The 115,343-nt window shown below is 69.3% G+C and carries 64 protein-coding genes and 1 pseudogene (2 of these 65 only partly in view); 44 read left to right on the top strand and 21 right to left on the bottom strand.

The features are described 5' to 3' along the window. From AC6CH2_RS02635 to AC6CH2_RS02595, 9 genes are all read right to left on the bottom strand, one after another. Nucleotides 1-351 carry the 5' portion of an alpha/beta fold hydrolase gene (locus AC6CH2_RS02635; RefSeq protein WP_498267809.1) on the bottom strand. Its footprint begins 609 nt before the window's first position, so only the first 351 of its 960 coding nucleotides appear in the window; the start codon lies at nt 349-351; the stop codon falls past the left edge of the window. 173 nt (nt 352-524) lie between these two features. After that, nucleotides 525-2,942: a penicillin acylase family protein gene (locus AC6CH2_RS02630; protein WP_498267808.1), complete on the bottom strand. Its 2,418-nt coding sequence runs from the start codon at nt 2,940-2,942 to the stop codon at nt 525-527. A 138-nt stretch (nt 2,943-3,080) separates the two neighbouring features. After that, nucleotides 3,081-3,983 (bottom strand): helix-turn-helix domain-containing protein, encoded by a 903-nt coding sequence (locus AC6CH2_RS02625; RefSeq protein WP_498267807.1) that lies wholly within the window; start codon nt 3,981-3,983, stop codon nt 3,081-3,083. Between the two features lie 313 nt (nt 3,984-4,296). Further along, the gene (locus AC6CH2_RS02620) at nt 4,297-4,509 is read right to left on the bottom strand and encodes a DUF6289 family protein (RefSeq protein WP_498267806.1); all 213 of its coding nucleotides are present in this window, start codon (nt 4,507-4,509) and stop codon (nt 4,297-4,299) included. A gap of 285 nt (nt 4,510-4,794) precedes the next feature. Beyond that, nucleotides 4,795-5,097 (bottom strand): DUF6958 family protein, encoded by a 303-nt coding sequence (locus tag AC6CH2_RS02615; RefSeq protein WP_498267805.1) that lies wholly within the window; start codon nt 5,095-5,097, stop codon nt 4,795-4,797. Then, entirely contained in the window at nt 5,090-5,641 is a 552-nt protein-coding gene (locus AC6CH2_RS02610; RefSeq protein ID WP_498267804.1) for a GFA family protein, read from the bottom strand. Before AC6CH2_RS02610 ends, AC6CH2_RS02615 begins: the two co-directional genes overlap by 8 nt. Continuing rightward, nucleotides 5,638-6,273: a TetR/AcrR family transcriptional regulator gene (locus AC6CH2_RS02605; protein ID WP_498267803.1), complete on the bottom strand. Its 636-nt coding sequence runs from the start codon at nt 6,271-6,273 to the stop codon at nt 5,638-5,640. Before AC6CH2_RS02605 ends, AC6CH2_RS02610 begins: the two co-directional genes overlap by 4 nt. A gap of 63 nt (nt 6,274-6,336) precedes the next feature. After that, nucleotides 6,337-7,233 (bottom strand): mechanosensitive ion channel family protein, encoded by an 897-nt coding sequence (locus AC6CH2_RS02600; protein WP_498267802.1) that lies wholly within the window; start codon nt 7,231-7,233, stop codon nt 6,337-6,339. A 94-nt stretch (nt 7,234-7,327) separates the two neighbouring features. Then, a complete protein-coding gene (locus AC6CH2_RS02595; protein ID WP_498267801.1) occupies nt 7,328-7,783 on the bottom strand; it encodes a hypothetical protein in 456 nt (151 codons plus the stop codon). Nucleotides 7,784-8,106: 323 nt separating this feature from the next. On the opposite strand from AC6CH2_RS02595, the gene AC6CH2_RS02590 reads away from it, so the two are divergent. From AC6CH2_RS02590 to AC6CH2_RS02580, 3 genes are all read left to right on the top strand, one after another. Further along, nucleotides 8,107-9,468 carry a sigma-54-dependent transcriptional regulator gene (locus AC6CH2_RS02590; RefSeq protein WP_498267800.1) on the top strand — a complete coding sequence of 454 codons (1,362 nt, stop codon included), beginning with the start codon at nt 8,107-8,109 and terminating at the stop codon, nt 9,466-9,468. A 2-nt stretch (nt 9,469-9,470) separates the two neighbouring features. Beyond that, the gene (locus AC6CH2_RS02585; RefSeq protein ID WP_498267799.1) at nt 9,471-9,827 is read left to right on the top strand and encodes a hypothetical protein; all 357 of its coding nucleotides are present in this window, start codon (nt 9,471-9,473) and stop codon (nt 9,825-9,827) included. A 73-nt stretch (nt 9,828-9,900) separates the two neighbouring features. After that, entirely contained in the window at nt 9,901-12,186 is a 2,286-nt protein-coding gene (locus tag AC6CH2_RS02580) for a PAS domain S-box protein (RefSeq protein WP_498267798.1), read from the top strand. A 30-nt stretch (nt 12,187-12,216) separates the two neighbouring features. Here AC6CH2_RS02580 and AC6CH2_RS02575 read toward each other — a convergent pair whose 3' ends face one another. Beyond that, nucleotides 12,217-13,407: a BON domain-containing protein gene (locus AC6CH2_RS02575; protein WP_498267797.1), complete on the bottom strand. Its 1,191-nt coding sequence runs from the start codon at nt 13,405-13,407 to the stop codon at nt 12,217-12,219. Nucleotides 13,408-13,549: 142 nt separating this feature from the next. Continuing rightward, the gene (locus tag AC6CH2_RS02570; RefSeq protein ID WP_498267796.1) at nt 13,550-14,410 is read right to left on the bottom strand and encodes an SDR family oxidoreductase; all 861 of its coding nucleotides are present in this window, start codon (nt 14,408-14,410) and stop codon (nt 13,550-13,552) included. Between the two features lie 355 nt (nt 14,411-14,765). On the opposite strand from AC6CH2_RS02570, the gene AC6CH2_RS02565 reads away from it, so the two are divergent. After that, nucleotides 14,766-15,350 carry an RES family NAD+ phosphorylase gene (locus tag AC6CH2_RS02565; RefSeq protein WP_498267795.1) on the top strand — a complete coding sequence of 195 codons (585 nt, stop codon included), beginning with the start codon at nt 14,766-14,768 and terminating at the stop codon, nt 15,348-15,350. Between the two features lie 224 nt (nt 15,351-15,574). Here AC6CH2_RS02565 and AC6CH2_RS02560 read toward each other — a convergent pair whose 3' ends face one another. Both AC6CH2_RS02560 and AC6CH2_RS02555 read right to left on the bottom strand, forming a co-directional pair. After that, the gene (locus AC6CH2_RS02560; RefSeq protein ID WP_498267794.1) at nt 15,575-16,087 is read right to left on the bottom strand and encodes a UdgX family uracil-DNA binding protein; all 513 of its coding nucleotides are present in this window, start codon (nt 16,085-16,087) and stop codon (nt 15,575-15,577) included. A 32-nt stretch (nt 16,088-16,119) separates the two neighbouring features. Beyond that, nucleotides 16,120-16,500 (bottom strand): VOC family protein, encoded by a 381-nt coding sequence (locus AC6CH2_RS02555; RefSeq protein WP_498267793.1) that lies wholly within the window; start codon nt 16,498-16,500, stop codon nt 16,120-16,122. A gap of 241 nt (nt 16,501-16,741) precedes the next feature. Here AC6CH2_RS02555 and otsB point away from each other — a divergent pair, with 241 nt between their 5' ends. The 5 genes and pseudogenes from otsB to AC6CH2_RS02530 all read left to right on the top strand — a co-directional run bounded on the left by otsB (nt 16,742) and on the right by AC6CH2_RS02530 (nt 22,783). Next, a complete protein-coding gene (otsB, locus tag AC6CH2_RS02550) occupies nt 16,742-17,497 on the top strand; it encodes a trehalose-phosphatase (RefSeq protein WP_498267792.1) in 756 nt (251 codons plus the stop codon). A 1-nt stretch (nt 17,498) separates the two neighbouring features. Next, a pseudogene (locus AC6CH2_RS02545) lies at nt 17,499-18,854 on the top strand (alpha,alpha-trehalose-phosphate synthase (UDP-forming)); the annotation flags it as partial. Nucleotides 18,855-18,976: 122 nt separating this feature from the next. Then, nucleotides 18,977-20,035: a glycosyltransferase family 4 protein gene (locus AC6CH2_RS02540; protein ID WP_498267791.1), complete on the top strand. Its 1,059-nt coding sequence runs from the start codon at nt 18,977-18,979 to the stop codon at nt 20,033-20,035. A gap of 1 nt (nt 20,036) precedes the next feature. Further along, nucleotides 20,037-22,157 (top strand): amylo-alpha-1,6-glucosidase, encoded by a 2,121-nt coding sequence (locus AC6CH2_RS02535; RefSeq protein WP_498267790.1) that lies wholly within the window; start codon nt 20,037-20,039, stop codon nt 22,155-22,157. A gap of 203 nt (nt 22,158-22,360) precedes the next feature. Then, the gene (locus tag AC6CH2_RS02530; protein WP_498267789.1) at nt 22,361-22,783 is read left to right on the top strand and encodes a CBS domain-containing protein; all 423 of its coding nucleotides are present in this window, start codon (nt 22,361-22,363) and stop codon (nt 22,781-22,783) included. Between the two features lie 236 nt (nt 22,784-23,019). On the opposite strand, the gene AC6CH2_RS02525 is transcribed toward AC6CH2_RS02530, so the two are convergent. Beyond that, a complete protein-coding gene (locus tag AC6CH2_RS02525) occupies nt 23,020-24,039 on the bottom strand; it encodes a sugar kinase (protein WP_498267788.1) in 1,020 nt (339 codons plus the stop codon). Nucleotides 24,040-24,241: 202 nt separating this feature from the next. On the opposite strand from AC6CH2_RS02525, the gene AC6CH2_RS02520 reads away from it, so the two are divergent. Beyond that, nucleotides 24,242-27,073, top strand: a complete 2,832-nt coding sequence (locus AC6CH2_RS02520) for a TonB-dependent receptor (protein WP_498267787.1) — start codon at nt 24,242-24,244, stop codon at nt 27,071-27,073. A gap of 98 nt (nt 27,074-27,171) precedes the next feature. Next, complete coding sequence (locus tag AC6CH2_RS02515) at nt 27,172-27,942, top strand: rhamnogalacturonan acetylesterase (protein WP_498267786.1); 771 nt, start codon at nt 27,172-27,174, stop codon at nt 27,940-27,942. 115 nt (nt 27,943-28,057) lie between these two features. On the opposite strand, the gene AC6CH2_RS02510 is transcribed toward AC6CH2_RS02515, so the two are convergent. Beyond that, nucleotides 28,058-29,698, bottom strand: coding sequence for a carboxylesterase/lipase family protein (locus tag AC6CH2_RS02510; RefSeq protein ID WP_498267785.1), 1,641 nt, complete (start codon nt 29,696-29,698; stop codon nt 28,058-28,060). A gap of 7 nt (nt 29,699-29,705) precedes the next feature. Then, nucleotides 29,706-31,067, bottom strand: coding sequence for a pectate lyase family protein (locus AC6CH2_RS02505; RefSeq protein WP_498267784.1), 1,362 nt, complete (start codon nt 31,065-31,067; stop codon nt 29,706-29,708). A gap of 153 nt (nt 31,068-31,220) precedes the next feature. Between AC6CH2_RS02505 and AC6CH2_RS02500 the strand changes: the two genes are divergently transcribed. The 5 genes from AC6CH2_RS02500 to AC6CH2_RS02480 all read left to right on the top strand — a co-directional run bounded on the left by AC6CH2_RS02500 (nt 31,221) and on the right by AC6CH2_RS02480 (nt 36,054). Next, the gene (locus tag AC6CH2_RS02500; protein ID WP_498267783.1) at nt 31,221-32,057 is read left to right on the top strand and encodes a 2-keto-4-pentenoate hydratase; all 837 of its coding nucleotides are present in this window, start codon (nt 31,221-31,223) and stop codon (nt 32,055-32,057) included. Continuing rightward, nucleotides 32,054-33,052: a TRAP transporter substrate-binding protein gene (locus AC6CH2_RS02495; protein WP_498267782.1), complete on the top strand. Its 999-nt coding sequence runs from the start codon at nt 32,054-32,056 to the stop codon at nt 33,050-33,052. Before AC6CH2_RS02500 ends, AC6CH2_RS02495 begins: the two co-directional genes overlap by 4 nt. A 10-nt stretch (nt 33,053-33,062) precedes the next feature. Then, nucleotides 33,063-33,593 carry a TRAP transporter small permease gene (locus AC6CH2_RS02490; protein ID WP_498267781.1) on the top strand — a complete coding sequence of 177 codons (531 nt, stop codon included), beginning with the start codon at nt 33,063-33,065 and terminating at the stop codon, nt 33,591-33,593. Then, nucleotides 33,593-34,876 (top strand): TRAP transporter large permease, encoded by a 1,284-nt coding sequence (locus AC6CH2_RS02485; protein ID WP_498267780.1) that lies wholly within the window; start codon nt 33,593-33,595, stop codon nt 34,874-34,876. The genes AC6CH2_RS02490 and AC6CH2_RS02485 overlap by 1 nt, the downstream gene beginning before the upstream one ends. A 98-nt stretch (nt 34,877-34,974) precedes the next feature. Then, the gene (locus tag AC6CH2_RS02480; RefSeq protein ID WP_498267779.1) at nt 34,975-36,054 is read left to right on the top strand and encodes a LacI family DNA-binding transcriptional regulator; all 1,080 of its coding nucleotides are present in this window, start codon (nt 34,975-34,977) and stop codon (nt 36,052-36,054) included. 909 nt (nt 36,055-36,963) lie between these two features. On the opposite strand, the gene AC6CH2_RS02475 is transcribed toward AC6CH2_RS02480, so the two are convergent. Beyond that, nucleotides 36,964-37,161 carry a hypothetical protein gene (locus tag AC6CH2_RS02475; RefSeq protein WP_498267778.1) on the bottom strand — a complete coding sequence of 66 codons (198 nt, stop codon included), beginning with the start codon at nt 37,159-37,161 and terminating at the stop codon, nt 36,964-36,966. 288 nt (nt 37,162-37,449) lie between these two features. Between AC6CH2_RS02475 and kduI the strand changes: the two genes are divergently transcribed. The 4 genes from kduI (at nt 37,450) to AC6CH2_RS02455 (ending at nt 41,021) form a co-directional block, all read left to right on the top strand. Then, nucleotides 37,450-38,295, top strand: a complete 846-nt coding sequence (kduI, locus tag AC6CH2_RS02470) for a 5-dehydro-4-deoxy-D-glucuronate isomerase (protein ID WP_498267777.1) — start codon at nt 37,450-37,452, stop codon at nt 38,293-38,295. Nucleotides 38,296-38,305: 10 nt separating this feature from the next. After that, nucleotides 38,306-39,079 carry a 2-dehydro-3-deoxy-D-gluconate 5-dehydrogenase KduD gene (gene kduD / locus AC6CH2_RS02465; RefSeq protein WP_498267776.1) on the top strand — a complete coding sequence of 258 codons (774 nt, stop codon included), beginning with the start codon at nt 38,306-38,308 and terminating at the stop codon, nt 39,077-39,079. A gap of 25 nt (nt 39,080-39,104) precedes the next feature. After that, entirely contained in the window at nt 39,105-39,560 is a 456-nt protein-coding gene (locus tag AC6CH2_RS02460) for a cupin domain-containing protein (RefSeq protein ID WP_498267775.1), read from the top strand. A gap of 516 nt (nt 39,561-40,076) precedes the next feature. Further along, a complete protein-coding gene (locus AC6CH2_RS02455; protein ID WP_498267774.1) occupies nt 40,077-41,021 on the top strand; it encodes a TSUP family transporter in 945 nt (314 codons plus the stop codon). Nucleotides 41,022-41,144: 123 nt separating this feature from the next. On the opposite strand, the gene AC6CH2_RS02450 is transcribed toward AC6CH2_RS02455, so the two are convergent. Continuing rightward, nucleotides 41,145-43,661, bottom strand: a complete 2,517-nt coding sequence (locus tag AC6CH2_RS02450) for a beta strand repeat-containing protein (RefSeq protein WP_498267773.1) — start codon at nt 43,659-43,661, stop codon at nt 41,145-41,147. A 382-nt stretch (nt 43,662-44,043) separates the two neighbouring features. Next, complete coding sequence (locus tag AC6CH2_RS02445) at nt 44,044-44,958, bottom strand: LysR family transcriptional regulator (RefSeq protein WP_498267772.1); 915 nt, start codon at nt 44,956-44,958, stop codon at nt 44,044-44,046. 119 nt (nt 44,959-45,077) lie between these two features. Between AC6CH2_RS02445 and AC6CH2_RS02440 the strand changes: the two genes are divergently transcribed. Beyond that, nucleotides 45,078-45,779, top strand: coding sequence for a pirin family protein (locus AC6CH2_RS02440; protein WP_435393775.1), 702 nt, complete (start codon nt 45,078-45,080; stop codon nt 45,777-45,779). 119 nt (nt 45,780-45,898) lie between these two features. Next, a complete protein-coding gene (locus tag AC6CH2_RS02435; RefSeq protein ID WP_498267771.1) occupies nt 45,899-46,729 on the top strand; it encodes an alpha/beta fold hydrolase in 831 nt (276 codons plus the stop codon). 81 nt (nt 46,730-46,810) lie between these two features. On the opposite strand, the gene AC6CH2_RS02430 is transcribed toward AC6CH2_RS02435, so the two are convergent. Further along, nucleotides 46,811-47,230, bottom strand: coding sequence for an OsmC family protein (locus tag AC6CH2_RS02430; RefSeq protein WP_498267770.1), 420 nt, complete (start codon nt 47,228-47,230; stop codon nt 46,811-46,813). 366 nt (nt 47,231-47,596) lie between these two features. Here AC6CH2_RS02430 and AC6CH2_RS02425 point away from each other — a divergent pair, with 366 nt between their 5' ends. The 9 genes from AC6CH2_RS02425 to AC6CH2_RS02385 all read left to right on the top strand — a co-directional run bounded on the left by AC6CH2_RS02425 (nt 47,597) and on the right by AC6CH2_RS02385 (nt 100,572). Beyond that, complete coding sequence (locus AC6CH2_RS02425) at nt 47,597-48,010, top strand: GvpU-like protein (protein ID WP_498267769.1); 414 nt, start codon at nt 47,597-47,599, stop codon at nt 48,008-48,010. Nucleotides 48,011-48,141: 131 nt separating this feature from the next. After that, the gene (locus tag AC6CH2_RS02420; RefSeq protein ID WP_498267768.1) at nt 48,142-49,728 is read left to right on the top strand and encodes an alkaline phosphatase D family protein; all 1,587 of its coding nucleotides are present in this window, start codon (nt 48,142-48,144) and stop codon (nt 49,726-49,728) included. 146 nt (nt 49,729-49,874) lie between these two features. After that, nucleotides 49,875-50,792 (top strand): PhzF family phenazine biosynthesis isomerase, encoded by a 918-nt coding sequence (locus AC6CH2_RS02415; protein WP_498267767.1) that lies wholly within the window; start codon nt 49,875-49,877, stop codon nt 50,790-50,792. Nucleotides 50,793-51,986: 1,194 nt separating this feature from the next. After that, entirely contained in the window at nt 51,987-53,741 is a 1,755-nt protein-coding gene (locus tag AC6CH2_RS02410) for an ABC transporter ATP-binding protein (RefSeq protein ID WP_498267766.1), read from the top strand. A gap of 118 nt (nt 53,742-53,859) precedes the next feature. Then, a complete protein-coding gene (locus AC6CH2_RS02405; RefSeq protein ID WP_498267765.1) occupies nt 53,860-81,699 on the top strand; it encodes a non-ribosomal peptide synthase/polyketide synthase in 27,840 nt (9,279 codons plus the stop codon). Beyond that, on the top strand, nt 81,680-97,945 hold the full coding sequence (locus AC6CH2_RS02400; protein ID WP_498267764.1) for an amino acid adenylation domain-containing protein: 16,266 nt from the start codon (nt 81,680-81,682) through the stop codon (nt 97,943-97,945). Before AC6CH2_RS02405 ends, AC6CH2_RS02400 begins: the two co-directional genes overlap by 20 nt. A gap of 55 nt (nt 97,946-98,000) precedes the next feature. Beyond that, nucleotides 98,001-99,263 (top strand): pyridoxal phosphate-dependent decarboxylase family protein, encoded by a 1,263-nt coding sequence (locus AC6CH2_RS02395; RefSeq protein WP_498267763.1) that lies wholly within the window; start codon nt 98,001-98,003, stop codon nt 99,261-99,263. A 131-nt stretch (nt 99,264-99,394) separates the two neighbouring features. After that, nucleotides 99,395-99,613: an MbtH family protein gene (locus AC6CH2_RS02390; protein ID WP_031372417.1), complete on the top strand. Its 219-nt coding sequence runs from the start codon at nt 99,395-99,397 to the stop codon at nt 99,611-99,613. A gap of 161 nt (nt 99,614-99,774) precedes the next feature. After that, complete coding sequence (locus tag AC6CH2_RS02385) at nt 99,775-100,572, top strand: DUF6216 family protein (RefSeq protein ID WP_498267762.1); 798 nt, start codon at nt 99,775-99,777, stop codon at nt 100,570-100,572. Nucleotides 100,573-100,615: 43 nt separating this feature from the next. Here AC6CH2_RS02385 and AC6CH2_RS02380 read toward each other — a convergent pair whose 3' ends face one another. Then, the gene (locus AC6CH2_RS02380; protein WP_498267761.1) at nt 100,616-101,905 is read right to left on the bottom strand and encodes an MFS transporter; all 1,290 of its coding nucleotides are present in this window, start codon (nt 101,903-101,905) and stop codon (nt 100,616-100,618) included. Nucleotides 101,906-102,301: 396 nt separating this feature from the next. Here AC6CH2_RS02380 and cyoA point away from each other — a divergent pair, with 396 nt between their 5' ends. The 13 genes from cyoA to AC6CH2_RS02315 form a co-directional block, all read left to right on the top strand. Beyond that, nucleotides 102,302-103,315, top strand: a complete 1,014-nt coding sequence (cyoA, locus tag AC6CH2_RS02375) for a ubiquinol oxidase subunit II (protein WP_498267760.1) — start codon at nt 102,302-102,304, stop codon at nt 103,313-103,315. Between the two features lie 100 nt (nt 103,316-103,415). Then, nucleotides 103,416-105,392: a cytochrome o ubiquinol oxidase subunit I gene (cyoB, locus tag AC6CH2_RS02370; protein ID WP_498268197.1), complete on the top strand. Its 1,977-nt coding sequence runs from the start codon at nt 103,416-103,418 to the stop codon at nt 105,390-105,392. Then, a complete protein-coding gene (cyoC, locus tag AC6CH2_RS02365; protein ID WP_498267759.1) occupies nt 105,385-106,020 on the top strand; it encodes a cytochrome o ubiquinol oxidase subunit III in 636 nt (211 codons plus the stop codon). The genes cyoB and cyoC overlap by 8 nt, the downstream gene beginning before the upstream one ends. Then, on the top strand, nt 106,017-106,418 hold the full coding sequence (cyoD, locus tag AC6CH2_RS02360; RefSeq protein WP_435393761.1) for a cytochrome o ubiquinol oxidase subunit IV: 402 nt from the start codon (nt 106,017-106,019) through the stop codon (nt 106,416-106,418). The genes cyoC and cyoD overlap by 4 nt, the downstream gene beginning before the upstream one ends. Nucleotides 106,419-106,741: 323 nt before the next feature. Beyond that, nucleotides 106,742-107,518 carry an SURF1 family protein gene (locus AC6CH2_RS02355; protein WP_498267758.1) on the top strand — a complete coding sequence of 259 codons (777 nt, stop codon included), beginning with the start codon at nt 106,742-106,744 and terminating at the stop codon, nt 107,516-107,518. A 9-nt stretch (nt 107,519-107,527) separates the two neighbouring features. Further along, on the top strand, nt 107,528-108,862 hold the full coding sequence (locus AC6CH2_RS02350; protein ID WP_498267757.1) for an ATP-binding protein: 1,335 nt from the start codon (nt 107,528-107,530) through the stop codon (nt 108,860-108,862). Then, the gene (locus AC6CH2_RS02345) at nt 108,852-109,442 is read left to right on the top strand and encodes a response regulator transcription factor (RefSeq protein WP_498267756.1); all 591 of its coding nucleotides are present in this window, start codon (nt 108,852-108,854) and stop codon (nt 109,440-109,442) included. The genes AC6CH2_RS02350 and AC6CH2_RS02345 overlap by 11 nt, the downstream gene beginning before the upstream one ends. Nucleotides 109,443-109,731: 289 nt before the next feature. Beyond that, the gene (locus tag AC6CH2_RS02340; protein ID WP_498267755.1) at nt 109,732-111,144 is read left to right on the top strand and encodes a sigma-54 interaction domain-containing protein; all 1,413 of its coding nucleotides are present in this window, start codon (nt 109,732-109,734) and stop codon (nt 111,142-111,144) included. 357 nt (nt 111,145-111,501) lie between these two features. After that, nucleotides 111,502-111,777: a hypothetical protein gene (locus AC6CH2_RS02335; RefSeq protein WP_435393756.1), complete on the top strand. Its 276-nt coding sequence runs from the start codon at nt 111,502-111,504 to the stop codon at nt 111,775-111,777. Between the two features lie 4 nt (nt 111,778-111,781). Continuing rightward, nucleotides 111,782-112,369 carry a Pvc16 family protein gene (locus AC6CH2_RS02330; RefSeq protein WP_498267754.1) on the top strand — a complete coding sequence of 196 codons (588 nt, stop codon included), beginning with the start codon at nt 111,782-111,784 and terminating at the stop codon, nt 112,367-112,369. Next, complete coding sequence (locus AC6CH2_RS02325; RefSeq protein ID WP_498267753.1) at nt 112,366-113,286, top strand: hypothetical protein; 921 nt, start codon at nt 112,366-112,368, stop codon at nt 113,284-113,286. Before AC6CH2_RS02330 ends, AC6CH2_RS02325 begins: the two co-directional genes overlap by 4 nt. Before the next feature lie 48 nt (nt 113,287-113,334). Further along, nucleotides 113,335-115,245: a phage tail sheath subtilisin-like domain-containing protein gene (locus AC6CH2_RS02320; RefSeq protein ID WP_498267752.1), complete on the top strand. Its 1,911-nt coding sequence runs from the start codon at nt 113,335-113,337 to the stop codon at nt 115,243-115,245. Between the two features lie 15 nt (nt 115,246-115,260). After that, nucleotides 115,261-115,343, top strand: partial view of a phage tail protein gene (locus tag AC6CH2_RS02315; protein ID WP_435393752.1) — the beginning only. It continues 370 nt past the right edge of the window; the window shows 83 of its 453 coding nt (coding positions 1-83); it begins with the start codon at nt 115,261-115,263; the stop codon falls past the right edge of the window.

Genomic DNA, 115,343 nt, shown 5'->3' with positions numbered 1-115,343 from the left:
GGTGATCGGACCCGGACCGTCGCCGGTGCGGCCATGCCCGCGCTGGTCGAGCACGATCACCGGGCGCGTGCGGGCGAACCGGTCGGCCATGGCGGCCATCGCATCGGCCGACATATAGGCGCCGTGCAGCACCAGCAACGGGGTCTTGGCCGATTTCAGGTCGCCGACGATGTCGTAATGAATGGCGAGATCGCCGCGTTTAGCGACGGCCGCGCGTTTGGCGGAGGACACCGCGGCGGTGGCGGTGGCCGGTTCCGCCGCCATTGCGCTTGCGGCCGGCGCCGCCGACAGCGCCAGGCCGGTCAGCACCGCTGCGGCGATAAGGCATAGGCCGGAATGAGACAGGGACATGAGGGGCTCCTTTATCGGTACGGTTGAATACACGTCGGTCGAGATCGGATCGTCGGCCCGTTTCACCAGCGGGTCGTTGCCGGCCGAACCGGCGATCTATGGATAAGACGAATCAGGCGGCGGCAATTCGACAAGCTCGCGCGGGACGGCTGCCGCGGCCGGACGGCAGCCTGTCAATGCCTGGGGTCGGGCCGCAATTCGAGGGAATAGACCGCGGCGCCGGGCAGGAACGGCGAGCGACGCCCGTGCACCCAGTCGTCGTGCCCGCGTCCCCAGAACGGCGACAGCAGATGACCGCTCTGCCCTCCCGGCATGTGGGCGATGCCGAAGCGCTCGTGGCCGGGCGATACCACCATGCGTTCGGTCGCACCGAAGGACGGGCCCTGCACGCGTGGCATGCCGCTGTCGCCGGGCAAGCGATCGCGCGGCATGCACAGCAGGCGCTTGCCGAGCAGCGGCACGGCCGAGGCCAGCGGGTGACAGATCGACGCGGTGTTGCGCTCGCCCCAGGAACGCTGCGCGAGCGCGCCCTGCCCGGAGAGCTCCTGCTGCACCTCCAGCGCCGCGTCCTCGAACAAGGCGTCCCAGGACCGATAGCGCTTCGACAGCAGATGCTCGGGTCGTGTCGTCGCCATGGGCCAGGCCACGCCTTCGAACTGCGGCAGTTGCGGCATCACGAAACGCTGCCGCATCGCCGCCTGGGCCGGTGCGGTCAGGCCGTCGAGGATGCGGGCATGCACGGCCAGCCGCCAGCCCCGCACCAGTCGGTAGCTCACCGAGCCGGTGCTCGCGCGGCCGTCCCAACGAGCGGCCGCCTGGGCGACCGCAGCCAGCGCGGAGTCGTTGCGACTGCGGCGGGCCTGAGCCTGCATCAACTGCCACCAGGGCGTCAGCAGCAGCGCGCGATCGTCGAGCTGGATGGCCAGCAGATCGCTTTCCTCGAACGTCTGGCGCTGGCGCAAGGCATCGCGTATCTGGGCGGCGCGTGCGCCGTGCGAATAGCCGCCGTCGCCGACCCGGTTCAGCGCGGCGCCATCCACGATGCGGTTGTTCGCGGTCCACAAGCGATGTCCCGGCGGATCGGCGACGACAGGCGGCATGCCGGATTCGGCGGCGGCGCACTGCCGGTGGATCGACGCGTCCGAATCCGCATCCGGCTCGGCAGCGGCCTGCGCATCGGCGGCATTCGTCGCGGGGGGCCCGGGCCAGCGGCAGTCGCTGGAGGCCTGCGCGGCGATGGTGGGGCCGATCAAGGTCCAGGCGATCCGGCCCTGGCGATCGGCCAGGAGCAGATTGGCCGTGGGCAGGCCGACCGAGCGGGCCTGCGCCAGGCCCTCGCCCACATCGCGCGCGTGGTGCAGCGCAGCCAGGTTGAGGTTGAGGCCGTCCGGGCGATACGCGGTCCAATGCAGTTGCATCGGCGGTCGGCCGATCGCGTCGACGACCAGGGGGCCGCGTTCGTCGCCGCGCACCGGCAGCGCCACCGGGTCGCGCCCTTTGATCCGGATGAGTTCCACTGCGGGCGGGCGTCGCAGCAACGCCGCACAGCCGCTCGCGTCACGGCCGCCGCAATGCGGGTCCCAATCGAGCGTATCGGCGTAGCCGTTGGTGAACCCCCAGGCGAGCCGGCCGTTGCTGCCTGCGACGACGACAGGCAAACCCGGCAGGGTGAATCCGGACACGTCCACCGGCCCACTCGGGTGGCGATAACGCAGGCGCGCCCGGAACCACACGTTCGGCACGCTCAACCGGGAGTGCATGTCGTCGGCGAGGATCGCGCGCCCATCGCCGGTCAATGCCCCGGCGACCGCGAAGCTGTTGCTGCCGGGCGTGCCGCTGGTGTCGAGTGCGGCCGGACGTTCCCGGACCGGCCCCGGCAGTTCGCGCAGGTCCACGCGCTCGGCTCCCGGCAGGACCGCGTCGCCGCGAGCCGGCCCTTGCATCGGCGCGTCCCAGCGCGTGCCGTCGCGCACCAGCAGATCGAACAAGGCCGCAGGCAGGTGCGGCCGCATCGAACGCAATGCCGCTTCGCGCGTGTTGGAGGCGTCCTGCAGATTGACGTACATCGCGTAGCCGGTCAGCGCCGAGTCTTCCGCACGCCACGGCTGCGGCGCCTGGCCGAGCAACAGATACGGCCAGGGCCGCACCTTCAACTGCGACAGGCCGGCGTTCACGCCTTCGGTATAGGCCAGCAACACGTCCGCGTGCGCGCCGGCGAAGGCATCGGCCTGGAGCCGGGCGCGGTGGCGGAAGCGGTGGATCCGGCGCTTGCGGTCGGCGTCGAGCATCGACGGGCCCAGCAGTTCGGCCAGCTCGCCGGCGGCGGTGCGGCGCATCAGGTCCATTTCGAAATAGCGCTCCTGCGCATGGACATAGCCCAAGGCCCGCGCGGCGTCGCGTTCGTCGGCGGCGTCGACGGTGACGACGCCATCGCGGTCGCGAGTCACCTCGACGGCGCTGCCGAGCCCGGCCAGCGCGGACTGCCCATCGAGCAGCGGCAGGCTGCCGCGCAACGACAGCCAGGCCGCGAACGCGAGCAAGGCCGACAGCGATGCCGTCCACCGGAGTATCGACCGCAACCGCTTCGCCATTTCGCCCCGCCGAAGAATGTCGCCGCGTCGTCGCGGCGAGCCAAAGGTGATTTTGCCTGCGCGCTGCCGCTGCGAACATGGCCGGGACCTGGCCGCCCTGCCCGGCTCGCGGATGCCGCGCCGTGGTCTGATGCCGTTCTAACCCGAATCTCGATCAGGCTCCGAATTCGACTTCGAATTCGGCTCCGGCTCCGGCTCCGGCTCCGGTTGTGGACATGGAGGCGGCTCGGGCTGCCATCGAGGCTGCGGCCCGCGCCGGGACAGCCACGCCGACCGCAGCGACTGCGCCGTCGCTCGGTCGGCCGGCAGCAAGGTCTCGATCGCCAGTTCGCACAGCGCCAGATCCACCGGCGCCTTGAACAGGGTCGTGACGCTGACGAAGGACAGTACGCCGCAGGGCGCGCGCAATCGCATCGGCATGGCGAAGCCGGTCGATGCGACCGTATCCGATGCAGGCCCGGGATAATCGCTCAGTTCCGCATGCAAAGCGTCGAGGACGGGGTCGGCGGCGAGGTGGGCCTGCCGGCGCAGGCGCTGCAGCAGTTGCGCACGCCACGGCCCCAGATTGAGGATGCGCGGCGCCAGGCCCTGCGGGTGCAGGCTCAGGCGCAGCAGGTTGATCGGCGGCCGCAGCAGAAACGCAGCGATGCCGTCGTCGTGCAGAGCGTCGGATGCGCCGTTGCGTGCCAACAGGTTCCAATAGCGATCCATCGCGAGCGCGGGATACGGCTCGTGCCCACGCAGCACCAGGTCTACCGCTTCACGCGCCTGCGCGAGCGCGGGATCGTCGCGCAGGCATCGCTCGGGATGGAGCGTCGACCACCCGGCCGCGCGCATCAGCGCATTGCGTTCGCGCGGCGGCACCTCCAGGCGATCGGCCAGGCGTATCAACATCGCCCGGCTCGGCTGCGAACGCCCGGTCTCGATGAAACTCATGTGTCGCGCGGAGGTGGCCGCGAGCTCGGCCAGATTGGACTGGCTGAGACCGCGGCGTTCGCGCCAGCCGCGCAGAAGTTCCCCCAGAGGTCGGATCGCGTTCATCCGGCCACGATAGCCAGGACGCGCGGCCTGGCCATTACCTGTCGGGTAAACCGCGCGGCCGGTCTGGCGCGGTGTCCGTCGCCGGACCGAAACCGCATTGCCTGCAAGGCGCAGGCCGCGCGCCGCCCACGCCATGCCGAGCGCAGGCGAGCGCGCTGCGTATAGTCGGACGAATCTCGACGCCCCCTGTGCCGCGGCTAGGCCGGCAGCCGCGAGATCTGCACGATTGCGCAGTAGCGAATTGCGAAGGAGTCGCCCATGCGGATCGGGCGACTCCGGCTCGCAGCCGGTGTTCGCGGAGCAGGTGCTGCCGTTACATCACGCAGCCGGCATACACCTTGGACCGGTTGGTGACCACGCCCCAGCCGGTATCGCCGCAAGCGGCGGGTTGGCGGATGCCGACGACCGTGCCGGCCTCGTTGTAGTACACGACCGAGCAGAAACAACCGGCGGAATCGGTGGCCGCGCCGGCGCCGGCGGACAGGGCCAACAGGGCGCCCAATACGATCAACTTGAAGCGATGCATCCCACTCCTCCCTTGGCGTTCTCGCGGCAGGATGCCGCGCCGGGAAGATAACAACGGCGCCGACGCGCGGCGCGCATGAGCCGAAGCGAGGTGCGATTACGCGATTGCCGGCCCAACTGAATTGTGCGGGCGATCATGAAGGCGGACGATGCGCCGCAGCATCGGCCCGGCGCGCTCGCTTATCGGCGCGGACGCGGGCGCAGGGCGGACCCGAGGCGTCGCACGACCGCCTTCGCGCCCGGCTCGGCGCAGTCCAATACACTGCCCCGCGCCGCCGCGCGGCGATCAGCTCTTGCGCTGCTGGTACAGTTGGACCGGTTTGTCCGGCGCACGCCGGATGACGCCCTTGGCTTCCAGATCGAGTTGCACCGCCTTCAACCACCAGCCAGCGGTCTCGCCCTGCGGGAACAACTCGTCCGGCAGATGCGGCAGCAACGCCTGTTTCGCATCCGCGACCTTCAGCCCGGGCGGCCGGTCCGGCAACACCGCCAGCAGAGCCTTGCGCATCGCCAGGTATTTCGCCCGGTCGACCCGGGCGGTGCGGCCGGGGCTGGCGACGTTCTCGATTTCGATCTTGTCTTCAGGCATCGAGCTTCTCCTTCACTTCGATCCGCGGATTGCGCAACCCCATCGCGATCCAGGCCGCGAGCAGCTTGGCGTAGAACGACAGCGACTGGCTTTTCAGATTCGGCAGGTCGTCCGGCAGCCGCGAGGCATCGTCCAGGTCGCCGACCATGGTCCGCATCTGCGCTTTCGGCCGGGCGTTCGGCGGCCACAGATGCAGGTACACGCTGAGCCAGTGCGCGCCCTTGAGTTCGAGAAACACCGGCGTGTTGCAGCAAGTGGCGACGACCCGGCGGGTGCCGGCATCGGAGGACAGGCGGAACTCGGCGAGATGTTCGCCGCCGGACACGATGCGGATGCGGTCCTTGCGGTACTCGGCGCAGGGCGTGGCGCCATAAGCGGTCAGCATATCGACCGCGCCCGGCAGCGCGGCCAAGCGGGCAGCGGCGGCCCGGCAGCTGTCGCACAGGCATTCCGATACCAGGATCGGCGCCCCGCTGGCTTCGAGCCGGGTGCGTCCGCAGGCGCATCCGATCATTGCGGTCGCCGCCGTGGTGGAGGTGTTCATGCGGGCAGTTCCCCGGTGAGATGAAACAGGTGCCGGATGTACCGGTCGAGATGGTCCAGGCTTTCGCGGGCGAGCGCGGGATCGTTGCCTGCCTTGGCCAGGACGAAGCCGCCCTGGATCACGGTCTGGGTGTGGCGCGCGAGGCTCGCCGCGGTCCAGTCGCCGGCGATGCCGCGCTCGCGCCGCGCGGTTTCGATGTCGGCCTCGAGCGTGGCCGCATGGCCGAAGATGCTGCGGCCGCAGGCATCGCGGATCTCCGGCGAGGTCGCGTGGATCTCCTGGGCCATGGTGCCGACGAGGCAACTGAATTCGTCGACTTCGCCGACGATGATCGCCTTGCGGAATGCGACATAAGCGAGCACGCGCTGCAAGGCGTCGGCCGGCCGGTGGTACGGCGCAGCGGCGAAGAACTCGGTGGTCGTCTCGGCCCAGAACTCGGCCGCGGCGACGCCGAGCGCGTCCTTGCTGGCGAAGTGGTGGAAGAACGCGCCCTTGGTCACATCGGCGGCGCGGCACAACTCGTCGACCGTGGTAGCGGCGTAGCCCTTGGCGCGGATCAGGTCGCGCGCCGCCTCGAGGAGCCGGGTGCGGGCGTTGCCGCGTTCGGGCGATTGCTTGGTCGGTCTGGCCATGGCGTGAACATACCATCTGGTTGGTATGTGTCAAGCCCGCCCAGAACGGCTCGCCTTCCGCGCCTACTCGGCCGGCGCCGACGGGTCCAGCAGATCGTCCGGCCGCACCATCGCGTTGCCCGCGCGGACCAAGTGCAGGTGGCCGTCCGCGCGCTTCGGCGCGCCGTCGCTGCGCCGGGGCGTCGGCATGGCCTGCGTAGCCGCGGCCGAAGGCGCTTTCTCGATCGGCATCGCCTCACGCAAGGCCGCGCTGCGCACCTCGTCGATATCGTCGCGATGCTGATCGACCCACGCGCGCACGCGCACCGTCGCCTTGCCGTCGGCACTGCTTACGACGAAAGCCGCCGCCGCGGGCTCGCTCAACACGCCGGCGACCGCCGCCACGCGTTGCCTGATTTTCGCCAGTCCGCTGGCGGCGACGTCCTCGGCCGGCAGGCTCAGGTCGAACTCGAAGCGACGACCCGGGTTCTGGCTGTAGTTGAGAATCACGCTCTTGAACACGATCGCGTTGGGCACGCGCAGGTTGTTGCCGTCGAGGGTCATCAGCACCGTCGCCCGCGCGGTCATCGCCGCGACCAGCCCTTCGTGCTCGGCGATCTTGACGTGATCGTGCGGTCGGAAGGGTTGGCGCAGGCTCAACAGCACGCCGGCGATGTAGTTCTCGATGATGTCCTTGAACGCGAAGCCCAGGGCGATGCCGACCACGCCGGCGGTGCCCAGCAGCGCACCGACCACGGCAGTGGCATTCATCAGCTGCAACCCGGCGCTCAGGCCGAGCAGGACGACGCCGCCCTTGATCGTGCTGGCCAACAGATCCTTCAGAAACGGGTTATGGCGCGCCACCCGAGCCACCACCGCCCGGCGCGACAGCCAGCCGCCGAACCACCACGCCGCCAAGGTCAGCAGCAAGGTCACCAGCAGCAGGGGACTCGCGGCCAGGAAACGATACAACTCGGCCAACATCCGCTCCTGCACCGACGCCCAATCGAAGGCAGGCAGAGCTGCGACTTCGGGTTCAGCGGCCCGCACGCCGTTCACCGCGGCCTCGTTCGGATCATTCGAGCGCTCCCCGGTTGCGCAGATGATCCCAGGCCAACAGGATCACCCGGCGGGCTTGGTCCCACTCCATGCGACTGTCGCCGCGCACCCGGCGATAACAGGTCGCCAATTCGTCTTCGAGCTCCGGCAGTTCGCGCCCGTGGCTGCGCATGTAGGCGTCGAGGCCCAGCTTGATCGCCGGCTCGTAATCGCGGTAACGCAGGCCGTCGCTGTTCGGCAGGCTGCGGTAGTGCCTGCGCCAGTAGCCGAGTTCTGACTCCAGGTCCACGACGTCCGGCGACATCTCATTGGTCGGCGCCTGGCTGCCGCAATAGCCCATGAAGCTGCCGGTCAAGGTGGTGGAATGCGGCCCGCGCGAATTCAACGCCAGCGGCGGTACGGGCGCGCCCGCCACGGTCGATTCGGACGACGGAAAGCCGAATGCAACGCGGTCTCTCAACAGTCTGCTCATGGTCTGGGCCTCTCGATGGTGGGCGGCACCGCTCGGCGCCGCGCCTGCCCAAGACCAAGCAACTCCCGTGCCACCGATGCGACGACAAGCCGGCATCGGCGGACCGCTCGAACAACGCACGGTGGCTTCGCATCGATTCGCACTCCTCGCCGCACCGTCGTCTTCCGTTGCGGCGGCGGCACTCGATGCGCGCCCAGTAATCTTTTCATCACGCAGGAATTATTTTCCGCCAACGCACGCTTAACAAACGCCGGCTTACTGTGGCCAGACCGACAGCGCCATGCCCTCTCCCGTATGTCTTTTCCCAGACAGGAACGCAAAACGTGCATTCCGAGCCCGTGCATCCCCGCGCCGCCGACGCCTGCCCCACGCTGTTGATCGTCGACGACGACCACGATTTCGCGCGATCCGCGGCCGACTTCGCCCGCTCTCACGGCTACAAGACCTATTTGGCCCACTCATTGGCGCAGTCGCGCGGCTTCAGCGAACTTCCGATCGTGGATCTGTTGATGCTCGATCTGGACCTGCCGGACGGCAACGGATTCGACCTGCTCGATGAACAGGATATGCCCGAACTCGGGCACGTGGCGATCGTCACCGGTCATCCGTCGGTGGAAACCGCCGCCCGCGCGGTGGCCGGGCCGGTCGTGGACTATCTGGTCAAGCCTCTGTCGCCCGAGCAGTTCAGCGGCCTGCTCGAACGCGCTGCCGAGACGGCGCGTGCGCAGGCCGGCGACCCCGGTTCGGCGGGAATGATCGGCGAGTCGTTGGCGATGCAGCGGCTGCTCGCGGAAATCCGGCAATTGGCGCCGTCGAGCGCATCGGTCCTGCTGAGCGGCGAAAGCGGCACCGGCAAGGAATTGGCGGCCCGCGCCGTACATCGGTTGAGCGGGCGCAAGGGCCCGTTCGTGGCGGTGAACTGCGGCGCGATCGCCCCGGACCTGCTCGCCAGCCATTTGTTCGGCCACGAACGGGGCAGTTTCACCGGCGCGGCAAGCCGTCATTGCGGCTACTTCGAGCAGGCCAGCGCGGGCACTTTGTTCCTCGACGAAATCGCCGAGATGCCCGCGGCGCTGCAGGTCTATCTGCTGCGGGTGCTCGAAGCCGGCTCCCTGACCCGGGTCGGGGGCACCGAGGAAGTGCCGACCGACGTGCGGGTGGTCGCCGCGACCAACCGCGATCCGCTGCGCGCGGTCGAAGAAGGCGCGCTACGCGAGGACCTGTACTACCGGCTGGCCGATTTCCATCTCGAGCTGCCGCCGTTGCGCAGCCGCGGCAACGACGCGATCCTGATCGCCCGCGCGACCCTGCAGGAGTTGAACACACGCTACGGCACTCACAAGCGATTCGTCGCCGGCACCGAGCGGGTGCTCGCCGCGCATCCCTGGCCCGGCAACGTACGCGAACTGCGCAGCGCGGTTCAACGGGCGTTCCTGACCACGATGAGCAGCGAGATCCGCGTCGCACCCGGCGGACGCAGGCTGGCGCCGGTGTCCGCGGGCCCGACCGAGGTCAGCTTCAGCGTCGGCATGACCTACGCCGAGATCGAGCGTGAAATGCTGCTCAAGACCCTGGCGCATTTCGAGCACGATCGCACCCGCACCGCCCGCGCCCTGGGCGTGAGCGTGCGCACCATACACAACCAGATCGCGCGGCTGCGCGACAGTGGACATCAGGTGGATTGACCGTGACCGTTCGCGAACCGCCGGACTCGCCCTATACCGTCGAACCGGCAGATGCCGGCGGCGACCGAGCTCGTGTCGATGAAATCCGTGCCCAACAAGTCCGTACCCATGAAGTCCGTACCGAGGGCCTGCATCCCGACGGTGCCGACAAGATCGATAACGAAACCGTTCGCAGCGAATTTGCTCGCTGGCTGCACCGGCTGCGCAACGAGCTCAATACCGCCAACATGGCCTGCGCAGCGGCCCAGGCCTTGCTCGCCAATGGCGCGGTCGAACTCGCCCAGGAAAACCTGCGGCGCGCCGCGAGCGCCGGCGCGCGCATCGCCAAGGTCCTGGACGAGGCGCCGACGCGCCACTGATCGCGCTCAGACGGCCCGCCTTCTTCGCCCCTCGTAGGGCCACCGCCGGACCGACCCAGTGGATACCGTGGACATGGGCGATCGCCATCGCAACGACCCCGAGGTGCGTTCGCAACGCGCCTTGATGCTCGCCTTGATCGAGCGGATCCCGGCGCTGGTCGCCTACGTCGACAACGAACGCCGATATCGCCTCTACAACCGCGATTTCCGCCGTTGGTTCGGCAATCGCCGGCTGCGGGGCGTGCGCCTGGAAGACGCGCATCCGCAAGCCGAACTGACGCCCTATCTGCCGCTGCTGGAACGGGCTTTCGCCGGACATCCGGTGCGTTTTCCGCTGGAAGCGGCCCGCCGTGGCGAGCGACGTCATTTCGACGTCCAGTTCGTCCCGCATCGTTCGGACCAGGGCGAGCCGGAAGGCGTGGTCATCCACGCGCTGGACGTCAGCGAGCGCATCGAGGCGGCGCGCCGGGTCGAGGCGAGCGAGCGCCGGTTCCGCAGCCTGGCGATGGCCTGGGCCGGCATCGTCTGGTCGGCCGACAGCCGCGGCTGCATGCTGGATGCGCCGGGGTGGGAGGAGCTGACCGGCCAGGACCGGCGCGAAGCGCAGGACGACGGCTGGATCGAGATGATCAGCCCTTACGATCGCGAGCACGTCCGCGCGACGTGGGACGAGGTGCGCCGCTCGCCCGAGCCTTCGATCATGGATCTCGAGTTCCGCGTGCTCACGCCGCTGGGCGAGGCGCGCTACGTCGCCCTGCGCGCGGTGCCGGTGATCGGTCCGCAGGGCACGGTGCTGGAGTGGATCGGCGGCATCCGCGACGTGCACGAGAAGCGCCTGTTCGAACAGCAATTGCGCCATGCCGAAGCCGAGCAGCACGCGCTGTTGGACAACCTGCCGAAGATGGTCTGGATCGCCGAGCCCGACGGTTCGATCCGTTACCAGAACCGGCTCTGGCACGAGTACAGCGGGCTCAGCGGCCGCGAGGACTGGCGCGACATCTGCCATCCGCAAGACCTCGACAACGGCCTGCGCTCTTGGGACCAAGCCATCCGCAACGGCGAGCCGCTCAACGTCGAGTTGCGTTTCCGTCGCGCCGCCGACGGCGAATACCGCTGGCATGTCGTCCACGGCCAACCCTTGTTCGACGAACACGGCCATCTGCGTTGCTGGTACGGCGCCAGCACCGACATCGAGGACCAAAAACGCGCGATTGCGCTGTTGGCGGCGGCCAACCAGCGCGTCAGCCGCTTCCTGGCGGTGCTCAGCCATGAACTGCGCAATCCCCTGTCGGGCGTGGCGGCGGCCAGCGAACTGCTGCAGCGCCCCGACCTTTCGCCGCAGCAGCACGCGCGGGCACTGGAGATGCTGGTGCGCCAGAATCGCCATGTCCAGCGCATGGTCGAAGACTTGCTCGACGTCTCGCGGGTCACCCAGGGAAACCTCGAACTGCGCCGCGAAGCGATCGAGATCGCAGGCCTGTTGGCGGAGGTGCGCGAAGACAACCTGCCGGCCGCCGAGGCCGCGGGCGTGCACATCGCCGCGCTGGCCCAGCCGCCGGCATGCCGCGTCGAAGGCGATCGGGCGCGCTTGCGCCAGGTGTTCGACAACTTGCTGTCCAATGCGATCAAGGCCAGCGCACCCGGGCAATGGATACGCATCGAGTCGGCGCACGCGACGATGCCCGACGGTGCTCCGGGCGTCGAAGTCGAGGTCGTCGACCAGGGCCAGGGCCTGGACCTGGAGATGTCGGCCAAGCTGTTCGAGCCATTCGTGCAGACCCCTGGCTGGCGCTCGCGCGGACTCGGCCTGGGCCTGAACATCGTCAAGACCCTGATCGAACGGCACGGCGGCCGGATCGCGGTGAGCAGCCAGGGTTTGGGCCATGGCAGCCGCTTCAGGGTCTTGTTGCCGGTCGGTCGTGCCGTCGATACCGTGGTCGCGTCCGTATCCGCGCTCGCCGCCGAATCGGCAGACGAGCGGCTCGGCCGGATACTGATCGTGGACGACGAAAGCGATACCGCCGAGGCCCTGGCGACTTTGCTGGGCCTGGCGGGGCATCGCGTGCGGACCTGCGCCGATGCCGAACACGCCCTGGCGGCGTGGCGCGAGGAGCCGGCGGATGTGGTGCTGTGCGACCTGGAGTTGCCCGGACCGCTGAGCGGCTACGATGTCGCGCGCGCATTGCGGCTGTTGCCGGGTGCCCCGTACCTGATCGCCTACAGCGGCTACGGTCAGAGCGGCGACCGCGAACGCACGGTGGACGCCGGGTTCCACGAACATCTGATCAAGCCGGCCGCCATCGAGCGCATCCATGCCGCGGTGCAGCGAGGCTTGAGCAATGCATCGAAGCCGCCGTAGCGGCGGCTTCGATGCCGGATCGAGCGACGATCAATGCGGCTGGTTGCCGGCGGCGTTCTGCGAAGCGGTGCCGGTGCTGCCGGTAGTGCCGGTGGTGGTAGCGCCGGTGGTGCCGCTGCGCCCGGCGCCGCTCGCGCCGGAGCGTTGCTCCGCTTGCTGGCGCTCGGAGCCCGGCTGGCGTCCGCCGGTCTCGGAGCTCATCCCCGCCTGGCCGCCGCCGCGCACGCGGATGCGGTTCTCCACATCCTTGACCCCGCTGCAGGCATCGGCGATGTCTTCGGCGCGATGCTTCATCCAGCGGGCGCTGACCTCGCCCTCGAGCACGATCTTGCCTTCGCTGCAGCGCACCTCGATGTCGCGGGCGTCGATCAGCTCGTCCTCGGTCAGGCGTTCGTTGAGGTCTTCGGTGATGCGTTCGTCCGAGCGGGTGTAGCGACGCGGCCCCTGGCCGCGATAGCTGCGCATGCCCTGCTCGCGATACGAGGACGGGTTGGCGGCCTCGCGGGTGCGCGATTGGTCGCTGCGCGAATAGTCGTCGTAGCCGCGGCCACGCGAGTAGTCCTCGTTGGCCTCGAAGCCGGCGCCATAGGCCGACTCGCCGAAACCGCTGCGGCCGGCGTAACCGGACGAGCGGCCGTAGCCTTCGCCCATCGCGCGGCGCCCCGGGCGCTCGGCGTAACTGCCTGCGCGGCGAGGGTCGTACTCGTCGTAGTCGTAGAGGCCCTGGCGACCGCCGCTGCCTGCGCTTTCGCCGCCGTAGGTCTGGTGGCTCTGGCGCGCATCGTTCTGCGCCGGGAACCGGCCGCTGCCGCGGTAACTGGAGGTCGAGGCCCACGGCGCGTCGCCGCGGTCGTCTTCGCCCGCGCTCTGCCAACGCTCGTCGAAACCGCGAGCGCGCCAACCGCTGTCGTAGTGCTGGTCTTCCTGGTAGCCGCGCGCCTCGATGTCGGGGCCGTGCGCGCCGTACATCGAGCGTTCGCCGGATGGATAATTCGAGTACCCCTGCGGCTGCCCGCGACCGCCCTGCGCGCCATGGCCCCGGCGCGGCTCGTAGGCGTAGTCGGAATAGCCCGCACGGCTCGCCTGGCGCTGCTTGTCGTGCATCCACGACTCGTCCTGTTCGCCGCGGCCGCTGCGTTGATAGCGCACGTCCTCCCCGGCCTCGCCCCGGTGGCGCGAGGACTCGGCGTTGCGGCCGCCGGGATAATCATGCTGTCTCATTTCGTCTCTCCTTTCGTTCAACCAAGCGCGCCCCTTGTCGAGGACGCGCGCGCCCAGCCGCATGGCCTCTTCGGCCACGGCCTTGAGTTCTGCGGTGCCGACCGCTTCGTGGTGCTGCTTCTGGCTATGGCTCTGCCTGGTTCTACGCACTGATGTGTCCTCCGCCGTTGATGTGGATGGTCTGCCCGGTAACGAACGACGCGTCTTCGCTGGCCAGGAACACGTAGGCCGGCGCGACCTCAGCCGGTTGGCCCGGACGCTTCATCAAGGTGTTCCGGCCGAAGCGGGCGACTTCCTCGGGCTCGAAGCTGGCCGGGATCAGCGGTGTCCAGATCGGGCCCGGCGCCACCGCATTGACCCGGACGCCGCGCTCGGCGACGGCCTGCGCCAGCGAAAACGTGAAGGCATGGATGGCGCCCTTGGTCGAGGCGTAATTGATCAGTTTTTCGTGACCGCGCACGCCGGTGACCGAACCGGTGTTGATGATGCTGCCGCCCCGGGGCAGGTGCGCGAGCGCTTCGGTCGCCAGGTACATGTACGCGAATATGTTGGTGCGGAAGGTGCGTTCAATCTGCTCCGGCTTCAATTGCTCCGGTTCCTCGACGGTGTGCTGCTCGGCGGCGTTGTTGACCAGGATGTCGAGGCGACCGAAGGCGGCGAAGGTCTCCTCCACTACCCGGCGGCAATGCTGCGGGTCGCCGAGGTCGCCGCGGATCAGCAGGCATTCGCTGCCCTCGGCGACGACGAGTTCGCGGACCTTGGCGGCGTCTTGCTCTTCGTCGAGATAGGCGATCGCGACTTTGGCGCCTTCGCGGGCGTAGTGCTGGGCCACGGCGCGGCCGATGCCGCTGTCGCCGCCGGTGATCAGCGCGACTTTGTCGCGCAGGCGGCCGCTGCCGCGATAGCTGTCGCGGATGCTCAACGGCTGCGGGATCATTTCGGATTGCCGGCCGGGTTGCTCGTCTTGCGATTGCGCGGGCATACGGGTCGCGGATTCGTTCATGGAAACTCCATCGAGCGGCGACGGCGAGCGCCGTCGGGGAAAGGCGGACCACATCGACGGCGCATCGATGCGCGTCCGTCGCGATCGAATGACTGCGGTATGGGAGCTGCACCGCAATACACCCTGGATACGCCTTGGATACACCCTCGAGATGCCGCAAGACGCGTGCCAACGCGCAAGCCTCGCGATACGCGTCGCCGCGGCGCGAAGGCTCGGACTCGCGAAGGAACTGCTGCGCAAGCCTGCAGATTCTTCCCGGCGCCGGGCGGCCCCCGACGCGCCGGCCGGGCTGCGGTGTGGCACGAAGCTTGCTGCACAACGGGAGTAATCCGCCGTACCGAGGATCGATCCGGACATGAACGCTCAACCTCAGGCGCAGCCGCGCTCCGCGCCGACGCCGCGCGACAATCAACTCGCCGACAGCTTTCCCGCCAGCGACCCGCCCTCGACCACCGATCCGCGCGCCGCGGCGCCCGGAACGGCCCGGCCGCATGTCTTGCTGTATCGGGTGGTTCCGGCGGGCCGGACCGACCGGGCCTTCTCGGCCGAAGCCGCGGCGAACGACGGCCGCTGGACCTCGCCCGGACGAGACGCGGTGTACGCTTCGACCAGCCCGGCCAGCGCGGTGCTCGAATTCATCGTGCACAACCGCGACACCGATGCGGGCGCCTTGCGCCTGGTCGTCGCGAGCGTGCCGGCCGCGTGTTGCCACGCCGCGACCCTGCTGCCCGAAGATTGGGACCAGCGTCCGTATCGCGTGCATGTGCGCCGGGTCGGCGATTGCTGGCTCGACAGTGGCCATTCGCTGGCCCTGTTGGTGCCGAGCGCCCTATCGCCGAGGGAGAAGAACGTCCTGCTGAATTTGCGCCACGCCGACTTCGCCCGCCTCTCGGTGCTGTCCTACGACGTGCTGAGCCTGGACACCCGTCTGCGCCATTGAAGCTCGTCGCTGATTTCGTGCTGTCCGGCCCGTTAGGCGCTAGCGCCGGCCGCGGGCGGCCGGCAATTCCTGCATCGCCGACGCTAAAGCGCGCAGATCCTGCACGAGTTCGCGGTATCTCGATTGCCGCGTCGGCGAAGGCGCACGCAGTATCGCCGAAGGGTGCCACGTCGCCATTGCCCAAGTGCGCGCATCGAGTTCGCGCCATTGCCCGCGCTCGCGGGTCAAGCGAAATCTCGCGCCGAACAAGGTCTGCGCCGCATCGCGCCGAGCGCCAGGACCAGCCGCGGTCGCAGGCGCAGCCATTCGGCCGCCAGCCAGATCCGGCAGGCCTCTTGTTCGTGGGCGTTCGCGCGCTCGTGCATGCGCCGTTTGCCGCGTCGCTCGAACTTGAAGTGCTTGACAGTATTGGTCAGATACAGGGCGCGCCGTTCCAGGCCGGCTTCGGCCAGCGCCTGCTCCAGCAGGCGCCCGGCCGGCCCGACGAAGGGCCGGCCGGTACGGTCCTCCTCGTCGCCCGGTTGTTCGCCGAGCAGCATGACCTGCGCACGCGCCGGCCCTTCGCCGAACACCGTCGCCGTGGCATGCCGCCACAGCGGACAGGCGCGGCAGCGCGCCGCCTGTGCGCGCAGCTCGCGCAGGCTGGCACGCGGCACCGGCACGGTCACCGGCCTGGCGAACGGAAACTCGCCGACCGGCGATGCCTGCTCCGGCGACGCCCGGCGCTTCGAAACCATACGCTCAAGACCATACGATCGAGCCCATGCGGTCAGGGCCATGCGTTGGTATGCGCAGGAAAATCCTCGCGCTGGGGCGGCAACACGCAGAAGCGCTGTCCGGTCGGCGCAGCCATCACCCACCAGCGTTTCACTTGCCCGATGCGCGCCGCGCCCAGTTTTTCCAGGCGCACCACTTCGGCCTCGACGTCGTCGGTCTCGATATCGAGATGGACTCGGCTGGCATGCGACACCGCCTGCACCAACACGCCGGGTTGATCGGCATGCACGATCAGGCGCCGATACATGGCATCGCTCGCGCTCTCGGCCGGCAGCACCCGGCAGCCGAGCGCCTGGCCCCAGAATTGCGCAGCCCAGTCGGTATCGGTCGTCTCGCAATCGATCACCACCTGCGCCAGACGGCTTCTATGCATGATCTGTCTCCGTGTCGTCGCTACCCAGGGAAAAGCAAGCGACGTGCCAGTCGCATCGCCGTAAGGCGGCGCAGGACGACGGCGCATGCGCGGCAATGGCGCCGCATCGCAGCCATTGCCGAAATTGCTTCCGCTCCGCGCAATATTTGCAGGTCCAAGCGCACATAAAAGCGCTTGAATCATGCGATTTTTTGCGATCCCGTGGACTGAGCGCTCACATTCGCGCCGTTAGCATGCGTTCATGGCTAACGAACCCAATTCATCCTTGACGCCTCCGGAGATATCGCCAAGTTGGGCCCTGTTTCTCGACGTCGACGGCTGCCTGGTCGAACATGCGCCCTCGCCGGAACTCAGTCGCGCACCGCCCGAACTTGGCCCGCGTCTGCGCGAACTGTCGCAACGACTCGGCGGCGCGCTCGCCCTGGTCAGCGGCCGTTCCCTGGCTGCGCTGGACCGTTTGTTTCCGGAATGCGCGCAGATCTGCATGGCCGGCCTGCACGGCCTGGAATGGCGCGACCACGGCTCGGCGCAGGCCTCGCCGCCGGCCTGCGCCGAATTCGAAGCATTGCTGGCGCAAGCGCAGGAATTGTTGCGCGCGTATCCTTCGGCCCGGATCGAAGCGGCCGGCCCCTGCCTCAACCTGCATTGGCGCGCCGCCCCGGAAGCCGCGCCGGCGATGACCGACTTCGCCGACGCCGCGGTGACACGCCTGTCCGACTATCGCGCGCACCCCGGCGCGCACGGCATCGAGATCCGTCCGGCCGGCATGGACAAGGGACAAGCGATCGCCGCACTGATGGCGCGACCGCCGTTCGCGGGACGCCGGCCGGTCTTCGCCGGCGACGATCCGGCCGACGAGTGCGGCTTCGCCGAGGTCAACGCCCGCGACGGCATCAGCGTGCTGGTCGGCGAACGCAGCGACACGCTCGCGCACTACCGACTGACCGATCCGCCGCAAGTGCGGCAGTGGCTGGGAACGATCAAGGAGATCGATTGACATGTCGCGTACGGTGATCGTTTCCAATCGCGTCGCCTTGCCGGGCACGCAACGGCCGGGCGGCTTGGCCATCGGCCTGCGCGCGGCCCTGAGCGAGGGCGAAGGGCTGTGGTTCGGCTGGAGCGGCCGGGTCGGCAGCGCCACCGAGGTGCCGCAACGCCGGCGAGAGGGCGTGGTCGACTACGCCACGCTCGATCTGAGCGAAGACGACGTCCAGACCTATTACCGCGATTTCGCCAACCGCGTGCTGTGGCCGCTGCTGCACTCGCGGATCGACCTGATCGACTACGAACGCGAATGCAGCGAGGGCTATCGCCGGGTCAACAGCCGCTTCGCCCGTGCGCTGGCACGCGAGCTGCGTCCGAACGACGTGGTCTGGGTGCACGATTACCATCTGATTCCGCTGGCCTCGGAACTGCGCGCGCTGGGCGTCGGCAATCGGATCGGTTTCTTCCTGCACGTGCCGTTCCCGCCGGGCGATCTGGTCGCGGCCCTGCCGCATCACCGCGAACTGTTCGGCCGGCTGCTCGACTACGACCTGATCGGATTGCAGACCCGCGCCGACGCCGCGCACCTCGAAGGCTATCTTCGAGACCAACTGGGCCTGCGACCCTTGCCGGGATCGCTATGGCCGACCGGCGACGGTCGCAGCCTGCAGGTGGGCGCCTATCCGATCGGCATCGACACCGCGGCCATCGAAGCCCTGGCCGCGTCCGCCGACGGCGCCGAGGATGTCCGCCGCCTGCGCGACAGCCTCGGCGAGCGTCGTCTGATCATCGGCGTGGACCGGCTGGATTATTCCAAGGGCCTGCCCGAACGCATGCGCGCCTTCGAGCGTTATCTGGCCCGTCATCCGGACCTGTGCGGCCGCCTGACGTATCTGCAGATCGCGCCGCCGTCGCGCGGCGAGGCCGCCGAGTACCGCCAGCTGCGCGCCGAGCTGGAAACGCTGGCCGGCCATATCAACGGCCTCCACGCGCGGCCGGACTGGACCCCGATCCGCTACGTCAACCACGACTACCCGCATCGCGTGCTGACCGGCTTCTACCGCGCGGCGGGCGTCGGCCTGGTGACGCCGCTGCGCGACGGCATGAACCTGGTCGCCAAGGAGTACGTCGCCAGCCAATCGCCGACCGACCCCGGCGTGCTGGTGCTGTCGCGGTTCGCCGGCGCAGCCGGCGAGCTCGACGCGGCGTTGCAGGTCAACCCGCACGACAGCGACGAAGTCGCAGACGCCCTCGCCCAGGCCGCGCGGATGCCGCTGCCCGAACGCAAGGAGCGTTGGCAGACCATGATGGACGTTCTGCGGCGCAACGACATCACCGCGTGGCGGCGCAGCTTCCTGCAGGCGTTGAACGCGCCGCCGGACGCTGCGCGCAGCGAGGCGGGCGCGGTGGTCTCGATTCCCTCTTCGCCGGCGCGGGTGGCGCGCAGCCTGGCCGCGCTGGCGCCCTTATCCAATATAGGCAAGAACGCACTATGAAGATCGCGCAGATTTCCCCTCTCTACGAGTCTGTGCCGCCGCGCCTGTACGGCGGCACCGAGCGCGTGGTCGCGCACCTGAGCGACGCGCTGGTCGAAGCCGGCCATCAGGTCACCTTGTTCGCCGCCGCCGATGCGGTCACCAAGGCCGAACTGGTGCCGGTCCGCGACCAGGCCCTGCGGCTCGATCCGAGCCCGTTGAAGTCCAACGTGGCCGCGCACCTGAGCATGATGCACGAGGTGCAGCAACGCGCCGGCGAATTCGACCTGCTGCATTTCCACGTCGACCTGCTGCATTTTCCGTTCTTCGAAGACCGCGCCGACCGCACCCTGACCACCCTGCACGGGCGCCTGGATCACAAGGACCTGCCCGACGCCTACAAGCGCTGGTCGCGCTACCCGCTGGTCTCGATTTCCAATCACCAACGCCGGCCGCTGCCCAGGGCGCGCTGGCTGGGTACGGTCTACCACGGCCTGCCGACCGATCTGTACCCGTTCGTGGCCCGGCCCAGCGGCGGCTATCTGGCCTTTCTCGGCCGCATCTCGCCCGAGAAACGCCTGGACCGCGCGATCGAGATCGCCCATCGCTCCGGCTACCCGCTCAAGATCGCGGCCAAGCTCGACAAAGCCGACAAGGGCTATTTCCACGAGACCATCGAACCGCTGCTCGACACGCCGGGCGTGGAGTTCGTCGGCGAGATCGGGGATGCGCAGAAGGCCGAGTTCCTCGGCCAGGCCGCGGCCTTGTTGTTCCCGATCGATTGGCCCGAACCGTTCGGCCTGGTGATGATCGAGGCGATGGCCTGCGGCACGCCGGTGATCGGCTGGAACTGCGGTTCGGTGCCCGAGGTGCTCGACGAAGGCATCAGCGGCTATATCGTCGACTCGATCGACGCCGCGGTCGCCGCGGTCGACGACGTCGCCTCGCTCGATCGCGGGCGGGTGCGCGCGGTATTCGAGCGCCGTTTCTCCGCCGCGGCCATGGCTCACGACTATGTCGACCTGTACGCAGGGCTGGTCGGGCTCGGCGATCGCGGGCTCAGACTGAGGGCCTGACGTGGACTCGGCTGCCTCCGCCGCTCTCTACACCAGCCACGTACTCAAGGACGGCGACAGCTTCCTGATCGCCAACGGTTACGGCGACATCGCCGGCCCGACCGAGGGCCTGTTCCATGACGATACGCGTTTGCTGAGCCTGTACCGCCTGGGCCTCGGCGGCGGGCGCCCGGCCTTGCTGAGCGCCTCGGTGTCCCGCGACAACGTGTTCTTCGTCGCTCATATGACCAATCGCGCGCTGTCGCCGATAGGCGAATCCGGCACGCCGCAGGGCCTGGTGCATATCGCCCGCACCCGCCTGTTGCTGCAGGAGCGGATGTACGAGCGGATCTCCTGCACCAACTACGACTCGCGCACCGCGGTACTGCCGCTGCGGTTCGAACTCGCCGCCGATTTTCGCGACATGTTCGAAGTGCGCGGCAGCGTGCGCAAGGCCCGCGGCGAAATGCTCGCCTCGCACGACGACAGTTGCCGACGCCGGTTCCAATACCGCGGGCTGGACGGGGTGCTGCGCAGCTCGTTCATCGCGTTCTCCCGGCCACCCGTCGCCGAAGACGGCGGCGGGCTCGACATCGACCTGCGCATCGAGCCCGGCGGGCACACCGAGCTGTACGTCGAAGCCGGCCTGGCCGGCGGCGACGAGCTGCCGCCGTCGCGCGAACGGTTCCGCCAGGCCGCCACCCAGGCGCGGCTGCGCATGCGCCATCGCCAGCGGCGCGGCGCCAGGATCAGCAGCAACGGCCCGCTGTTCGACGAGTGGATGCAGCGCTCGCGCTCGGACCTGGCCTTGCTGACCAGCGAACTGGCCAGCGGCCCCTACCCCTATGCCGGCATCCCTTGGTTCTCGACGCCGTTCGGACGCGATGCGGTGATCACCGCGCTGCAGACCCTGTGGCTCGACCCGGGACTGGCCCGCGGCGTGCTGCGCTTTTTGGCCGAACACCAGGCCCAGGAGGAATCGGCGTTCCTCGATTCCGCGCCGGGCAAGATCATGCACGAAACCCGCAAGGGCGAAATGTCGAGCCTGCGCGAACTGCCGTTCGGCCTGTACTACGGCGGCGTCGACACCACCCCGCTGTTCGTGTTGCTGGCCGGCGCCTATGCGCGCCGCACCGGCGACCACGGATTCATCGATACGCTGTGGCCGGCGCTGAGCGCGGCGACCGCGTGGATCGAGCGCGTCTGCGACGCCAACCCCTGGGGGCTGCTGGACTACGCACGGCGCGAGGCCAGCGGGCTGGCGAACCAGGGCTGGAAAGACAGCGAGGATTCGGTGTTCCATGCCGACGGTCGCTTCCCGGTCGGGCCGATCGCGCTGATCGAAGTGCAGGGGTATGCCTATGCGGCGTTCCGCGCCATGGCCGATCTCGGACGCCGTCGCGGCGAAGCGAACGCAGCGCGTTGGGACGCGCGCGCCGAACGCTTGCGCGACATCGTCCAGGCCAAGTTCTGGATGCCCGACGCCGGCTACTACGGCATCGCGGTCGACGGCGAAGGCCGGCTGTGCGAGGTGCGCGCCAGCAACCCGGGGCACCTGCTGTACGTCGGCCTGCCCGATCCGGCCCAGGCCAAGGCCGTGGCCGAGCAGCTGATGTCGCCGGCGTTCTATACCGGCTGGGGCCTGCGCACCCTGGCCAAGGGCGAGCCGCGCTACAACCCGATGTCCTACCACAACGGTTCGGTGTGGCCGCACGACAGCGCGCTGTGCGCCAGCGGCATCGCCCGCTACCACGGCCGCGACGTCGCCGCGCGCTTGCTGCGCAGCGCGTTCGAGACCGCGGTGCACTTCGACATGCGCCTGCCGGAACTGTATTGCGGCTTCGCCCGCCGCCCCGGCGTGCCGCCGATTCCGTATCCGGTGGCGTGCCTGCCGCAGGCCTGGGCCGCGGGCTCGCCGTTCCTGTTGTTGCAGGCCTGCCTGGGCGTGGAGATCGACGGCGAACACGGGGTGGTGCATGTCGATCGCCCACGCCTGCCGCCGGGGATCGATGACGTGCGGGTGCGCGGCTTGATCGTGGGCGACCAGAAGGTCGACCTGGTGTTCAAGCAATTCGGCGACCGGGTCGGCGTGTTCAGCGAAAGCCGCAACGAGCACGCCATACCGGTCAATCTGCGCAGTTGAATGCACGCGTCTACTGCCTGGCCGCGGCAACAAGTGCCGCCTGCGAAAAAACTGCAGTGCGTTCGCCGGCGACGTAGCGCCGCCCTCGACTACGGATCGGCGGCGCGGCGCGGCTGGCACGGCGCTTGCTTGATCATGGATGCTCGCCTGACGCGCCGCTCTTCCGGGAAGCCTTAACAGCCCAAGACAAGAGGAGAACCCTCGTGAAAGTAGATGCGATCATGACGCCCTCGCCGGTCAAGGCCACTTCGTCCACGCGCCTGCGCGAGGTGGCCCGGATGATGCTCGATCACGACGTCGGCGAGATCCCCATCGTCGACGAAAACGGCATGCCGGTCGGTGTGGTGACCGACCGCGACATCGTCGTCCGGCTGGTCGCCCACGGCCAAGACCCGACCCAGGTCGCCGCGCACGAATGCATGACCGGCCCGGCCCTGACGATTCCGCTCGACAGCGACGTCAAGGACTGCGCCGAACTGATGATGCGCGAGCAGATTCGCCGCGTGCCTGTGGTCGACGACGACGGCCGGCTGTGCGGCATGGTGTCGCTGGCCGACCTCGAACGCGAACAGAGCCTGCGCTCGATCAAGGCCGAAGTCGGCCGGCGGGTGTCTCAGCCGCATTGAGCCCTCGTAGGCGGCCCCACCGCAAAGGCAGGCAATGGCGGATCGGGGCGGTACGCTTAGACCCGCCCGCCCGCCCGCCGCGGCCTGCGGCCTGATGCGGCCTTTTGCCGACTTTCATCCGCAGGCGTCGCACGACTGATCATTGGTCATCGATCGTCCGCCGCGGGTTGGTTCCAGCGTCGCGGCCGGACGGGGTCGGTCGAATGCTTCGCGACGCCTGTGCGCCTGCGCAGGCGTCAGCGACGCACGTGGAAACCGCCGCCGGCGATCAGGTCGTTCACGTCCTGGAGGTCGACCAGGTTGAAGTCGCCGGGGACCGAATGCTTCAGGCTCGCCGCCGCCAAGGCGAAGGCCAGGCCGTGTTCGTCGCTCATGCCGCTCAACAGCGCATGCAGCAGGCCGGCGGCGAAGGCGTCGCCGGCGCCGATCCGGTCGACGATGCCGCTCAGGTCCCTCGGCGTGGCGCGCAGCACGCTGCCGTCGCGATGGAACAACGACGCCGACAGCCGGTGATGGTCGACATCGCGTTGTTCGCGGTGGGTGCAGGCCAGCCGTTGCAGGTTCGGGAAAGCCTCAAAGGCGAGCCGCGCCGCCGCGGCCGTGTCTTCGCCGTCGGCGAAGCCGGCGGCCTTGGCTCCCAGCACCACCGCGATGTCGCGATGATCGGCGAACGCCAGGTCGGCCAGGCTCATCAAGGTGTACAGGATCGGCGCCGGTTCGCAGTTCGATTCCCGCCACAGCGAGCTGCGGAAATTGCCGTCGAAACACACGCGCACGCCGGCGTCGCGGGCAGCGCGTGCGGCGACGATGGCCGCTTCCGCGCCGCGTTCGCCGAGCGCCGGGGTGACGCCCGATAAATGCAGCCAAGCCGCGCCGGCAAGCAGCGCCGGCCAATCGTAGGGCCGGGTCCCGGCGATCGCGAACGCCGAGCCGGCGCGGTCGTACAACACCCGGCTGGGGCGCTGGATCGCTCCGGTTTCCAGGAAGTACAGGCCCATCCGCCCGGGGCCGGTCGATACCGCACGGGTGTCGACACCGTGCCGGCGCAGCTCGCCGCGTGCGGCCTCGCCGAGCGGGTTGTCCGGCACCACGCTGACCATCGCCGCCTCGTGCCCCAGCCGGGCCAGCGACACGGCGACGTTGGCCTCGGCGCCGCCGACATGCGCCTCCAATTGCGGCGATTGCAGCAGGCGCTGCCGCCCTGGGGCGCCGAGCCGCAGCAACAACTCGCCGAAACATACGACTCGTCCGCTCATACCGCCCCCTTCAGAATGACCCGCCGGCTTGGCGTGACCGGCCTCCCATTAGCGATTGCGCACCGCAGCATGCTGTTCGTCCAGGCTTTTGTTAGGGTTTTGACCAGCGGTGTCATTTTTGTTCAGGAGACACCATATCAGGCGCAGCAAGCCCGTCAAGACCGGCTCCCGAGCGGTCTGGCACCTTCGTAAGGGGAGAGGAATGCAAGTGCAACTAGAGACCAGAAAGACACCGGTTACCGTGCTCGCCGCCGCCATCGCGCTGGGGTTGTCGATGTCGCCATCGGCAGGGTACGCGCAACAACCGGCGCAGGCCGAGGCCCCGCCCGCAACCGCGCAGGCCACCCCGGCGGCTCAGACGCCGGCAACGCAGCTACCGGTCGAGGACGCCAAGAATCTCGATGCCGTCGTCGTCACCGGCTTTCGCGCCAGCCTGCAGCAAGCCCTGGACATCAAGCGCGAGGAAGTCGGGGTGGTCGACGCGATCGTCGCCGAGGACATCGCCGACTTTCCCGACCTGAACCTCGCCGAATCGCTGCAGCGCATTCCCGGCGTCTCGATCGCGCGCGATGCCGGCGAAGGCCGACAGATCTCGGTGCGCGGCCTCGGCCCGGACTTCACCCGCGTGCGCATCAACGGCATGGAAGCGCTGACCACCGCGGGCGGCACCGACAGTTCCGGCGGCGCCAACCGCGGCCGCGGTTTCGATTTCAACGTCTTCGCCTCGGAGCTGTTCAACAGCCTGAAAGTGCGCAAGACCGCCTCGGCCGACGTCGAGGAAGGCTCGCTCGGCGCCACCGTCGATCTGCAGACCGCCCGCCCCTTCGACTACGACGGCCTGACTTTCGTCGCCGGCGGCCAACTCGGCTTCAACGACCTGTCCAAGGACATCGACCCGCGCGCCACCGCACTGATCAGCAACACCTGGGCCGACGGTCGTTTCGGCGCCCTGCTCTCGGTCGCTTACACCGACCGGCGCCTGGTCGAGGAAGGCCACAGCACGGTGCGCTGGGACAACGGCCCGAGCAGCGGCGGGTTCGCCGCGAGTTCGCCGTTCGCCGCCGCCCGTCTTCCCGGCACGTTTCATCCGCGCATTCCGCGCTACGGAGTGATGGAGCACGACCAGCAGCGCCTGGGCATCACCAGCGCGCTGCAGTTCAAGCCCAGCGACAAGACCGAACTCGGCCTGGACCTGCTGTACGCCAAGTTCGAGGCGACCCGCACCGAGAATTTCCTCAACGGCATTTCCTTCAGCCGCACCGGCACCGGCAAGCCGCAGACCGTGGTCCTCGAGGGCGAGGTCGACGAGCGCGGCAACCTGGTCTACGGCCGCTTCAACAACGTCGACGTGCGTTCGGAAGCGCGCTACGACGAACTCAGCACCAAGTTCACCCAGGCCAATTTCTACGCCGAACACAAGTTCAGCGACGACTTCGCGCTGAGCGGCCAGATCGGCCGGGCCAAGTCCGAGTTCGACAACCCGATCCAGACCACGATCACCCTAGACCGCAGCAATGCGCAGGGCTATGTCTACGACTATCGCGACAGCAGCCGCCTGCCGGTCATCGACAACGGTTTCGACGTCAACGACCCGAACGCCTGGAGTTTCGCCAACGGCGTGTCGGAGATCCGCCTGCGCCCGCAGGCTTCGGAAAACACTTTCGACAACCGGCAACTGGATTTCCGCTGGACGCTGGCGCCGGGGTTCAAGCTGAAGGGCGGCATCCAGTCGAAGAAATACCAGTTCGACAGCAGCGAAATGCGCCGGGTGTCCGAGTTGGCCGTGCCGGCCCTGCCGCCCGGCACCCGTCTGGCCGAGCTGACCCGCTCGGTCGCCCTGCACGGCACCAGCGTCGGCGGCGCCAACGATTCGCGCTGGCTGATCCCGGACATCGATGCCTTCGACCGGCTGTTCGACATCTACAGCAACTCCGGCACCTTCGCCTTGTCGCCGGACGTGGCCAGCGCCCGCGGCAACAACCGCAGCGTCGAGGAAAAGGACCTGGGCTATTACCTGCAGACCGATTTCTCGACCAACCTGGGCGAGATCCCGATCAGCGGCAACCTCGGCGTGCGCCACGTCAAGACCAAGCAGTCCTCGACCGGCTTCGCCCTGGCCGGCACCACGCCGGTGCTGACCACGGTCGAGCGCGAGTACAGCGACACTCTGCCCTCGTTGAACCTGGTCGCCGACATCACTCCGGACTTCCTGATCCGCTTCGGCGCGGCCAAGGTGATGTCGCGGCCGGGCCTGGCCAATCTGACCCCGGGCGTGACCGTCAGCGTGAGCGGCGGCAACCGCGTCGTCGCCGGCGGCAACCCGCTGCTCGACCCGTTCCGCGCCAAGACCTACGACCTCGGCCTGGAATGGTATTTCGCCGAAGAAGCGTTGCTCGGCCTGGGGTTCTTCTACAAGAACATCGACAGCTTCGTGCAGACCTCGCGCGAGATCCGCCCCTACAACACCTCAGGCCTGCCCAACGAGTTGCTGGCCGGCACCGGCGCGCTGCCGACCGACGAGTTCCAGTTCAACATCCCGGTCAACACGCCGGGCGGCAAACTGCGCGGCGTCGAGTTCAGCTATCAACAGCCCTTCAGCTTCCTGCCGGGCTTCTGGAACGATTTCGGCGTGCAGTTCAACTACACCTACGTCGATTCGAAGATCCAGTACGTCACCGCCGCGGGCGCCTCGGCGCTCAAGACCGACCTGGTCGGGCTGTCCAAGAACGCCTACAACGCGACCCTGTACTACGAAGGCGAGCGTTTCAGTGCGCGGGTCTCGGCCGCCTACCGCGACGATTACCTGACCACGGTGCCGGGCCGCAACAACGCCGACGTCGAGGGCACCAAGGGCACCACCACGATCGACATGTCGGCGTCGTGGAAGATCAACGACAAGCTCGAACTGACTCTGGAAGGCCTCAACCTGACCGACGAGTACAACGACCAGTGGGTGGATTCGCTGGCCGATCGCGTCTCGGTCTATCACCACACCGGACGCCAATACTTCCTCGGCCTGCGCTTCAAGCTGTAAGCCGTCGCGTCGCGGACCGGTGCGGCTCTCGAATGAGCCGCACCGGCCTCGGCCGGATCCGCAGGACGGCTCCCTGCCCTTTCCTCATCGGTGCGTCGATGCGTAGCCTGCTGTTGATCGCTTGCCTGGCCGGATGGCCGCTGCTCGCCGGCGCCGGCCCGGTGCCGACCGTATTCCTCGCCGGCGATTCGACCATGTCGATCAAGCGCGAAGAGAAACGGCCCGAGACCGGCTGGGGCGAGGCCTTCGCGGCGCAACTGCGGGCCGGCCGCGCCCGGCTCGACAACCGCGCGATGAACGGCCGCAGTACCCGCACGTTCATCGAGGAAGGCCGCTGGCAGGACCTGCTCGACGACCTCGGCGCGGGCGATTACGTGTTGATCCAGTTCGGCCACAACGACCAGTCCATGCACAAGGCCGACCGATACACGCCGCCGGCCGACTACCGCCGCAACCTGGAACGCTTCGTCGACCAGGTCCGCGAGCGCGGCGCCACCGCAGTGCTGCTGACGCCGGTGGCGCGCCGCCGCTTCGACCGCGCCGGCGCGGTCCTCGACAGCCACGGCGAATACCCCGGCCTGGTCCGGCAAATCGCGGCCGAGCGCGCGGTGGCCTTGATCGACATGGAGCGGCGCAGCCAGGCCGTGCTCGGCGCCTGGGGCGATGAACGCTCCAAGGCCTTGTTCCTGTGGCTGCCCGCGGGCGAACACCGCAACTACCCGGACGGATTGAGCGACGACACCCATTTCTCGCCGATGGGCGCGCGCTGCATGGCCGCGGAAGTCGTCGACGGCCTGCGCCTGCTCGACCTGCCGCTCAGTGCCGCGCTGGGCCGGCCGGGGCGTTGCGTGCTGGCTAGGGGTGAGTGAAGAGGAGTGAGAAGTGAGTAACTAGGAACTAGGAACCAGTGCGGCCTTCGGAACGCGACTCGTTACTCGTTACTCGTTACTCGTTCCTTACTTCCTTACTCACTCCTCGCTCCCGCTACAAGGTGCCGCGTTGCACGAACGGCACGCGTTCGTAGAGCCTGCGCTCGCCGCCGCGCGGGTCTTCGGCCACGCGCGGTTGGGTGTCGAACAGCAGGGTTTCGCGCCGCTGCAAAGAGTACGGCGGCCAGGCCGGCAGGCCCTTGTGGTTCGGGTCGCCGTGCCGGGCCAGGGCGATCAGGGCCTCGCTCATGCGCGCCGCCAGCGCCCGCGCCTGCTCGCCGTCGCCGGTGCGCGCGCCGGCTTGGCCGGTGTTGTCGAACACCAGGGCGATGTCGAGGGTATGCATCGCGCCCCAACGCCCGTCGTCGAGCGGCGAGCCCCAGTCGAGTTGATAGACCCAGGCCGGCGCGCCCTGGCGCGCACGGGCTTCGGCCTCGATGATCGCCGCGCGCCAGGAGCGGCCGGCGGTGGTCGCGGCGAAGAAGATCTGCGAGGGCGTGTAGCCAGGGTACAGGCGCCGGTATTCGGCGATCACCGTGGCCGGATCCAGGTCGACGTACTGGTGTTCGCGGAGTTTGTCAGGCAGACGCTCCCAGTCCAGGGCTAGGTTCGCCGCGTCGCCGGCGAGAAAGGCGCGGGTCTCGTCGCGGGTGTTGCCGATCACCATCGGGATCGCCGCCGATTGCGCTGGCGCATCGGGATAGAACGGATGCCGATGCAGGGATTTGCCGTCCAGCACCGGCCCGAAATGCAGCGCGGTGTCTTCGACGCGCGAGACATCGCGCAGCGAGGTCGCCTCGACCAGGGTCTGCATCGGCAGGCTGCGCAGCCGCGCGAGATTTTTCGGCGCGATCTTCAGCGCGTCGAGCAGACGCTGCGCGCGCTGGGTCGCCGCGCGCGGCCCGGCCGCGGTGACCTGCTGCCCGCTCATGGTCATGGCGCGGTGAAACAAGCCTTGCGCTGCCGGCATCGCCATCAAGGTGGCGATCTTGGCGCCGCCGCCGGACTGGCCGAACAGGGTCACGTTGCCGGCGTCGCCGCCGAACTCGGCCGCATGCTCGCGCACCCAGTGCAGGGCCTGGACCAGATCGAGCTGGCCGACGTTGCCGGACCAGGCGAATGCGTCGCCGCCGAGCTGGGCGAGGTACAGATAACCGAAGGCGTTCAAGCGATGATTGAGGGTGACCACCACGACATCGCCGCGCCGGCACAGGCGCACGCCGTCGTACAGCGGGCTGCTGCCCGAGCCGCTGTCGTAGCCGCCGCCGTGGAGATACACCAGCACCGGCCGCGCGCCGCCGTCGCGCAGGGCCGGAGTGAACACATTCGCGTACAGGCAGTCTTCGCCGATGCCGCCGTCCGGTGTGCGTTGCGGCGCCGACACGCCGTGTGCGAGCGCATCGCGAACGCCCTGCCAGGGCCGCTCGCGCAGCGCCGGCAGGAAACGCCGCGTCGAGGTGTCGGCGCCGTAGGGGATGCCCTTGAACACCAGCACGCCGCGGTCCCGGTAACCGCGGACGCAGCCGCTGCGGGTCGCGGCGACCGGGCTTTCCGTGCTCGGATGCGCACAGGCGGCCGCCCTCGCCGTCGAGAACGGGACTTGCGTAGCGGCCGCCACGGCCGCGGACGGCAGGCAGGCGCCGGCCAACGCGCCTGCAAGCGCTTTCAAGCTGTCGCGGCGCCCTGGATCCTGCATCGCGGCTTCAGCGCAGCGGCGCGCGACGCGGCAGCGGCTTCAGCGGCTCCATCGTCGCCAGGTCCCAGTCGGCCGGGACGAAGGCTTGCCGGGTCGGCTCGACCTTCGGATAGCCGCCGACCTCGTTCTCGCTGTCGATGATCTTGCCGCGGCCTTCGACGGTATCGGCCAGGATCCGGCGATCGATGTCGTCGCGGTCCCAGGGCCGCGCGCCGGCTTCGGCGATGACCGCGTCCTGCACCTTCGACGCCGGCAGCAGGCGCACCCCGAACGGCAAGGCCGGCGCTTTCTTCATTCGGGTCAGGGCGAGCGGCGTGGTGGTGTAGCGCCCGGTTTGCGGCAGCGGCCGGCCGAGCCGGTCGACCGCAAGGTTGTCGTCGGCGTAATAGGCCAGATCGCCCGAGCCGCCGACCATCAGCAATGCGACGTCTTCGGTGGAGGGCCCGGCGCGCATCACGTTGCCGCGCAGCACCAGTTCGCCGTCGGAATAAGCGTGCCCGAGCCACTCCTCGGCGATCAGGTTGTAGTGCACCGCCCGTTGTCCCGGGTCGTAGATCAGGTTGTTGAGGACCTGTCCGCGCGCGCCGCCCTTGAACAGCGGATTGCGTTCGTAGTTGTGCGCATACAGATTGCCCACGATCAGCACGTCGTTGACGTGGTCGTGGATCAGCGTTCCCTTGGAATGCTCGCCCTTGCCGTGAGTGGCATTGGCCAGGCCCTCGGCGATCAGGTTGTTGCTGAAGGTGATGCGCCGGGAAGCCGCCTGCCTCCACTCGGCCTCGCTTTCGCCGGCGAAACGGGTGCTCGAGGCCGACAGGTTTTCGTCGGTGGCCCAGGTCAGCGAGCAATGATCGACGATCACGTCGCGGGCGCCGCGCACGGTGTTGATGGCGTCGAAATCCACCCCGGCGCGTTTTTCCAGCCCGGCCTCTCCGGGCCGTATCCGGATATGCCGCACGACCACGTCGTGGGTGGCGATGGTCAGGCCGCCCCGGATGAAGGTCACGCCCGGTTGCGGCGCGGTCTGGCCGGCGATGGTCAGGTAGGGCTCGCTGATGCGCAGTTCCTTGCGGCCCAGGTCGATCACGCCGGCGACTTCGAACACGATAATGCGCGGGCCCGGCGTCGCTACCGCTTCGGCGAACGAACCGGGGCCTTCGCTGGCCAAGGTGGTGACGCGCAGGATCTGGCCGCCGCGTCCGGCCGGGGTATGCGCCGCCCAGCCCATCGCGCCAGGAAAGGCCAGAGGCTGCGCCGCGACGGCGCGGACCGGGGCGGCCGCGGGCTGCGCGGTCGCGACCCCGGCGATCGCGGCCAGTACCGCGAGCAGAACGCCGCACGCCGTGTTCCGCTTATTGCGTCGCGCCAAGTTCGCGGCCTTGCCGCCGATGCCTCGCCCCATCTCGCCACTCCCCATCGCACCCTTCCCGGTCTGATTCGAGCATACGCCGGATTGTCAATGACACCGGTTTCCTATACAACACCCGGACGCACAATCGAGCCCCGGGGGGACAGTCCAGGCATGCCAACACACCCGTTCGATGACCAGCGCGACGAGCTGGCGGTCGCCATCCGCCTGGTGCGAGCCCGGCTCGACGCGAAGGCGCTAGAGGCGTATCCGGGCCCGCAGCCGCAGACTTTGGACGCCGGCTACCGGATCCAGGACCAGGCCATCGCGCTGTGGCATCGCGCCGTCGCCGGCTGGAAAGTCGGGCGCATTCCGGACTCTTGGCAGGCCACGCTCGGCGAGGACCGCCTGGTCGGTCCGATCTTCGCCGGCGCGGTGCAGAATGTCCCGACGGGACAACGCGGTCGCTTCCCGGTGATCGAGGGCGGCTTCGCCGCGATCGAAGCCGAATACGTGTTCACCCTCGGCAGCGACGCCCCGGCCGGCAAAACCGAATACAGCGAGGAGGAAGCCGCCGATCTGGTCGCCAGCCTGTCCATAGGCATCGAGCTGGCCGGCAGTCCGCTGGCCTCGATCAATCGACTCGGCCCGGCGGTGGTGGTGTCGGATTTCGGCAACAACGCCGGCTTGATCGTCGGCCCGGCGATCGGCGAGTGGCGCCGGCTCGACGATCGCGAGCTGAACTGCGAAAGCTTCATCGATCAGCATCCGGTCGGCACCGGCGGCGCCGCTTCGATCCCCGGCGGGCCGCTGGCGGCCCTGGCCTTCGCCCTGGGGCGCTGCGCCCGGCGCGGCTATCCGCTCAAGGCCGGCATGCACGTCACCACTGGCGCGGTCACCGGCATCCACGACATCCTCGCCGGTCAGTCCGCCTGCGTGGACTTCGGTCGCTGGGGCCGCCTGGGCTGCGAGACCGCCACCGCCATCGCGACCACGGAGCGCCGGCCATGAACACACGACGTAAGTTCCTGCTTGGTCTCGGCGCCGCCGGCGTGTCGGCGGGCGTGGCCTCGGCTTCTTGGGGCGCCAGCGGCGGCGACACCCGCGTACTGACCGCCACCGACGTGCACGTCAAGGACTACCCCACCGTCGCCGCGGTCGACTGGATCGGCCGCGAGCTCGAGCAGGCGACCGGCGGCCGCCTGCGTCTGCGCATGTACCACTCCGGCCAGCTCGGCCGCGAGTCCGAGGCGATCGACATGGCGCGCTTCGGCGCGATCGACATCACCCGCGTCTACAGCGGCGCGCTCAATAACGCGTTTCCGCTGACCCAGGCGTTGTCGCTGCCGTACGTATTCGATTCGGTCGCGCATCTGCGCCGGGTGCTCGACGGCCCGGTCGGCGCGCAGGTGCTGCGCGGCTTCGCCGCGCGGGACCTGGTCGGCCTGGCGATGTACGACTGCGGGGCGCGCTGCTTCTACAACGTGCGCCAGCCGATCCGTACCCCGGCCGACATGCGCGGGCTCAAGTTCCGGGTGCCGTCGTCGGACATCTTCATGCGGATGATCCGCCTGCTCGGCGGCAACCCCACCCCGCTGGCCTACGGCGAAGTGTTCTCGGCCCTGCAGACCCATCTGATCGACGGGGCCGAGAACAACCTGCGCAGTTTTCACTCGAGCCGCCAGTTCGAGGCCGCCCGGCATTGGTCGCAAAGCGAACACTCGTACGCGCCGGACGTGCTGCTGATGTCGAAACGCAGCCACGACGCCCTGGCCCTGCGCGACCGCGGGCTGCTGCTGGAGATCACCCGGGCTTCGGTGGCGGTGATGCGACGCCTGTGGGACGAGTCCGAGGCGCTCGCGCGGCGCACCCTGGTCGAGGCCGGGGTGCAGATGAACGATTGCGACCTGCCTGCGTTCCGCAAGGCGGTGGCGCCGTTGTTGGACGACTACCACCGCGTGCCCGCGCTCGAAGCGCTGTTCCGCGACGTACGCTCACTGGCTTGAGGCCCTACCCGTGAATGAAGCACGCGATGTCGATCCACCGGTTCTCCCTCCCGCGCCGAGCGGCCTGCTCGACCGTGTCGCAGCCGTCGCCGTCGCCGTCGCCGGTGCCGCGCTGGTCGGCATGGTCGTGGTCCAGTCGGTGCAGGTGTTCGCCCGCTACGTCGTCAACGATTCGCCCGGCTGGACCGAGCCGGTCGCGCTGATCCTGCTCAATACCGCGATGAGCTTCGGCGCCGCGGCCGGCGTGCATCGCGGCGCGCACTTCGGCTTCTTCGTCCTGCTGCATGTCGCGCCGCCGCCGCTGCGGCGGCTCCTGACCGCGGTGTCGCAGGCGGTGATCGCGCTCATCGGCGCCGCGCTGGCGTTCTGGGGCGGCGAACTGTTGCTCGACGGGCTCGACATTCCGATGGCCGGCGCGCCCTTGCCGCAAAGCGCCGCGTTCGCGCCGATGGCGATCGGCGGCGCGCTGATGAGCGTGTTCGCGCTGCAACGCATCGTCCGGGTGTATGCGCCGCCGTCCCGTATCGAAGGGAGCTCCTGATGGAAGTCACGATTCTGTTCGGCGTGTTCGCCGTGCTGTTGCTGATCGGCGTACCGGTCGCTTATTCGCTGTCGTCCGCGGCGCTGGCGACGCTGATCTACATCGGCCTGCCGCCGATCGTGGTGGTCCAGCAGACCGCCGCGGGCGCCGGTTCGGCCTCGCTGATCGCGATCCCGCTCTTCATCTTCGCCGGCGAACTCATGCTGCGCGGCGGCATTTCCGAGCGTTTGATCGGCCTGGCCTCGGCCCTGGTCGGGCACCTGCGCGGCGGCCTGGGCCAGGTCAGCGTGCTGTCGTCGCTGTTCTTCGGCGGCGTTTCGGGCTCGGCCATCGCCGACGTCTCGGCGATCGGAGGCGCGATGATTCCGCAGATGGTCAAGCGCGGCTTCGACCGCGACTTCGCCGTCAACGTCACCATGACCGCGGCCATGGTGGCCCTGCTGGTGCCGCCCTCGCACAACCTGATCCTGTATTCGGCCTCGGCCGGCGGCAGCATCTCGATCGCCGACCTGTTCGCCGCCGGCATCGTGCCGGCGCTGCTGATGACCGTGACCCTGATGGCGACCTGCTGGATCATCGCGCGCCGGCGCGGCTACGCGATCGAGCCGTTTCCCGGCTTCGGCATCGTGCTGCGCCGCTTCGTCTCGGCGCTGCCGGGACTGGCGCTGGTCGCGCTGATCTTCGTCGGCATCCGCGCCGGCATCTTCACCGCGGTCGAAAGCGCGGCCATCGCCGTGGTTTACGCTTTGCTGGTCACCACCCTGATCTACCGCAAGCTGCGCTGGAAGGACTTCCTGGAGACCGTCGCCGGCGCCGCCCGCACCACCGGCATGATCCTGTTCGTGATCGCCTCGGCGGCGTCGTTCGGCTGGCTGCTGGCCTACCTGCAGGTGCCTACCGCCGCGGTCGAAGCCCTGACCGGCCTGACCACCGACAAGAACCTGCTGCTGTTGCTGATGATCCTGATCCTGCTGGTGCTCGGCACCTTCATGGACCTGGCGCCGATGATCATCATCTGCACCCCGATCTTCCTGCCGCTGGCGAAGGCCATCGGCGTCGACCCGGTGCACTTCGGCATCATCCTGGTGCTCAAGGGCGGCCTCAGCCTGATCTCGCCGCCGCTGGGCTCGGTGCTGTTCGTCGGCACCGCGATCGGCCAGATCAGCATCGGCGAGACCTTGCGCACGATCTGGCCGTTCTGGCTGTCCGCGCTCGGCGTCCTGCTGGTGGTGACGTTCGTGCCGGAACTGTCGCTGTGGCTGCCGGCCCTGCTGAAACACTGAGCGCGGTCGCGGATCGTGGCCGCAGGCCGGCGCGGGCGCGCTCGGCCTGCGATGCGGGCTAGAATCCCCCCATCCCCACGGCCCCCATCGCCTTGCCCATGCCGCCGCGCAAGAAAACCGAACGTATCGCACCGCCGGCCGCCAAGAGCGCGAGCGCGGTGCCCGGCAAGGCGCAGACGATCAACGACATCGCCCGCTTGGCCGAGGTGTCAAAGAAGACCGTCTCGCGGGTGATCAACCAGTCGCCGCTGGTGCACAAGGAAACCCGCGACCGGGTCGAAGCGGTGATGCGCGAGTTCAACTACACCCCGGACCCGTTCGCGCGCGGCCTGGCGTTTCGCCGCTCGTTCCTGATCGGCATGGTCTACGACAACCCGACCGCGCAGTACATCGTCAACATGCAGTACGGCGCGCTCGACGCGATCCGCGATTCCGGCTTCGAGCTGGTGGTCCACCCCTGCGACAGCCGCAGCCCGGGCTATATCGACGGCGTGCGCCGCTTCGTCCAGCAGCAGAAGCTGCACGGGGTGATGCTGGTGCCGCGCGTATCCGAAGACCAGGCCCTGGCCGACATGCTGGCCGAGATCGGCTGCCGCTATTCGCGCATCGCCTCGGTCTCGCTGGACCAGGCCTCGCGCATGGTCATCACCCACGACCGCGACGGCGCCGCCGAGGCCGCCGACTATCTGCAGTCGCTCGGCCATCGCGACATCGCCCTGATCACCGGCCCGAACAGCTATCGCTCGGCGCACGAACGCACCGCCGGCTTCATCGAGGCCCTGGCCAAGCGCGGCATCGAGTTGCCGCGCGAGCGTGTGGTCGAGGCCGGCTACACCTTCGAGTCCGGCGTCGCCTCGGCCGAACGCCTGCTCGCCGGCAACCAGCGCCCGACCGCGATCTTCGCCGGCAACGACGAAATGGCCGCCGGCGTCTACAAGGTCGCCCTGCGCGCCGGCATCAGCATCCCGCAGGAACTGTCGGTGATCGGCTTCGACGACAGCCCCCTGGCATCGCGCCTGTGGCCGGCGTTGAGCTCGGTGCGCCTGCCGATCCGCGACATGGGCCGCATTGCCGCCTCGATGCTGCTGGCCGAACCCGCCGCCGCCTCGGCCCTCGCCGCCGCCAGCGTCCGCCCCCATCTGATCGTCCGCGATTCCTGCCAGCCGCCTGCGCGCTGAGCGGGAGGGCTGTCGATGGTGCGCTGTTCCAGGAGACGGCCGAATAAACGATGGCTGTCGTCATAGCCCGGCCGGCGCGACACGGCCAGCCTAGGAGCGACGCAAGTCGCGACCAAGGGACGGGTAAAGGCCATAAGGCCAACATTAGTCATCGAAGCCCGGCGAAAGCACGCCGTTTCTGTAAATAACGCCAGCCCTGCGTCTCCGCGCGTTCCGCGGTCGCGACTTACGTCGCTCCTACAAGAAGCGGCGGCGCGCCATTGCTGGCTTTGGCTGTGGCTTGGCTGTGGCTGTGCGCCGCTTCGCACTCGCGAAGGCTAAAGAAGACCCGGAGGGCGGCGCGCAGGGATGCGGGCCGTTTTTCATCGGGACAGGGAGGTCCCGTATGAAAAATCACCGCGTATGCATCGAACGCGCGGGCCTGTGATTCAAAGAAAGCACTTTTCTTTGGTTACCTTTCTTTTGTTGCTTTAGACAAAAGAAAGTAACCCGCCGCTTTAGTGGCGGAAGCTTTGGGTTTGATCTTGATCTGATCCTGATCCTGATCCTGATCCTGATCTTTCTTGATCCATACGCCGCAAGACCGGACCAGCGCGGTCGCGGCTTGCGCCGCTCCTACCTGGCGAAAGCACGCCGTTTCTGTAAATAACGCCAGCCCTGCGTCTCCGCGCGTTCCGCGGTCGCGACTTACGTCGCTCCTACAAGAAGCGGCGGCGCGCCATTGCTGGCTTCGCTGTGGCTTGGCTGGCTGTGCGCCGCTTCGCACTCGCGAAGGCTAAAGAAGACCCGGAGGGCGGCGCGCAGGGATGCGGGCCGTTTTTCATCGGGACAGGGAGGTCCCGTATGAAAAATCACCGCGTATGCATCGAACGCGCGGGCCTGTGATTCAAAGAAAGCACTTTTCTTTGGTTACCTTTCTTTTGTTGCTTTAGACAAAAGAAAGTAACCCGCCGCTTTAGTGGCGGAAGCTTTGGGTTTGATCTTGAACTTGATCTTGATCTGATCCTGATCCAGATCTTTCTTGATCCATACGCCGCAAGACCGGACCAGCGCGGTCGCGGCTTGCGCCGCTCCTACCCCGCGATAGCACGCCGCTTTGTTGAACAACGTCGGCCTTGCGGCCTCTGCGCGTTCCGGGATCGCGACTCACGTCGCTCCTACAAGGGTCTCCCGCACTACCCAGCCAAACCCGGCACATTGGCGCAATCAATAACCGATTGATTTAAATCAATATTTAACCACGAAAGTTCCGTCAACCCGGACCCGACCCGATCCAAGCCTCATCCCAGAGCACCCTCCGACAGAACGAATGACACCGGTTAACCTTCCGGTCTAGAATCGTCCCCTACCCCGGTCCCCACTCCGGCCCGGACACCCGACCCGACGGAGCTTTCGATGTTCCAAAAGACCTACCACGCCACCCATCCCGACATGATGGCCGGCGCCAGCAACGAGCAATTGCGCGATCGCTACCTCATCGGCGATCTGTTCGCCGACGGCCAGGTGCGTCTGAACTACTCGCACAACGAACGCTTCGTCATCGGCGGCGCGGCGCCGACCGGTGCGCCGGTCGCGCTGCCGCAGCACACCGAGCCGGCATCGGCGGCGGGAAAATCCTTTCTGGAACGCCGGGAGCTCGGCATCGTCAACGTGGGCCGCGGCGCCGGCACCGTGCTCGTCGACGGCCAAACCTATGCACTGCAGCCGAAGGACGGCCTGTACGTGCCGATGGGCACGCAGAACGTCGTGTTCGCTTCCGACGATGCCTCCGAGCCGGCCAAGTTCTACCTCGCCTCGACGCCGGCGCATGCGCGCCACGAGACCGTGCACATCTCGATCGACCAGGCCGTGCCGCTGCAGCGCGGCGCGCTGGAGACGTCGAACGAGCGGGTGATCTATCAATACATCGTGCCGGCCACCTGCCGCTCCTGCCAACTGCTGCTGGGCCTGACCGTGCTCAAGCCGGGGAGCGTCTGGAACACCATGCCGCCGCATCTGCACGACCGCCGTTCCGAAGTCTATTTCTACTTCGAACTCGGCGACCAGCGGGTCATGCATTTCATGGGCGAGCCGGCCGAGATGCGCCACATCGTGATCCGCAACGATGAGGCGGTGGTCTCGCCGCCATGGTCGATCCACATGGGCTCGGGCACACAGAACTATTGCTTCATCTGGGCGATGGGCGGCGAGAACCTCGATTACACCGACATGCACCAGCTCGACATCTGCCAACTCAAGTGAGGGCGCGCGCATGAACACCGATCCGCATCCGCGCAATCCGTTCGGCCTCGAGGGCACGGTCGCCCTGGTGACCGGAGCCAATCGCGGGCTCGGCCAGGCGATCGCCCTGGCGCTGGCCCAGGCCGGCGCCGACATCGCCGCGGTCGCCAGCGGCACGATGGACGAGACCGCCGCGCTGGTGCGCGGCCTCGGCCGCCGGCTGCTGCCCTTGCGGGCCGATCTGTCGAGTCTGGAACCGATCGACCGCATCGTCGCCGAAACGGCCGAAACTCTCGGGCCGGTCGACATCCTGGTCAACAACGCCGGCCTGATCCGCCGCGCCGACGCGCTCGATTTCAGCGAGGCCGACTGGGACGCGGTGATGAACGTCAATCTCAAGAGCGCGTTCTTCCTCGCCCAGGCGGCCGGGCGCGGCATGGTCGCCCGCGGCCGCGGCAAGATCATCAACGTCGCCTCGATGCTGTCGTTCCAGGGCGGCATCCGGGTGCCGTCCTACACCGCCAGCAAGTCCGGCCTGGCCGGCATCACCCGCCTGCTCGCCAACGAGTGGGCCGGCAAGGGGCTCAACGTCAACGCGATCGCGCCCGGCTACATGACCACCGACAACACCGCGCAGCTGCGCTCGGACGAAGCGCGCAACCGCGACATCCTGGCGCGGATACCGGCCGGGCGCTGGGGCCAGCCGTCCGACATCGGCGGCGCCGCGGTGTTCCTCGCCAGCCGTGCCTCGGACTACGTCAACGGTGCGGTCCTGCCCGTCGACGGAGGCTGGCTGGCGCGCTGAGCGCCGACACACCGGAGAACCCGCCATGACCCTGTCGATCCGCCGGTACCCGAGCGCCGCTCTCGCCTTCGCGATCTTCGCGACGGCGCTGTCGCCGGCGCAGGCCGCGCAGCCGCCGGCGAAACTGCGCAGCGACTCCTACGTCGAGCAGGCTCGCGACATCGCCCAGGCGCAGCCGGGCCCGCACGAAGGCGAAGGCCGCACCACCGCCTATCCGTTCTTCGCCCAGGCCGACGGCTTCGATATCGTGTTCCGCCAGCGCAGCCTGCATCCGGGCGCGAGCATCGGCGACCACACCAACGACAAGGACGAGATCTACTACGTGCTGTCGGGACGCGGCGAGCTGATGCTCGACGGCCGCCGCCGCGAGGTCGGTGCGGGCGACGCGGTCCTCACCCGCCGCGGCAGCCGCCACGGCCTGCGCCAACTCGGCGACGAAGACCTGACCCTCATCGTGGTCTACCGCAAGCCCGCGCCCTGATCCGTCCGCGCCGCTGCGCCTGCAATGGAGGGCCACTGACGACAGGGCCGAGATGCGGTCGGACGATTCGAAAATATGCGCACGCATGGTGCGCCCTCGCCATCCCTGGCGAGTGAGGGCTTCGTCCCGAAGCCGACGCAAGGCCTGCCCGCGAAGACTCGCGTACCGGCGCTGAAGGCCGGACGCGCTGATGACCGGATCGTCCGCGCGGCACCGCGCCACCGGGCGCGGGTCGGTATCCCTAATCAGACGAGCGAGTGCCCCATTTCCCTCCCCGTCCCGGCGACTATCCGGCGGTTCGGCGACGCCGGTCACGCTCCCGCATCGCCCGAGCCGATCGCCTGCCCGTCGTAGCCGCCTGCCGCCGCGCGGCACTGTGCCGTTATCCGCACCCGGGGCGCGCAAGCGATGCAAGCCGAGCCGGCGCGCCGGTCCGACCATGGCCCGGGTCGTGTCAGGAGGCGCCATGTCCGTAGAAGTCGAAAGCCGCTTGCTCCCGCTGGCCGGGGCGCCGGCATGAATCGCCCGAGTCTGGAGGTCGCCCTGCTCTGGTCGGCCCTGGCCCTGCTCGCGCTGGCTTATGCCTGGCGCTGGTACAGCCTGGAACGCGCCCGTCGCAAGCGGAACGATGGCCAGCATGCCGGCCCCGATGCCGGCGGCCCGTCGCCGCCGCGCCTCGGCGATTGGCTGACCGGTCTGGTCGCGAATTTCTTGGACACGCTCGGCATCGGGTCGTTCGCGACCACCACCGCGATCTTCAAGTTGCGCGGCCGGGTCGCCGACGATCGCATTCCCGGCACCTTGAACGTAGGCCACGCCCTGCCGACCATCGCCCAGGCGCTGATCTTCATCGCCGTGGTCGGCGTCGACTTCGTCACCCTGGCGGGCATGATCGCCGCCGCAGTCGCCGGCGCCTGGGCCGGCGTGCGGATGGTGGCGCGGCTGCCGAAGCGCGCGATCCAGGTCGGCATGGGCATCGCCCTGCTGATCTCGGCGGCGCTGTTTCTCGCCACCAACCTGCAATGGCTGCCCGGCGGCGGCGAAGCGCTGGGCCTGTCCGGCGCGACCCTGGTCTTCGCGATCGGCGCCAGCTTCGTCCTCGGCGCCCTGATGATGCTCGGCATCGGCCTGTACGCGCCCTGCCTGATCCTGGTCAGCCTGCTCGGCATGAACCCGCTTGCGGCCTTCCCGATCATGATGGGCGCCTGCGCCTTCCTGATGCCGGTGGGCGGCGCGGCCTTCGTGCGCAGCGGCCGCTACGACCTGCGCGCGGCTTTCGGCCTGACCTTGGGCGGCATTCCCGGGGTCTTGATCGCGGCCTTCCTGGTCAAGTCGCTGCCGCTGGAATGGCTGCGCTGGCTGGTATTGGCGGTCACCTTGTACGCCGCGGTGCAGATGCTGATCTCGGCGCGCCGCGCGCGCAACGACCGCGCCGCCGCACTGGAAGCCGATCGCGCCTGAGTCGAACCTTGGTCTGGCGCCACGCGCACCGGCTCCGACACGCAGTCGCACTGTCGGGCGTGATTGGCCGCGCGACGCTTGCGGGCGTCGCTGATCGGCGACCGCGACGCTCTTGCGCGCCGCTCAGGGCACGCTGCACTGGAAAACGAACGTGACCCGATTACTGCCCGGCGTCGCGGACAAGCTGCCGAGAGTCACGCCGGCCGACAGCGCAGCGAAGGTCAGCGGGCCCGCCGGGCAAGCGCCCGCCGGCCCGCTGCACGTCACGATATTTCCCGCCGGACAGACGATGCCCGGGCCTGCGGTGTCGCTGACCCGCGCGCCCACCACCGTGTCCGGGCCTTCGTTGGTCACCACCACGGTATAGGTCGTGGTCGATGCGCGCGTCACGGTGTCGTCGGGCGGGTCGATATCGTTGTTGACGCCCGGCGTATTGGTCTTGGTGATGCGCAAATCGGCCTGTTGCCGCGTATTGACGATGGTGCACACGATCGCGGTGTCGTTGTCGCCGACGGTCAGGGTGTTGCCCGACAGGCCACCGGTGCCGGAACAGGCCCAGGCGCCCGGGTTGTACAGCCCGACGTTGCCGGCGCCGAGCGTCTCCGACAAGGTCAACACGGTGCCGGTGTCGACGACGACCGCGGTGCCGGTATCGGTCTCGTTCGCACTGCCGGCGACCGAGGCCAAGGCCGGATTCGCCACGCCGCCGGTGGCGCCGAGGTCGGCGCTGTCGTTGACGACCGCGCCGATCCAGGTCTTGGCCAGCGCCACCGACGCGGTCTTACGCGTATTGGTGAAGCTGCAGGTGAAATCGATGCCCGCCACCACGTCGGCGGACGCGATGCTGAAGGTGGTGCCGCTCAGGTTGCCGACATTGGCGGTGCCGTTGCTGCAGGTCGCGCTGGAGAGTCGGTAGATCGCCGGCAATGCGGTCTCCTGGATCGTGATCGCGGTGCCCGGCGCGACGATCCCGAACGGCTGCAGGCCCGCTGCGGCATTGCCGTCGACCTGCGCCGTGCCCGATGCCGGCGTGCTCACCGTCGCGGCGGTCAGCACGGTATTGGTCAGGGCGAAGCCGAAGGTCGCGGCCGCGGCCGGGCTGGTGGTCTTGCTCAAGCTCACGCAGCCCGGATCGACGCTAGCGGTAGCGGTGTTGTTGGCCGTACCGCCCGGCGCGGGCGTGACGAACAAGGCCTGCGCGCTGGTGGCTTCCTGGATCGGCGCGACCACCGCGACCGTGCTGGTGTTGGTGGTGGCCGCGCACTGGGCCGGGTCGAGGGTGCCGGTGATCGAATAGGTCAAGGTTCCGCCGGCCGCGCCGTTACCGGCCGGCAGGGTCGCCGTCGCGCCGATCGCACCGGTGCCGCTGGCCGCCGGACACACCGGCGTGGGCGTGCCGCTGGCGGCGCAGGTCCACGAGAACGCAGTGAAACCGGCCGGCAGCGCATCGGCGATCGACACCTGCGCGTCGTGGACGGTGAGATCGCTGCCCGTGCCGACGGTCGGACGCGCGGTGTTGTTCTGGTAGGTCACCGTGAACACGGTCGTACCGCCCGGCGCAGGATTGGCATTGCCGACGGTCTTGGTCGTGCGCGTATCGACGTCGTTGTCGAGGATGGTGTAGGCGGACAACGGCACGGCCACGCCGCCGCAGGTACTGGTGCTGGCGATGGTGTAGACGGACGGGTTCGGCACCACGCTCATCACGAGCGTTTCGTTGTTCTCGACGATGGTGTCGTTGACCACGACGATGCCGGTCGGGAACTGGCTGCCGGTGCCGCCGTCGTAGTTGCCGGCCGGGATCGTCATGGTGAAAGTGTTGGTGCCGGTCGGCGTGGTGTAGTCGCTGCCGAGCGTCGCGGTACTGGCCGCGGTGACCTGGATCGTCACGGTGATCGCAGTCGCCAGGTTGCCGGACACCGCGATCAGCGGGCCGGCGCCGGCGCCGGTCGATTCCGGCCCGGAGCTCGAGGATGCCCGGAACTCCAGGTACGGGGTCAGGAATATCTGGATCTCGTCGAGGAAATTGCCGGAGCTGTTGTTGCCGGTGGCCGTACTGATCGCTTCGAAGCCGAAATTCTGAATACCCGATACGCCGTTCCAGGTGAAAGTGCCGGTGTAGTCGGCCCAGGTGTTGGTCGTGGCCGGCGCGGCGCAACTCGCGCCGGTGATCAACCCGCCGCCGCAGGCCTGCACCGCCCCCGCTCCGGTGGTGCCGGTCGCGAAGCGGCCGATCTCGTTCGCGGTGGAACCGATGTTGAAAGACATCACGTCGATACCGTCGCGGCCGCGGTGGCTCAACTGCCAGCGGACCTGCTCGCCGGTGACCAGGCAAACCGGCTGAAACAGGCGCGACGCCGCCTGGGCGTTGAGCTCGGAGAAATTGTTGCCGGCGCGCGACGGCACGCCGAGGAAGCCGGTGCTCCACAGCTCGATCAAGGGCCCGACTTCGCCGCCCGGCGGGCTGGCGCAGGTGCCGTTGGAGACGGCGCTGAAGTGGGTGGTGGTCCAGCCGGTCACCCGCGAATCCACGGTTTGGGTCTGGCAGCCGACCGGGCTCAAGACCGGCTCTTCAAAACCGAGGTTGATGAAACTGCGCTGGATCTGCGCAGTCGCCGGAAGGGCCAGCAAGGACAACATGGCCAGTGCCGAAGCGCAGGCGAACGTGCGTGCGTCGCGGGCATGGCCGAACGAACATGGGCGGCGATGGATAGACACGTGACCCCCTTCGCAACCGTCGTTCGATCGATGCCGAGCAGGACGGTTGGCGTACTCGGTTCGCTGCGTTGCGGACAAGGCAGCGGATGCGCCTCATGGGCGTCCTTCCTCCCGGGCCGGGGCTAGCCCCAGTGCCTCGGCCAAGGGTTTCGTGATGAATATCACAAATTCAGCGCCCTCTCAATCACGGCGCGGGGGCGTCGGGCGAAGCCGAGTATCGAGTCCGGGCTGGGGATGACGGGTCACCGTGGCACACCATCGCGGAGGCCTGCGCATCGCCGCCCCCGCCGCGGCCGGGGCGCCGCTACGGCTCGGCCCAAGGCGCCTTCTCGAACTTGCGCACCAGGTAATCGATCAGCGCCTGCACGCGGGCCGGGCGGATGCGGCCCGGCGGCGTGACCACGTGCAAGGCGATCGGCGGCGGCGCCCACTCCGGCATCACCACTTCGAGCTTGCCGCTGCGCAGTTCGCGCCAGACCAGGAACTCGGGCTGCAGGGCCAGGCCCTGCCCGGCGAGCAAGGCCGGATTCAAGGCCTCGGCATTGTTGACCCGCAGCGGCGTCGACACGCTGATCGAGAAATCGCCGTGGCGTTTGTGGCTGAAACGCCATGCGTTGCCGAACCGCGAATAGGTATAGAACAGCGCGTCGTGATCGGCCAGCTGGCGCGGATGCTTCGGCCGGCCGCGCCGTTCCAGGTAGGCCGGCGCGCCGACCAGCAGGATGCGCACGCCGCACAGGCGCCGCGCCAGCAGGCTCGAATCGGCCAGGGTCGAAATCCTCAAGGCCAAGTCGTAGCCGCCGCCGATCAGGTCGGTGACGCCGTCGTCGAACGCGATCTCCAGGGCGATGTCGGGGAAGCGCGCCATGAACTCGGGCAGCAATGGCGACAGATGGGCGACGCCGAACGACATCGGCGCGGCGATCCGCACCTGCCCGCGCGGGCTCTTGGCCTGGGCGGTGACCTCGGCCTCGACCGCTTCGCCCTCGGCGAGAATGCGGCTGGCGCGTTCGAGCGCGCCGCGGCCGCTCTCGGTCAGCGACATCTTGCGCGAGGTGCGGTGGAACAACACCGTCTTCAGCCGCGTCTCCAGGCGGGTGATCGCTTTCGACACGGTCGCCTGCGACAGGCCGAACTCGGCCGCGGTGCGGGCGAAGGATCCGGTTTCGGCGACCTTGGCGAAGATCGCCCAGGCTTCCAGGTCGGGCAGTTTCTGCATGGCGGGCGTCCATATCAATTTTGGAAAGAATGGTTTTCCATTGGTTCCATTCTAAACCTGATCGCATCGGCCTATCGTTCTCCTCAAGCCGCACGGCACCCCACCAAGAGGACACGGACATGATCGAACTTCGCCCCTACGACAGCCTCGGCGGCGCCGACCACGGCTGGCTCGACGCCAAGCATCACTTTTCCTTCTCCGGTTACCGCGATCCCGAACGCATGGGCTGGGGCGCGCTGCGGGTCTGGAACGACGACACGATCCAGGCCAACACCGGCTTCCCGCCGCATTCGCACGCCGACATGGAGATCATCACCTACGTCCGCGACGGCGCGATCACCCACCAGGACAATCTCGGCAACCGCGGCCGCACCGAAGCCGGCGACGTCCAGGTGATGAGCGCGGGCACCGGCATCCAGCACGCCGAGTACAACCTCGAATCCGGCACCACCCGCATCTTCCAGATCTGGATCATTCCCGATCAGCGCGGCGGCGCGCCGACATGGGGCAGCAAGCCGTTCCCGAAAGGCGACCGCGCCGGCCGCTTCGTCACCCTGGCCAGCGGCATCGAAGGCGACGAAGACACCTTACCGATCCGCGCCGATGCGCGGGTGCTCGGACTGACTCTCGCCGCCGGCGAATCGGCCGAGTACGTCTTCGCCGACGACCGCTATGGTTACCTGGTGCCGGCCAAGGGCAGCGTCGAGGTCAACGGCGTGCGGGTGCAGGCTCGCGACGGCGCGGCGATCCGCAACGAGGGCGCGATCCGCGTCGTCGCGATCGAGGATGCCGAACTGGTGCTCGTCGACACCGCGCCCTGATCCCGACGTTCGCAGTTGACGCTGCCGGCTCGAAACGACTGCCTGCGACCGCGATCAACGCCGCGGCCGCCGGCATCGCCCACACTCTCCCTTCCCCCCACCCTACAGGAGCAAACCCCATGGGCACTTTCACCACCAAAGACGGCGTGCAGATCTACTACAAGGATTGGGGCCCGCGCGACGGCGAACCGGTGGTCTTCAGCCACGGCTGGCCGCTGAGCTCGGACAGCTGGGAAGCGCAGATGCTGTTCCTCGCCGAACACGGCTATCGCACCATCGCCCATGACCGCCGCGGCCACGGCCGTTCCAGCCAGCCCTGGGACGGCAACGACATGGACCACTACGCCGACGACCTCGCGCAGTTGCTCGAACATCTCGACATTCAAGGCGCGAGCCTGTTCGGTTTCTCCACCGGCGGCGGCGAAGTCGCGCGCTACATCGGCCGTCACGGCACCGGACGGGTCAAGAAGGCCGGACTGATTTCGGCGGTGCCGCCGCTGATGCTCAAGACCGAGGCCAACCCCGGCGGCCTGCCGAAGGACGTGTTCGACGGCCTGCGCGAAGGCTCCATCGCCGACCGTTCGCAGTTGTACCAGGACCTCGCCGGCGGCCCGTTCTTCGGCTTCAACCGGCCGGGCGCGAAGAAGTCGCAGGGCATGATCGATTCGTTCTGGGTTCAGGGCATGCAGGGCGGCCACAAGAACACCTACGACAGCATCAAGGCGTTCTCGGAAACCGACTTCACCGAAGACCTGAAGAAGTTCGACGTGCCGACCCTGATCCTGCACGGCGACGACGACCAGGTGGTGCCGATCGACGCGGCCGCGCGCGCCTCGGCGAAGCTGGTCAAGCAGGCCAAGCTGGTGGTCTACCCGGGCGCCCCGCACGGCCTGACCGACACCCACAAGCAAAAGCTCAACCAGGACCTGCTGGACTTCCTCAAGTCCTGATCCTCAGCGCCGCACCGGGGTCCGGTGCGGCGCTTGTATGGGCGGCCAGGCTGCGCAACGCAAGCCTGGCGCCTTGCCTCCTCAGCCGACCGGCGCGGCCAACGCGGTCGCGATCCGCACCTCGCCGGTCAGGACCTTATGGATCGGGCAGGCATTGGCGACCTGCAGCAGGCGTTCGCGCTGCTCCTCGCTGAGTTCGCCGCTCAGCGCGATGCGGCGACGGATATCGGTACCCTCGGCCGGCTTGCCCTCGGGATTGAAACTCAGTTCCACTTCGACCGCGCTCAGTGGCCACCGCTTGCGTGCCGCATACATGCGCAAGGTGATCGCGGTGCAGGCACCGAGACTCGACAGCAACAGACGCTCCGGCGTCGTGCCGCTGTCGGCGCCGCCCTGCTCGGCCGGTTCGTCGGCGAGCCAGCGATGGTCGAGGTCGTCGCTGAAGCGGACCTGGTACGGCGCGCCGCCGCTGCTGGCGACGACGGTGGGAATGGCGGGCATGCACGGCTCCGAGACGATTGAAGATCGGCCGGTTATCGCATGCGCCCGGCGAAAGCAGAAGCGCTCGCGGCGGAACGCTGCATCGAGGCCCGAAGGGGTGGCAGGCGCTGCGCATGGAGACGGCGCTTGCGCGAGCGGAGCGTATCGTCGAAGGCGCGGTTGGAACCGCACCGATCGCCAGCGAGACCCGCCGGCATCGAGCGTACCGCCGAGGCAGACCCAGGCGGATCGGGGCGGTCCGCCCCGTGCTCCGGCGGCCCCTGGCCGTTTTGGCGGACGGACTGCGTACCCGTACTAGGCGGCCGCGATGGCGGCAGCGAACCCACGCGCCCGGCCGGCGCGACGGCTACCGACGAGGAGAACGGCATGACCCAGGACAGCGGCGCGGGCAACGACCTGCTGGCGGACTTCGGAACCCGCGACATCGTGCTCGAAGTGGTCGCCGACACCGCGACCCAGGACGGCGCGCCGGAGGTGCAAGTAACCTTGCTCGTGGCCGGCGTGCTGATCTCGGGCACGGTGATCGGCTTCAAACGTTACGCCGAGCATCACCCGATCACCGCGCGCATGCAGCAGGCGGTCGAAGGCCTGACCGCGCGGGTCGACGGCGATACGTCCCGGCCCGGACCGCCGCTGTATCTGCACCTCAAGGATGCGATCTATCACACGCCCGGGGCGCAGCAGGCGTTTCCCTCCGATCGCGGCGTGTACTGCCGTATCGCGCTGAAGGACGTGTCGGCGTTCAATTTCGGCGGCATCGGCTGGCCGCAGCCGGACTGAACCGGCCGCGGCGGTCGCCCTCCGCCCTGCGCGCCGCCGCCCAGTCGCAGGGGCGCCGGCAGCCGTTGCTTCGCCACATGCCTGCCATATGCACGGGTTAGGGTTCGGTCACCTCGTGCCGAGCCAGCGCCATGCACGCCGACGATCCGCACCGCCGCCGTTTCCTCGTCCGTTCAGGCAACGCCCTCGGGCTCGCCGCCGCGAGCTGGGCCCTGCCCGCCGCCGCCGCACCGGCCATCCTCACCGCCGAATCGGCACGTCCGCGGCTCGACTACGGCATCCAGTTCGGCGACATCGGCACGCGCCAGGCCACGGTCTGGGCGCGCAGCGACCGCGCCTCGCGGATGTGGGTGGAAGTGGCCGACAACGAGGGCTTCCGCCGCGCCCGTTCGCTGCGCGGTCCGCTCGCGAGCGCCGCCAGCGACTACACCGCCCGCCTGGACTTGCCGCTGAGCCACGGCCCGGCGCAACGCTACGTACGGGTCGCCTTCGAGGACGCGCGCAGCGGCATTCGCAGCGCCTGGACCGAAGGCCGGTTGCGCGGTGCGCCGCAAGGCCGCGCCGATGCGCGCCCGATCCGCTTCGTCTGGGGCGGTGACGTCGCCGGCCAGGGCTGGGGCATCAACCGCGAATTCGGCGGGATGCGCATGTTCGAGGCGATGCGCCTGCGCGATCCGGATTTCTTCCTGAATTCGGGCGACACCGTCTACGCCGACGGCCCGATCCAGGCCGAAGTCGCGGCCGAGGACGGCCGCATCTGGCGCAACCTGGTCGCCGAAGGCGTGCACAAGGTCGCCGAGACCCTCGACGAATACCGCGGCCGCTATCGCTACAACCTGCTCGACGAAAACCTGCGCCGCTTCGCTGCCCAGGTGCCGCAGCTGTGGCAGTGGGACGATCATGAAGTCGTCAACAACTGGTCGGCATCGAAGGATCTCAGCGCCGATGCGCGCTACACGGTCAAGGACGTCGCGGTGCTGGCGCGGCGCGCCCGCCAGGCGTTCCTGGAGTATTCGCCGCTGCGCACGGACTGCGGCAGCGCAGGCACGCGGATCGACCGCGTGGTCCGCTATGGCCCGCAGTTGGATGTGTTCATGCTCGACATGCGCAGCTACCGCGGCCCCAACACCGCCAACCTTCAGCCCGGCCCGGACGCCGACACCGCCTTCCTCGGCCGCCGCCAGTTGCGCGAACTCGCTCATGGTCTGCGTCAGTCGCGCGCGACCTGGAAGATCGTCGCCGCCGACATGCCGCTGGGCCTGTTGGTGCCGGACGGCGTCGACGCGCAGGGACGCGCCCGCTGGGAAGCGGTGGCCAACGGCGAGCATGGCCTGCCGCTCGGGCGCGAGCTCGAATTCGCCGACCTGCTGCGCGCCATCCGCGAGGTGCGCAACGTGGTCTGGCTGACCGCCGACGTCCACTATTGCGCGGCGCATTACTACGACCCGGGCCGCGCCGCGTTCCAGGAGTTCGCGCCGTTCTGGGAGTTCGTCGCCGGCCCGCTCAACGCCGGCTCCTTCGGCCCGAACGGACTGGACGGCACCTTCGGCCCGCAGGTGGTGTTCCAGCGCGCCGCGCCCAGGGCGAACGCCTCGCCCTTCGCCGGCTACCAGTTCTTCGGCGAAGTGAACATCGACGCCGACGGCGCAGCCCTGACCGTGGACCTGCGCGGGCTCGACGGCGCCAGCGTGTTCAACCAGCGCCTGCAGGCGCGCTGAGCGCCGCCCCATCGCCCGGCCGCCCGCGCGCGAACGCGCAGGCAGGCCACCGCCGCGCACTGGAACGCAGCGATTCGCCGGCCGCCGTGGCGGCGGACCAGGACCGCGCTTAGGATGCTGGGCCAGCCTCCGGAGCCGTGCCCGTCATGACCGACCTGCGTGTGTATCAGATCGATGCCTTCACCCGGCAGCGTTATCAGGGCAATCCGGCCGGCGTGGTCGCCAATGCCGAAGGGCTCAGCGACGAGCACATGCAGTTGATCGCGCGCGAGCTCAACAATTCAGAAACCGCCTTCATCCTGCCGGCCGAGGCCGCCGACCACGATCTGCGGGTGCGCTTCTTCACCCCGACCACTGAAGTACCGGTGTGCGGCCATGCGACCGTCGCCGCCCATTTCGTCCTCGCCCTCGAACGCGGCCTGCCGGCCAGCCCCTGCCGCCAGCTCACCGGCGCCGGCATCCAGGTCATCGAAACTCTGCGCAGCGACGACGGCTTCCGCATCGCCATCGAACAGAATCGGCCGAGTTTCGAGCCGCATCTTCCGAGGGCGCTCGCCGGCGAAGTCGCCGCGGCGCTCGGCGTCGACGACCGCGCGCTCGACCCGCGCTGCCCGGTGCAATTCGTCTCGACCGGTCACGGCAAGCTGCTGATCGGCCTGCGCGAGCGCCGGCGACTGCAAGCGCTGCAGCCTGACCCCGCGCAGCTGATCGCGCTCGGCCCGAAGGTGGGCGCGAAAGGCTATTTCGTCTTCACCCTGGACTGCGAGGGCGACGATCATGGCGATGCCCTGACCCATGGCCGCATGTTCGCACCGGCGATCGGCATCGCCGAAGACCCGGTCACCGGCAACGCCAACGGCCCGCTCGGCGCCTATCTGGTCAAGCACGGCCTGCTCGAAGCCCGCGACGGGCTCGCCCGTTTCCGCGCACGCCAACACGCCGGCAACGGGCGCGCCGGGCACATGGACGTCAGCGTGCGCGTCGAACATGGGGAGCCGAGCGGCGTGCGTATCGAAGGCGACGCGGTGGCCTGCTTCCGGGCGACCTTGCCGCGCACATTCTGAGAACGGCTCAGACCGCATCCTTCCGGCGCGCATCGATCGTTAGGAAGCAGGGCATCTCCGCTCCAGAGCGGAGATCGGCGAGAGGGGAGATATCTCGCTTTCGACATACGGAGCGGCCCCTTCAACGCATGTGTAAACGGTTCGTTACCTGAAACCGCGTTCCCGGAATGCCGGACGGCTTCCTCCGTCGAAGCGAGGGGGCTTGGAGGATTGCTTGGGTCGGCCAAAAAGCGAATCGCGCATCCTTCATCAGCGAGCGAATAGGCGCCTCGCCGATTTCGCCGGTGCAGCACGTCGACCAACCGTGCGATCCGGTCCGCATTCGTTCGCCGGACCGAACCGACCTCTTCGACCGCCATCGAGACGATGCGCTTCGCACTTGCGGAACGAAACTGAGACCAAGCGCGTGAAAGCCGTCGGTTCTCGCCAATAGCGCCCCGATAATTCCAGTGCGCGGCGCCGACTTCGAGCACTATTCGGTAATCGGCCAATTTTCCCGGTAAAAAAGCAATTTCCGCATACCTATCGGCGCCTGCGATCGGCGGTATCGCGGTAATCCAGTTCCGCATTCTGTGACCACGCACGAACGATAATGCGATAGGCATCGCTACTTCGATCGACAAACACGCCGAGTCGTTGACCGCCCTGACAACAGGACGTAACACTGTCCGGGCAAGATGCAATCCAAGGTTTCGTCGAACAACGACTCGCACTAAATAACAACAACAGCGAGCCGTTCCATTCCGATCCGTCCGCACTCCGCCGCATGGAATGCGCGACGAACTTATTCGTGACACGGAGCAAGTCGATTGAAAAACCCCAGCGCTATCGCCGCGGGATCCATCCCGGCCGCGATCCCATCGATTCGCAACCTCCCATCGCAGACGCCCATGCGCTCGGCCCGGTCGATGATCGCAGACGCCCATGCGCTCGGCCCGGTCGATGAGCGCCGTGCCCGACCCCTGTCCGGGATGATCCGCAAGCCCTAGCGCGGAGGCCTTGTCGATTCGCATCGAATCCGTGGCCGACCGCGCAGCCGAAGCAAACCCGAAGCAAAGACCCACCTGCCGACCGGCATGCGCTTGCGCGTGCCGCGGGAGTCATCGCGCCGGATCCGGTGCGCGATCGGCCGTGGGCGCGCCATGCCGGCACAACCAGCGCTACACCTCACCGCAGTCCTTTCGTGGAGTTCGCATGAGCAGTTCCTACAGCGACCTGTGGCGCCTGATCCGTACCGGCAAGCCTTCCGTCGCCCTGCTGTCGCTGGCGGCGCTGACGGCGATGGCCTCGGTCGCGGGCACGCTCTGGTTTCCGATCCAGACCAAGCAATTGATCGACGACTTCAGCACCGGCGGCATCGACCCGGGCCGCATCGCGATCCTCGCCGGCATCCTGGTCGCCGCCAACCTGGTCGGCGCGATCTCGGCCTATCTGCTGGCGCGGGTCGGCTATCAGTTGGTGGCGCGCCTGCGCGCATCGCTGGTAGACAAACTGCTCAGGCTGCCGATCGCCTCGTTCGACCGCGAAAGCAGCGGCGAACGGGTCAGCCGGGTGGTCCGCGACTGCGAATCGATCTCCGAGCTGACCACGCGCCAGGCGATCAACCTGCTCACCGGCGTGCTGCTGCTCGGCGGCTCGATCGTGGTCCTGCTGCTGCTCGACGTGCGCCTGACCCTGACCCTGCTCGGCTCGATCGGCGCCGCGTTCGTGGTGATGATCCCGATCGCCTTTCTGCTCGACGGCCTGTCGCGCCGCATCCAGGACCGCACCGCGCGGCTCAGCGGCATCCTCACCCACGTGTTCCAGGAGATCCGCCTGGTCAAGGCCTTCACCGCCGAGCCTCGCGAACGCCAGCGCAGCGAGGAGGAGATCGAAGGCCTCAAGCAACTGGGCTGGCGCGTGGCGCGGGTCAACGCCGCGCTCGAACCGCTGATGAGCCTGGCGATGACCCTGGCGATCATCGTCATCCTGGTCTACGGCGCCTCGCGCGTGGCCGCCGGCGAGATCACCATGGGCACGCTGACCGCCTTCATCCTGTACATCTTCAACGTCGCCAATCCGCTGGTCCAGCTGACCAACTTCACCGCCGAACTGCAGAAGGCGAAGGGCGCCTCGGGACGGATCAGCGCGATCCTCGCCGAGCCCGAGGAAGAACCGCTGCCGGGCCGCGCCGAGCGCCGCGGCGGCGGCCTGCTGGAATTCCGCAAGGTTTCCTTCGGCTACGCCGGACGCGACACCACCGTGCTGCACGGCATCGACCTGCAGTTCGCGCCGGGCACCACCACCGCCCTGGTCGGTACCAGCGGCAGCGGCAAGACGACGATCCTGTCGCTGATCGAACGCTTCTACGAACCCAGCGGCGGCGAGATCCTCTACGACGGCCAGCCGATCTCCGGCTTTCCGCTGGCCGACTGGCGCGGCAGCATCGGCTACGTCGCCCAGAACGCGCCGATCATGCCCGGCAGCGTGCGCGACAATCTCGCCTACGGCCTGACCGGCGAGTTCTCCGACGCGGCCCTGCGCTCGGCCGCCGAGCGCGCCGGCGCGCTCGACTTCATCGAACGCATGCCGCAGGGCTTCGACACCGTGCTGATCGAGCAGGGCAACAACCTGTCCGGCGGCCAGCGCCAGCGCATCGCCATCGCGCGCATGTTCCTGCGCGACCCGGACCTGCTGATCCTCGACGAGGCCACCTCCAACCTCGACAGCGAAACCGAACACCAGGTCAAGCTGGCCCTGGAATCGCTGACGCGCGGACGCACCAACATCATCGTCGCCCATCGCCTGTCCACGGTGATGCACGCCGACCGGATCTGCTTCCTCGACGGCGGCCGGATCTCCGGCGTCGGCAGCCATGGCGAGTTGATCGCCACTCATCCGTATTACGCCCGCCTGGTCGAGCGCCAGTTCCAGCGCGCACCGGAGCCGGCCCTGCTCGAAGCCGACTGACCCGTCCTGCCCGTCCGCGCGGCGTTCGCGCCATCGGTCGTGCCCGGCCGGTCCGTCGCGGCGTCGCAGCGAACGAAACGACATTCCCTCGCTCCATCTTCAGCACACCGGTGAGTTCATGAGCAAGGCAAATCCGCGCCCTCTATCGGCACCGCAATCGGAAATGTGGTTCGCCCAGGCGTTCGACCCGGACAACGCGTACTACGACACGCGCGGTTATGTCGACATACGCGGGCCGCTCGACGTCGAGGCTTTGAGCCGCGCGGTCGACGCCTTCGCCGCCGAGGCCGATACCCTGCGCCTGTGCTTCGAGCACGGCGTCGATGGACCGTTGCAATGGGTCGGCGAGAGCCGCAGTTCGCTGCTGCAGGTCGTCGACTTGTCGAGCCATGCCGACCCGATCGCCGCCGCGCACGCGCACATGCTCGCCGATGCCAGCCGCGTCTACGACCTCGCCGCGCCCCCGTCCACGCGAACCCCGCCCACGCGAACCCTGTTCACCCAGATCCTGTTCAAGCTGGGCCCGGCCCATCACCAGTGGTACCAGCGCTACCACCACATCGTCATGGACGGCTACGGTTATTCGCTGGCCACCGCGCGCATCAGCGAGCGCTACAACGCCCTGCGCCAGGGCCTGGAACCGGCCGGCGGCGAACTCGCCAGCGTGATGGAGTTGGTCGAGGAAGACCTGCGTTACCGGCAGTCCGAGCGCCATGCCAAGGACGCGCAGCATTGGCAAGACTATCTGCGCGACGCGCCCGAACGGGTCGGCCTCGATGGTCGCGTGCCGCGGCCGTCGGCGCGCTTCCATCGCCGCAGCAGCGCGATCCCGCAGGCCCTCGTCGATCGCTTGTTCGAAGCCGAGCAGCGCACCGGGGTGAAATGGCCGCAATTGGTGACCGCCGCGGTCGCCGCCTATCTGCAGCGGATCGCCGGGCGCGAGGAGATGCTGTTCGATTTCCCGGTCGCCGGCCGTTCCAGGCTGGCCCGCGGCATTCCCGGTACCGTCGCCAACGTGCTGCCGCTGCGCCTGTCGTTCGCCGCCGCCACCACGCTGCAGGAATTGGCCAGCGCGACCGGTCGCGAAATCGGCAAGAGCCTGCGCCACCAGAGCTACCGCGGAAAGGACATCCTGCAGGCGCTCGCCGACGGCGGCCAGCAACGCTGCTTCGGCCCGCGCATCAACATCATTCCCTTCGACTATGCCTTCGATTTCGACGGTCAGCCCGGCATCCTGCATTCGCTGGCCAACGGCGTGGTCAACGACGTCGCGGTGAACCTTGAAGGCCAGATCGGCCGCGACGGCTGTCTGCTGCATTTCGACGGCAACGCCGAGAGCTACGACGAAAACGAGATCGCCGCGCATTTGCGGCGCCTGCTGGCCTTCGTCGCCGCCGCGGCGGCCGACCCGCACCGCCCGCTCGCCTCGATCGAGCTGCTCGACGACGCCGAGCGCCAGCGCCTGCTGCTGGACTGGAACGACACCGCCCACGAGGTCGAGCCCGAATCGGTCGCGGCCGCGTTCGAGCGCCAGGCCCGCGCCACGCCGGATGCCATCGCCGTCGTCGGCGAGCACGGCGCGCTCAGCTACGCCGAACTCGACCGCCGCGCCGACGCCCTGGCCCATGCGCTGCTGCAACGCGGCGCGACGGCCGAACGCGGCATTGGTCTGTTGCTGCGCCGTTCCGCGGACTTGGTCGTCGCCGTGCTGGCCGTGCTCAAGACCGGCGCCTACTACGTGCCGCTGCACGAGCAGCACCCCGACGAACGCCTGGCCCAGGTGCTGGCCGAGACCGACGCGACGGTGCTGATCGCCGATGCCAGCCTCGATGCGCGCGCCCTGGCGCATCCGAACGTACTGCGTCTGGATCTTATCGGGCGGAATGAAGCCGATTTCGCCGGGCCGTGCGAACCCATCGACCGCCGCCTGATCCAGACCGACATCCATCCCGAACAGCTCGCCTATGCGATGTTCACCTCGGGCTCGACCGGCGTGCCGAAAGGCGTCGGCGTGCGCCAGCGCGACATCGTCGAGTTCGCCCGGGACCGCCGTTTCGGCGAGGGGCACGAGGTCGTGCTGCTGCATTCGACCCACGCCTTCGATGCCTCGACCTACGAGCTGTGGGTGCCGTTGTTGAACGGCGGGCGCATCGTGGTGGCGCCGGCCGAGGCGGTCGATGGCTGCGACTTCCAGCGCCTGATCGAGCGCTTCGGCGTACGCAGCCTGTGGCTGACCGCCGGCCTGTTCCACGAATTCGCCGAATCGGCGCCGCAGCTGTTCGCCTCGCTGCGGCAAGTCTGGGCCGGCGGCGACGTGCTCTCGGCCGATGCGATCCGCCGCTTGCAGGCGCGCCATCCGCAGTTGCGCATCGTCAACGGCTACGGCCCGACCGAAACCACCACCTTCGCCCTGACCAGCGCGATCCCGGCGCTGGCGGCCGAGGCCGAGCGCGTGCCGATCGGCGCGCCGCTCGACAATATGCGCGTCTACGTGCTCGACGCCGCGTTGCGGCCGGTGCCGGTCGGCGTGGCCGGCGAACTCTACATCGCCGGCAGCGGCTTGGCCCGCGGGTATCTGCGCCGCCCTGCGCTGAGCGCCGAGCGCTTCGTCGCCAATCCGTTCGAGCACGGTCAACGCATGTATCGCTCCGGCGACCGGGTGCGCTGGCGCGGCGACGGCCAGATCGATTATCTCGGCCGCGCAGACCAGCAGGTCAAGCTGCGCGGCTTCCGCATCGAACTCGGCGAGATCGAAACCGCCCTGGCCCGTGCCGGCTACGCGCAAAACGCAGTGATCCTGCGCGAAGACCGGCCTGGCCAGCCGCAGCTGGTCGCCTATGTGGTCGCCGACGCGGTCGACGGCGCCGGCCTGCGCGACGGCCTCGCCGGACGCCTGCCCGAATACATGCTGCCGAGCGCCATCGTCGCGGTGCCGGCCTTGCCGCTGACCGGCAACGGCAAGCTCGACCGAAAGGCCTTGCCGGCGCCGGAGCTCGACGCCCGTACCCATCGCGAACCGCGCAACGAACCCGAACGCGTGCTGCGCGAATTGTTCGCCCAGGTGCTGGGCCTGGAGCGCGTCGGCATCGACGATCATTTCTTCGCTCTCGGCGGCCACTCTCTGCTCGCCACTCGCCTGATCGGCCGGGTCCGCACCGCGCTCGGGGTCGAACTCGGCCTGCGCCAGGTGTTCGAGGCGCCGACGGTCGAGGCCCTGGCCCGGCGCTTGAGCGAAAGCGCCCCGGCGCGGCCGGCGCTGAGCGCGCAACCGCGTCCATCGCAGTTGCCGCTGTCGTTCGCCCAGCAGCGGTTGTGGTTCCTGCACCAGTTCGAGGGCCCGAGCCCGACCTACAACATCCCGCTGGCCCTGCGCCTGGACGGCGAGCTCGACTGCGATGCGATGCGCCTGGCGATCGCCGATCTGCTCGGCCGCCACGAGAGCCTGCGCACCGTGTTTCCGCACGGCGACGCGCCGCAGCAGCGCGTGCTCGATGCCGCGGCAGCGCCGTTCGAACTCGTCGATTGCGACGACGCCGGGCTCGACGAGGCGCTGGCCCGCGCGGCGGGCCATGGCTTCGACCTGAGCCGCGAGATCCCGCTGCGCGCGAGCCTGTTCCGGCTCGCCCCGCAACGCCAGATCCTGCTCCTGCTGATGCATCACATCGCCGCCGACGGCGCCTCGCTGGCGCCGCTGGCCGAGGACCTGGCCCAGGCCTATGCCGCTCGCTGCCAGGGCCACGCGCCGCAGTGGGCGCCGCTGCCGCTGCAATACGCCGACTACAGCCTGTGGCAGCGCCGCCTGCTCGGCGACGCCGGCGACGCGGCCAGCCTGGCCGCGCGCCAACTCGCTCACTGGAGCGAAGCGCTGGCCGATCTGCCGGAACGGATCGAACTGCCTGCCGATCGACCGCCGCCGCAGGCCCCGAGCCATCGCGGCCGCAGCCTGCGCTTCGCCATAAGCGGCGAGGTGCATGCGGCCCTGCTCGACTTGGCCCGGCGCCAGGGCGCGAGCCTGTTCATGCTGCTGCAGGCCGCGCTCGCCGCGACCCTGAGCCGGCTCGGCGCCGGCAACGACATCGCCATCGGCACCCCGGTGATCGGCCGCGACGACCCGGCGCTGGAGCGCTTGGTCGGCATGTTCGTCAACACCCTGGTGCTGCGCACCGATACCTCCGGCAACCCGAGCTTCGCGACGCTGATCGAACGCGTGCGCCGCTTCGATCTGGCCGCCTACGCGCAGCAGGACCTGCCGTTCGAACAATTGGTCGATGCGCTCAACCCGGTGCGCAGCCTCGGCCATCACCCCTTGTTCCAGGTGATGCTGTCGCTGCAGGCGGCCGCGCCCGCGTTGCCGGCCCTGCCCGGCCTGCGCAGCGAGCTGCTGGCGTTCGACGCGCCGGTGGCCAAGTTCGACCTCAGCTTCGATTTCACCGAACACCACGCCGGCGACGGCGCTACGCGCCTGACCGGCCTGCTGGAATACGCCACCGCCCTGTTCGACGAGGCCAGCGCGCAGTGCATCGTCGACGGCCTGGTCCAGATGCTGGCGGCGATGGCCGCCGATCCGCGACAGCGCATCGGCGCGGCCGGCCTGTACGACGACGCCCAACGCCAGCGCCTGCTCGAGGGCTCGCGCGGAGAGTCGGTCGAAGTCGAAACGACCGCCCTGCCCCGCTGGTTCGAGCGCCAGGCCGCGGCCACGCCGGACGCGATCGCCCTCGTCTGCGGCGATGCAGAGCTCGACTACGCCACCCTCGAACAGCGTGCGAACCGGCTGGCCCATCTGCTGATCGGCGAAGGCGTCGGCGCCGAGAACATCGTCGCCCTGGCCCTGAACCGTTCCGTCGACAGCGTCGTAGCGATGCTGGCCGTGCTCAAGGCCGGCGCCGCCTACCTGCCGCTCGACCTCGAACATCTCGGCCCGCGCCAACGGGACATGCTGCTCGACGCGGCGCCGACCCGGGTGCTCGCCCACGCCGGCATCGCCGCCGGCCTCGGCGGCGAGCTGCCGGTGCTGATCCTCGACGACGCCGCATTCCAGGCGCGCCTGCAGTCGATGCCCACGCAGGCGCCGACCGATCTGCAACGGGTGCGCCCGCTGCATCCGCAGCACCCGGCCTATCTGATCTACACCTCCGGCTCGACCGGCCGGCCCAAGGGCGTGCTGGTCGCCCACCTCGCGCTGTCGCATCTGTTCCAGCACCAACGCAGCGCCTTGTACAGCGCGATTGCGCGCGACAACGACACGAGCCGGGTGCGCTTCGCCCTGACCGCGACCTTCGCCTTCGACACCGCCGTCGAGGGCCTGCTGTGGATGAGCGCCGGCCATCAGTTGGAGCTGATCGACGACGACACCCGCCGCGACGGCGAGCTGTTGATCGCGCGGCTGCGCGAGCGCCGCATCAATGCGGTCGACCTGACTCCGTCGCACTTCGAGCCGCTGCGCCAGCGCGGCCTGCTCGATCCCGCGCACTGGCATCCGCGCAGCGTGATCCTCGGCGGCGAAGCCATCGCGCCGGCGCAATGGCAGACCCTCGCCGAGCGCGGCGACGTGCGCGGCTACAACGCCTACGGCCCGACCGAATACGGCGTCGATGCCGCGTTCGCCGCGATCGAAGGCGAGGCCGCGCCCTCGGTCGGCCGCGCGATCTGGAACACCCGCGCCTACGTGCTGGACGCCTGGCTGCAGCCGGTGCCCGACGGCGTGGCCGGCGAGCTGTACCTGGCCGGCCCCGGCCTAGCCCGCGGCTATCGCGGGCGCGCCGCGCTGACCGCCGAACGCTTCGTCGCCGACCCCTTCCATGCCGGCGAGCGCATGTACCGCAGCGGCGACCGGGCGCGACGCCGCCGCGACGGCCGCCTGGAAGTGCTCGGCCGTGTCGACGAGCAAGTCAAGATCCGCGGTTTCCGCATCGAACTCGGCGAAGTGCAGGCTGCGCTCGCCGCACTCGGCCACGCCGACAACGCAGTGGTCGCACGCGAGGACCGCCCCGGTCACAAGCGCCTGGTCGCCTATGTCGTCGGCGCAGCCGTCGACACCGAGAGCCTGCTGCGTCGACTGGGCGAGCGCCTGCCCGATTATCTGCGCCCGGCCGCGCTCGTCGCCCTCGACGCGCTGCCGCTGACCCGCAACGGCAAGCTCGACCGGCGCGCCCTGCCGGCGCCGAAGCTCGAGATCGCGACGCGCGCGGCCGCCGAAACCGCGCAAGAGCGCCTGCTCGCGCGCCTGTTTGCCGAGGTGCTCGGCCTGGCCGAGGTCGGCGTCGACGACGGCTTCTTCGCTCTCGGCGGCGACAGCATCAGTTCGATCCAGTTGGTCGGCCGCGCCCGCCAGGCCGGGCTGCGCCTGAGCGCCCGCGACGTGTTCCAGCACCAGAGCGTACGTTCGCTGGCCGCGGTCGCGACCGCACTCGACCCGGCATCGACGCCGGCGCAGCCGGCGGTCGATCCGGTCGGCGAACTGCCGGCCACGCCGATCGTGCGCGAGCTGTTCGAGCAGGACGGCCCGTTCGGGCAGTTCCAGCAGTCGATGCTGCTGCGCGTGCCGGCGCTGCGCGAGGCGCCCCTGCTGGCCGCTCTGCAAAGCCTGATCGACCATCACGACGCGCTGCGTCTGCGCGTCGACGCCGGCCCGACCCTGCGGGTCGGCGCCGCCGGCAGCGTGCAAGCGCGCGAGCTGCTGCGCCGGGTCGACATCGATATCGACGGCTTCGACGCCGCCGCGCGCAGGCGGCTGATCGAAACCGAGGCCCAGGCCGCGCAGACCCGGCTCGATCCGCACGCCGGCCGCCTGCTGCAGGCAGTCTGGTTCGACGGCGGCGAGGACTCGCGGCTGCTGCTGACCGTGCACCATCTCGCCGTCGACGGCGTGTCCTGGCGCATCCTCGTGCCCGACCTGCGCGCCGCCTGGGAGGCCTGCGCCGAGCAGCGCCCGGTGCGACTGGCGCCGGTGCCGACCTCGCTGCGGCAATGGGCGCTGGCCTTGCCGGCCGCCGCCGAACGCCGCCGCGCCGAACTGCCGTTCTGGCAGGCGATGCTCGACGGCGATGCCGCCGCGGTCGCCGCGCAACCGCTCGACCCGCGACGCGACACCCTCGCCAGCCAGCGCAGCCTGTGCCTGCGCCTGGACAGCGACAGCACGCGCCTGCTGTTGACCCGCGCGCCCGAGGCGATCCACGGCCGCGTCAACGACGTGCTGCTGACCGCCTTCGCCCTGGCCCTGGCCGCCTGGCGCGGGGCGAGCCACGCGAACCCCGGCGAAGCGTCGGTGCTGTTCGACCTCGAAGGCCACGGCCGCGAGGCCGGCCTGCTCGGAGGCGCCGATCTGTCCCGCACCGTCGGCTGGTTCACCAGCCTGTTCCCACTGCGCCTGCGCCTGCCCGAAGGCAGTGCCGACGCCGCGCTGCGCGGCGGCAAACCACTGGAACGCGCGCTCAAGTCGGTCAAGGAACAACTGCGCTCGCTGCCCGACTACGGCATCGGCTACGGCCTGTTGCGTCATCTCGACGAGGCCGGCCGCGCCGCGCTGGCCGGTCGGCCGGCGCCGCAGGTCGGCTTCAATTACCTCGGCCGGTTCGACCTCGACACGAATGCCGACGGCTTGTGGAACGCGGCCGAACCCGGCCTCGCGCTCGGCAGCGGCGGCGACGCGGCGATGCCGCTCGCGCATGCGGTCGAGCTCAATGCGCTGACCCTGGCCGGCGAACACGGCCCGGAGCTGTGCGCGAACTGGAGCTGGGCCGGAGAACTGCTGCAGCAGGACGAAGTCGAGGCCCTGGCCGGGCATTGGTTCGCCGCGCTGCGCGCGATCGCCGCGTATGCCGCGGCCAGCGACACGCGCCGGCTGACTCCCTCGGACCTGGAACTGGTCGCGATCGACCAGGACAGCATCGAACGCCTGGAATCGACCCAGGCGCTGGCCGAGATACTGCCGCTGTCGCCGCTGCAACAGGGCCTGTTGTTCCACACCTTGTACGACCGCTCCGCGCCGGACGCTTATCTGACCCAGATGGTGTTCGAGCTCGACGGCGCGCTCGACGGTGACCGCCTGGAACGCGCCGCACGCGACCTGCTCGCCCGCCATCCGCACCTGGGCGCGGCCTTCGTCCACGGCGGCCTCGACCAGCCCTTGCAGCTGATCCCGCAGGACTTGTCGCTGCCCTGGGAAGTGATCGACCTTCGGCCCTTGACCGAGGAACGCCGCGACAGCGAACTCGAACGGCTGCTGGCCGACGATGCGCAACGCCCGTTCGACCCGGCGCGATCGCCGCTGCTGCGCTTCACCCTGCTGCGCTGCGCCGGCGACCGCCACCTGCTCGCGTTCACCAGCCACCATCTGCTGCTCGACGGCTGGTCCTCGCCGATCCTCATGCGTGAGCTGTTCGCGCTGTATCGCGACGGCGCCGCGGCGGCGTTGCCGCGGCCGACGCCTTATCGCGATTACCTGCGCTGGCTCGCCGGCCGCGACGCCGGCGCCGCGCGGGAGGCCTGGCGCGCGGTCTTCGCCGACTTCGAAGAAGCGACCCGCATCGCCGCGGCGACCACCGCGGCGGTCGCGCCGGAAGTGCGCCGCTACACCGCCGACGCCGCGCTCAGCGCCCGTCTGGAGGCGCAGTCGCGCCGCCTCGGCGTGACCCTGGCCAGCTTCGTCCAGGCCGCCTGGGGCCTGGTGCTGGCGCAACTGAGCCACCGCGACGACGTCGTGTTCGGCGCCACCGTGTCCGGGCGGCCGCCCGAGCTGGCCGGCGTCGAAGACATGATCGGCCTGTTCATCAACACCTTGCCGTTGCGTCTGCGACTGGATCGCAACGAGAGCGTCGGCGCCCTGTTGCAGCGTTTGCAACAGGAACAGTCGGCCTTGCTCGACCATCAGCACCTTAGCCTGACCGAGATCCAGCGCTCGGCCGGCCATCCCGAACTGTTCGACACCCTGGTGGTGTTCGAGAACTTCCCGATCGGCGCCGACGCCACCGGTACGCTCGAGGTCGGCCCGCAACTGAGCGCGCGTTTCCACGGCCATCGCGGCGGCGACGCTTCGCACTATCCGCTCGGCCTGGTCGCGGTGCCCGGGCGCGAACTCGCGCTGAAACTGAGCTATCGCCCGGACCTGTTCGACGCGGCGGCGATCGACCGCATCGCCTCGCGCTGCCTGCTCGCGCTGGACGCCCTGGCCGGCGATCCGCAAACGAAGGTCGGCCGGATCGACTTGGTGCCGGGCGACGAGCGCGCCCTGCTACGGCAATGGAACGACACCGCCCATGCCTTTCCGGCGCGGCCGCTCCCGGCCCTGTTCGAAGCCCAGGTCGCGCGCACGCCCGACGCCGTCGCGGTGGTGTTCGAAGACCGGCGCCTGAGCTATGCCGAGCTCGACGCCCGCGCCAACCGCCTCGCTCATCGCCTGATCGCCGACGGCATCGGCCCGGAGAGCATCGTCGGCGTGGCCCTGCCGCGCTCGCTCGAACTGATCGTCGCGCTGTACGCGGTGACCAAGGCCGGTGCGGCCTATCTGCCGCTCGACACCGACTATCCGCCCGAGCGCCTGGCCTACATGATCGACCACGCCGCGCCGGTGCGGGTGCTGACCCGCTCCGACGTCGCCGCGCGCTTGCCGGCGCAGGCCGCGTTGCTGTCGCTCGACGACGCCGGGCTGCTCGCCGCGCTGGCCCAGGCCAGCGATCGGGCGCCGAGCGACGCCGATCGCATCCGTCCGCTGGAACTCGATCACCCGGCTTACGTGATCTACACCTCCGGCTCGACCGGGCGCCCCAAGGGCGTGGTCAACTCGCATCGCGGCATCGTCAACCGCCTGGCCTGGATGCAGGCCGAGTACGGCCTGTGCGGCGACGACGCGGTGCTGCAGAAGACCCCGTCGAGCTTCGACGTGTCGGTGTGGGAGTTCTTCTGGCCGCTGCTGGAAGGCGCGCGCCTGGTGGTGGCCCGCCCCGACGGCCATCGCGACCCGGCCTATCTGGCCGCGCTGATCGAACGCGAATCGATCAGCACCGTGCATTTCGTGCCGTCGATGCTCGACGTGTTCCTGTCCGAGCTGGCCATGCGCGGCGCCGACGGCGCTTCCGCCTGCGCCAGCCTGCGCCGCATCCTGTGCAGCGGCGAGGCTCTCTCGGGCGAGTTGCGCACGCGCGTACGCGACCGGATCGCGCGACCGCTGCACAACCTCTACGGCCCCACCGAGGCCGCGGTCGACGTCTCCGCCTGGGCCTGCCGCGACGACGAAAGCGGCGCGCAGGTGCCGATCGGTGCGCCGATCTGGAACACGCGCTTGCACGTGCTCGACGCCGCGCTGCGCCCGGTGCCGGTCGGCGTCGGCGGCGAGTTGTATCTGGCCGGCGTCGGCCTGGCCCGCGGCTATCTGTCGAACCCCGCGCTCACCGCCGAGCGCTTCGTCGCCGACCCTCATGCCGGCGACGGCTCGCGCCTGTACCGCACCGGCGATCTGGCGCGCTGGCGCGACGACGGCCAGATCGAATACCTCGGCCGTGTCGACCATCAGGTCAAGATCCGCGGCCTGCGCATCGAACTGGGCGAAATCGAAACGGCGCTGGCCCAGCTCGGTTGCGGCCAGCACGCGGTAATCGCGCGCGAAGACCGTCCCGGCGACAAACGACTGGTCGCTTACGTCGCCGCCGAGGCGATCGACGTCGACGCCCTGCGCGAAGGCCTGGGCGCTCGCCTGCCCGAGTACATGCTGCCGAGCGCCTTCGTGCGCCTGGACGCGCTACCGCTGTCGCCGAACGGCAAGCTCGACCGCAAAGCCTTGCCGGCGCCGGACTACGCGCCGCATGCGCACTCGCGCGGCCCGCGCGATGCCACCGAGGCCTTGCTGTGTGCGTTGTTCGCGCAGGTGCTGGGACGCGAGCGGGTCGGCATCGACGACAGCTTCTTCGCCCTCGGCGGGCATTCGCTGCTCGCCACCCGGTTGATCGGGCGGGTGCGCGCGACCTTCGACCTGGAACTGCCGATTCGCGCCCTGTTCGAGGCGCCCACCGTGGAGGCCTTCGCCCGCCGCCTCGGCGAAGGCGGGCGCGCACGCCTGCCGCTGTCGGTGCAGGAGCGCCCGCAGCCGCTGCCGCTGTCGTTCGCTCAGCAACGCCTGTGGTTCCTGCACCAGTACGAAGGCGCCAACGCGATCTACAACCTGCCGCTAGCGCTGCGCCTGCACGGCGAGTTGGATGCGGCCGCCCTGCACGCGGCGATCGCCGACCTGGTCGAACGCCACGAAAGCCTGCGCACCGTGTTCCCGGGCGGCGACACGCCGCAGCAGCAGGTATTGGCGAAGGTCGCGGTCGGACTGAATGCGTTCGATTGCAGCGAAGCCGACCTGCCCGAACGCCTCGCCGCGGCGGCCGCCCACGCCTTCGACCTGGAACGCGAGATTCCTTTGCGCGCCAGCCTGTTCCGGCTCGGCGCGCAGGACCACGTGCTGCTGCTGTTACTGCACCACATCGCCGCCGACGGCGCCTCGCTGGTGCCGCTGAGCCGCGACCTCGCACAGGCCTATGCCGCGCGTCGCGACGGCCGGGCGCCGGCCTGGGCGCCGCTGCCGGTGCAGTACGCCGACTACAGCCTGTGGCAACGGCGCGTGCTCGGCGCCGGTCCGGCTTCGGGCAGCACCGACGACCACAGCGTGTACGCGCGCCAGCTCGCCTGGTGGACGCGGCGCCTCGCCGCCCTTCCCGACCAGCTCAGCCTGCCCACGGCGCGGCCGCGGCCGCAACTGGCGAGTTATCGCGGCGCCTCGCTGCCGCTGACGATCCCGGCCGATCTGCATCGTGGCCTCGCCACCCTGGCGCAGCGCGCCGGCGCGACCTTGTTCATGGTGCTGCAGGCGGCGCTGGCGACCACCCTGACCCGTCTCGGCGCCGGCACCGACGTGCCGATCGGCAGCCCGGTCGCGGGCCGCACCGATGCCGCGCTCGACGACCTGGTCGGCCTGTTCCTCAATACCCTGGTGTTGCGCACCGACACCTCCGGCAACCCGCCGTTCGAGCGCCTGCTCGAACGCGTGCGCGACGCCGACCTGGCCGCCTACGAACACCAGGAGCTGCCGTTCGAGCAACTGGTCGAGGCGCTCAACCCGGTCCGCTCGCTGGCCCATCATCCGCTGTTCCAGGTGATGCTGGTGCTGCAGAACAATCCGCCGCCGCAAGCGGCGCTGGCCGGCCTGCATTGCGTGCCGCAGACCCTGGCGCTGGCCTCGTCGAAGTTCGACCTGAGCTTCGACTTCAACGAGGCCTTCGATGGCGATGGCGCGCCCGCCGGCATCGACGGCACCCTCGAATACGCAGTGGATCTGTTCGACCACGACGACGCGCAGGCGCTGGCGCAGCGCCTGCTGCGCGTGCTGGCCGCGGTCGCCGCCGAGCCCTCGCTGCCGCTGGACCGCATCGAGCTGCTCGACGCGGACGAGCATCGGCGCCTGCTGGTCGAGGCCAACGCCACCGCCCGCGCCCAACCGGGCCTGACCCTGCCGGCGCTGTTCGAGGCCCAGGTGCGGCGCAGCCCCGAAGCGACCGCGGCGGTCTGCGCTCAGGCGCGCCTGAGCTACGCCGAACTCGATGCCCGCGCCAACCGTCTCGCCCATCTGCTGATCGGGCATGGCATCGGTCCCGAGGACATCGTCGCGATCGCTCTGCCGCGTTCGCTCGACATGCTGGTGGTCCTGCTCGCCACCCTCAAGGCCGGCGCCGCGTATCTGCCGCTGGACCCGGACTACCCGGCCGAACGCCTGGCCTACATGGTCGAAGACGCGCGTCCGGCCGCCTTGATCGGCGACACCGACACTTTGGCCTTGCTCGCCGACAGCGCGGTGGCCTTGCGCTGCTCGCTCGACGACGAGGCGCTGCATGAGCGGCTCGCCCAGGCGGACGCACGGGCGCCGCGCCAGGACCAGCGCGTGCGCGCTCTGCATCCGCGTCATCCGGCCTACGTCATCTATACCTCGGGCTCGACCGGCCGGCCTAAGGGCGTGGCGATCGAACACTGCGCGCTGGAGAACTTCCTGTGCGCGATGCAGCGCGAGCCCGGCCTCGGCGCCGGCGAGCGCCTGCTGGCGCTGACCCCGATCTCGTTCGACATCGCCGGGCTCGAGTTGTACCTGCCGCTGCTGTACGGCGCCGAGCTGCATATCGCCCCGCGCGAGATCGCCACCGACGGCGAACGCCTGCGCGAACACATCGAGGCGATCGCGCCGAGCGCGATCCAGGCCACTCCGGCGACCTGGCAGATGCTGCGCGCCGCGGGCTGGGCGCCACACGCGAGCTTGCGGGTGTTGTGCGGCGGCGAAGCGCTGCCGCCGGAGCTGGCCGAGTTCCTCGCCGCCGGTGCGGCCGCGTTGTGGAATCTGTACGGCCCCACCGAAACCACGATCTGGTCGCTCGCCGGCCGGATCGTCGCGGGCGAACCGGTGCGCATCGGCGCGCCGATCGACAACACCCGAGTGTACGTTCTCGATGCGAACCTGCGGCCGGTGCCGAGCGGGGTCGCCGGCGAGCTGTACCTGGCCGGCGACGGCCTGGCGCGCGGTTACTTCCGCCGTCCCTCGCTGAGCGCCGAGCGCTTCGTCGCCGACCCGTTCGCGGCCGGCGAGCGCATGTACCGCACCGGCGACCTGGCCCGCTGGGGACGCGACGGGCGTCTGGATTTCCTCGGCCGCGTCGACCATCAGGTCAAGATCCGCGGCTTCCGCATCGAACTGGGCGAGATCGAAGCGGCGCTGGCCCAGCTCGGCCATCCGCGCAACGTGGTGGTCGCGCGCGACGACCGCGACGGGCTCAAGCGGCTGGTCGCCTATGCCGTCGCCGCCAGCCTCGACAGCGGCGCGCTGCGCCAGGCCCTGGCCCAGCGCCTGCCCGACTACATGCTGCCCTCGGCCTTCGTCGCCCTGGATGCGCTGCCGCTGACGCCGAACGGCAAGGTCGACCGCAAGGCCCTGCCGGAACCGGGCGAAGGCGATCGCGCCGCCGAAACCTATCGCGCCCCGCAGACACCGCCACAGCAGCTGCTATGCGAGTTGTTCGGCGAGGTGCTCGGGGTCGAACGGGTCGGCCTGGACGATCATTTCTTCGGCCTCGGCGGGCATTCCCTGCTCGCCACCCGCCTGGTCAGCCGCATTCGCGCCGCGCTCGGCGTCGAACTGCCCCTGCGCGCCCTGTTCGAGGCTCCGACCGTGGCGAGCCTCGCTGCGCGTTTGCCCGACGCCGAGTCGGCCCGCCCGGCGCTGCGGCCGCAGGCGCGTCCGGCCTTGCTGCCGTTGTCGTATGCGCAGCGCCGGCTGTGGTTCATCCAGAAGTTCGAACAGCACGCCGCCGGCGACGCCGGCGCCGCCTACAACATCCCGATGCCGCTGCGCCTGTCGGGCCGGCTCGACCTCGACGCCCTGCGCACCGCGCTCGGCGATCTGGTCGAGCGCCACGAAAGCCTGCGCACGATCTTCCCGGAAGCCGACGGCACGCCGTATCAGCAGGTGCTGTCGCTCGATGAGCACGCGCCGCAGTGGGCCCTGATCGAATCCGACGAGCAGTCCCTGCCCGAGCGACTGCACGCCGAGGCCATGCACGTGTTCGACCTGTCCCGCGAGACGCCGCTGCGCTGCAGCCTGTTCCGTCTCGGCGAGCAGGAACACGTGCTGCTGGTGGTGTTGCACCACATCGCCGGCGACGGCTCGTCGTTGGCGCCGTTGGCGCGCGACCTCGGCCGCGCCTATGCTGCGCGCCTGCAAGGCCACGCGCCGGACTGGGCGCCGCTGCCGGTGCAGTACGCCGACTACACCCTGTGGCAACAACGCCTGCTCGGCAGCGAACACGACCCCGACAGCCTGATCTCGCGGCAGTTCGGTTACTGGAAAGCCCAATTGGCCGATCTGCCCGAGCGCATCGAGCTGCCGACCGACCGGCCGCGTCCGCTGGTCGCCAGCTACCGTGGCCGCCAGTGGGCGCTGAGCATCGATGCCGAACTGCACGCGCGTCTGCTGGCACTCGCGCACCGCCACGAGGCGAGCTTGTTCATGGTGCTGCAGGCCGGCCTCGCGGCGTTGTTGCACCGGCTCGGCGCCGGCGACGATATCGCCCTCGGCAGCGCCATCGCCGGGCGCAACGACCAGGCCCTGGACGATCTGGTCGGCTTCTTCGTCAACACCCTGGTGCTGCGCGCCGACGTCTCCGGGCAACCGAGCTTCGAAACCCTGCTCGGCCGGGTCCGCGCCACCGCGCTCGCCGCTTACACCCACCAGGATGCGCCGTTCGAGCGCCTGGTCGAATTGCTCAACCCGGCTCGTTCGACTTCGCACCATGCCCTGTTCCAGGTCGGCATGGTCCTGCAGAACGTGGCCGAGGCCGAGCTGCGCCTGCCCGGCCTGACCGTGTCGATGCACCCCGCGGATTTCCGCAGCGCCAAGTTCGACCTGTTCTTCAACCTCGGCGAACGCCTCGCCGCCGACGGCGTGCCGGCCGGCCTCGACGGCGTCGTCGAATACGCCACCGACCTGTTCGACGAAGCCTCGATCGAACGCCTGTGGCAGCGCCTGCTGCGCCTGCTCGACGCCGCCGCGCGCGAGCCGCAGCGCCGCATCGCCGCGATCGACCTGCTCGACCGCGACGAACGCCAGCGCCTGCTCGGCGACTGGAGCCATGCGACACCGAGCGATACGAACAACACCATCGCCGACGCCACCGTCGCGGCCCTGTTCGCGCATCGAGTCGCACGCGATCCCGATGCGCCGGCGCTGCTGTTCGGCGACAGCTGCCTGAGCTACGCCGAACTCGACCGCCGCGCCAATCGTTTCGCGCATGCGCTTATCGCCCAGGGCATCAGCCGCGAGGACCGCGTCGCCATCGCTCTGCCGCGTTCGCCGGAGATGGTCGTCGCCGTGCTCGGCATCCTCAAGGCCGGCGCCGCCTATTTGCCGCTGGACCCGGATTATCCGCCCGAACGCCTGGCCTACATGCTCGCCGACGCGAAACCCGCGCGCCTGATCAGCCGCCGCGAGATCGAAGCTCGGCTGCCCGAGCACGGCGTACCGAGCTGGCTGCTTGACCTGCCGGAAACCGTGCAGACCCTGGCCGCACAAGCGACCGATGCGCCGCGGCTCGCCGCCGCATCGCCGGCCGATGCCGCCTACGTCATCTATACCTCCGGTTCGACCGGACGGCCCAAGGGCGTGGTCGTCACCCACGCCGGCATGCCGAGCCTGCTCGCCAGCCAGGTCGCCGCGTTCGAGGTCGGCCCGGGTTCGCGCGTGCTGCAGTTCGCTTCGCTGAGCTTCGACGCCGCGTTCTGGGAGCTGTGCATGGCGCTGCTCTCGGGTGCGGCGCTGGTGGTCGCCGAGGCCGACCGACTGCTGCCGGGCGAGGCCCTGGTCGAAACGCTGCAGCGTCATCGCGTGACCCATGCGACCCTGCCCCCCGCGGCGCTGTCGGTGCTCGGCGCCGATGCGCTCGCGAGCTGCAGCGACCTGATCGTCGCCGGCGAGGCCTGCGCGCCGCAGTTGGTCAAGACCTGGTCGCAGGGCCGCCGCATGACCAATGCCTACGGACCCACCGAAACCACGGTATGCGCGACCATGAGCGCGCCGCTGGCCGGCGCGACCTCGCCGCCGATCGGCACGCCGATCCTCGGCGCCCGGGTGTACCTGCTCGATGCCGGCCTGCAGCCGGTGCCGGTCGGCGTGCCCGGCGAGCTGTACCTGGCCGGCAAGGGCTTGGCCCGCGGCTATCTGCATCGCCCGGCGCTCAGCGCAGAACGCTTCGTCGCCGACCCCTACGTCGCCGGCGAGCGCATGTACCGCAGCGGCGACCTGGCGCGCTGGCGCGGCGACGGCCAGCTCGAATTCATCGGCCGGGTCGATCACCAGGTCAAGTTGCGCGGGTTCCGCGTCGAACTGGGCGAGATCGAGGAGGTGCTGCAGCGCCACGCCGCGGTCGCGCAATCGATCGTGGTCGCGCGCGAAGACGTGCCCGGCCACAAGCAACTGGTCGCCTACGTGGTGCTGGAGCACGAGCGCGAGGGCGATCGCGATCAAGGCCAGGAGTCGCGCCTGATCGGCGAGTGGGAAACCATCTACGAAAGCCTGTACGGCGAAGCGCCGCCGCAGGCGGTCGAGTTCGGCGAGAACTTCCACGGCTGGAACAGCAGCTACGACGGCTCCGGGATCGCCCTGGAGCAGATGCGCGAATGGCGCGCGGCCACGGTCGAGCGCATTCTCGAATTGCAGCCGCGGCGCGTGCTCGAGATCGGCGTCGGCAGCGGCCTGATCCTGTCGCAGGTGGCCCCCCACGTCGAGGCCTACCATGGCACCGACCTGTCCGCCGCGACCATCGAGCGCCTGCGCGGCGAGATCGCGCAGCGGGCGCACTTGGCCGGCAAGGTCGAGTTGCACGCGCGGCCCGCGCACGAGATGCAGGGGCTCGGCGACAGCTTGGCGAATGAGGGCCAAGCAGGCCGCTTCGATACCATCGTGATCAACTCGGTGCTGCAGTACTTCCCGAACGGCGACTATCTGGAGGAAGTGATCCGCCAGGCGATGCAACTGCTGACGCCGGGCGGCGCGCTGTTCCTCGGCGACGTGCGCAACCTGCACCTGCAACGCAGTTTCGCCACCGCGATCCAGTTGCACCAGGCCGATGCCGACACCGATGCGGCGACGCTGCAGCGTCGCATCGAGCAGATCCTGCTGGCCGAGAAGGAACTGCTGGTCGCACCGGAGTTCTTCAGTCAGCTGCCGCAGCGCCTGGAAACGATCGCCGCTGTCGACATCCAGACCAAGCGCAGCGCCTACGGCAACGAACTCAGCCGCCACCGCTACGAAGTGGTGTTGCGCAAGGGCCCTGTGCCGCTGCGCTCGCTGGCCTCGGCGCCGGTGCTGCAATGGGGCCGGGACGTCGACGGGATCGATGCCCTCGCCGCGCACCTGCACGACCGGCAGCCGGCCGACCTGCGCCTGCGCGGTGTGCCCAACGACCATCTGCAACCCGAACTCGATGCGCTGCAAACGCTGGCCTCGGGCGAGCCCATTGCGCAGGTGCGCGCGCGATTGATCGCCGCCGGCAGCGCCATCGATGCAGTCAGCGAGGGTCTGGTGCAACTCGGACGCGGCCTCGGCTACCGGGTCGCGACGACCTGGTCCGGCGGCGCCGCCGGCGACGGGCTGGACCTGCTGTTCGTCCACGACGCATCGCCGGCCGCCTGGACCGACCTGTATCTGCCAAGCGCGCCGCGCGACTTCGCCGCCTGCACCAACAACCCGGCCAGCTTCGACCAGTTCAGCGACCTGCGCCGCCATGTCGCCGCGCAGTTGCCCGACTACATGCAGCCGGTGATGGTGCTGCTGCCGGCGATGCCGCTGACCCCGAACGGCAAGATCGACCGCAAGGCCTTGCCGGCGCCGGATTTCACCCCGACCCATCACCGCGCCGCGCGCAACGACCGCGAGCAGGTCCTGGCCGAGCTCTACGCCGAAGTGCTGGGCCTGCCGCGGGTCAGTATCGACGACAGCTTCTTCGACCTCGGCGGCGACAGCATCATTTCGATCCAGTTGGTCAGCCAGGCGCGCAAGGCCGGGCTGCTCATCGCCCCGCGCGACGTATTCCAGCACCAGAGCGTCGCCGCCCTGGCCCTGGTCGCGCGCGAGGCCGACGCAGCCGCGCCGGCGCTGCTCGACGAGCCGATCGGCGAATTGCCGGCGCTGCCGATCCTGCGCTGGTTCCTCGAGCGGGAGGTCGCGCTCGACGGTTTCAACCAGTCGGTGCTGCTACGGGTGCCGGCCGGTCTCGCCGAAGCCGAGCTGCGCGAAGCACTGGCGGCCCTGCTCGATCATCACGATGCGCTGCGCCTGCGCCTGGACCGCGACGCCGCCGAGGCCTGGCGCCTGCAGGTGCCCGAACCCGGCAGCGTCGACCCCGCGGCCTGCCTGCGCCGCATCGACGTCGTCGGCCTCGACGACACTGCGCTCAAAGCCCGCATCGACGCGGCCGCGGCCGAATCGACGCAGGCCCTGTCCTGCGAACGCGGCGATCTGCTGCGCGCGGTCTGGTTCGACGCCGGCGACGGCGGCCGGCTGCTGCTGACCATCCATCACCTCGCCGTCGACGGGGTGTCCTGGCGCATCCTGATTCCGGATTTGCGCGAAGCGATCGAGGCCATCCAGGCCGGCAAAACGCCGCGCTTCGCCCCGCGCAGCCACTCGCTGCGCGCCTGGTCGCAGCAGTTGTTCGACGAGGCGCATTCGCCGCAACGTCTGGCCGAACTGCCGCATTGGCAAGCCGTGGCCGAGGCTGTCGACCCGCCGCTCTCGCCGGTCGCGCTCGACCCCGTCCGCGATACCGGCGCGAACTGCGAACATCTCAGCCTGAGCCTGCCGAGCGAAGTCACCAGCGCCTTGCTGACCGGCGTGCCGGCTCGCTTCCACGCCCGCATCAACGATGTGCTGCTGAGCGGTTTCGCCCTGGCGGTCGGCGATTGGCGCCGCCGCCACAGCGGCGCGGCAGTCGATTCGCTGCTGCTGGACCTGGAAGGCCACGGCCGCGAAAGCGAGCGCAACGGCCTGGACCTGTCTCGCACGGTCGGCTGGTTCACCAGCCTGTATCCGCTGCGGCTGAGCTTCGACGAGATCGACCTGGAACGCGCCTTCGCCGCCGACGGCGAACTCGAACGCCTGGTCAAGCGGGTCAAGGAACAACTGCGCGCGGTGCCCGATAACGGCCTCGGCTATGGCCTGTTGCGTCATCTCAATGCCGACACCGGCGCCGTGCTCGCCGCACGACCGGCCGCGCAGATCAGCTTCAACTACCTCGGCCGCTTCGGCGTGTCCGAAACCCGCGACTGGGAACCGGCCGAGGAAGAAGTCGCCAACCACGGCGGCGATGCGATGCCGATCGCGCACGCGATCGAGCTCAACGCGCTGACCCAGGACCGCGCCGGCGGCCCCGAGTTCATCGCCACCTGGTCGTGGCCGCGGGCCTTGTTCGAGCGCGCCCAGATCGCCGACCTGGCCGAGACCTATGCGCGCGCCCTGCGTGCGCTGGTCGCGCTGCTCGAGCGCGAGGATGCCGGCGGCCTGACCCCGTCCGACCTGCCCCTGGTCGCGCTCGACCAGGCCATCATCGAAACCCTGGAACGCGGCCACGGCGGCGCCCACACCGTCGCCGACGTGCTGCCGCTGACCCCGCTGCAGCAAGGCCTGCTGTTCCATGCGCTGTACGACCACGACGGGCCCGACCCTTACGTGGTGCAGGTGCATTTCGATCTCGACGGCCCGCTCGACGAGGCGCGCTTGCGCCAGGCCGCGCAACGGCTGATGCAGCGTCATCCGCACCTGGGTGCGGCCTTCGTCCACCGCGGGCTGGCGACGCCGGTGCAGCTGATCCCACGGCAGGTGCCGCTGGATTGGCGCCGGGTCGATCTCGATCGACTGCCGGCCGCGCAACGCGAAGCCGCCGCCGCGGACATCGGCGAAGCCGAACACCTGCGCCGCTTCGAGCTCGACCGCGCGCCGCTGTTGCGCTTCACCTTGATCCGCCTCGGCCAGAAGCAGCATCGCCTGCTGATCACCAACCACCACATCCTGCTCGACGGTTGGTCGCTGCCGGTCCTGGTACAGGAATTGTTCGCGCTGTACGGCGGCGCCGAGCTGCCGCGCGCCACCCCCTATCGCGACTACCTGGCCTGGCTGGGCCAGCGCGATCCGGCCGCGGCCGAACGGGCCTGGCGCGAGGTCCTCGCCGACATCGACGAACCGACCCTGTTGCTGCCGTCGCGCCCGGCCGCCTCCGGCGAGCAATCGCACCACGCCCTCGATCTGCCCGAGCCGCTGTCGCGCACCCTCGCGCAGTTGGCGCGCCGCCATGGCCTGACCTTGAACACCCTGGTCCAGGGCGCCTGGGCGCTGCTGCTCGGACGCATGCTCGGTCGCGACGATATCGTGTTGGGCACCACCGTATCGGCGCGTCCGCCGGAGCTGCGCGACGTCGCCCAGATGATCGGGCTGTTCATCAACACCGTGCCCGCGCGCGTGCGCCTGCAGGCCGGCCAGAGCTTCATCGACCTGCTGCTGCAACTGCAGGCGCAACAGGCCGGGCTGATCGAGCACCAGCACCTCAACCTGTCCGAGCTGCAGCGCCTGGCCGGCTTCGAGCGCCTGTTCGACAGCCTGTACGTGTTCGAGAACTATCCGATCGACCACAACGGTCTGGAGTCGGCGCTCGGCGAGCTGCGCATCAGCGGTTTCCACAGCAGCGACGCCACCCATTACCCGCTGAGCCTGCTGGTTACCCCGGGCGCCCGCCTGTCGTTCCGCTTCAACTACGACCCGGCCCGTTTCGACGCGCTCAGCATCGAACGCCTGGCCGAACGCCTGTCGCGCCTGCTCGACGCGGTCGCCGCGCACCCGCAACGCGCTCTGGAACAGTTCGACCTGCTCGACGACCGCGAGCGCCGGCGTGTGCTCTACGACTGGAACGGCAACGAAGTCGAGCTGCCTTCGCAGACCGTGCCGCAGTGGTTCCAGCAACGCGTCGCCGCCGCGCCCGACGCGGTCGCGGTGGTCTGCGCCGGCCACGAGTACAGCTACGCCGAACTCAACCGCCGCGCCAACCGCTGCGCGCACGCGCTGATCGCCCACGGCGTCGGCGCCGAGGACCGCATCGCCATCGCCGTGCCCCGCTCGCTCGACACCGTGGTCGCGGTGCTCGGCATCCTCAAGGCCGGCGCCGCCTACCTGCCGCTCGACGCCGATCATCCGGCCGAACGCCTGGCCTGGACCCTCGCCGATGCGCGTCCGCGCAAGGTCGTCGCCACCCGCGCCAGCGCCGCGCGCCTGCCGGCCGATGCCGAGCTGTTGCTGATCGACGACGAGCACGGTTTCGCCGGCGAGCTCGCGCATGCGCCGAGCCACGATCCGGACGACCGCGAACGCATGCGCGCGCTCGATCCGCGCCACCCGGCCTACGTCATCTACACCTCCGGTTCGACCGGGCGGCCGAAGGGCGTGATCGTCACCCACGCCGGTATCCCCAGTCTGACTCACAGCCAGATCGAACGCTTCGGCCTCGACCCGAACAGCCGCGTGCTGCAGTTCGCCTCGATGAGCTTCGACGCCGCGGCGATGGAAATGCTGATGTGTTTCGCTGCCGGCGCGACCCTGGTACTGCCGCCGCCGGGGCCGCTGCTGGGCGATGCGCTCGCCCGCACCCTCGACGAGCAGCGCATCAGCCACACTCTGATTCCGCCGAGCGCGCTGAGCAGTCTCGACCCGGACGCTCAGACCTGGCCGAACACCCTGATCGTCGGCGGCGAAGCCTGCCCACCGCACCTCGCCGCGGCGTGGTCGGCCGGGCGGCGCCTGGTCAATGCCTACGGCCCGACCGAGATCACCATCTGCGCGGCGATGAGCGACGTGCTGTCGCCGGCCACCCTGGCCGGCGCGGCGCCGCCGCTCGGCACGCCGATCGCCAACACCCGGCTGTACGTGCTCGACGCCATGCTGCGTCCGGTGCCGGCCGGCGTGGCCGGCGAGCTCTACATCGCCGGCGCCGGCCTGGCCCGCGGCTATCTCGATCGCGCCGCCCTGAGCGCCGAGCGCTTCGTCGCCGACCCGTTTGTGATCGGCGAGCGCATGTACCGTAGCGGCGACCGTGCCCGTTGGCGCGAAGATGGCCAGCTCGACTATCTCGGTCGCGCCGACCAGCAGGTCAAGCTGCGCGGTTTCCGCATCGAACTGGGCGAAATCGAAGCGGCGCTGGCGCAGTGCGGCCATGCCGGCAATGCGGTGATCGTGCGCGAGGATCGGCCGGGCCATCCGCTGCTGGTCGCGTATCTGGTCACTCACGAGGCGATCGACGAAGACGGCCTGCGCCGCCGCCTCGGCGAGCGCCTGCCCGAGTACATGGTGCCGTCGGCCTTCGTCGCCCTGCCTGCGCTGCCGCTGACCGCCAACGGCAGCAAGCTCGACCGCAAGGCCCTGCCGGCACCGGAATTCGCCGCGCGACCCGCCTCGCGCGGCCCACGCAACGCGGCCGAAGCGATCCTGTGCGCGCTGTACGCCGAGGTGCTCGGTCTGGAACGGGTCGGCGTCGGCGACAGCTTCTTCGCCCTCGGCGGCCACTCCTTGCTCGCGACCCGGTTGATCGGCCGCATCCGCGCGACCTTCGACGTCGAGTTGTCGATCCGCACCCTGTTCGACACGCCGACCGTAGAAGCGCTGGCGCGCGCCCTGCCCTCGGGCGGCGGCCGTCGTGCGCCGCTGGTCGCGCAGACGCGGCCGCAGCGCCTGCCGCTGTCGTTCGCCCAGCAGCGCCTGTGGTTCCTGCACCAGTTCGAAGGCCCCAGCGCGACCTACAACATCCCGCTGGCCCTGCACCTGGACGGCGACCTCGACCGCGATGCCTTGCGCGCCGCGCTCGCCGACCTGGTCGCGCGCCACGAGAGCCTGCGCACGATCTTCCCCTCCGCTACGGTCGCCGGCGAAGCGCCGAGCCAGTGCGTGCTCGCCGAAGCCGAAGCGCCGCTCGCGATCGCGAGCAGCGACGAGCGGCGCCTGCGCGCCGATCTGTCGCAGGCCGCCGCGCACGCTTTCGACCTCGGCCGCGAACTGCCACTGCGCGCGCATCTGTTCGCGATCGCACCGCAGCGGCAGGTGTTGCTGTTGCTGTTGCACCACATCGCCGGCGACGGCGCCTCGCTGGCGCCGCTGGCGCGCGATCTGGCCCAGGCCTATGCCGCGCGCCTGCGCGGGCGCGCTCCGGACTGGGCGCCGTTGCCGGTGCAGTACGCCGACTTCAGCCTGTGGCAACGCCAGGTGCTCGGCGACGAGCGCGATGCCGGCAGCCTGCTCGCCCGGCAGACCGAGTACTGGAAGCGCACGCTGGCCGATCTGCCGGAACTGATCGCCCTGCCGAGCGACCGGCCGCGGCCGCCGACCTCGAGCTATCGCGGCGGCCATCTGTCCTTGCCGCTCGACGCCGCCCTGCACGCCCGCCTGGCCGCGCTCGCCGCGCGCCACGGCGCGACTGTGTTCATGGTCCTGCAAGCCGCGCTCGCCGCGACCCTGAGCCGGCTCGGTGCCGGCGACGACATCGCCATCGGCACGCCGGTCGCCGGCCGCTCCGACGCCGCCCTCGACGACCTGGTCGGCGTGTTCCTCAACACCCTGGTGCTGCGCAACGACACCTCCGGCAACCCGAGCTTCGCGGCCTTGCTCGGCCGCGTGCGCGAGACCGACCTGGCCGCCTACGAACACCAGGATCTGCCGTTCGAGCGTCTGGTCGACGCGCTAAAGCCGGTGCGTTCGATGGCCCATCACCCGCTGTTCCAGGTGATGCTGTCGCTGCAGTACCACGCCCAGGCCGAGCTGGAGTTGCCCGGCCTGCGCAGCCGCACCGCCGAGTTCGATCTCGACATCGCCCAGTTCGACCTGAGCTTCGACTTCACCGAGTTGCACGACGAGCGCGGCGCGCCGGCCGGCCTGCACGGTCTGATCGAATTCGCGGTCGACCTGTTCGACCCCGACACCGCGCGACGCATCGGGGCCTATCTCGAACGCATGCTGCGGGCGGTCGCCGACGATGCCAGCTGCGCCATCGGCGAGGTCGAGCTGCTCGATCCCGACGAGCGCGAATGCGTGCTGGCCGGCTGGAACGGCGCCCGGGTCGCCTCCTCCGGCCGCAGCCTGCCGCAATGGTTCGAGGCCCAAGTCCGGCGCACGCCGGACGCCGTCGCCGTGGTCTGCGGCGACGACGCGCTGAGCTATGCCGCACTCAACCGCCGCGCCAACCGCATCGCCCACGGCCTGATCGCCGCCGGCATCGGCGCCGAGGACCGCATCGCCCTGGCCCTGTCGCGTTCGCTCGACACCGTCGCGGCGATGCTCGGCGTACTCAAGGCCGGTGCGGCTTATCTGCCGATGGACACCGAGCACCTCGGTCCGCGCCTGCGCGAGCTGCTCGGCGAAGCCGCGCCGCGGATGCTGCTGGCCCACAGCGCCATCGCCGATGCGCTCGCGGTCGACCTGCCGACCTGGCGACTCGACGATGGCGAAGGGCAGCGACGCCTGCTCGACGCGCCCGAGCACGATCCGGACGATGCCGAGCGTCGCCAGCCGCTGCATCCGCTGCACCCGGCCTACGTCATCCACACCTCGGGCTCGACCGGCAAGCCCAAGGGCGTGATCGCGACCCACGCCGGCGTCGCCAACCTGTTCGAGGAGCACCGCGACCGGCTGTTCGCCGAGGTAGTGCGCCACTCCGGCCAGGATCGCATCCGCTTCGCCCTGACCGCGACCTTCGCCTTCGACACCTCGCTCGAGGGCCTGCTGTGGCTGTGCGCCGGCCAGGAACTGCACCTGATCGACGACGGCACCCGTCGCGAAGGCGAAGCCCTGCTCGACTACATCGCCAGCCGACGCATCGATGCGGTCGACCTGACCCCGGCGCATTTCGAGCAATTGCGCGCGATCGGCCTGCTCGACGATGGCCGCTGCCACCCGAGCACGGTCGTGCTCGGCGGCGAAACCGTCGGCGAGTCGCAGTGGAAGGCGCTGCGCGAGCATCCGGTGCGCGGCTACAACTGCTACGGCCCGACCGAGTGCACGGTCGACGCCAGTTACGTCGCCATCGACGAGATCGAGGAAGGCGATCGGCCCAGCATCGGCACCGCCCTGCGCAACACCCGCTTGTACGTGCTCGACGCGCGTCTGCGACCGGTGCCGGTCGGCGTCGCCGGCGAGCTGTATATCGGCGGCGCCGGCCTGGCCCGCGGTTATCTCGGCCGTCCCGACCTCAGCGCCGAACGTTTCGTTGCCGATCCCTACGTCGCCGGCGAGCGCATGTACCGCTCCGGCGACCTGGTGCGCTGGCGTCGCGACGGCCGCCTCGAACACCTCGGCCGCGCCGATCATCAGCTCAAGATCCGCGGCTTCCGCATCGAACCGGGCGAGATCGAAACCGCACTCGCCGCGCTCGGCTATGCCGGCAACGCGGTGATCGCCCGCGAAGACCGGCCCGGCCAGCGCCAATTGGTCGCGTACGTCGTGGCGCCGCAGCTCGATGCCGCGCAACTGCGGCGCGAACTCGCCGAGCGACTGCCCGAGTACATGTTGCCGGGGGCCTTCGTCGCCGTGCCCGCCCTGCCCTTGACCGCCAACGGCAAGCTCGACCGCAAGGCGCTGCCGGCGCCGCAGGTGCAGGTCGATGTCTCCGCCGCGCCCGGCAGCGAACTCGAACAGCGCCTGGCGGCGTTGTTCGCCCAAGTGCTGGGGCTGGACGCGGTCGGCATCGACGATGGCTTCTTCGCCCTCGGCGGCGACAGCATCAGTTCGATCCAGTTGGTCGGCCGCGCCCGCCAGGCCGGCCTGCGCCTGAGCGCGCGCGAGGTGTTCCAGCACCAAACCGTGCGCGCACTCGCCACTGTCGCCACTGCGCTCGAACAAGCCGTTCGACTGCCGGCGGTGGCCGCGACCGGGCCGTTGCCGGCGACGCCGATCCTGCGCGACTTGTTCGAACAGCCGGGGCCGTTCAAGCAGTATCAACAGTCGATGCTGCTGCGGGTGCCTGCGCTCGACGCCGCGCCCTTGCTGCACGCGATCCAGGCCCTGCTCGATCATCACGACGCCTTGCGCCTGACCGTGTCGCCGGCGCACGAACTGGAGATCGCCGAGCCCGGCCGGGTCCGCGCCGACGACTGCGTATTCGCGGTGTCCCTGCACGGGCTCGGCGCGGCCGCGCGCGAGGCCGAAATCGCCGCCCAGACCCGGGCCGCACAGGAACGCCTCGACCCGCAGGCCGGGCGCCTGCTGCAGGTCGTCTGGTTCGACCATGGCGAACACTCGCGGCTGTTGCTGGTCGTGCATCACCTGGTGGTCGACGGCGTATCCTGGCGCATCCTCGTGCCCGACCTGCGCGCGGCTTACGAACAGGCCGCGGCCGGCGTCGACACGATCGCGCTGGAACCGGTGCCGACCTCGTTCCGCGAATGGGCGTTGGCCCTGCCCGAGGCGGCGCAACGGCGCAGCGCGGAACTGCCGTTCTGGCGTTCTATGCTCGAACACGCGTCGCCCGACGGGTTCGCGCGTGCACTCGATCCACGACGCGACACCCATGCCAGCCTGCGCAGTCTCAGCCTCAGCCTCGATGTCGCCACCACCCAGCGTCTGTTGATCGAGGCGCCGGAACGCATCAACGGCCGGGTCAACGACGTGCTGCTGACCGGCTTCGCCCTGGCCGCGTTCGCTTGGCGGCGCCAGCGTCGCGGCGACGACGGGTTCGACGCGAGCAGCCTGCGTTTCGACCTCGAAGGTCACGGCCGCGAGACCGCGATCGTCGACGGCCTGATCGACGATGCCGACCTGTCGCGCACCGTCGGCTGGTTCACCAGTCTGTTCCCGGTGCGCCTGCAGGCCGCCGAGTTCGACCCGGCCGAGGCCCTGGCCGGCGGCAAGGCCCTGGAACGCGCACTCAAGTCGGTCAAGGAACAACTGCGGCAAGTGCCCGACCAGGGCATCGGCTACGGCCTGTTGCGGCATCTGCATGAAGAGGCCGGCCGCGAACTCGCCGCATACCCGCCGCCCAGTCTCGGCTTCAACTACCTCGGCCGCTTCGCGGTCGGCGGCGCCGACGACGGCGCGGTGTGGAACGTCGCCGACGACCCCGGCGCCTTCGGCGGCGGCAGCGACGAGGCCCAGCCCTTGCCGCATGCGGTCGACCTCAACGCCCTGGTCCAGGACGGCCCCGACGGTCCGCGCCTGTGCGCGAACTGGAGCTGGGCCGGCGAACTGCTCGACGAAAGCGAGGTGCGTGCCTTTGCCGACGCCTGGTTCGACGCGCTGCGCCGCATCGCCGACTTCGCCGCGGCCGCCGACGCCTCGACCCTGACCCCTTCGGACGTCCCCATGGTCGCGCTCGACCAGTCCGACATCGAACTCCTGGAATCGATTTATGCGCAACTCTCAGATTGAAGACCTGCTGCCGCTGTCGCCGCTGCAGCACGGCTTTCTGTTCCACGCCCTCTACGACCATGAGGTGCAGGACAGCTACGTGGTGCAGATGGTGTTCGCGCTCGACGGCGCGCTCGATGCGGTGGCCTTGCAGGCAGCGGCGCAAGCGCTGTTGCGGCGCCATGCCAGCCTGCGCGCGGCCTTCGTTCACCACAAGATCAAGGAGCCGGTGCAGGTCATCCAGCGCGAGGTCGCACTGCCGTGGCGCGCGATCGATCTCAGTGGCTTGCCTGCGCATGAGCGCGCCGATGCGCTGGCGCAGACGATCGCCGACGACCGGCAACAACGCTTCGAACTGACCCGTGCGCCGTTGCTGCGCTTCGTGCTGGTGCGCGAGTCGGCGACCCGGCATTACCTGTTGTTCACCAGCCACCACATCCTGCTCGACGGTTGGTCCTCGCCGATCCTGCTGCAAGAGTTATTCGCGCTGTACCGCAACGGCGCCGACGCGCAGGCGCTGCCGCGGCTCACGCCGTATCGCGACTACATGCGCTGGCTGACCTCGCGCGACGCCGCCGCGGCACGCACGGCCTGGCGCGAGGCCTTCGCCGGCTTCGAGGAGCCGAGCCGGATCGCCCCGGCGACCACCGCGCCGGCGGTGCCCGACACCTTGCGCATCGACCTGCCCGACGAACTCGTGCAGGCGCTGACCCGGCTCGCCCGCGGCATCGGCGTGACCCTCAACACCGTGGTGCAGGCAGCCTGGGGCCTGTTGCTCGGTCGACTGACCCATCGCCGCGATGTCGCCTTCGGCACCACCGTGTCGGGGCGACCGCCGGAACTGGCCGGCGTCGAGCAGATGGTCGGCTTGTTCATCAACACCTTGCCGCTGCGGCTGCAATGGCGCCCGGAGGAATCGGTGCGGGATCTGCTGGTGCGTCTGCAGACCGAGCAATCGGCCTTGCTCGATCACCAGCACCTCGGGCTGACCGAGATCCAGCGCCTCGCCGGGCACGGCGAGTTGTTCGACACCCTGGTGGTGTTCGAGAACTTCCCGGTCGGCGAAGGCGCCGACGATGCGCCCGACGCGTTGCGCATCGCCCTGCACAGCCATCACGGCGGCGACACTTCGCACTACCCGGTCGGCCTGGCCTTGATTCCGGGCCATCCGTACCAGCTCAAGCTCAGCTACCGCCCCGATCTGTTCGCGCGCGACGAGGTGCTGCGTCTGGGCCGCCGTTACGAGCGGCTGCTGGAAGCCTTCGTCGCCGATGCCGGGCAACCGGTCGGCCGCATCGAGCTGCTCGATGCCGCGGAATCGACGCAGGTGCTGCGCGAGTGGAATGCGACCGAGCATGCGGTGCCGGCACACACCCTGGCCGAGCTATTGAGCGCGCAAGCCGCGCGCACACCCGACGCCATCGCGGTGGTGTTCGAAGGCGAGGGCTTGAGCTATGCCGAACTCGACGCGCGCGCCAACCGCCTCGCCCATCGCTTGATCGCCGACGGCATCGGCCCGGAGGATTTGGTCGGCGTGGCCCTGCCGCGCTCGCTGGAACTGGTCGTGGCGTTGTGCGCGGTGCTCAAGAGCGGCGCGGCCTATCTGCCGCTCGACACCGATTACCCGAGCGACCGCCTCGCCCACATGATCGCCGACGCCGCGCCGGTGCGGATCCTGGCGCGCGGCGACGTGGACGGGCGCTTGCCGGCGCACGACGGGCTGTGGCGCCTCGACGAGGCCGGCTTCGTCGCCTCGCTGGAGGGTTTCGCCAGCGCCACGCCCACCGACGCCGATCGCACCCGCCCGCTGCGGCTCGACCATCCCGCCTACGTCATCTACACCTCCGGCTCGACCGGCACGCCGAAGGGCGCGGTGATCCCGCACCGCGGCATCGTCAACCGCCTGGCCTGGATGCAGCACGAGTACGCCTTGCAGGCCGACGACGCGGTGCTGCAGAAGACCCCGACCAGCTTCGACGTGTCGGTGTGGGAATCGTTCTGGCCGCTGCTGCACGGCGCCCGCCTGGTCGTCGCCCGCCCCGACGGCCACCGCGACCCGGCCTATCTCGCCGGGCTGATCCAGCGCGAGCGCGTCACCACCGTGCACTTCGTCGCCTCGATGCTCGAGATGTTCGTGCAGGAACCGGGCGCGGCGGGCTGCAGCAGCCTGCGCCGCATCGTCTGCGGCGGCGAGGCGCTGTCGGCCGACCTGCGCCGCCGCGTCGCCGAGCGCATCGGCCGGCCGCTGCATCATTCCTACGGCCCGACCGAGGTTTCGATCGGCGTCACCGCCTGGCCCTGCCGCGAACTCGAAGAAGGCCCGATTCCGATCGGCGGGCCGATCTGGAACACCCGCTTGTACGTGCTCGACAGCGCGCTGCGGCCGGTGCCGGCGGGCGTCACCGGCGAGCTGTACATCGCCGGCTACGGCCTGGCGCGCGGCTATCTGCGCCGCGCCGCGCTCAGCGCCGAACGCTTCGTCGCCGACCCCTTCGTGGCCGGCCAGCGCATGTACCGTTCCGGCGACCTCGCCAGTTGGCGCGAGGACGGCGTCATCGTCCACCGCGGCCGCGTCGACCATCAGGTCAAGGTGCGCGGCTTCCGCATCGAGCTCGGCGAGATCGAGGCCGAACTCGCGCGCGCGGGCTACCCGCGCAACAGCGTCATCGTGCGCGAGGATCGGCCGGGACAGAAGCAGATCGTCGCCTACGTCGCGTCCGGCCCAGATCTGGATCGAGAGGCCTTGCGCGAACGCGTGGGCGCGCGCCTGCCCGAGTACATGGTCCCCGCCGCCATCGTCGTTCTCGACACGCTGCCGCAGCTGCCGAACGGCAAGCTCGACCGCAAGGCCTTGCCGGCTCCGGACTTCGTCCCGGCCAGCCAGCGCGCCCCGCGCAATCCTCGCGAACAGACCCTGTGCGCGCTGTTCGCCGAAGTGCTGGGCCTGTCCGACGAACACGCCGCCCAACTCGGCATCGACGACAGCTTCTTCGTCCTCGGCGGCCACTCGCTGCTGGCGATCCGCCTGATCAGCCGGATCCGCGCCGAACTCGATGTCGAGCTGTCGATCCGCGCCCTGTTCGAAACCCCGACCGTCGCCGGCCTGGCGGCCGCGCTCGATCCGAATCAAGACCGGCGCCTGGCGCTGCGGCCGATGCCGCGCCCGGAGACCTTGCCGCTGTCGTTCGCGCAACGCAGGCTGTGGTTCCTGCACCAGTTCGAAGGCCCCAGTGCGACCTACAACATGCCGTTGGCCTTGCGCCTGGACGGCGAGTTGAACGTCGCTGCGCTGCGTGCCGCGCTCGCCGACCTGTGCGAGCGCCACGAAAGCTTGCGCACGGTATTTCCGGCCGGCGATGTGCCGTGCCAGCGAGTGCTCGAACACGCGGCGCCGGCCCTGGATCTCGTCGACAGCGACGAATCCGGTCTCGCCGCCGCTCTGTCGCAGGCCGCCTCCTACGCTTTCGACCTGCGCCGCGAGATTCCGCTGCGCGCCACCCTGGTCCGGCTCGGCCCGCAGCGGCACGCCCTGCTGCTGTTGCTGCACCACATCGCCGGCGACGGCGCCTCGCTGGCGCCGCTGGCGCGCGACCTGGCCGAGGCCTATGCCGCGCGGCTGGCCGGCCAGGCCCCGATCCGCGCACCGCTGCCGGTGCAGTACGCCGACTACACCCTGTGGCAGCAACAGCTGCTCGGCGACGAATCCGACCCCGCCAGGCTGATCGCGGCGCAGATCGCCTACTGGCGCGACGCGCTGGCCGGCTTGCCCGAGCAGATCGAACTGCCGAGCGACCGGCCGCGACCGCCACGCGCGAGTTATCGCGGCGGCCAATGCGGCTTCGCTCTCGATGCAGACACCCATGCGCGGCTACGCGCGGTTGCGCGCCGCCATCGCGCGACCTTGTTCATGGTCCTGCAGGCCGCGCTCGCCGCGACCCTGACCCGCCTGGGCGCCGGCACCGACCTGGCCATCGGCACGCCGGTCGCCGGCCGCCAGGACACCGCCCTGCACGAGCTGGTGGGCTTGTTCCTCAATACCCTGGTGTTGCGCACCGACACGAGTGGCAATCCGCGCTTCGGCGAATTGCTGGCGCGGGTGCGCGCGACCGACCTGGCCGCGTTCGAGCACCAGGACCTGCCGTTCGAGCAACTGGTCGATACGCTCAAACCCGAGCGTTCCTCGAGCCACCATCCGCTGTTCCAGGTGCTGCTGGTGCTGCAGAACACCGAGCAGGCCGAGCTGCAGTTGCCCGGCCTGCGCGCGCACGCGGCCGAGTTCGCCCTGGACGTGGCCAAGTTCGACCTCAGCGTCGCGTTCTGCGAACGCTACCACCCCACCGGGCAGGCCGGCGGCCTCGACGGCGCCCTCGAATACGCCAGCGACTTGTTCGATGCCGCCACCGCCGAAGCGATCGGACGGCGATTGCAACGCATGCTGGTCGCGATCGCCGAAGACGACAGCCTGCCGATCGGCTCTGTTGAGTTGCTCGACGAAACCGAGCGCCAGCATCTGCTGCGCGCCTGCAACGATACGGCCTACCCGGTCGAGCCGGAGTCGGTCGCCGCCGCGTTCGAACGCCAGGTCGCCGCGAGTCCGCACGCGATCGCGGTGGCCGGCGACGGCGTCGAGTGGAGCTATGCCGAGCTCGACCGCCGCGCCGAAGCATTGGCCCACGAGCTGCGGCGTCACGGCGCCGGCGCCGAACGCGGCGTAGCCCTGTTGCTGAAGCGTTCGCCCGAGCTGATCGTGGCCGTGCTCGCGGTGCTCAAGGCCGGCGCCTACTACCTGCCGCTGCACGAGCAGCATCCCGACGAGCGCCTGTCCCGGTTGCTGGCGGAAACCGAAGCCACGGTGTTGCTCGCCGATGCCGGCATCGATGCACGCGACTTGCGCCATCCGGACTTGCTGCGCCTGGACCGCTTCGATTTCGACGCCCCCGCCGAAGCGCGCGCGCGCAGGCCGGCGATCCATCCCGAGCAGCTCGCCTACGTGATGTACACCTCCGGCTCGACCGGGGTACCCAAAGGCGTGGCCGTGCGCCAGCGCGACGTGGTCGAGTTCGCCCGCGACCGCCGCTTCGCCAGCGGCCACGAGACCGTCCTGCTGCATTCGACCCACGCCTTCGACGCCTCGACCTACGAGCTGTGGGTGCCGTTATTGAACGGCGGCCGCATCGCGGTCGCGCCGGCCGAGGCCGGCGACGGCCGCGACTTCCAGCGTCTGATCGAGCGCTACGAGGTGCGCAGCCTGTGGCTGACCGCCGGACTGTTCCACGAGTTCGCCGAATCCACGCCCGAGCTGTTCGCCGGTTTGCGCCAAGTGCTGGCCGGCGGCGACGTGCTTTCGACCGATGCGATCCGCCGCCTGCAGGCGCGGCATCCGCAGTTGCGCATCGTCAACGGCTACGGCCCGACCGAAACCACCACCTTCGCCCTCACCTGCGCCGTGCCGACTCTGCCGCCGGACGCGCGCTCGGTGCCGATCGGCGCGCCGCTCGACAATATGCAGGTCTACGTGCTCGACGAGGCGCTGCAACCGGTGCCGGCCGGCGTGCCCGGCGAGCTGTACATCGCCGGCGCCGGCCTGGCCCGCGGCTATCTGCGCCGCCCGGCGCTCAGCGCCGAACGCTTCGTCGCCAATCCGTTCGAGATCGGTCAGCGCATGTACCGCTCCGGCGACCGGGTGCGCTGGCGCGGCGACGGCCAGATCGATTACCTCGGCCGCGCCGATCAGCAGGTCAAGCTGCGCGGTTTCCGCATCGAACTCGGGGAGATCGAGGCCGCGCTCGCGCAAGCCGGTTACGCACGCAACGCAGTAATCGTGCGCGAAGACCGGCCCGGCCAGAAACAGCTGGTCGCCTACCTGGTCGGCGACGCCATCGACACCGACTCGCTGCGCACCGCGCTCGCCGAGCGCCTGCCCGAGTACATGCGGCCGGCCGCCTTCGTCGCATTGGCCGCGCTGCCGTTGACCGCGAACGGCAAGCTCGACCGTAAGGCCCTGCCGGCGCCCGACTTCGCCCCGAACCGCCTGCGAGCACCGCGCAACGCCACCGAGACTGCGCTGTGCGCCTTGTTCGCGCAGGTGCTGGGGTTGGAGCGGGTCGGCATCGACGACGGCTTCTTCGCCCTCGGCGGCGACAGCATCGGCTCGATCCAGTTGGTCGCCCGCGCCCGCCGCGCCGGCCTGCGCTTCAGCGCCCGCGACGTGTTCCAGCATTCCTCGGTGCAGGCCTTGGCCCAGGTCGCGACGACGGTCGTCGAGGCCGACACGGTCGAGGTCGAAGCACCGGTCGGCGCCTTGCCGGCGACGCCGATCATGCGCTGGTTGCTCGAACGCCAGGGGCCGCTCGACCGCTTCAGCCAGTCGATGCTGCTGCGGGTGCCGGCGCTGCGCCTGCAGCCGCTGCAGGCGGCCCTGCAGGACCTGATCGATCATCACCACGCCCTGCGCCTGCGTTTGAACCGGGACGACAGTCTGGAGATCCTGCCGCTCGGCCGCATCGACGCCACCGACTGTCTGCAGCGCGTCGATCTCGCCGGCCTGGACGGCGACGCGCGCGATGCCGCGATGCAGGCCGCGGCCGACGCCGCGCAGCACCGGCTCTGCCCGCGCGAGGGGCGCCTGCTGCAGGCGGTCTGGTTCGACCACGGCGACGATTCCCGCCTGTGGCTGGCGATCCACCATCTCGCGGTCGACGGCGTGTCCTGGCGCATCCTCGTGCCCGACCTGCAGGCCGCCTGGGAAGCACGCGCGGCAGGCCATGTCCCCGCCCTGGAACCGGTGCCGACCGCGCTGCGCCACTGGGCGCTGGCGCTGCCGAAGCTCGCCGCGGCGCGCCGGCACGAGTTGCCGTTCTGGCGCTCGATGCAGGACGGCCACGATCCGCGTCTGAGTGCCCGCGCGCTCGATCCGCAACGCGACACCAGCGCGAGCCAGCGCGGCCTGTGGCTGCGTCTGGAAGCCGATACCACCCGGGTGCTGCTGACCCGCGCCAGCGAACGCATCCACGGCCGCATCAACGACGTGCTGCTGACCGCGTTCGCACTGGCGCTGGCCGACTGGCGCCAGCGCCGCGGCCTCGACGATGCCGACACGGTCCGCTTCGACCTCGAAGGCCACGGCCGCGAGGCCATCCTGGACGGCGCCGACCTGTCGCGCACGGTCGGCTGGTTCACCAGCCTGTTCCCGCTGCAACTGCGCTTGCCGCGCGGCGAACGCGAGGCCGCGCTGCGCGGCGGCGCGCCGCTGGAGCGCGCGCTCAAATCGGTCAAGGAGCAACTGCGCCGCCTGCCCGACCACGGCGTCGGCTACGGCCTGCTGCGCTATCTCAGCGAGGACGGCCGCGAAGCCCTGCAGGCACTGCCCCCGTCGCAGGTCGGCTTCAATTATCTCGGCCGCTTCAGCGTCGCCGGCAACGGCGCGCAGGCGCCGCACTGGGCTCTGGCCGACGAGGCCGCGCTCGGCGGCGACGGCGACGAAGCGCGCCCGCTCGCCCATGCGCTCGACCTCAACGCCAGCACCGAGGACGGCGCCGAAGGGCCGGTGCTCTGCGCCGGCTGGAGCTGGGCCGGCGAGTTGTTCGAAGAGGAGGCGATACGCGACCTCGCCGAGACCTGGTTCGCGGTGCTGCGCCGCATCGCCGAGACCGTCGCCGACACCGAGCGGCATCTGCTGACCCCGTCGGACCTGCCGCTGATCGCGCTCGACCAGACCCAGATCGAGGCCATCGAAGCCGCGCAACCGCCGCTGCTCGACCTGCTGCCGCTGTCGCCGCTGCAACACGGCTTCCTGTTCCACGCCGTCTACGACCAAGACGCGGACACGCCCGCGGCCGCGGCGAGCGACAGCTACGTCGTGCAGATGGCCTTCACCCTCGACGGCGCGCTCGACCCCGCCGCGCTGCACCGCGCCGCGCAGGCGCTGTTGCAGCGCCATCCGAACCTGCGTGCGGCCTTCGTCCATCACGGCCTGCCGGTGCCGGTGCAAGCGATACCGCGCGATGCGGTGCTGCCATGGCGCGCAGTCACTCTCGAAGGCAGCGCCGAAGCGCGCCATGCCGCGCTCGACGCGCTGCTGCGCGAAGATCGCGCGCAGGGTTTCGATCTCGCCCGCGGGCCCTTGCTGCGCTTCACTCTGGTGCGCGAACACGAGCATCTGCATCGCCTGGTGCTGACCAATCATCACATCGTCTTCGACGGCTGGTCGTTGCCGATCCTGCTCGAAGAGCTGTTCGCGCTGTACGCCAACGGCGGCGACATCGACGCGCTGCCGCGGGTCGCCCCGTATCGCGATTACCTGGCCTGGCTGGCGGGCCGCGACCGCGGCGCCGCGCAACGGGCTTGGCGCGACTATCTCGACGGCGTCGACGAAGCCACCCGGGTCGCCGGCAGCGCCCGCGTCGAAACCCGGACCGAGGTGCTGACGCAGAGCCTGCCCGAAACATTGAGCCGCCAGCTCGACCATCAGGCGCGTCGTCTCGGCCTGACCCTCAACACCCTCAGCCAGACCGCCTGGGCCGTGCTGTTGAGCCGCATCACCGGCCGCGACGACGTGGTGTTCGGCACCACCGTGTCCGGGCGCCCGCCGGAACTCGCCGGCATCGAGCGCATGGTCGGTCTGTTCATCAACACCGTGCCGGTGCGGGTGCGTCTGCAGCCGCAGCAGAGCCTGGAAAGCCTGTTGCGCGCGGTGCAGGCCGAGCAAGCGGCCTTGCTGGAACATCAGCACCTCAGCCTGCCGGAGCTGCAGAAGCTGGCCGGGGTCGGCGAGCTGTTCGACACCCTGACCGTGTTCGAGAACTACCCGATCGACGAGACCGCATTCGGCGAGGACGGCGCCAGCCTGCCCGGCGCCGGCCTGCGCATCGGCCGGCACAGCCAGCACGGCGGCGACGCCTCGCATTACCCGCTCGGCCTGGCGGTGATGCCGGGCGAGACCCTGCGCCTGAGCCTGAGCTATCGCGACGACGCCTTCGACGCGGCCCAGGCGACGCGACTGCTCGGCGCCTACCGCTGCATCCTCGATGCGATCGCGCAGGACCCCGAGCGCTGCCTCGGGCGCGTCGGATTGCTCGACGACGAGGCGCGCGAACGTATGCTCGGTTTCAATGCCACCGCAGCCGAAACCACCGGCTTCGCCGGCCTGCACCAGTTGTTCGAAGCCCAGGCCGCGCGCACGCCGAACGCGCCGGCGCTGATCGGCGCCGACGGCGAACTCGACTACCTCGCCCTGGAACGACGCGCCAATCGCCTGGGCCATGTGCTGATGGCGCGCGGCATCGGCGCGGAGGATCGCGTCGCGGTGGCTCTGCCGCGTTCGCCCGAGGCGATCGTCGCATTGCTCGCCGTGCTCAAGGCCGGAGCGGTCTATCTGCCGCTGGACCCGCAGCATCCGCCGGACCGCATCGGCCATATCCTCGGCGATGCGCGGCCGGCGCTGCTGCTCGCCGACCAAGCCTTCGCCTCGCGCCTGCCGGTGCTCGGCGAGGCGACGCCGCTGCTCACGATCGACGCACCGGCGACGCGCGAGCTGATGCAGTTGGCCAGCGAACGCGCCCCGCGCGACGGCGACCGCCGCTGCGCCCTGCGCGACCATCACGGTGCCTACCTGATCTACACCTCCGGCTCGACCGGCCAGCCCAAGGGCGTGATGGTCGAGCATCGCCAGGCGCTCAATTCGATCCGCGCCCGCAGCGCACGTTATGCGCCGCACCGCAGTGCGGTGTTGCTGCCCTCGCTGGCCTTCGATGCCTCCCTCGCCGCGATCTTCGGCAGCCTCGCCATCGGCGCGAGCCTGGCGCTGCCGGCGGCCGGCCTCGAACACGAGCCGCAGGCCTTGGCCGCCCTGGTCCGGCAACACGGCATCGATCAGTGGATCAGCGGCCCGAGCCTATACGCGGCGGCGCTGGAGCATGCCGACACGCTGGCCTCGCTGCGCAGTGTGGTGCTCGGCGGCGAAGCGATTCCGCCGAGCCTGCGACAGCGTCATGGCGAACACGCCCCGCTGGCGCGGTTGCATAACGAATACGGCCCGACCGAAGCGGCGATCTGGTGCGCCTCGGCCGACGTCACCGAGGCCGAGGGCGAGGCCCTGGCCTGCATCGGCGGGCCGATCGCCAATACCCGCTTCTACGTACTCGACGCGGCGCTGCAACCGGTCCCGGCCGGAATCGCCGGCGAGCTGTACATCGCCGGCGACGGCATCGCCCGCGGCTACCTCGGCCGCGCCGGCCTCAGCGCCGAACGCTTCGTCGCCAACCCCTTCGAGCGCGGCACGCGCATGTACCGCTCCGGCGACCGGGTGCGCTGGCAGGAAGACGGCCGCCTGGCCTACCTGGGCCGCGCCGACCAGCAGGTCAAGATCCGCGGCTACCGCATCGAACTGGGCGAGATCGAGACTGCGCTGGCCCTGGCCGGGCATCCGCGCAACGCGGTGATCCTGCGCGAGGATCGTCCCGGGCAGAAACAGCTCGTCGCCTATCTGGCCGGCGAACGCATCGACGAGGCCGCCTTGCGCGAGTCCCTCGCCGAGCGCTTGCCCGACTACATGCTGCCGGCGGCGTTCGTGGTACTCGATCGGTTGCCGCTGACCCCGAACGGCAAGCTCGACCGCAAGGCGCTGCCCGCGCCGGACTACGCGACCGGCGCACGCGAGCCGCGCAACGCCATGGAAAGCCTGCTGTGCGAGTTGTACGCACAGGTGCTCGGCCTGCCGCGGGTCGGCATCGACGACAGCTTCTTCGCACTCGGCGGCGACAGCATCGGTTCGATCCAACTGGTCAGCCGGGCGCGTCGCGCCGGCCTGCGCTTAAGCGCCCGCGACGTGTTCCAGCAGCAATCGGTGCAGGCCCTCGCCCGCGTCGCCGCGAGCATCCGGGGGCCGGATGCGGCGCCGGCGGAAGCGCCGGTCGGGGTGTTGCCGGCGACCCCGATCATGCGCTGGCTGTTGCAGCAGGACGGGCCGTTCGAACACTTCGCCCAATCGATGCTGCTGCAGGCGCCGCGCCTGCAGCGCGAGCCGCTGATCGCCGCGCTGCAGGACCTGATCGACCATCACGACGCGTTGCGGCTGCGCCTGAAACCCGGCGACGTCCTCGAAATCGCCGTCGCCGGCAGCGTCGCCGCGGCCAGTTGCCTCAACCACGTCGAGCTGCACGGCCTCGATGCGCAGACCCGTGCCTGGACCATCAACCAGCACGCCCAGGCCGCGCAACAGCGTCTGTCGCCGCGCGAAGGCCGGATGCTGCAGGCGGTATGGTTCGACGACGGCGACGCTTCGCTGCTGTTCCTGGCCCTGCATCACCTGGTCGTCGACGGCGTGTCCTGGCGGATCCTGATCCCGGACCTGCAAGCGGCCTGGCAAGCGCGCAGCGCCGGCCGCGCCGCCGAACTGGAAGCGGTGCCGACCTCGCTGCGCCACTGGGCGCTGGCCCTGCCGAAGGCGGCGGCCCAACGCAGCGACGAACTGCCGTTCTGGCGTTCGATGCTGGAAGGCCGGGACCCGCCGCTGACCAGCCGCGCGCCCGATCCGCAGCCCGACAGCGCGACCGGCCGCGGCAGCCTCGGCCTGCGCCTGGAACCCGAAGTCACCCGGGTGTTGCTGACCCGCGCCACCGAACGCATCAACGGCCGCATCAACGACGTGCTGCTGTGCGCGTTCGCGCTCGCCGTGGCCGACTGGCGCCAACGCTACCTCGGCGTCGACCTCGATACGGTGCGCTTCGAGCTCGAAGGCCACGGCCGCGAGGCGATCGTCGAGGGCGCCGATCTCTCGCGCACGGTCGGTTGGTTCACCAGCCAGTTTCCGCTGCAGCTGTCCTTGGCCGAGCTCGATCGCGGCGCGGCGACGGCCGGCGGGAGCGAACTCGAACGCGCGCTCAAGTCGGTCAAGGAGCAACTGCGCCGACTGCCCGACCAGGGCATCGGCTACGGCCTGCTGCGCTATCTCGACCCGGCCGCGGGCGAGGCCTTGGCGGCCTTGCCGGCGCCGCAGATCGGCTTCAACTACCTGGGCCGTTTCGCCGTCGCCGGCGGTTGCGGGCAACAGCATTGGGCGCCGGCCGCCGACGTGCTGCTCGACGGCACCGGCGAAGAAGCGCACGCCTTCGCCCATGCGCTGGACCTGAACGCCACCACCGAGGACGGCCCGCAAGGCCCGGTGCTGTGCGCCGGCTGGAGTTGGGACGGAGCGCGCTTCGACGAGATCGCGGTGCGCGACCTCGCCGAGACCTGGTTCGCGGTGCTGCGCCGCATCGCCGCCACCGTCGCGGCCGGCGAGCATCGCCTGCTGACCCCTGCCGACCTGCCCTTGGTCGCGCTCGACCAGCGCCAGATCGAAACCGTCGAAGCGACCCAGCCGCGCCTGCTCGACGTGCTGCCGCTGTCGCCGCTGCAACACGGCTTCCTGTTCCACACCCTGTACGACGAGCAGGCGCAGGATCGCTACATCGTGCAGATGGCCTTCACCGTGAGCGGGCCGCTCGATGCCTCGCGCCTGCGCCGCGCCGCCCGGGCCTTGCTCGAACGCCATCCGAACCTGCGCGCCGCCTTCCTCCACGAGGGCCTGAGCGAACCGGTGCAGGCGATCCCCTGCGAGGTCGAACTGCCCTGGCAGGAACACGCGCTCGACGGCGATGCGGCGAGCCGCGAGGCCGCCCTCGAGGCCCTGCTGCTCGACGACCAACGTCGCCGCTTCGAACTCGGCCGCGGCCCGCTGCTGCGCTTCACCCTGGTACGGGATGGCGATGGCCATGCCATGCGCCACCACCTGCTGTTCACCAGCCACCACATCCTGCTCGACGGCTGGTCTTCGCCGATGCTGTTGCAGGAGTTGTTCGCGCTGTACCGCAACGGCGGCGATGGCGCGGCGCTGCCGTCGGTCGCGCCGTATCGCGATTACCTGAGCTGGCTGTCGAGCCGCGACCGCGAGCGTTCGGCCGCGGCCTGGCGCGAGGCCCTGGCCGGTCTCGCCGAGCCGACCCGTCTGGTCGCGGCTTCGACCGCGGCGACGGTGCCGTCGGCGCTGTCGATGAGCCTCCCGGCCGCGCTCGGCGATGCGCTCGCGCTGCAGGCGCGGCGCCATCGGCTGACCCTCAACACCCTGGTCCAGGCGGCCTGGGCGATCGTGCTGGGGCATTTGACCCGCCGCGACGACGTGGTGTTCGGCGTCACCGTGTCGGGGCGCCCGCCGGACGTCGCCGGCATCGAACGCATGATCGGTTTGTTCATCAACACCGTGCCGCTGCGCCTGCAACTGCGGCCGCAGGAAAGCCTGCTGGGCCTGTTGCAGCGCCTGCAGCTGCAGCAGTCGGCCCTGCTCGAACACCAGCACCTCAGCCTGGCCGAGATCCAGCGCATCGGCGGGCTCGGCGAGTTGTTCGACAGCCTGCTGGTATTCGAGAATTTCCCGGTCGCCCCCTCCGCGGTCGGTCGCGGCGACGACGACGGCATCGAGATCGCCCTGCGCGGCAATCACGGCGCCGCGGCGACGCATTACCCGCTGGGCCTGTCGGTGACGCCGCCCGCACCGGGGCAGCCGCTGCACCTCGACCTGAGCTATCGCCCGGACCTGCTCGATGCCGCGCATGCACGCGCCATCGCCGGACGCTTCGCGCGCGTGCTCGAAGCGATCGCGCAGGCGCCGGGCACCCGCGTCGCCGCGCTCGACTTGTTCGACGACGACGAACGCGAGCAGGCGCAGCGACGCAACGACACCGCGCGTACGATACCGGCCGAAACCGCGATCGCCCTGTTCGAAGCCCAGGTCGCGCGCACCCCGGAAGCGGTCGCGTTGATGTTCGGCGAGCAGACCGTCGGCTATGCCGAACTCGACCGCCGCGCCGACCGTCTCGCCCGCCGCCTGCAGGCCGCAGGCATCGGCCCCGACAGCATCGTCGGCCTGTGCGTGGAACGCTCGCCGGAGGCGGTGGTCGGCCTGCTCGGCATCCTCAAGGCCGGCGGCGCCTACCTCGCGCTCGATCCGGATTACCCGCCGCAGCGCCTGGCTTACATGCTCGACGATGCCCGTCCGGTGGCGGTGGTCACTCAAGCGTCGCTGCGCTCGCGCCTGCCGCACTCCCCGGCGCGGCTGGTCCTCATCGACGGCGAAGACAGTGCGCCCGATACGCCGGTGCGCGGCACGCCGCATCCCGAGCACCTCGCCTATCTGCTCTACACCTCCGGTTCGACCGGACGGCCGAAGGCGGTGATGGGCACGCATCGCAACGTCGCCTCGCGCCTGCATTGGGACGTCGAACTCGACGGCGAGGTCGAGGAGATCTACGCGCAGAAGACCACGGTCAACTTCATCGACGTGCTGTGGGAACTGTTCATGCCGCTGATCCGCGGCCAGCGCGTGCTGATCCTGGCGCGCGAACAGGCCACCGACCCCGAGCGCCTGATCGAGGCGCTGGCCGAGGCCGGCGCGACCCGCATCGTGCTGGTGCCGTCGCTGCTGCGGGCCATGCTCGATACCGGCATCGACCTCGCCGCGCGCCTGCCGAAGCTGTACTACTGGTCGTGCAGCGGCGAAGCGCTGGGCTTCGAGCTGGCCAACCGGTTCAAGGCAGCCATACCGCAGGCGCGCCTGCTCAACATCTACGGCACCTCCGAGTTCTGGGACGCGACCTGCTTCGAAGCCCGCGCCGACGACCGCGGCGAGCACGGCGTGCCGCTGGGGCGCCTGATCGACAATATGCGCGCCTACGTGCTCGATCCCTTCCTGCGGCCGGTTCCGGTCGGTGCGCCTGGCGAACTCTACGTCGCCGGCCTCGGCCTCAGCCGCGGCTATCTGCGCCAGGCCGGGCTCAGCGCCGAACGCTTCGTCGCCAACCCGTTCGAGCCGGGCGCGCGCATGTACCGCTCCGGCGACGTGGTGCGCTGGCGCGGGGACGGCGAACTGGAGTACCTGGGCCGCGCCGACCATCAGCTCAAGATCCGCGGCTTCCGGATCGAGGCCGGTGAGATCGAGGCCCTGCTCGCGGCCGACGAGGCCGTCGCCCAGGCCACGGTCGGCGTGCGCGAGGATCGGCCCGGGCAGCGCCAACTGGTCGCTTATCTGGTGCCGGCCGCGGGCCGCATCCCGGACACGCAAGCGCTGCGCGACGCCCTGGCCGCGCAGTTGCCGAGCCACATGCTGCCGTCGGCCTGGGTCGTGCTGGATCGCCTGCCGCTGCTGCCGAACGGAAAGATCGACCGCAAGGCCCTGCCCGCCGCGGACGCGCCGGCACGCCGGGCCGCCGGCACCCCGCAGCAGCAGGCCTTGTGCGCGCTGTTCGCCGAAGTGCTGGAACTCGACGAGGTCGGCATCGACGAAGACTTCTTCGAACTCGGCGGCCATTCGCTGCTCGCGCCGCGCCTGATCGGCCGGATCCGCAGCACGCTCGGCGCCGTGCTCTCGACCCGCATGCTGTTCGAGACGCCGACCGTCGCCGCCCTGGCGCAGCGCCTGGCCGAACCCTTGCAGGCGCTGTCGTCGCTGCAGCCGCTGCTCCCGATCCGGCCCCACGGGTCGTTGCCGCCCCTGTTCTGCCTGCCCCCGGCCGGCGGCCTGGGCTGGTGGTACAGCGGTCTGGCGCGGCATATCGACCCGCAGCGGCCGATCTATGCCTTGCAGGGCCGTGCGCTCCTCGATGAATCGAGCGTGCCGCAGCGGCTGGAAGAGGCCGCCGAGGACTGCCTAGCGCAGATTCGCGCGGTGCAGCCGCAGGGACCGTATCACTTGCTCGGGTGGTCCTACGGCGGCGTGCTGGCGTTCGAGATCGCGCAGCGCCTGCAAGAGGCCGGCGAACCGGTGGCGCTGTTGGCCTTGCTCGACAGCTACCTGCTCAGCGCCTTGCCGCAGTTCGACCCGGCCGCGAACGACAAACCGCGCGAGCGCATCCTGCAGGAGTTCCTCGAACACAGCGGTTGCGACCTTGCCGGCTACGACGCGGCCACGCCCGACTATGCCCGCGCCGCGCAACTGCTCGACGGCAGCATCTATTCGGGCTTCGATGCCGGCCAGCTCGAGCGCTTCATCGCCGCGACCGCCAACGACGTGGCCCTGCTCGGCCGCTACGCGCCGCGCCGGCGACTGCAGGGCGAGTTGGTCTATTTCAACGCCGCCGCGGGCAAGGACGACGGCGCCCCGGGTGCGGCCGAGTTCCGCGCCCGGGTCGACGGGCGGGTCCATGTCCACGACATCGATTGTCGCCACGACGAGATGGCGCATCCGCAGCACCTGGCCCGGATCGGCCGGGTGCTCGCGCAGCGCTACCGGATCTGAGCGATGGCCTCCGCTTTCCCTGGATTTTCCCTTTGACCTGACGAGACAGCGCATCATGACGCGGTTCAATTTCAACGGTCGCAAGACCCTGCCCTCGCGCGGCCAGGCCTGGAGCGAGCTGCAGGAAGCCATGTCCGACCTGCGCAGCGGCGATGCCGACTGGCGCCACGGCCGCACGCCCCTGCACGTCTATTACGCCGGCGAGGACGTGCTCGACGTCGCCCGCCAGGCCTATGCGATGTTCATTAGTGAGAACGCATTGGCGCCGGCGGCATTCCCGAGCCTGAAGCGGATGCAGGACGACATCCTCGACATCTCGCTGTCGCTGCTCGGCGGCGGCGGCGATGCCGGCGGCACCATGACCTCGGGCGGTACCGAGAGCATCATGCTGGCGGTACGCAGCGCCCATCGCGCCTTCCGCGCGCGGCGCCCGCAAGCGCGCCCGCACCTGCTGCTGCCGGCCAGCGCGCACCCGGCCTACGACAAAGCCGCCGACCTGATGGGCCTGGAGGTGGTGCGGGTGCCGATCGGCGTCGATTACCGCGCCAGCGCCGACATCCTCGCCCAACACATCGACGACGACACCATGATGATCGTGGCCTCGGCGCCGTCGCTGCCGTTCGGCACCATCGACCCGATCGTCGAGATCGGCCGCCTGGCGCTGGAACGCGGGGTCTGGCTGCACGTCGACGCCTGCATCGGCGGCTTCCTCGCCCCGCACGTGGCCAAGTTCGTGAGCGGCGTGCCGCGCTTCGACCTCAGCGTGCCCGGCGTGCGTTCGCTGTCGGCCGACCTGCACAAGTTCGGCTACGCCGCCAAGGGCGCCTCGGTGATCCTGTACGCCGATGCCGAAGACCAGGAGCACCAGTACTTCGAGTACTTCGACTGGCCCAAGGGCATCTACCGCACCGAAACCCTGACCGGCACCCGCCCCGGCGGCGCCGTCGCCGCGGCCTGGGCGGTGATGCACTACCTCGGCGAAGCCGGCTACCGCGCGCTCGCGCAACGCGTCATGCACATCCGCGACCGCTACATTGAGGGCATCGAGCGCATCCCCGGCCTGCACCTGCTCGGCCAGCCCGACCTCAGCGTGATCGCCTTCGCCTCCGACCGCTACGACATCCACGACGTCGGCGACGCCATGGAAGCGCGCGGCTGGTACGTCAGCCGCTTGTCCAACCCGGCCGCACTGCACATGACCGTGACTCCGGGCCACGATCAGGGCGTCGACGATTACCTGAGCGACCTGGAACGTTCGATCCCGCACGCGGACCGGCCGGCCCTGCGCTCGCAATCGCGGACCGTGGTCACGTACTGAGCAGGGCGACGCTGAGGATCATGCGCGGTCGATCCGATCGGTAATGCAACAACGGCATCCTTCCACCCTCGGGAGCGGCGGCCCCGCCCGGCTCGCCTCCCCTCATCGCAACCGCAACGCAGGAGCACGACATGAGCAATCCCTTCGACGATCCCAACGGCAGCTTCCTGGTCCTGGTCAACGACGAGAACCAGCATTCGCTGTGGCCCGAATTCGCCGAAGTCCCGGCCGGCTGGCGCAGCGTGCACGGCCCCGGCGCGCGCCAGGCCTGCCTGGACTACATCGAGACGAACTGGACCGACATGCGCCCGGCCAGCCTGATCAAGGCGCAGGAACAGCACGCGCACTGAACCGCGCACGATTCGGATCGCCACGATGCCCAATGGAAGAGCCGCACTCGCTGCGGCTCTTCTTCTTTTAGGAAACAGGGACGCACGTCGCGGCCATGGCTTGCATGTAGCCAGCCTGTTTGGAAAGGTAAGCTTCGATACAGGACGATGGGTAGCCGCCGATGGATTTGAAACCGATCAGCTCTTTGCTTGGGGATATTTCGCTCTGGGCGGCCGTACTGTTCGTTCTTGCGACGGGCTATGTTTGTTTCCGCTCCGGCTCCAGCCATCTCATGATCTACCGCCTATGGCGATGGTTCACCGATAAACAGGAGATCTCCGACCCGAAAATCCGGGCCTTCATGAACGAACAGAACAGTCTGATGTCGTTCCGTTTCGTCACTGGCCTGCCTGCCGGCAACTTGCCCCAGGCGCACAGGTTGATCCGGTCGATCAACGTTCTAGGCATTGACGTCGCCGATGTGCGAAAAGCCCACGACCTCATCGAGATCGGCGAGGGAAACGTCGCGATCCGGAAAATCCCATCGAAGGCATGGCACGCAAGCATGGCGGTCGCGACCGGGTTGCTGCTGCTGGCGACCACCATTGCGGCCTGTGGTGTCTTCTATAACCGGGCCATTCTTCAATTCCGGGAGACGGGCACCTGGTTCCTGCTCAACGAGGAATTCGCGCGGACAATGTCCGACGAATCCAGATCGATGAGTCCGCAGGACTGCAAGCCGGCGCCGGACCCGAAGCTGAAACATGGATTCAGTGCCCAGGAACTGAAAGCGCTGTGCGAGGGGTGGAAAGATCCCAAGACCAAGACCTTCATCGAGCGGACGCTTTCAGAACAGCGCTGGGGCTTCGGATGCCTGTTCCTCACCTTGCTGCTGCTGGCCTGGCATCCCTATCGTTCCTTAAGGAGCGCAGACGCGGTGCAGCGGCTCAAGCGCCAGCTCGACAAGAAGAAGGCTTGAACGCTATATCGAGGGATCGTCGACACCCTCCGGCAACCGGCGATTAACTGCGCAGCTTCAGCGCCCGGTTGACGCCCAGCGCCGCCAGGGTGCAGATCGCGCCCGACAACAGGTACACGCCGACGAAGGCCAGGCCGAAGTGTGCGCACAGGCCCAGCGCCACCAGCGGCGCGAACGCGGCGCCGATCAGCCAGGCCAGGTCCGAGGTCAGCGCGGCGCCGGTGTAGCGGTACTTGGAACCGAAGTTGGCGGTCACCGAGCCGGCGGCCTGGCCGTAGGACAGGCCGAGCAGGACGAAGCCGATCAGGATGAACACGTCCTGGCCCACTTCGCCGGAGCCGAGCAGGGTCGGCGCGAAGCCGCTGAACATGGCGATCGCCGCGGCCAGCGCCGCGAGCGTGCGCGGACGGCCGTAGCGGTCGGCGATCAGGCCCGAGACCACCATCGAGCCGCAGGCGAGCAGCGCGCCGACGATCTGCACGCCGAGGAACTGGCTGACCGACTGGTCCGAATACAGCAGGATCCACGACAGCGGGAAGATCGTGACGATATGGAACAGCGCGTAGCTGGCCAGCGCGGCGAAAGCGCCGATGACGACGTGGCGGCCCTTCTCCCGGAACAGCTCGACCACGTCGGTGGGTTCGAGTTCGTGCTCGCCGAGTTCGCGTTCGTACTCGTGGGTCACGACCAGGCGCAGGCGGGCGAACAAGGCGACGACGTTGATCGCGAACGCGGCGAAGAACGGATAGCGCCAGCCCCAGTCGAGGAAGTCGCTCGGCGCCAGGCTGGTGTTGAGATAGGCGAACAAGCCGGCGGCGATGATGAAACCGGCCGGCGCACCGAGCTGGCCGAGCATCGCGTACCAGCCGCGGCGGTGCTTGGGCGCATTGAGCGCGAGCAGCGACGGCAGGCCGTCCCAGGAACCGCCCAGGGCGATGCCCTGGCCGACCCGGAACAGCGACAACAGCGCGATCGACAGCACGCCGATCTTGCCGAAGCCGGGCAGGAAGGCGATGCCGGCGGTGCAGGTGCCGAGCAGGAACAGCGCGACGGTGAGCTTGGTGCTGCGGCCCCAGCGGCGCTGGATCCACATGAACACGACCGTGCCGATGGGGCGCGCGACGAAGGCCAGCGCGAACACCGCGAACGACCACAGCGTACCTTCGAGGCGGCCCAGGAACGGGAAGAACACCGTCGGGAACACCAGCGCCGAGGCGATGCCGTAAACGAAGAAGTCGAAGTACTCCGAGGCGCGTCCGATCACCACGCCGACCGCGATGTCGCCGGGCGCGACCTCGGCATGCGAACCGGTGTCGTGCACCGAAACGGTCATGGAGGAATCCGGGTTTGCGTGATTTGGCGTATGCATCGTCGATTCGGTGGTGGGCGCCGCGGCGCGGTCGTAGCGACCGGGCCGGGCACTGTGCCTAAACAGGCGGGTACGTTCAGTTAAAGTGCATCGGGCAACGACAGCGCCGGAAACGACGCCCGCGGCCGCAAACGCGGCAAAGTACGGGCGCCCGGCAGCCGGGACGCCGCTAGCTTCCCACCACCGGCGCGGCGCTGCCATAGGACAAAACGTCCAATCGTCGTCACAGTCGCGCGCCACTACAGTGCGCGCATCGCCGCGACTGCCGCGGCCTCGATCGTGCAGCCGTACCCCTAGATGACCGCCATCGACCCCCTGCCCCGCCCTGCCTCGCTCCCGAGGACCCTCCTTCGCCTGTGCATGGCCGCGGCGCTGCTGCCGCTGGCCGGCTGCAACACGATCCTGCTGAACGCGCCCGGCGACGTCGCCGCGCAGCAAGGCGACCTGATCGTGGTGTCGACCGTGCTGATGCTGCTGATCATCGTGCCGGTGATCGCGCTGACCCTGTACTTCGCCTGGCGCTACCGCGCCGCGAACACCCAGGCCACCTACAAGCCGGACTGGGATCATTCGACCCAGCTCGAACTGCTGATCTGGGCCGCGCCGCTGCTGATCATCATCGCGCTCGGCGCGATCACCTGGATGAGCACCCACACTCTCGACCCGTATCGCCCGCTCGACCGCATCGCCAAGAACCGCCCGGTGCCGGCGCATGTGAAGCCGCTGGTGGTCGAGGTGGTGGCGCTGGACTGGAAATGGCTGTTCCTCTATCCCGAGCAGAACATCGCCACGGTCAACGAACTCGCCGCGCCGGTCGATCGCCCGATCCAGTTCAAGATCACCGCCTCCACGGTGATGAACTCGTTCTACATCCCGGCCCTGGCCGGGCAGATCTACGCCATGCCCGGCATGGAAACCCAGTTGCACGCGGTGATGAACAAGCCCGGCAACTACGAAGGTTTTTCGGCCAACTACAGCGGCGCCGGCTTCTCGCATATGCGTTTCCGTTTCCACGGTCTCGACCAGGCCGGTTTCGACGCCTGGGTCGCCAAGAACCGCGCCAGCGGCGCGACCCTCGAGCGCGCCGGCTACCTGGAGCTGGAAAAGCCCAGCGAGAAGGAACCGGTGCGCCGCTACGGCGCGGTCGCGCCCGGGCTATACAAGGCGATCCTCAACCGCTGCGTCGACAGCCAAAAGATGTGCATGGACGAGATGATGGCCATCGACGCCGGCGGCGGCCTCGGGCTCAACACCAACGCACTCGCGCCGCGTCGCAAGGGCGACCTGCGCGGCGGCCCGGTGGTGACCTCGGCGATGTGCCTGACCGAACCCTCGGCCGGCTCGACCCTGGGCCTGGCCACGCTCGCCCCCTGACCTTACGTAAACGCAATCACCGGGCGCGCCGAGCGCGCGCCGAGTCCGCCCGCGGACTTCTGGAGTCGAGATGTCTGACCAATCCAACCTCGCCACGCTGATCTTCGGCCGGCTCACCTGGGACTCGATCCCTTTGCACGAGCCGATCCTGATCGCGACCTTCGCCATGGTCGCGCTGGGCGGCCTCGGCCTGCTCGCCGCGATCACCCGCTACAAGCTCTGGGGTTACCTCTGGAACGAGTGGTTCACCAGCATCGATCACAAGAAGATCGGCATCATGTACATCGTGCTGGGCCTGGTCATGCTGATGCGCGGCTTCGCCGACGCGATCATGATGCGCCTGCAGCAGGCGATGGCCTTCGGCGACAACGTCGGCTACCTGCCGCCGGAGCACTACGACCAGATCTTCACCGCCCACGGCGTGATCATGATCTTCTTCGTGGCGATGCCGCTGGTCACCGGTTTCATGAACTACGTGGTGCCGCTGCAGATCGGCGCGCGCGACGTCGCCTTCCCGTTCCTCAACAACTTCAGCTTCTGGATGACCGCCTGCGGCGCGGGCCTGGTGATGGTCTCGCTGTTCGTCGGCGAGTTCGCCAAGACCGGCTGGCTGGCGTATCCGCCGCTGTCGGGCATCGCCTACAGCCCCGGGGTCGGCGTCGACTATTACATCTGGGCGCTGCAGATAGCCGGCGTCGGCACCTTGTTGTCGGGCATCAACCTGATCGCGACGATCGTCAAGATGCGCGCCCCGGGCATGAGCCTGATGAAGATGCCGGTGTTCACCTGGACCTCGCTGTGCACCAACGTGTTGATCGTCGCCGCCTTCCCGGTGCTGACCGCGGTGCTGTTGCTGCTCTCGCTCGACCGTTACGCCGGCACCAACTTCTTCACGAACGATCTGGGCGGCAACCCCATGATGTACGTGAACCTGATCTGGATCTGGGGCCATCCGGAGGTCTACATCCTGATCCTGCCGTGCTTCGGCATCTTCTCCGAGATCGTCTCGACCTACAGCGGCAAGCGCCTGTTCGGCTACGCCTCGATGGTCTACGCGACGGTGGTCATCACCATCCTGTCCTACCTGGTGTGGCTGCACCACTTCTTCACCATGGGCTCGGGCGCCAGCGTCAACTCGTTCTTCGGCATCACCACGATGATCATCTCGATCCCGACCGGGGCGAAGATCTTCAACTGGCTGTTCACCATGTACCGCGGCCGCATCCGCTTCGAAGTGCCGATGCTGTGGACGGTCGGATTCATGGTCACCTTCACCATCGGCGGCATGACCGGCGTGCTGCTGGCGGTGCCGCCGGCCGACTTCGTCCTGCACAACAGCCTGTTCCTGATCGCCCACTTCCATAACGTGATCATCGGCGGCGTGCTGTTCGGCCTGTTCGCCGGCATCAACTTCTGGTGGCCCAAGGCCTTCGGCTTCAAGCTCGATCCGTTCTGGGGCAAGTGCTCGTTCTGGTTCTGGATCACCGGCTTCTTCTTCGCCTTCATGCCGCTGTACGTGCTCGGGCTGATGGGCGTGACCCGCCGCATGAACCACTTCGAAGACCCGTCGCTGCAGATCTGGTTCGTCATCGCCGCGTTCGGCGCGGTGCTGATCGCCATCGGCATCGCCTGCATGCTGATCCAGTTCGCGGTCAGCATCCGCCGCCGCGAATCGCTGCGCGACCATACCGGCGACCCCTGGCAGGGCCGCACCCTGGAGTGGTCGACCTCGTCGCCGCCGCCGGACTACAACTTCGCCTTCACCCCGGTGGTGCACGACAACGACGCCTGGCACGACATGAAGCAACGCGGCTTCCAGCGCCCGACCGGCGGTTTCAAACCGATCCACATGCCGAAGAACACCGCCGCGGGCCTGGTCGTCGCCCTGCTCAGCACCGTCTGCGCCTTCGCCCTGATCTGGCAGATGTGGCTGGTCGCCGGGGTCTTCTTCGCCGCCATGCTGATCGCCGCGATCGTCCACACCTTCAACTACAAGCGCGACTACTACATCCCGGCCGAGCAAGTGGCCGCGACCGAGTCCAAGCGCACGCAACAGCTGGCCGCCGCCCATGTCTGACGCTCACGCCATCGCCACCCACTCGCCCGACGGGCGTCCGGTCTTCCTCGACCTGCAAGGCAAGCACCATCCGCAGAACGGCACCCTGCTCGGGTTCTGGCTCTACCTGATGAGCGACTGCCTGGTGTTCGCCTGCCTGTTCGCGGTCTACGGCGTGCTCGGACGCAGCTACGCCGCCGGCCCCTCGGGCGCGGACCTGTTCGACCTGCAACTGGTCGCGATCAACACCTCGATGCTGTTGCTGTCGTCGATCACCTATGGCTTCGCGATGATCGCGATGCAGAAGCGCAAGATCGCTGCGGTGCAGGGCTGGCTGGCGATCACCGGCCTGTTCGGTCTGGCTTTCATCGGCCTGGAGCTGTACGAGTTCGCCCACCTGATCCACGTGGGCGCCGGCCCGCAGCGCAGTGCGTTCCTGTCCTCGTTCTTCGCCCTGGTCGGCACCCACGGCCTGCACGTCACCTTCGGCATCGTCTGGCTGGTCACCTTGATGGTCCAGGTCGGCAAGCACGGCCTGACCGTCGAGAACCGCCGCCGCCTGCTGTGTCTGTCGATGTTCTGGCATTTCCTCGACGTCGTCTGGATCGGCGTCTTCACCTTCGTTTACCTGATGGGAGTGCTGCCGTGACCCAGCCCGCCACGCATGCCGCGCACGAGCACGGCCACGATCACGGCCACGACGAGCACGACGACGGCGCCCACGGCAGCGTCGGCAGCTACACCATCGGCTTCCTGCTGTCGGTGGTGCTGACCGCGATCCCGTTCTGGCTGATCATGGCCAAGGTGATCCCGAACTCCGGCACCGCCGCGTTCGTGGTGCTGGCCTTCGCCGTGGTCCAGATCGTCGTGCACATGGTCTATTTCCTGCACATGAACACGAAGTCGGAGGGCGGCTGGAACATGCTCGCGCTGATCTTCACCCTGGTGCTGGTGGTGATCCTGCTGGCCGGTTCCTTGTGGGTCATGCACCACCTCAACGTCAACATGATGCCGATGGCGCCGCACGACATGCGCAATATGCCTTGATCGGGACTCGGGACTCGGGACTCGGGGTTCGGGAATCGGGAATCGGGAATCGGGAATCGGGACTCGGGGTTCGGGAATCGGGAATCGGGAATCGGGAATCGGGAATCGGGAATCGAGTTTCGGGTCTTCGGTTCTCGCCGTGTTCTTTTTGCCCGTCGTTCCCGCGAAGGCGGGAACCCAGGGTTTCACCGCGACATGACTCTGAAGTCTCTGGATCCCCGCCTTCGCGGGGATGACGGATGAGGAGTACGTAAGCCTCTGCACGAGCTTGAAATCGAGCAACACCGAACGCCCTATCGGCGATTCATGAAAAGGCCCCGACCATGACGAACACCGCCAAGCGCCCGCGCAGCCGTTTCGCCCTGGCGGCGCTGTCCTTGCTGTTCCTGGCCGCCTTCTTCGGCCTGATCGCCCTCGGCAGCTGGCAGGTGCAGCGGCGGGCCTGGAAGCTCGACCTGATCGAGCGGGTCGACGCGCGAGTGCATGCGCCCCCCGGCGCCGCGCCCGGGCCGGCCGACTGGGCCGGGGTCAGCGCCGCCCGCGACGAATACCGCCATGTCCGGCTCGAAGGCCGCTACTTGCGCGGAAAAGACAGCCTGGTCCAGGCCGTGACCGCGATCGGCCCCGGGTTCTGGCTGCTGAGCCCGTTCCAGACCACCCGCGGCGATATCGTCCTGATCAACCGCGGCTACGTGCCGGGCCAGCGCGAAGCCGCCGCCGCGACTGCCTCGCTGTCGGATACCCAGGTCACCGGTCTGCTGCGCCTGAGCGAGCCCGGCGGCGGTTTCCTGCGCAAGAACGCGCCGCAGCAGGACCGCTGGTACTCGCGCGACGTCGAAGCCATCGCCGCCGCCCGCGGCCTGCAGCGGGTCGCGCCCTATTTCGTCGATGCCGACCGTCGCGATGGTGCGGCCGCGCCCGGCGCCGAGCCGGCCTGGCCGGTCGGCGGACTGACGGTGATAAAGTTTCCCAACAGCCATCTGGTCTACGCATTGACCTGGTTCGGGCTGGCCCTGATGGTCGCCGCCGCCGCATGGCGGGTGGCGCTGGAAGAACGTCGGCGCCGCCGCGCCGCCGCATCGCTCGACGAACCCCGCTGAGGAGCGCCGATGCAGGACCTGCCGCTGCCGCGCACGATCGACTCCCAGGCGCCCGCGTCGGCGGCCTCGGGCGACAGCGCCGGGGTCAAGAACATGCACCAGCTGATCCAGTTGCGCTGGATCGCGGTGATCGGCCAGGTCGCGACCATCGTCTTCGTCCATTTCGCCTTCGGCATCGCCCTGCCGCTGGCGCCGATGGCGATCGTCCTGGCCTGCCTGGCCGCGTTCAACCTGGTCAGTCTGCTGCGTTGGCGGCATCGCGAGAAAGTCACCAACGGCGCGCTGTTCCTGGCCTTGCTGGTCGACGTGGTCACTCTGACCGCGCAGCTTTACCTCAGCGGCGGCGCCGCCAACCCGTTCGTGTTCCTGTACCTGCTGCAGGTCGCGCTGGCGGCGGTGCTGCTGCGCTCGTGGGCGAGCTGGGCGGTGGTGTTCGCGACCAGCGCCTGCTTCATCGCCCTGACCATGTTCGCCGGGCCCGTGGTGATTCCCGCCGACCCGACCCGCGGCCTCGCCGACCCTTACGTCCAGGGCATGCTGCTGTGTTTCGTCCTCAACGCCACCTTGCTGGTAGTGTTCATCACCCGCATCGGCCGCATCCTGCGCGCCCGCGACGCGCGCCTGGCCGACCTGCGCCAACGCGCGGCCGAGGAGGAGCACATCGTGCGCATGGGCCTGCTGGCCTCCGGCGCCGCGCACGAACTCGGCACGCCGCTGGCGACCTTGTCGGTGATTCTCGGCGACTGGCGCCGAATGGCGCCGTTCACCGAACAGCCCGAGCTGCTGCAGGAGCTCGACGAGATGCAGACCCAACTGCATCGCTGCAAAACCATCGTCACCGGCATCCTGCTCTCGGCCGGCGAAACCCGCGGCGAAGCTCCGGCCGAGACCACGGTCGGTGCCTTCCTCGACGAACTGGTCGATGAGTGGCGCACGACCCGCCCGGTGCGCGGATTCGATTACGCCAACGGTTTCGGCGAAGATCTGCCGATCGTCTCCGATTCGGGTCTCAAGCAGATGATCTGCAACGTGCTCGACAACGCCCTGGAAGCCTCGCCCGACTGGATCGGCCTGGAAGCCTCGCGCGACGACGACCGCCTGGTGCTGAAGGTCAGCGACATCGGCCCCGGCTTCGCCCCGGCCATGCTCTCGCACTTCGGCAAGCCGTATCAGTCGAGCAAGGGCCGCCCCGGCGGCGGCCTGGGCCTGTTCCTGGCCCTCAACGTCGCCCGCACCCTCGGCGGCAGCATCACCGCGCACAACCGCAGCCCGCGCGGCGCCATCGTCGCGATGACCCTGCCGCTGTCGGCGCTGACCCTGGTCGAGGCCGCCGATGAGCCCTGATCGCGTGAACAACGAGCTCGGGAATCGGGATCAGGGCCCGCCCCGGGACGCGCCACGCGAGCTGCTGATCGTCGAAGACGACGCCGCCTTCGCCCGTACCCTGACCCGCTCGTTCGAGCGCCGCGGTTATCTCGTGCGCAATGCGACCGACCTCAGCGAAGTCGACGCCCTGCTGCGCGAACACTCGCCCGGTTTTGCGGTGGTCGACCTCAAGCTGGCCGGCGGCGACTCCGGCCTGGCCTGCGTGCAGGCCCTGCACGCCCACGACCCCGATATGCTGATCGTGGTGCTGACCGGCTACGCCAGCATCGCCACCGCGGTCGAAGCGATCAAACTGGGCGCTTGCCACTACCTGGCCAAGCCCTCGAACACCGACGACATCGAAGCCGCCTTCGGCCGCGCCGGTGGCGACGCTACGGTCGAGCTGAGCGAACGTCAGACCTCGATCAAGACCCTGGAGTGGGAGCGCATCCACGAGATGCTCGCCGAAACCGACTTCAACATCTCCGAGACCGCCAGGCGGCTCGGGATGCATCGAAGGACTTTGGCGCGGAAGCTAGGGAAGCATCGGGTGAAGTGAGTGCGCTTTCGAGATGCGCCCGGCCGAGCGCCTTCCGCCATCGGGTAGCCCTGCCTCGCCTGCCCAGCCCCCCAGACGCAAGCCCCCGCGAGACGCCCGACCGCCGGTCGGATTTTCGACGATGTTGCGCAAACGAACGCCCCGGCGGTGACCGGCGCCGGGATGGCGCCCCGTTGATCGTCGTGCAACACCTCGAAAAAACTCCGACCCGGCTCGGCGCCGCGATGGCGCCGCGCCGCGGCCGGCTGCGCAGATTGGACGGACTTTCCCTGTCATGGAGGCGCGCGCGATGGAAGTCCCCCGTTGGGCCGTGGTTCCGCTCGGAAGCGCGCCTTCGGAACTGCGCGAGGTGCTCGCGGTCTTGTCGGGTTGCGCCTCGATCGACCTGTCGCCTTCGGGCTATCTGCAGGCGGCGATCCAGGGCGCCGACGGCATCGTCCTGGTGCCGGGCCTCGGCGGGCTGGCGGCGATCGCCGAGTCGATAGCGGCGATCCGCCACGAGCGGCCGCAGTTGGCGATCGTGGTCGCGACCCGCGACGCCGGCGACAGCGAACTCGATGCGTCGGCCTTGGCCGGCGCTTCCGACTTCGTGTCCCTGCCCGCGACCGGGTCGGAATGGCGAGTGCGGCTGCACCGTGCGCTGCACGCCGCGGCGGCGCCGTGCCGCAGCGAACCGGCGCCGGAAGCGACGCCGGAAGCGGAGCCGCATATCCGCGGTTTCGTCCACGCCAGCAAGGCCTGCGCGATGATCGCGGCGCGCCTGCCGACCTTGGCCCGCTGCGACGCCAGCGTATTGATCACCGGCGAGACCGGCACCGGCAAAGAGGTGTGCGCGCAGGCGATCCATTATCTGTCGATGCGCGCCGACCGGCCGTGGGTCGCGGTCAATTGCGGCGCGATACCGGTCGAGCTGGTCGAGAACGAGTTGTTCGGCCACGTCAAAGGCGCCTACACCCATGCCCACAGCGCCTGCCCGGGGCTGGTGCGCGAAGCCGAGGGCGGCACCCTGTTTCTCGACGACGTCGACTGCCTGCCGCTGTCGGCGCAGGCCAAGCTGCTGCGCTTCCTGCAGGAACGCGAGTATCGGCCGGTCGGTTCCAACACCGTGCATCGCGCCGACCTGCGGGTGATCGCCGCGAGCAATTGCAACCTGTGCACGCTCTCGCAGAGCGGCGGCTTCCGCCAGGACCTGTATTACCGCCTCAACGTCCTCAACATCACCCTGCCGCCGTTGCGGCAGCGGTCGGAGGACGTGCCGATCCTGGCCCGGCACTTCGCCGCCCACTTCGCCCGCGAGTTCGGCCGCGCCCCGGCCGGTTTCGCCTACGGCGCGCTCGAACGTCTGCTGCGCCACGACTGGCCCGGCAACGTGCGCGAGCTCAAACACGTGATCGAGCGCGCGGTGCTGCTGTCGAGCGGCAACGTGCTCATCGCCGAGGACATCGAGATCGAACCGGCCTCGCCCGACCTGTCCCTGCCGCCCTCGTTCGACCTGGCCGCCGATTCGTTCCGGGCCGCCAAGCAGCGGGTGGTCGAGGAGTTCGAGCGCGGCTATGTCGAGCACCTGCTCGCCGCGCATGCCGGCAACGTCACCCATGCCGCCATCGCCGCGAAGAAGGACCGCCGCGCCTTCTTCGAACTGATGCGCAAGCACCGCATCGAGCCCAAGCGCTTCCGCGCGTACGAACCGCAGCTGGGCTGATCGCCTTCGCCTGGCCACGACCGGGACGGCGCGGGCCGTGCCCGCGGCGCCGACGTGCCCGAGTCGGGGCCTGAATATCCGATGCGGCCCGTCCGCATCGACGGCGCGGCGACTGTACCTGCTCGCCCGCAGGACAAAGCCGCGCACTGCAGGGACAAAAACATCCTGGTTGCGCAGCCTTGAAAACACGGCGTTTGCGCCCGCCGATGTGACCGCCGCCGAAGTCCTGCCCGGATCAAAACATCCGCCCTCGTTCGCTTCGATGCCTCTCAAAAGCCCGTCGTCGCAAGGGTTCGCCTCGTCCGCCGCGGTTGGCACCGCTCTTGCATCGATCTGATGCGCAGAGGGTCGATCGCGATGGACGAAAGCTCCGCGGTATCGGCATGTGTCAAGGCATTGGCCAGCTATATGCGAGCCAATCCGCACGCGTGCGATACCGCCGAAGGCATCCATCGCTGGTGGTTCGGAACCGAGCACGAGGTCGCCATGGACGAATTGCAGGAGGCGCTGGACTGGATGAAACGCTGCGGCGTAATCGAAGAGACCGTGGCGGCCGACGGCCGCCGGCGCTATCGTCGGCTCGCCGGCGATGCACTGCTCGGCGCCTTGCTGACGCAGCGGCGCGAGGACTGAATCCGTGGCGAACTACCGCGCCATCGCCGCCACCAGTACCGCACTGGCCGGCCTGCTGCGCGATCGCTACCCGCGCGACGAATTCGGCGCCGGCCTCGACATCAGCCTGTATCAAGCACGCGACTTCGAGTCGCCGATGCAGGACGGCTTCTCGATCTACCTGTTCCGGGTTGCGGTCAACGGCGCCATGCGCAACCTGACCCTGCGCCGTTCGCCCGACGGCCGCCGCTATCGGCCCTCGCTGCCGCTCGACCTGCATTACATGATCACCCCCTGGGCGCAGGACACCGAACGCCAGCAGCGCATGCTCGGCTGGGTGATGCGGCTGATGGAAGACACCAGCGTACTCAGCGCCGGCCACCTCAACCACTACATGCCGGAGACCGACACCTTCGGCGCGCAGGAAGGCATCGAAGTGGTCTGCGATCCGCTTTCGCTCAACGATTACCTGACCCTGTGGGACCGCCTGCGGCGCCTGCCGTCCTCGGCGACCTATGCCCTGCGCATGGTCCTGATCGACTCCGACGTTCACGTCGACGACGGCGCCGCGGTGCAGAGCCGCCGCTTCGAAGTGCATGAGGCGACCACGTGAGCGCGGTTCTGTTCGAGCTCGAAGTGCTGCAGCGCAATGCCGCGCTCGGCCTGCGCTTTTGGGATATGGCTACCGCGAGCTCGGTGATCGACGGCCTGGTGGTCGAGGTCTACCCGCGCAACGCGCCGAACGCGCGCAAGCGCGCCCTGCCCAATCCCAGCGGCATCTACGTGGCGCATCGGGTCGGCGGCCTGATCGATTTCGAGTTCGACGCGCGCGACCCGCTCCAGCGCCCCTGGACCGAGGCGCAGAACGCGTCGCCGCCGGCTTCCGGCTACCGCATCGAGGTCAGCGACCCGTTCGGGCGCTTCCTGCCGCTGGCCTTCGATGCCGAGCTGCCGGCGCGCGGATTGTTCACCTGGCTGGCGCCGTGGATTTCGCCGCCGCAGCCCCTGGCCCTGCCCGGCACCGCCAGCTCGCCGCCGCAGTGGCTGATCGAACGCATTCCGTTGTTCTCGTCGCCGAGCCGCCCGCTGCCGCAGCCGCTCGCGGTGACCTATGCGCAGCTGCGCGAGGCCGGCACCCAGCGCGTGCCGGCGTGGAGCCTGCTCGCGGTCGACATCGACGGCGCGCCGCGCGGCATCGGCATGGCCGACCGCGACGGCCGGGTCGCGGTGATCTATCCCTATCCCGAGCCGCCGCGCACGCCGCTGTCCTCGCCGCCGGAAGCGCGCAGCGATTTCCACTGGACGGTCGAGCTCAGCGCGTTCTGGTCGCCGGGCTCGCCGCCGGGCGAACCGCCCGCCGTGCCCGACCTCGCCGACGTGCTGGCGCAACTGGCCGCGCCATGCACGGTGATCGATTCGTTGTCCTCGCCGGCGCCGCCCCGGCGCCTGGAGTACCGCCGGCCGATGACGGCCAGAACCGAAGGGCAGCCGGCGGCGGACGCTTCCTGGCTGTTGGTATCCACCGCATGACCGCGCCGCGCGCCAGTACATGCGCCGTCTTAGGCAAGGAGAACTGCTATGTCTGAGTACCTGGCTCCCGGTGTCTTCGTCGAGGAAGTCTCCTTCCGTGCGAAATCGATCGAGGGCGTGAGCACCACCACCACCGGCTTCGTCGGTCCCGCCCGCTACGGTCCGCTCGACATCGAGCCGGAAATCGTCACCAGCCTGGTCGAGTTCGAGCGCACCTACGGCGGCCGCGACAAGCTGGTATTCCAGGACGCCGGCGAGGTCGACAATTACCTCTGGCACGGCGTGCGCGCGTTTTTCGAGGAAGGCGGCAAGCGCCTCTACGTCAGCCGTGCGTTCACCCCGGTCGACGCCACCGACGAACGTCCCGGCTGCGCCCGCGGCGGCCTGCCCGGCAGCCCCTCGTCGATGATGGTCTACGCGCGTTTTCCCGGCCGCGCCGGCAATGCGCGAGTCGGCTTCACCTTCAACGTCGGCCAGAGCCTGCTCTCCGACGTCGACGGCGTCACCTTCGCCAACTCGTTGCAAACGCGCGACGTGGTGTGGATCCGGCCGCGTCCGGGCGCGCCCTCGCCCGGCGTCGAGGACGGTTATTACCTCGCCCTGTGGGATGCGGGCAACGAAAGCTGGGCGTTCGTATCCAGCGGAGACGACATCGGCACCGCGCAGGCCAGCCTGACCGATCTGAGCGCCGCCAATTACGAGCTGCGCGTGATCAGCGTGACCGTGGTGGTGCAGCCGCTCGGCGGCGGCGACGCCTTCGTCGCCCCGGACCTGCCGCTGGACCCGCTGCATCAGCGCGCCGGCTCGCCGGACTCGCTGTTCGCCTACTTCGCCGAGTTCCCGGCCAGCCTCAGCCGCGCCCGCACGTTGCCGATCGTGATACGCGGCGAAGACGTCGCCGCGATCGGCACCGGCACCGAATTGCTCGGCGCCTTTTTCGATGCCGACCCGAACGCCTCGGTGTCGCCGCCGGCGGGGTTGCGCGCGGCCATGCAGGACTCGCAGAGCACGCCGGCCGAACGCAGCCTCGCGATCCTGATCGAAGACGGCAACGACGGCCTGCGCCCGTTCGCCTCCGCTTACGAGGGCGAGGTCGACAGCGCCGACCGCAAGACCGGCCTGCGCCAGTTCGAGGACCTGGAAGACATTTCGATCGTCGCCGCGCCGGGCTCGACCTTCGGCTACGAATCGGGCTATGCGACGCATGCGCCGTCGATCGTGCGCGCGCTGATCCGCCATGCCGAACGCATGAAGTACTGCATCGCCGTGCTCGACAGCGGCGACAACCAGGCGATCAGCGAAGTGCGGGCGATGCGCGCCCAGCTCGATTCCAAACACGCCGCGCTGTACTACCCCTGGGTGCGCGTGCTCGACCCGCTGACCCAGCGCGAGACCCACATGCCGCCGTCGGGTTTCGTCGCCGGCATCTATGCGCGCAACGACGTCAACCGGGCGGTCTACAAGGCCCCGGCCAACGAGGTCGTCAACCTGGCCCTGGGCTTCGAGCGCTTCCTCAACAAAGCCCAGCAGGAAGTGCTGAACCCGGAAGGGATCAACTGCTTCCGCTACTTCGAAGGCCGCGGCATGCGCCTGTGGGGCGCGCGCACGATCAGTTCCGACCCGGAATGGAAGTACGTCAACCTGCGACGCTACTTCGCCTATTTGGAGCGCTCGATCGACAAAGGCACCCAGTGGGCGGTGTTCGAGCCGAACGGCGAACAACTGTGGGCCAACGTGCGGCGCACGATCGAGGACTTCCTGCTCAACGAATGGCAGAGCGGCGCCCTGCTCGGCGACAAGCCGGAGAAATCGTACTTCGTCAAATGCGACCGCTCGACCATGTCGCAGAACGATCTCGACAACGGCCGGTTGATCTGCCTGATCGGCGTGGCGCCGCTGCGGCCCGCCGAATTCGTCATCTTCCGCATCGGCCAGTGGACGGCCGACCGCAAAGTCTGATCGGAGAGCAACGCCATGGCCATCCTTCGCGACCGCCCGTACGTGCAGTTCAATTTCCTCGTCGACCTGGGCGACGGGGTCACCGACGGGCCGCAGGC

This window comes from Lysobacter sp. GQ73 (genome assembly GCF_059758755.1).
Note: the sequence above shows the minus strand (reverse complement) of the source record. Positions and strands in the feature narration are given on the sequence as shown.

Coding starts and splice junctions, on each gene's coding strand:
- AC6CH2_RS02630 (WP_498267808.1), bottom strand. CDS start 2,942: ATGGCGAAGCGGTTGCGGTCGATACTCCGGTGGACGGCATCGCTGTCG.
- AC6CH2_RS02625 (WP_498267807.1), bottom strand. CDS start 3,983: ATGAACGCGATCCGACCTCTGGGGGAACTTCTGCGCGGCTGGCGCGAA.
- AC6CH2_RS02620 (WP_498267806.1), bottom strand. CDS start 4,509: ATGCATCGCTTCAAGTTGATCGTATTGGGCGCCCTGTTGGCCCTGTCC.
- AC6CH2_RS02615 (WP_498267805.1), bottom strand. CDS start 5,097: ATGCCTGAAGACAAGATCGAAATCGAGAACGTCGCCAGCCCCGGCCGC.
- AC6CH2_RS02610 (WP_498267804.1), bottom strand. CDS start 5,641: ATGAACACCTCCACCACGGCGGCGACCGCAATGATCGGATGCGCCTGC.
- AC6CH2_RS02605 (WP_498267803.1), bottom strand. CDS start 6,273: ATGGCCAGACCGACCAAGCAATCGCCCGAACGCGGCAACGCCCGCACC.
- AC6CH2_RS02595 (WP_498267801.1), bottom strand. CDS start 7,783: ATGAGCAGACTGTTGAGAGACCGCGTTGCATTCGGCTTTCCGTCGTCC.
- AC6CH2_RS02580 (WP_498267798.1), top strand. CDS start 9,901: ATGGGCGATCGCCATCGCAACGACCCCGAGGTGCGTTCGCAACGCGCC.
- AC6CH2_RS02575 (WP_498267797.1), bottom strand. CDS start 13,407: ATGAGACAGCATGATTATCCCGGCGGCCGCAACGCCGAGTCCTCGCGC.
- AC6CH2_RS02570 (WP_498267796.1), bottom strand. CDS start 14,410: ATGAACGAATCCGCGACCCGTATGCCCGCGCAATCGCAAGACGAGCAA.
- AC6CH2_RS02565 (WP_498267795.1), top strand. CDS start 14,766: ATGAACGCTCAACCTCAGGCGCAGCCGCGCTCCGCGCCGACGCCGCGC.
- AC6CH2_RS02560 (WP_498267794.1), bottom strand. CDS start 16,087: ATGGTTTCGAAGCGCCGGGCGTCGCCGGAGCAGGCATCGCCGGTCGGC.
- AC6CH2_RS02555 (WP_498267793.1), bottom strand. CDS start 16,500: ATGCATAGAAGCCGTCTGGCGCAGGTGGTGATCGATTGCGAGACGACC.
- otsB (WP_498267792.1), top strand. CDS start 16,742: ATGGCTAACGAACCCAATTCATCCTTGACGCCTCCGGAGATATCGCCA.
- AC6CH2_RS02540 (WP_498267791.1), top strand. CDS start 18,977: ATGAAGATCGCGCAGATTTCCCCTCTCTACGAGTCTGTGCCGCCGCGC.
- AC6CH2_RS02525 (WP_498267788.1), bottom strand. CDS start 24,039: ATGAGCGGACGAGTCGTATGTTTCGGCGAGTTGTTGCTGCGGCTCGGC.
- AC6CH2_RS02520 (WP_498267787.1), top strand. CDS start 24,242: ATGCAAGTGCAACTAGAGACCAGAAAGACACCGGTTACCGTGCTCGCC.
- AC6CH2_RS02515 (WP_498267786.1), top strand. CDS start 27,172: ATGCGTAGCCTGCTGTTGATCGCTTGCCTGGCCGGATGGCCGCTGCTC.
- AC6CH2_RS02510 (WP_498267785.1), bottom strand. CDS start 29,698: ATGCAGGATCCAGGGCGCCGCGACAGCTTGAAAGCGCTTGCAGGCGCG.
- AC6CH2_RS02500 (WP_498267783.1), top strand. CDS start 31,221: ATGCCAACACACCCGTTCGATGACCAGCGCGACGAGCTGGCGGTCGCC.
- AC6CH2_RS02495 (WP_498267782.1), top strand. CDS start 32,054: ATGAACACACGACGTAAGTTCCTGCTTGGTCTCGGCGCCGCCGGCGTG.
- AC6CH2_RS02485 (WP_498267780.1), top strand. CDS start 33,593: ATGGAAGTCACGATTCTGTTCGGCGTGTTCGCCGTGCTGTTGCTGATC.
- AC6CH2_RS02480 (WP_498267779.1), top strand. CDS start 34,975: ATGCCGCCGCGCAAGAAAACCGAACGTATCGCACCGCCGGCCGCCAAG.
- kduI (WP_498267777.1), top strand. CDS start 37,450: ATGTTCCAAAAGACCTACCACGCCACCCATCCCGACATGATGGCCGGC.
- kduD (WP_498267776.1), top strand. CDS start 38,306: ATGAACACCGATCCGCATCCGCGCAATCCGTTCGGCCTCGAGGGCACG.
- AC6CH2_RS02460 (WP_498267775.1), top strand. CDS start 39,105: ATGACCCTGTCGATCCGCCGGTACCCGAGCGCCGCTCTCGCCTTCGCG.
- AC6CH2_RS02455 (WP_498267774.1), top strand. CDS start 40,077: ATGAATCGCCCGAGTCTGGAGGTCGCCCTGCTCTGGTCGGCCCTGGCC.
- AC6CH2_RS02450 (WP_498267773.1), bottom strand. CDS start 43,661: ATGTTGTCCTTGCTGGCCCTTCCGGCGACTGCGCAGATCCAGCGCAGT.
- AC6CH2_RS02445 (WP_498267772.1), bottom strand. CDS start 44,958: ATGCAGAAACTGCCCGACCTGGAAGCCTGGGCGATCTTCGCCAAGGTC.
- AC6CH2_RS02440 (WP_435393775.1), top strand. CDS start 45,078: ATGATCGAACTTCGCCCCTACGACAGCCTCGGCGGCGCCGACCACGGC.
- AC6CH2_RS02435 (WP_498267771.1), top strand. CDS start 45,899: ATGGGCACTTTCACCACCAAAGACGGCGTGCAGATCTACTACAAGGAT.
- AC6CH2_RS02430 (WP_498267770.1), bottom strand. CDS start 47,230: ATGCCCGCCATTCCCACCGTCGTCGCCAGCAGCGGCGGCGCGCCGTAC.
- AC6CH2_RS02425 (WP_498267769.1), top strand. CDS start 47,597: ATGACCCAGGACAGCGGCGCGGGCAACGACCTGCTGGCGGACTTCGGA.
- AC6CH2_RS02420 (WP_498267768.1), top strand. CDS start 48,142: ATGCACGCCGACGATCCGCACCGCCGCCGTTTCCTCGTCCGTTCAGGC.
- AC6CH2_RS02415 (WP_498267767.1), top strand. CDS start 49,875: ATGACCGACCTGCGTGTGTATCAGATCGATGCCTTCACCCGGCAGCGT.
- AC6CH2_RS02410 (WP_498267766.1), top strand. CDS start 51,987: ATGAGCAGTTCCTACAGCGACCTGTGGCGCCTGATCCGTACCGGCAAG.
- AC6CH2_RS02405 (WP_498267765.1), top strand. CDS start 53,860: ATGAGCAAGGCAAATCCGCGCCCTCTATCGGCACCGCAATCGGAAATG.
- AC6CH2_RS02400 (WP_498267764.1), top strand. CDS start 81,680: ATGCGCAACTCTCAGATTGAAGACCTGCTGCCGCTGTCGCCGCTGCAG.
- AC6CH2_RS02395 (WP_498267763.1), top strand. CDS start 98,001: ATGACGCGGTTCAATTTCAACGGTCGCAAGACCCTGCCCTCGCGCGGC.
- AC6CH2_RS02390 (WP_031372417.1), top strand. CDS start 99,395: ATGAGCAATCCCTTCGACGATCCCAACGGCAGCTTCCTGGTCCTGGTC.
- AC6CH2_RS02385 (WP_498267762.1), top strand. CDS start 99,775: ATGGATTTGAAACCGATCAGCTCTTTGCTTGGGGATATTTCGCTCTGG.
- AC6CH2_RS02380 (WP_498267761.1), bottom strand. CDS start 101,905: ATGACCGTTTCGGTGCACGACACCGGTTCGCATGCCGAGGTCGCGCCC.
- cyoA (WP_498267760.1), top strand. CDS start 102,302: ATGGCCGCGGCGCTGCTGCCGCTGGCCGGCTGCAACACGATCCTGCTG.
- cyoC (WP_498267759.1), top strand. CDS start 105,385: ATGTCTGACGCTCACGCCATCGCCACCCACTCGCCCGACGGGCGTCCG.
- AC6CH2_RS02355 (WP_498267758.1), top strand. CDS start 106,742: ATGACGAACACCGCCAAGCGCCCGCGCAGCCGTTTCGCCCTGGCGGCG.
- AC6CH2_RS02350 (WP_498267757.1), top strand. CDS start 107,528: ATGCAGGACCTGCCGCTGCCGCGCACGATCGACTCCCAGGCGCCCGCG.
- AC6CH2_RS02345 (WP_498267756.1), top strand. CDS start 108,852: ATGAGCCCTGATCGCGTGAACAACGAGCTCGGGAATCGGGATCAGGGC.
- AC6CH2_RS02340 (WP_498267755.1), top strand. CDS start 109,732: ATGGAAGTCCCCCGTTGGGCCGTGGTTCCGCTCGGAAGCGCGCCTTCG.
- AC6CH2_RS02335 (WP_435393756.1), top strand. CDS start 111,502: ATGGACGAAAGCTCCGCGGTATCGGCATGTGTCAAGGCATTGGCCAGC.
- AC6CH2_RS02320 (WP_498267752.1), top strand. CDS start 113,335: ATGTCTGAGTACCTGGCTCCCGGTGTCTTCGTCGAGGAAGTCTCCTTC.